At 58.3% G+C, this 115343-nt stretch carries 106 protein-coding genes, 2 tRNA genes and 1 riboswitch (2 of these 109 cut by a window edge); of the genes, 52 read left to right on the forward strand and 56 right to left on the reverse strand.

Annotated elements, in window-relative coordinates:
- The 5 genes from IE102_RS10170 to IE102_RS10190 form a co-directional block, all read left to right on the forward strand.
- A protein-coding gene (locus IE102_RS10170; protein WP_189486380.1) for a glycoside hydrolase family 127 protein crosses the window boundary here: on the forward strand, positions 1-1188 show its end. Its footprint begins 1650 nt before the window's first position; 1188 of the gene's 2838 nt are visible here — the last part of the coding sequence; the start codon falls outside the window, past its left edge; its stop codon occupies positions 1186-1188.
- Positions 1189-1377: 189 nt separating this feature from the next.
- Positions 1378-2460, forward strand: coding sequence for a recombinase RecA (recA, locus tag IE102_RS10175; RefSeq protein ID WP_189486381.1), 1083 nt, complete (start codon positions 1378-1380; stop codon positions 2458-2460).
- Positions 2461-2676: 216 nt separating this feature from the next.
- Positions 2677-5313, forward strand: a complete 2637-nt coding sequence (gene alaS / locus IE102_RS10180) for an alanine--tRNA ligase (RefSeq protein ID WP_189486382.1) — start codon at positions 2677-2679, stop codon at positions 5311-5313.
- Positions 5314-5474: 161 nt separating this feature from the next.
- On the forward strand, positions 5475-6176 hold the full coding sequence (locus tag IE102_RS10185; RefSeq protein ID WP_189486383.1) for a DUF1013 domain-containing protein: 702 nt from the start codon (positions 5475-5477) through the stop codon (positions 6174-6176).
- 152 nt (positions 6177-6328) lie between these two features.
- On the forward strand, positions 6329-8281 hold the full coding sequence (locus IE102_RS10190; protein ID WP_189486384.1) for a sialate O-acetylesterase: 1953 nt from the start codon (positions 6329-6331) through the stop codon (positions 8279-8281).
- Positions 8282-8356: 75 nt separating this feature from the next.
- Here IE102_RS10190 and IE102_RS10195 read toward each other — a convergent pair whose 3' ends face one another.
- On the reverse strand, positions 8357-8557 hold the full coding sequence (locus IE102_RS10195) for a DUF465 domain-containing protein (protein ID WP_189486385.1): 201 nt from the start codon (positions 8555-8557) through the stop codon (positions 8357-8359).
- 156 nt (positions 8558-8713) lie between these two features.
- On the opposite strand from IE102_RS10195, the gene IE102_RS10200 reads away from it, so the two are divergent.
- From IE102_RS10200 to IE102_RS10215, 4 genes are all read left to right on the forward strand, one after another.
- Positions 8714-9298, forward strand: a complete 585-nt coding sequence (locus tag IE102_RS10200) for a UbiX family flavin prenyltransferase (RefSeq protein WP_189486386.1) — start codon at positions 8714-8716, stop codon at positions 9296-9298.
- Positions 9291-9803, forward strand: a complete 513-nt coding sequence (locus tag IE102_RS10205) for a TIGR02444 family protein (protein WP_189486387.1) — start codon at positions 9291-9293, stop codon at positions 9801-9803. The genes IE102_RS10200 and IE102_RS10205 overlap by 8 nt, the downstream gene beginning before the upstream one ends.
- A gap of 65 nt (positions 9804-9868) precedes the next feature.
- On the forward strand, positions 9869-10279 hold the full coding sequence (locus IE102_RS18030; protein WP_189486388.1) for a YdcH family protein: 411 nt from the start codon (positions 9869-9871) through the stop codon (positions 10277-10279).
- A gap of 67 nt (positions 10280-10346) precedes the next feature.
- Positions 10347-11171, forward strand: a complete 825-nt coding sequence (locus tag IE102_RS10215; RefSeq protein WP_189486389.1) for a PhzF family phenazine biosynthesis protein — start codon at positions 10347-10349, stop codon at positions 11169-11171.
- Here the strand turns inward: IE102_RS10215 and IE102_RS10220 are convergent.
- The 3 genes from IE102_RS10220 to metX all read right to left on the reverse strand — a co-directional run bounded on the left by IE102_RS10220 (position 11168) and on the right by metX (position 14385).
- Positions 11168-12049: a DUF4349 domain-containing protein gene (locus IE102_RS10220; protein WP_189486390.1), complete on the reverse strand. Its 882-nt coding sequence runs from the start codon at positions 12047-12049 to the stop codon at positions 11168-11170. The genes IE102_RS10215 and IE102_RS10220 overlap by 4 nt on opposite strands.
- Positions 12050-12109: 60 nt before the next feature.
- Entirely contained in the window at positions 12110-13282 is a 1173-nt protein-coding gene (gene metB, locus IE102_RS10225) for a cystathionine gamma-synthase (protein WP_189486391.1), read from the reverse strand.
- 5 nt (positions 13283-13287) lie between these two features.
- A complete protein-coding gene (gene metX / locus IE102_RS10230; RefSeq protein WP_229807691.1) occupies positions 13288-14385 on the reverse strand; it encodes a homoserine O-succinyltransferase MetX in 1098 nt (365 codons plus the stop codon).
- A riboswitch (SAM riboswitch) is annotated at positions 14379-14492 on the reverse strand. Its footprint overlaps the gene before it by 7 nt.
- Positions 14493-14609: 117 nt before the next feature.
- Between metX and IE102_RS10235 the strand changes: the two genes are divergently transcribed.
- From IE102_RS10235 to IE102_RS10260, 6 genes are all read left to right on the forward strand, one after another.
- On the forward strand, positions 14610-16139 hold the full coding sequence (locus IE102_RS10235; protein ID WP_229807692.1) for an aldehyde dehydrogenase (NADP(+)): 1530 nt from the start codon (positions 14610-14612) through the stop codon (positions 16137-16139).
- A gap of 53 nt (positions 16140-16192) precedes the next feature.
- Positions 16193-16588 carry a hypothetical protein gene (locus IE102_RS10240; protein WP_189486393.1) on the forward strand — a complete coding sequence of 132 codons (396 nt, stop codon included), beginning with the start codon at positions 16193-16195 and terminating at the stop codon, positions 16586-16588.
- Between the two features lie 66 nt (positions 16589-16654).
- Entirely contained in the window at positions 16655-17950 is a 1296-nt protein-coding gene (locus tag IE102_RS10245) for a TolC family protein (protein ID WP_189486394.1), read from the forward strand.
- On the forward strand, positions 17947-19209 hold the full coding sequence (locus IE102_RS10250; protein ID WP_189486395.1) for an efflux RND transporter periplasmic adaptor subunit: 1263 nt from the start codon (positions 17947-17949) through the stop codon (positions 19207-19209). Before IE102_RS10245 ends, IE102_RS10250 begins: the two co-directional genes overlap by 4 nt.
- A gap of 9 nt (positions 19210-19218) precedes the next feature.
- Entirely contained in the window at positions 19219-22359 is a 3141-nt protein-coding gene (locus IE102_RS10255) for an efflux RND transporter permease subunit (RefSeq protein ID WP_189486396.1), read from the forward strand.
- Between the two features lie 118 nt (positions 22360-22477).
- Entirely contained in the window at positions 22478-22993 is a 516-nt protein-coding gene (locus IE102_RS10260; RefSeq protein ID WP_229807693.1) for a chalcone isomerase family protein, read from the forward strand.
- Here the strand turns inward: IE102_RS10260 and IE102_RS10265 are convergent.
- On the reverse strand, positions 22982-23902 hold the full coding sequence (locus IE102_RS10265) for a DMT family transporter (protein ID WP_229807694.1): 921 nt from the start codon (positions 23900-23902) through the stop codon (positions 22982-22984). The genes IE102_RS10260 and IE102_RS10265 overlap by 12 nt on opposite strands.
- A 176-nt stretch (positions 23903-24078) precedes the next feature.
- Between IE102_RS10265 and IE102_RS10270 the strand changes: the two genes are divergently transcribed.
- The 4 genes from IE102_RS10270 (at position 24079) to IE102_RS10285 (ending at position 27724) form a co-directional block, all read left to right on the forward strand.
- Positions 24079-25746 carry an amino acid kinase family protein gene (locus tag IE102_RS10270; RefSeq protein ID WP_189486398.1) on the forward strand — a complete coding sequence of 556 codons (1668 nt, stop codon included), beginning with the start codon at positions 24079-24081 and terminating at the stop codon, positions 25744-25746.
- On the forward strand, positions 25747-26106 hold the full coding sequence (locus IE102_RS10275) for an MmcQ/YjbR family DNA-binding protein (RefSeq protein ID WP_189486399.1): 360 nt from the start codon (positions 25747-25749) through the stop codon (positions 26104-26106).
- Entirely contained in the window at positions 26103-26975 is an 873-nt protein-coding gene (gene rlmJ, locus IE102_RS10280) for a 23S rRNA (adenine(2030)-N(6))-methyltransferase RlmJ (RefSeq protein WP_189486400.1), read from the forward strand. The genes IE102_RS10275 and rlmJ overlap by 4 nt, the downstream gene beginning before the upstream one ends.
- A 200-nt stretch (positions 26976-27175) precedes the next feature.
- A complete protein-coding gene (locus IE102_RS10285) occupies positions 27176-27724 on the forward strand; it encodes a hypothetical protein (protein ID WP_189486401.1) in 549 nt (182 codons plus the stop codon).
- On the opposite strand, the gene IE102_RS10290 is transcribed toward IE102_RS10285, so the two are convergent.
- Entirely contained in the window at positions 27721-28650 is a 930-nt protein-coding gene (locus IE102_RS10290) for an endonuclease/exonuclease/phosphatase family protein (protein WP_189486402.1), read from the reverse strand. The genes IE102_RS10285 and IE102_RS10290 overlap by 4 nt on opposite strands.
- Positions 28651-28653: 3 nt before the next feature.
- Positions 28654-28983 (reverse strand): heavy metal-binding domain-containing protein, encoded by a 330-nt coding sequence (locus IE102_RS10295; protein ID WP_367891419.1) that lies wholly within the window; start codon positions 28981-28983, stop codon positions 28654-28656.
- Positions 28984-29067: 84 nt separating this feature from the next.
- On the opposite strand from IE102_RS10295, the gene IE102_RS10300 reads away from it, so the two are divergent.
- The 3 genes from IE102_RS10300 to IE102_RS10310 all read left to right on the forward strand — a co-directional run bounded on the left by IE102_RS10300 (position 29068) and on the right by IE102_RS10310 (position 31780).
- On the forward strand, positions 29068-29529 hold the full coding sequence (locus IE102_RS10300) for a DUF4112 domain-containing protein (RefSeq protein ID WP_189486403.1): 462 nt from the start codon (positions 29068-29070) through the stop codon (positions 29527-29529).
- Positions 29530-29604: 75 nt separating this feature from the next.
- Positions 29605-31263 carry a DUF2793 domain-containing protein gene (locus tag IE102_RS10305; protein WP_189486404.1) on the forward strand — a complete coding sequence of 553 codons (1659 nt, stop codon included), beginning with the start codon at positions 29605-29607 and terminating at the stop codon, positions 31261-31263.
- Between the two features lie 4 nt (positions 31264-31267).
- A complete protein-coding gene (locus tag IE102_RS10310; RefSeq protein ID WP_189486405.1) occupies positions 31268-31780 on the forward strand; it encodes a hypothetical protein in 513 nt (170 codons plus the stop codon).
- A 61-nt stretch (positions 31781-31841) separates the two neighbouring features.
- On the opposite strand, the gene IE102_RS10315 is transcribed toward IE102_RS10310, so the two are convergent.
- From IE102_RS10315 to IE102_RS10340, 6 genes are all read right to left on the reverse strand, one after another.
- On the reverse strand, positions 31842-33518 hold the full coding sequence (locus IE102_RS10315; protein ID WP_189486406.1) for a putative bifunctional diguanylate cyclase/phosphodiesterase: 1677 nt from the start codon (positions 33516-33518) through the stop codon (positions 31842-31844).
- Between the two features lie 473 nt (positions 33519-33991).
- Positions 33992-34213: a hypothetical protein gene (locus IE102_RS10320; RefSeq protein WP_189486407.1), complete on the reverse strand. Its 222-nt coding sequence runs from the start codon at positions 34211-34213 to the stop codon at positions 33992-33994.
- 115 nt (positions 34214-34328) lie between these two features.
- Positions 34329-35063 carry a lysophospholipid acyltransferase family protein gene (locus IE102_RS10325; RefSeq protein ID WP_189486408.1) on the reverse strand — a complete coding sequence of 245 codons (735 nt, stop codon included), beginning with the start codon at positions 35061-35063 and terminating at the stop codon, positions 34329-34331.
- Complete coding sequence (locus IE102_RS10330) at positions 35060-35716, reverse strand: YdcF family protein (protein ID WP_189486409.1); 657 nt, start codon at positions 35714-35716, stop codon at positions 35060-35062. Before IE102_RS10330 ends, IE102_RS10325 begins: the two co-directional genes overlap by 4 nt.
- Positions 35703-36632: a cell division protein FtsX gene (locus IE102_RS10335; protein ID WP_229807695.1), complete on the reverse strand. Its 930-nt coding sequence runs from the start codon at positions 36630-36632 to the stop codon at positions 35703-35705. The genes IE102_RS10330 and IE102_RS10335 overlap by 14 nt, the downstream gene beginning before the upstream one ends.
- Positions 36629-37420: a cell division ATP-binding protein FtsE gene (locus tag IE102_RS10340; protein ID WP_373295599.1), complete on the reverse strand. Its 792-nt coding sequence runs from the start codon at positions 37418-37420 to the stop codon at positions 36629-36631. Before IE102_RS10340 ends, IE102_RS10335 begins: the two co-directional genes overlap by 4 nt.
- Positions 37421-37516: 96 nt before the next feature.
- On the opposite strand from IE102_RS10340, the gene IE102_RS10345 reads away from it, so the two are divergent.
- Together IE102_RS10345 and IE102_RS10350 are read left to right on the forward strand one after the other, a co-directional pair.
- On the forward strand, positions 37517-38482 hold the full coding sequence (locus IE102_RS10345) for an MJ0042-type zinc finger domain-containing protein (RefSeq protein WP_189486410.1): 966 nt from the start codon (positions 37517-37519) through the stop codon (positions 38480-38482).
- 8 nt (positions 38483-38490) lie between these two features.
- The gene (locus IE102_RS10350) at positions 38491-39006 is read left to right on the forward strand and encodes a phosphoribosyltransferase (protein WP_189486411.1); all 516 of its coding nucleotides are present in this window, start codon (positions 38491-38493) and stop codon (positions 39004-39006) included.
- On the opposite strand, the gene IE102_RS10355 is transcribed toward IE102_RS10350, so the two are convergent.
- From IE102_RS10355 to argH, 5 genes are all read right to left on the reverse strand, one after another.
- Entirely contained in the window at positions 39003-39557 is a 555-nt protein-coding gene (locus IE102_RS10355; RefSeq protein WP_189486412.1) for a thermonuclease family protein, read from the reverse strand. The genes IE102_RS10350 and IE102_RS10355 overlap by 4 nt on opposite strands.
- 73 nt (positions 39558-39630) lie before the next feature.
- The gene (locus tag IE102_RS10360; protein WP_229807696.1) at positions 39631-40200 is read right to left on the reverse strand and encodes a DUF4175 family protein; all 570 of its coding nucleotides are present in this window, start codon (positions 40198-40200) and stop codon (positions 39631-39633) included.
- Between the two features lie 35 nt (positions 40201-40235).
- On the reverse strand, positions 40236-41534 hold the full coding sequence (lysA, locus tag IE102_RS10365; RefSeq protein ID WP_189486413.1) for a diaminopimelate decarboxylase: 1299 nt from the start codon (positions 41532-41534) through the stop codon (positions 40236-40238).
- 17 nt (positions 41535-41551) lie between these two features.
- Complete coding sequence (locus IE102_RS10370; protein WP_373295600.1) at positions 41552-41839, reverse strand: hypothetical protein; 288 nt, start codon at positions 41837-41839, stop codon at positions 41552-41554.
- Between the two features lie 12 nt (positions 41840-41851).
- On the reverse strand, positions 41852-43219 hold the full coding sequence (argH, locus tag IE102_RS10375; RefSeq protein WP_189486569.1) for an argininosuccinate lyase: 1368 nt from the start codon (positions 43217-43219) through the stop codon (positions 41852-41854).
- Between the two features lie 49 nt (positions 43220-43268).
- Between argH and IE102_RS10380 the strand changes: the two genes are divergently transcribed.
- Positions 43269-43988 carry a TlpA family protein disulfide reductase gene (locus tag IE102_RS10380; protein WP_189486414.1) on the forward strand — a complete coding sequence of 240 codons (720 nt, stop codon included), beginning with the start codon at positions 43269-43271 and terminating at the stop codon, positions 43986-43988.
- 333 nt (positions 43989-44321) lie between these two features.
- On the opposite strand, the gene IE102_RS10385 is transcribed toward IE102_RS10380, so the two are convergent.
- Positions 44322-45092: a hypothetical protein gene (locus tag IE102_RS10385; protein ID WP_189486415.1), complete on the reverse strand. Its 771-nt coding sequence runs from the start codon at positions 45090-45092 to the stop codon at positions 44322-44324.
- A gap of 125 nt (positions 45093-45217) precedes the next feature.
- Between IE102_RS10385 and IE102_RS10390 the strand changes: the two genes are divergently transcribed.
- On the forward strand, positions 45218-45880 hold the full coding sequence (locus IE102_RS10390; RefSeq protein ID WP_189486416.1) for a Fe2+-dependent dioxygenase: 663 nt from the start codon (positions 45218-45220) through the stop codon (positions 45878-45880).
- Between the two features lie 4 nt (positions 45881-45884).
- On the opposite strand, the gene IE102_RS10395 is transcribed toward IE102_RS10390, so the two are convergent.
- From IE102_RS10395 to IE102_RS10420, 6 genes are all read right to left on the reverse strand, one after another.
- Complete coding sequence (locus IE102_RS10395) at positions 45885-46382, reverse strand: DUF3617 domain-containing protein (RefSeq protein ID WP_189486417.1); 498 nt, start codon at positions 46380-46382, stop codon at positions 45885-45887.
- Positions 46383-46459: 77 nt separating this feature from the next.
- On the reverse strand, positions 46460-47662 hold the full coding sequence (locus IE102_RS10400) for a DUF418 domain-containing protein (protein WP_189486418.1): 1203 nt from the start codon (positions 47660-47662) through the stop codon (positions 46460-46462).
- Entirely contained in the window at positions 47655-48110 is a 456-nt protein-coding gene (locus IE102_RS10405) for a hypothetical protein (RefSeq protein WP_189486419.1), read from the reverse strand. The genes IE102_RS10400 and IE102_RS10405 overlap by 8 nt, the downstream gene beginning before the upstream one ends.
- 14 nt (positions 48111-48124) lie before the next feature.
- On the reverse strand, positions 48125-49003 hold the full coding sequence (locus IE102_RS10410; RefSeq protein WP_189486420.1) for a 3-hydroxybutyryl-CoA dehydrogenase: 879 nt from the start codon (positions 49001-49003) through the stop codon (positions 48125-48127).
- A 154-nt stretch (positions 49004-49157) separates the two neighbouring features.
- Positions 49158-50093, reverse strand: coding sequence for an electron transfer flavoprotein subunit alpha/FixB family protein (locus tag IE102_RS10415; protein ID WP_189486421.1), 936 nt, complete (start codon positions 50091-50093; stop codon positions 49158-49160).
- A gap of 1 nt (position 50094) precedes the next feature.
- A complete protein-coding gene (locus IE102_RS10420) occupies positions 50095-50841 on the reverse strand; it encodes an electron transfer flavoprotein subunit beta/FixA family protein (RefSeq protein WP_189486422.1) in 747 nt (248 codons plus the stop codon).
- Positions 50842-51111: 270 nt separating this feature from the next.
- Here IE102_RS10420 and IE102_RS10425 point away from each other — a divergent pair, with 270 nt between their 5' ends.
- The gene (locus tag IE102_RS10425; RefSeq protein WP_189486423.1) at positions 51112-51426 is read left to right on the forward strand and encodes a hypothetical protein; all 315 of its coding nucleotides are present in this window, start codon (positions 51112-51114) and stop codon (positions 51424-51426) included.
- Here the strand turns inward: IE102_RS10425 and IE102_RS10430 are convergent, their stop codons facing one another.
- On the reverse strand, positions 51427-51999 hold the full coding sequence (locus IE102_RS10430; protein WP_189486424.1) for a cob(I)yrinic acid a,c-diamide adenosyltransferase: 573 nt from the start codon (positions 51997-51999) through the stop codon (positions 51427-51429). It abuts the gene before it with no gap.
- Positions 51992-52198 carry a twin transmembrane helix small protein gene (locus IE102_RS10435; RefSeq protein WP_189486425.1) on the reverse strand — a complete coding sequence of 69 codons (207 nt, stop codon included), beginning with the start codon at positions 52196-52198 and terminating at the stop codon, positions 51992-51994. Before IE102_RS10435 ends, IE102_RS10430 begins: the two co-directional genes overlap by 8 nt.
- A 388-nt stretch (positions 52199-52586) precedes the next feature.
- Between IE102_RS10435 and IE102_RS10440 the strand changes: the two genes are divergently transcribed.
- Positions 52587-53198 (forward strand): TetR/AcrR family transcriptional regulator, encoded by a 612-nt coding sequence (locus IE102_RS10440; protein ID WP_189486426.1) that lies wholly within the window; start codon positions 52587-52589, stop codon positions 53196-53198.
- A gap of 36 nt (positions 53199-53234) precedes the next feature.
- Here IE102_RS10440 and IE102_RS10445 read toward each other — a convergent pair whose 3' ends face one another.
- Together IE102_RS10445 and IE102_RS10450 are read right to left on the reverse strand one after the other, a co-directional pair.
- Positions 53235-53924, reverse strand: coding sequence for a TorF family putative porin (locus IE102_RS10445; protein ID WP_189486427.1), 690 nt, complete (start codon positions 53922-53924; stop codon positions 53235-53237).
- A 10-nt stretch (positions 53925-53934) separates the two neighbouring features.
- Complete coding sequence (locus tag IE102_RS10450; protein ID WP_189486428.1) at positions 53935-54879, reverse strand: NAD(P)H-dependent flavin oxidoreductase; 945 nt, start codon at positions 54877-54879, stop codon at positions 53935-53937.
- Between the two features lie 245 nt (positions 54880-55124).
- Between IE102_RS10450 and queF the strand changes: the two genes are divergently transcribed.
- Positions 55125-55586, forward strand: coding sequence for a preQ(1) synthase (gene queF / locus IE102_RS10455; RefSeq protein ID WP_189486429.1), 462 nt, complete (start codon positions 55125-55127; stop codon positions 55584-55586).
- Positions 55587-55640: 54 nt separating this feature from the next.
- Here the strand turns inward: queF and IE102_RS18090 are convergent, their stop codons facing one another.
- Together IE102_RS18090 and IE102_RS10460 are read right to left on the reverse strand one after the other, a co-directional pair.
- Positions 55641-55865: a DUF6980 family protein gene (locus IE102_RS18090; protein ID WP_373295601.1), complete on the reverse strand. Its 225-nt coding sequence runs from the start codon at positions 55863-55865 to the stop codon at positions 55641-55643.
- Between the two features lie 36 nt (positions 55866-55901).
- Positions 55902-56525, reverse strand: a complete 624-nt coding sequence (locus IE102_RS10460) for a nitroreductase family protein (protein WP_189486430.1) — start codon at positions 56523-56525, stop codon at positions 55902-55904.
- 78 nt (positions 56526-56603) lie between these two features.
- Here IE102_RS10460 and IE102_RS10465 point away from each other — a divergent pair, with 78 nt between their 5' ends.
- The 3 genes from IE102_RS10465 to IE102_RS10475 all read left to right on the forward strand — a co-directional run bounded on the left by IE102_RS10465 (position 56604) and on the right by IE102_RS10475 (position 58429).
- On the forward strand, positions 56604-57230 hold the full coding sequence (locus IE102_RS10465; protein WP_189486431.1) for an NUDIX domain-containing protein: 627 nt from the start codon (positions 56604-56606) through the stop codon (positions 57228-57230).
- Between the two features lie 33 nt (positions 57231-57263).
- Positions 57264-58091, forward strand: a complete 828-nt coding sequence (cysE, locus tag IE102_RS10470; RefSeq protein ID WP_189486432.1) for a serine O-acetyltransferase — start codon at positions 57264-57266, stop codon at positions 58089-58091.
- Between the two features lie 137 nt (positions 58092-58228).
- Entirely contained in the window at positions 58229-58429 is a 201-nt protein-coding gene (locus IE102_RS10475; RefSeq protein ID WP_189486433.1) for a DUF3126 family protein, read from the forward strand.
- Between the two features lie 144 nt (positions 58430-58573).
- On the opposite strand, the gene IE102_RS10480 is transcribed toward IE102_RS10475, so the two are convergent.
- The 4 genes from IE102_RS10480 to secA form a co-directional block, all read right to left on the reverse strand.
- Positions 58574-59695, reverse strand: coding sequence for a Rieske 2Fe-2S domain-containing protein (locus IE102_RS10480; RefSeq protein ID WP_189486434.1), 1122 nt, complete (start codon positions 59693-59695; stop codon positions 58574-58576).
- 517 nt (positions 59696-60212) lie between these two features.
- On the reverse strand, positions 60213-60863 hold the full coding sequence (locus tag IE102_RS10485) for a hypothetical protein (RefSeq protein WP_189486435.1): 651 nt from the start codon (positions 60861-60863) through the stop codon (positions 60213-60215).
- A gap of 116 nt (positions 60864-60979) precedes the next feature.
- The gene (locus IE102_RS10490) at positions 60980-61519 is read right to left on the reverse strand and encodes a DUF2059 domain-containing protein (RefSeq protein WP_189486436.1); all 540 of its coding nucleotides are present in this window, start codon (positions 61517-61519) and stop codon (positions 60980-60982) included.
- A 221-nt stretch (positions 61520-61740) separates the two neighbouring features.
- Positions 61741-64608 (reverse strand): preprotein translocase subunit SecA, encoded by a 2868-nt coding sequence (gene secA, locus IE102_RS10495; protein ID WP_189486437.1) that lies wholly within the window; start codon positions 64606-64608, stop codon positions 61741-61743.
- Positions 64609-64788: 180 nt separating this feature from the next.
- Between secA and IE102_RS10500 the strand changes: the two genes are divergently transcribed.
- The 5 genes from IE102_RS10500 (at position 64789) to mutT (ending at position 68315) form a co-directional block, all read left to right on the forward strand.
- A complete protein-coding gene (locus tag IE102_RS10500) occupies positions 64789-65748 on the forward strand; it encodes a peptidylprolyl isomerase (RefSeq protein ID WP_189486438.1) in 960 nt (319 codons plus the stop codon).
- Positions 65749-65825: 77 nt separating this feature from the next.
- On the forward strand, positions 65826-67235 hold the full coding sequence (gene argJ, locus IE102_RS10505; RefSeq protein ID WP_229807697.1) for a bifunctional glutamate N-acetyltransferase/amino-acid acetyltransferase ArgJ: 1410 nt from the start codon (positions 65826-65828) through the stop codon (positions 67233-67235).
- Between the two features lie 47 nt (positions 67236-67282).
- Complete coding sequence (locus IE102_RS10510; RefSeq protein ID WP_189486439.1) at positions 67283-67540, forward strand: type II toxin-antitoxin system Phd/YefM family antitoxin; 258 nt, start codon at positions 67283-67285, stop codon at positions 67538-67540.
- On the forward strand, positions 67537-67920 hold the full coding sequence (locus tag IE102_RS10515; RefSeq protein ID WP_189486440.1) for a type II toxin-antitoxin system VapC family toxin: 384 nt from the start codon (positions 67537-67539) through the stop codon (positions 67918-67920). Before IE102_RS10510 ends, IE102_RS10515 begins: the two co-directional genes overlap by 4 nt.
- Entirely contained in the window at positions 67917-68315 is a 399-nt protein-coding gene (mutT, locus tag IE102_RS10520) for an 8-oxo-dGTP diphosphatase MutT (RefSeq protein WP_189486441.1), read from the forward strand. Before IE102_RS10515 ends, mutT begins: the two co-directional genes overlap by 4 nt.
- Positions 68316-68815: 500 nt before the next feature.
- On the opposite strand, the gene IE102_RS10525 is transcribed toward mutT, so the two are convergent.
- Positions 68816-68890: transfer RNA gene (locus IE102_RS10525), tRNA-Thr, on the reverse strand.
- A gap of 172 nt (positions 68891-69062) precedes the next feature.
- On the opposite strand from IE102_RS10525, the gene IE102_RS10530 reads away from it, so the two are divergent.
- From IE102_RS10530 to IE102_RS10575, 10 genes are all read left to right on the forward strand, one after another.
- Positions 69063-69230: a hypothetical protein gene (locus IE102_RS10530; protein WP_189486442.1), complete on the forward strand. Its 168-nt coding sequence runs from the start codon at positions 69063-69065 to the stop codon at positions 69228-69230.
- 109 nt (positions 69231-69339) lie between these two features.
- Positions 69340-70638, forward strand: coding sequence for a UDP-N-acetylglucosamine 1-carboxyvinyltransferase (gene murA, locus IE102_RS10535; RefSeq protein WP_189486443.1), 1299 nt, complete (start codon positions 69340-69342; stop codon positions 70636-70638).
- Between the two features lie 11 nt (positions 70639-70649).
- Complete coding sequence (locus IE102_RS10540; RefSeq protein WP_189486444.1) at positions 70650-71114, forward strand: DUF2948 family protein; 465 nt, start codon at positions 70650-70652, stop codon at positions 71112-71114.
- A 5-nt stretch (positions 71115-71119) separates the two neighbouring features.
- Positions 71120-71575, forward strand: coding sequence for a UPF0262 family protein (locus IE102_RS10545; protein ID WP_189486445.1), 456 nt, complete (start codon positions 71120-71122; stop codon positions 71573-71575).
- A 305-nt stretch (positions 71576-71880) separates the two neighbouring features.
- A complete protein-coding gene (locus tag IE102_RS10550) occupies positions 71881-72387 on the forward strand; it encodes a porin family protein (protein ID WP_189486446.1) in 507 nt (168 codons plus the stop codon).
- A gap of 187 nt (positions 72388-72574) precedes the next feature.
- A complete protein-coding gene (gene infA, locus IE102_RS10555; RefSeq protein ID WP_189486447.1) occupies positions 72575-72793 on the forward strand; it encodes a translation initiation factor IF-1 in 219 nt (72 codons plus the stop codon).
- A gap of 15 nt (positions 72794-72808) precedes the next feature.
- Positions 72809-73396, forward strand: a complete 588-nt coding sequence (locus IE102_RS10560; RefSeq protein ID WP_189486448.1) for a Maf family nucleotide pyrophosphatase — start codon at positions 72809-72811, stop codon at positions 73394-73396.
- On the forward strand, positions 73393-74424 hold the full coding sequence (locus tag IE102_RS10565) for a ribonuclease E/G (RefSeq protein WP_189486449.1): 1032 nt from the start codon (positions 73393-73395) through the stop codon (positions 74422-74424). The genes IE102_RS10560 and IE102_RS10565 overlap by 4 nt, the downstream gene beginning before the upstream one ends.
- A 9-nt stretch (positions 74425-74433) precedes the next feature.
- Positions 74434-74679, forward strand: a complete 246-nt coding sequence (locus tag IE102_RS10570; RefSeq protein ID WP_189486450.1) for a DNA gyrase inhibitor YacG — start codon at positions 74434-74436, stop codon at positions 74677-74679.
- Positions 74680-74802: 123 nt separating this feature from the next.
- Positions 74803-74878: transfer RNA gene (locus IE102_RS10575), tRNA-Phe, on the forward strand.
- A 194-nt stretch (positions 74879-75072) separates the two neighbouring features.
- Here IE102_RS10575 and IE102_RS10580 read toward each other — a convergent pair.
- The 6 genes from IE102_RS10580 to ku form a co-directional block, all read right to left on the reverse strand.
- The gene (locus IE102_RS10580; protein WP_229807699.1) at positions 75073-76476 is read right to left on the reverse strand and encodes an alkaline phosphatase; all 1404 of its coding nucleotides are present in this window, start codon (positions 76474-76476) and stop codon (positions 75073-75075) included.
- 77 nt (positions 76477-76553) lie between these two features.
- On the reverse strand, positions 76554-79484 hold the full coding sequence (locus tag IE102_RS10585; RefSeq protein ID WP_229807700.1) for a TonB-dependent receptor: 2931 nt from the start codon (positions 79482-79484) through the stop codon (positions 76554-76556).
- Positions 79485-79616: 132 nt separating this feature from the next.
- Positions 79617-80573 carry a FecR family protein gene (locus IE102_RS10590; protein ID WP_189486451.1) on the reverse strand — a complete coding sequence of 319 codons (957 nt, stop codon included), beginning with the start codon at positions 80571-80573 and terminating at the stop codon, positions 79617-79619.
- The gene (locus tag IE102_RS10595) at positions 80563-81081 is read right to left on the reverse strand and encodes an RNA polymerase sigma factor (RefSeq protein WP_189486452.1); all 519 of its coding nucleotides are present in this window, start codon (positions 81079-81081) and stop codon (positions 80563-80565) included. The genes IE102_RS10590 and IE102_RS10595 overlap by 11 nt, the downstream gene beginning before the upstream one ends.
- 73 nt (positions 81082-81154) lie before the next feature.
- Positions 81155-83713: a DNA ligase D gene (gene ligD, locus IE102_RS10600; protein WP_189486453.1), complete on the reverse strand. Its 2559-nt coding sequence runs from the start codon at positions 83711-83713 to the stop codon at positions 81155-81157.
- Positions 83714-84589: a non-homologous end joining protein Ku gene (gene ku / locus IE102_RS10605; protein ID WP_189486454.1), complete on the reverse strand. Its 876-nt coding sequence runs from the start codon at positions 84587-84589 to the stop codon at positions 83714-83716.
- Positions 84590-84689: 100 nt separating this feature from the next.
- Here ku and IE102_RS10610 point away from each other — a divergent pair, with 100 nt between their 5' ends.
- The 3 genes from IE102_RS10610 (at position 84690) to IE102_RS10620 (ending at position 87106) form a co-directional block, all read left to right on the forward strand.
- Positions 84690-85898, forward strand: a complete 1209-nt coding sequence (locus IE102_RS10610; protein WP_189486455.1) for an NAD(P)/FAD-dependent oxidoreductase — start codon at positions 84690-84692, stop codon at positions 85896-85898.
- 90 nt (positions 85899-85988) lie between these two features.
- Entirely contained in the window at positions 85989-86594 is a 606-nt protein-coding gene (locus IE102_RS10615; protein WP_189486456.1) for a biliverdin-producing heme oxygenase, read from the forward strand.
- Positions 86595-86680: 86 nt separating this feature from the next.
- Entirely contained in the window at positions 86681-87106 is a 426-nt protein-coding gene (locus IE102_RS10620; protein ID WP_229807701.1) for a cupin domain-containing protein, read from the forward strand.
- A 10-nt stretch (positions 87107-87116) separates the two neighbouring features.
- Here IE102_RS10620 and IE102_RS10625 read toward each other — a convergent pair whose 3' ends face one another.
- Both IE102_RS10625 and kdgD read right to left on the reverse strand, forming a co-directional pair.
- On the reverse strand, positions 87117-88718 hold the full coding sequence (locus IE102_RS10625; RefSeq protein ID WP_189486457.1) for a carboxylesterase/lipase family protein: 1602 nt from the start codon (positions 88716-88718) through the stop codon (positions 87117-87119).
- Positions 88718-89656, reverse strand: coding sequence for a 5-dehydro-4-deoxyglucarate dehydratase (gene kdgD, locus IE102_RS10630; RefSeq protein ID WP_189486458.1), 939 nt, complete (start codon positions 89654-89656; stop codon positions 88718-88720). Before kdgD ends, IE102_RS10625 begins: the two co-directional genes overlap by 1 nt.
- Before the next feature lie 262 nt (positions 89657-89918).
- Between kdgD and IE102_RS10635 the strand changes: the two genes are divergently transcribed.
- Both IE102_RS10635 and IE102_RS10640 read left to right on the forward strand, forming a co-directional pair.
- Positions 89919-91265 carry an MFS transporter gene (locus IE102_RS10635; protein ID WP_189486459.1) on the forward strand — a complete coding sequence of 449 codons (1347 nt, stop codon included), beginning with the start codon at positions 89919-89921 and terminating at the stop codon, positions 91263-91265.
- Positions 91266-91279: 14 nt separating this feature from the next.
- Positions 91280-93118, forward strand: coding sequence for a DUF8034 domain-containing protein (locus IE102_RS10640; RefSeq protein ID WP_189486460.1), 1839 nt, complete (start codon positions 91280-91282; stop codon positions 93116-93118).
- 42 nt (positions 93119-93160) lie between these two features.
- Here IE102_RS10640 and IE102_RS10645 read toward each other — a convergent pair whose 3' ends face one another.
- From IE102_RS10645 to IE102_RS10700, 12 genes are all read right to left on the reverse strand, one after another.
- The gene (locus IE102_RS10645; RefSeq protein WP_189486461.1) at positions 93161-94057 is read right to left on the reverse strand and encodes a LysR family transcriptional regulator; all 897 of its coding nucleotides are present in this window, start codon (positions 94055-94057) and stop codon (positions 93161-93163) included.
- Between the two features lie 177 nt (positions 94058-94234).
- The gene (locus IE102_RS10650; protein ID WP_189486462.1) at positions 94235-97033 is read right to left on the reverse strand and encodes a TonB-dependent receptor; all 2799 of its coding nucleotides are present in this window, start codon (positions 97031-97033) and stop codon (positions 94235-94237) included.
- A gap of 216 nt (positions 97034-97249) precedes the next feature.
- The gene (gene kduI / locus IE102_RS10655; protein ID WP_189486463.1) at positions 97250-98098 is read right to left on the reverse strand and encodes a 5-dehydro-4-deoxy-D-glucuronate isomerase; all 849 of its coding nucleotides are present in this window, start codon (positions 98096-98098) and stop codon (positions 97250-97252) included.
- A 7-nt stretch (positions 98099-98105) separates the two neighbouring features.
- Positions 98106-99479 (reverse strand): oligogalacturonate lyase family protein, encoded by a 1374-nt coding sequence (locus tag IE102_RS10660; RefSeq protein WP_189486464.1) that lies wholly within the window; start codon positions 99477-99479, stop codon positions 98106-98108.
- An 11-nt stretch (positions 99480-99490) separates the two neighbouring features.
- Positions 99491-101734, reverse strand: coding sequence for a glycoside hydrolase family 88 protein (locus IE102_RS10665; RefSeq protein ID WP_189486465.1), 2244 nt, complete (start codon positions 101732-101734; stop codon positions 99491-99493).
- 118 nt (positions 101735-101852) lie between these two features.
- The gene (locus IE102_RS10670; protein WP_189486466.1) at positions 101853-105206 is read right to left on the reverse strand and encodes a TonB-dependent receptor; all 3354 of its coding nucleotides are present in this window, start codon (positions 105204-105206) and stop codon (positions 101853-101855) included.
- 102 nt (positions 105207-105308) lie between these two features.
- Positions 105309-106727, reverse strand: coding sequence for a glycoside hydrolase family 28 protein (locus IE102_RS10675; protein WP_229807702.1), 1419 nt, complete (start codon positions 106725-106727; stop codon positions 105309-105311).
- Between the two features lie 11 nt (positions 106728-106738).
- Positions 106739-108034, reverse strand: a complete 1296-nt coding sequence (gene pelA, locus IE102_RS10680) for a pectate lyase (RefSeq protein ID WP_189486467.1) — start codon at positions 108032-108034, stop codon at positions 106739-106741.
- Between the two features lie 347 nt (positions 108035-108381).
- Entirely contained in the window at positions 108382-111762 is a 3381-nt protein-coding gene (locus tag IE102_RS10685; RefSeq protein WP_189486468.1) for a DUF4450 domain-containing protein, read from the reverse strand.
- Between the two features lie 40 nt (positions 111763-111802).
- Entirely contained in the window at positions 111803-114073 is a 2271-nt protein-coding gene (locus IE102_RS10690; RefSeq protein ID WP_189486469.1) for a hypothetical protein, read from the reverse strand.
- A 334-nt stretch (positions 114074-114407) separates the two neighbouring features.
- Positions 114408-115031 carry a histidine phosphatase family protein gene (locus IE102_RS10695; RefSeq protein WP_229807703.1) on the reverse strand — a complete coding sequence of 208 codons (624 nt, stop codon included), beginning with the start codon at positions 115029-115031 and terminating at the stop codon, positions 114408-114410.
- Positions 115032-115041: 10 nt separating this feature from the next.
- Positions 115042-115343: the 3' portion of an HIT family protein gene (locus IE102_RS10700; RefSeq protein WP_189486471.1), read on the reverse strand. Its footprint extends 130 nt past the window's final position; the window shows 302 of its 432 coding nt (coding positions 131-432); the start codon falls outside the window, past its right edge; its stop codon occupies positions 115042-115044.

Raw genomic sequence — 115343 nt, forward strand, 5'->3', positions numbered from 1 at the left:
GCCGTCGGCCATGCCGTCCGCGCCGTTTATTCCTATTCCGCTATGGCCGATATTGCCGCCGAAACCGGTGATGTCGATTATCAGAGCGCGGTCATGTCGCTGTGGGACAATATCGTTAATCGCAAATACTATGTCACCGGCGGCATAGGCTCAGGCGAAACCGCCGAAGGCTTTGGCGCGGACTATTCTTTGCGCAATAATGCCTACTGCGAATCCTGTTCGTCGGCGGGGGAAATCTTCTTCCAGTATAAGCTCAATCTTGCCTATCACGACGCCAAGTACGCCGACCTCTATGAGCAGACCATGTATAACGCCCTGCTGGGGGGCACCGATCTCAACGGCACCAGCTTTGGCTACACCAATCCGCTCGTGAATACGGAGCGCACCCTGTGGCACGTCTGTCCGTGCTGTGTTGGCAATATTCCGCGCACACTTTTGATGGTGCCGACCTGGACCTACGTCAAGGATAAGGCGGGTATCTACGTCAACATGTTCGTCGGCTCAAAGATCGTGGTTGATCGTGTCGCCGGCACAGATGTTGAGATGGTGCAAAAGACCGATTATCCGTGGAACGGGGCGGTCTCGATCACCGTCAATCCGAAAGAGACCAAAACCTTCACGGTCTATGTCCGCATCCCGAACCGCAAGACTAGCGATCTCTATACCCTGACTCCGGCGGTCAGTGGCGTGAAATCGTTCAAGGTCAACGGTAAGGCCGTCACGCCGACCATCGAAAAAGGCTATGCCGTCGTCACCCGCGAATGGAAAGCCGGTGACCGTATTGAGCTTGACCTGCCAATGGCGCCGCAACGCATCCATGCCGATGAGCGCATTGAGGCCGATCGAGGCCGGGTGGCGCTGGGCTACGGCCCGCTGGTTTACAATGTCGAAAAAGCCGATCAACCCAATATCGAGCAGGCTTTGAGCGGTGCGGCCATTAAGGCGGAGTGGCGCGGCGATCTGCTGGGTGGGGTCATGGCCCTGACCGGCAAGTGGCAGGACGGCTCGCCCATGCTGGCGATCCCGAACTATGCGCGCATGAACCGGGTGGGTGAAGCGGCGGCTATCGGCAGCGGCGATGTCGACTTTGCGCCCGGTGCGACCACACCGGCGGCTCAGGCGCAGGTCGGCCCACGGGTGCGGGTGACAGGGTTACAGTCTCAGGTCTGGATACGCGACAAGGTATAAGGCATTAAGGGGGGGCGGCAACAATCGTCCCCCTAATTTTTTGAATCCATTCAGATAATAAAATGTTCCAAATTTTTTGCGAGAACATATTGCGAACTTGGAACAAATGGGGTACGAATTGGGTGTCGCAAAGATTTCGAGATTTAGGGCAGCCCTGAATGGGAATCGTGACATAGGGAAGGGATTGGTATGTCGCAAGCGGTATTGAAACTCGTGGGAAAAGACGAAGCAGAAAAACAACGCGCCCTGGAATCGGCGCTGGCGCAAATTGATCGCGCCTTTGGTAAGGGCTCAGTGATGAAACTGGGCGCGTCGGGCAAATTTGCCGAAGTGGAGTCTATATCCACCGGCTCACTGGGCCTCGACATCGCGCTCGGTATCGGCGGCTTGCCGAAGGGCCGCGTGATTGAAATTTATGGGCCAGAATCGTCGGGTAAGACGACGCTGGCTCTGCATACGGTTGCTGAAATTCAAAAAGCTGGCGGTACGGCGGCGTTTGTGGATGCCGAACACGCCCTTGATCCCGCCTATGCCCAAAAGCTGGGTGTGAATCTGGATGAGCTTTTGGTGTCGCAGCCCGATAATGGTGAGCAGGCGCTGGAAATCACCGATACGCTGGTGCGCTCAGGTGCCGTTGATATCGTTGTGATCGATTCGGTGGCGGCTTTGACACCGCGCGCCGAAATCGAAGGCGATATGGGTGACAGCCTGCCCGGCCTTCAGGCGCGTCTGATGTCGCAGGCTCTGCGTAAGCTGACCGGCTCGATCTCTAAATCAAAATGCATCGTGCTCTTTATCAACCAGATCCGCATGAAAATCGGCGTCATGTATGGTTCGCCCGAAACGACGACCGGCGGTAATGCGCTGAAATTCTATGCTTCGGTGCGTCTGGATATCCGCAGCATCGGTAAGATCAAGGTCCGCGACGAAATCATCGGCAACAATGTCAAGGTCAAGGTCGTCAAGAACAAGGTCGCCCCTCCGTTCCGCGAAGTCGAATTTGATATCCTTTACGGCGAAGGTATCTCCAAGCTGGGCGAAATCATCGATATGGGCGTCAAGGCCGGCATCGTTGAGAAATCCGGGTCGTGGTTCTCCTATAATTCGACCCGTATTGGTCAGGGGCGCGAAAATGCCCGTGAATTCCTGAAAGCCAATCCGGCCATGGCGAATGAAATCGAGATGGGTGTCCGCAAAAAGACGGAAAAACTGTCCGAAGATCTGCTGGGCACTCCTGAACCGGACGCTAATGAGGGCGATGAGTCGCTGTAAGGCATTCGGTTAGGGCGCGGGGACGAATCCCTAAACCAACCCGATCCCACCCTCTAACCGTCTTAAAAGCCGCTCTGACCAAGGGCGGCTTTTTTGTAAATTTCTCACGTAAACTTCAAATATCGCGCAAACCCCTTTGCGCTCAGGCATAAGCCCTTTATATACGCCTGAATTTTGTAATCCTCATGAACGCGGAGCGGTTATTCCGTCTTATCCATGCCCTCATTAAACGACATTCGTAAGACCTTTCTGGACTACTTTGCCCGCAACGACCATGAGGTGGTGTCATCTTCCTCACTTGTGCCGCAAAATGACCCGACTCTGATGTTCACCAATGCGGGCATGGTGCAGTTCAAAAACGTCTTCACCGGTGCCGAAACCCGCCCCTACAAACGTGCCACGACCTCGCAAAAGGTTGTCCGGGCGGGCGGCAAGCATAACGACCTCGATAATGTAGGCTATACCGCGCGTCACCACACCTTTTTTGAAATGCTGGGCAATTTCTCCTTTGGCGATTACTTTAAGGAACAGGCGATTGAACATGCCTGGAACCTGATCACCAAGGATTACGGCCTGAACAAAGACCGTCTGCTGGCCACCGTCTATATTGACGATGATGAGGCGTTTGGTCTGTGGCAGAAAATCGCTGGCCTGCCGGAATCGCGCATTATCCGCATCGCCGGTTCGGACAATTTTTGGAGCATGGGCGATACTGGCCCGTGCGGTCCGTGCACGGAAATATTCTACGACCACGGTGAGCACATCTGGGGCGGCCCTCCGGGCTCACCCGAAGAAGACGGGGACCGCTTTGTCGAAATCTGGAACCTTGTGTTCATGCAGTTCGACCAGCAGGCCGACGGCACGCGCCTGAACCTGCCGAAGCCCTCAATCGACACCGGCATGGGCTTAGAGCGGGTCGCGGCGGTTTTGCAAGGCGTGCATAACAACTATGACATCGACCTTTTCCAGGCCCTGATTGGGGCCAGCGTTGACCTGACCGGCGTCAAGGCCGAAGGCGACGCTTTGCCGTCGCACCGGGTTATCGCTGACCATTTGCGTTCAACCGCATTCCTGATTGCCGATGGGGTGACCCCGTCTAACGAAGGTCGCGGCTATGTTTTGCGCCGGATCATGCGCCGCGCCATGCGCCACGCTTATCTGCTGGGCGCTAATGAGCCGTTGATGCCGCGTTTGGCGCCGGTGCTGGTGCAGGAAATGGGCGGCCATTATGGTGAGCTGAAACGCGCCGAAGCCACCATTGTCGAAACCCTGCGTCAGGAGGAAGAACGCTTCCGCCGCACCCTGGGCCGCGGCATGACCCTGCTCGACGAAGCCACTGAAAACCTGAATGACGGCGATGTTTTGTCGGGTGATACGGCGTTCAAGCTTTACGACACCTATGGTTTCCCGCTCGATCTGACCCAGGACGCCGTGCGTGCCAAGGGACTGACGGTCGATACGGCCGCGTTCGAGATCGCCATGGAAGCGCAGCGCACCCGTGCGCGCGAACACTGGACCGGCTCCGGTGAAAAAGCAGTGGCGGCCGAATGGTTCTCGATCAAGGACCAGATCGGGGCCTCTGAATTTGTTGGCTACGACCACCTTAATGCCCAGGCCCATGCCCAATTTATCGTCCATGACGGTGAGGGCATCGAATCCGCCCATGCTGGCGATACGGTTGAGGTTGTGTTTGAGAAAACCTCCTTTTACCCCGAAGGCGGCGGGCAGGCCGGGGACACCGGCGTGGTCGATTTCATCCACGGTCATGGCCGCGTGCTCGATACCCAAAAACAAGCCGGTGATCTGATCGTTCATCGCATTGAAATCATTGAGGGTGTTCTGAAAGTTGGCGATAAGGCTGAACTTCAGGTCGATCCGGCAAAGCGCAAAACCACGCGCGCCAACCACTCGGCGGCGCACTTGCTGCATGCTGCGCTGAGAAACGTGCTGGGGCCGCATGTGGCGCAAAAAGGCCAGTTGGTCGACGCTGAGCGCCTGCGTTTTGACTTCAGCCACGGTGGTCCGGTCACGGCCGAAGAGATCGAGCGCATCGAATCCGAAGTCAATGCGGTCATCCTGCAAAATCAGGCGGCGGCGACCAAGATGATGTCACCCGAAGCCGCCATCGAAGAAGGGGCGGTCGCCCTGTTCGGTGAAAAATACGGCGATGAAGTGCGCGTCCTGTCGCTCGGCACCAAGTTGGCAGGCGAGGGCGGTTATTCGGTCGAACTGTGCGGTGGCACCCATGTGGCGCGCACCGGCGATATTGCCCTGTTCAAGATCGTGTCTGAAACCGGCATTGCCGCCGGTATTCGCCGGATCGAAGCGGTGACCGGTGAGGCGGCGCGGCAGTACCTGCTGGAACAAGCGGGTATCGCCAAGGGATTAGCCGATCAATTCAAGGTGCCGGTGGCGCAGGTCTCCGCCCGCGTTGAGGCCCTGATCGCTGATCGTAAACGCCTTGAGAAAGAGCTGTCTGACGCCAAGCGCGCTTTAGCGGTCGGTGGCGGTGGGGCCGCGTCTGGCCCCGAAGAGATCAATGGCATCAAGGTTATTGCTCGGGTGCTTGACGGGGTCGGGGGCAAGGATTTGCGGCCACTGGCTGAGGATTTTAAAAAGTCGATTGGGAGCGGTATCGTCATATTGGTTGGAACTATTGATGGTAAAGCTGCTAACACTGTTGCTATTACTACTGATCTAATAGGCACCTACAACGCTGTGGACTTGGCTAAAGCGTCTGTTATCGCTATGGGCGGTCAGGGGGCAGGCGGAAAACCTGACTTCGCGCAAGGCGGCGCACCAGATGCCTCAAAGGCACAGGCCGGTTTAGATGCAGCTAAAAAGCTGATTTAGCCAGTTTAAGAAATTGCGTTTGGGGTGTTCCCATTGACGCAAAACCGCTTTATAGATGGTGGCAACAACCCGCGCCCGGCCGAAAAGGCCGGGCGTAGCCGTTTCTGAATGGCGGTTTTCATGATGAGAGCCGACATTCCCCGCTCAGGAAAGATGCATCTATGTCTGATATTTTGATGCCAAAAGCGACCGCTGTGTGGCTGGTCGACAATACCTCGCTCTCGTTCGAGCAGATCGCCGATTTCTGTGGCCTGCACTTCCTTGAAGTCAAGGGCATTGCCGATGGCGAAGTCGCTCGCGATATCCGCGGCGCCGACCCGATTGCCAATGGTCAGTTGACCCGCGAAGAGCTGGATAAGGCCGTAAGCACGCCGTCCTACCGCATGAAGGCGCTGGTCAGCCGTCACGCGGAATTGTTGAAGCCCGCCAAAAAAGCCCCGCGCTATACACCGGTGTCGCGTCGTCAGGATCGCCCGGACGCCATCAAGTGGTTCGTGCGCCACCACCCCGAAGTGACCGACGCCCAGATTTCTAAGCTGCTCGGCACCACCAAATCGACCATCGAGCAGGTGCGCAACAATACGCACTGGAATTCGACCAATATCAAGCCGGTCGATCCGGTGACGCTCGGCCTCGTGTCGCAGATTGAACTTGACGCCGCCGTGCGCAAGGCTGCCGCCGTCAAGATCAAGCAGGCCGAAAAGCTGGGTATCCCGCTCGACGATCCGTCGCTGAAACCGGCAGCCGCTATCATTCCGGATGAGGAAGAAGATACCTACAACAGCCGCCCTGACCTCAGCGTCGAAGACGTGTTCGGTTCGGCACCGTCGCGTCCCGTTCACGATGAGGACGACGAGGATTAATCCTTAAACATAAACGTCATCAAAGGCCTCCCGCGTGGAGGCCTTTTTTGTGTGATAAATCCTGAAAATATAATGGCCGGGGCGGGTTGTCCGTTGCAGGGGCACGCGTTAACTTTAGCGCTAACATAAATAATAATTCAGGGAAGATTCACATGAAGTTCGCTGCGATCGCAGGCACGCTTTGTGCCGTGCTGATGAGTTTGCCCGCGGGTGCGCAAACCCCGTCAAACCCGCCGCTTTTGGCCGAGATGTTTCAGGATCATGCGGTGCTGCAACGTGATCGCGCCGTGCCGATCTGGGGGCAGGCGGCCCCGAATGAGGCGGTGACCGTCAAGCTGGGGGCGCAGACCCTGACGGCCAGGGCGGATGCGAAAGGTCAGTGGCGCGGCAGCTTTCCGGCGACACCGGCGGGTGGGCCGTACACGCTGGAGGTCGTGACCGCTTCCGGTGCAAAGCAAACCGCCCGTGACATGGTGTTTGGTGACGTGTTCCTGTGTTCGGGCCAGTCTAACATGGAATGGAATGTTCAAGGCACGATAGGATCTCAGGGGGCGATTGCTACGTCCAAGGATGACGCCATTCGTATGATGACGGTGGCCAAGACCCAAAGCCTGACGCCGTCCGATAAGTTCCTTTCGCCCGTCCACTGGCAGGTGGCGTCGCCGGAGACCGTGCCGAACTGGTCGGCGGTGTGCTATTACTATGCCCGCGAACTCAAGCGCACCATTAATGTGCCGGTCGGCCTGATTAATGCGTCGTGGGGCGGATCGAATATCCGTCCATGGATGAGTGAAAAGGCTCTGCGGGACAATGGCGGCTATAATGACCAACTGGATCTGATAACGTTCTATGCCAGGGATGCGTCCGCAGGCACAACCCGCTGGGGCGCGGGGTTTGAGACCTGGTGGGCGGCCAATGTTGGTGAGGGTAAGCCGTGGGCAGTCACGGCCAAATCCCTTGCGTCGTGGGATAAGGTGCCCGACATTTCAAAGAACTGGGAGCAGTGGGGGCTTGGCGAATTTACCGCCTATAATGGTGGTCTATGGTATGCCGCGACGGTGAAACTGACGGCGGCACAGGCCAAAGGGGCGACTACCTTAAATCTCGGCACGATCGATGAAATCGATCAAACCTGGGTCAATGGCAAACCGGCAGGCTACACATCGGGGGCGGGGACGCCGCGCGTTTATAAACTGCCGACGGGTGCGCTTAAGGCCGGTGACAACACCATCGTCATCAATGCGGTCGATACCTGGGGGGCGGGCGGTGTCTATGGCGACGGGCCGCGTAATCTGAGCTTCGCCGATGGCACGACCGTCGCGCTGACCGACTGGCGGTTCCAGCGTGTGGCGAAAACTGTACCTCAGCCGCCACGCGCACCCTGGGATGCCACGGGTGGGTTGATGACGCTCTATAACGCCATGATCGCGCCAATCGGGCCGTATGGCCTGAAAGGGGCGCTGTGGTATCAGGGTGAATCCAATGCCGGCGAGGCGGATAGCTATGCCAGGCTTCTGGGCGGTATGATGAAAGACTGGCGCGGCCAGTTCGGGCCGGATTTGTCGTTCCTGATCGTGCAACTGGCCAATTACGGGGCGCGTCCGACGCAGCCGGTCGAGTCTGGCTGGGCGCGTTTGCAGGATCAGCAGCGGCTGGCCGTGGCGCGTGACGGTAATGCTGCTCTGGCCGTTACGATTGATATCGGTGACCCGAACGATATCCACCCGCTTGATAAAAACACGGTCGGCAAACGGCTGGCGCGGGGGGCGCGGGCCTTGATCTATAAGGAAAACATCGCGCCGTCGGGGCCGCAGCCACAGTCGGCCACACGCGCAGGCGACATGGTGACGGTGACCTTTACCGATATCGACGGCGGGCTGATTTCCTATTCGACCGATAAGCCGATCAGTTTTGAACTGTGTGATAGCAACCGCGGGCCGTGCACCTATGCCGCTGCCCAACTGAGCGGCAATAGTGTCACCCTGAAAGCGCTCAATGCGGCCACCGCCCAATATGTGCGCTATTGCTGGGCCGATAGCCCGACCTGTACGCTCTATGACCGCGCAGGCCTTCCGGCCGGGCCATTTGAAATCGTTATCAAGTAAGACGTGGGGTAAATAAACAAAAACGCCGGAGATCACTCTCCGGCGTTTTTTCCACATCAATGATATTTTACGGGGTTATTGCAGCACCTTCATGCCATCGCCCTGTCGCATAACATCTCTGATGCGTTCGATTTCTTCTTTGAGCTTAAGTTTTTTGCGCTTCAGCTCCTTAAGGTATAGAGAGTCCACGGACGGATTTTTCGCTTCGCGTTCAATCGTATGCTTGAGGGATTGGTGACGCTGATCCAACTCGCGTACTCTGGCTGCTATGGTCATATTGCAGGGTCCTCTTTGTCTATACCGGTCCGAACCCCATGTCCGAACCTGCTTAGGGAACACCCGAAATGGCTGCATGTAGAATCACAATGGATTACAATTGATCACGGAACTGAGAGATTATTAGTTTATAAAATATGAATCATGAGTATCCACATGCCTGACACACCGCGTTTGATCATCGCCATTTCCGGCGCATCCGGGGCTATATATGGCCTTAAGGCGCTGGAGGCCGTGCGCGCGCTTAAGATTGAGAGCCACCTTATCGTCTCGAAAGCGGCGGCGCTGAGTTTGTCGGCGGAACTGGACATTACCTTGTCTGATCTGCATGCCAGGGCCGATGTGGTCTATAAACCCGCCGATATCGGGGCTTCGATTGCATCGGGATCGTTCCGCACATTGGGCATGCTGGTGGCGCCCTGTTCCGTTAAGACCCTCAGCGAAATCACGACCGGGGTGACCTCATCCCTGATCAGCCGGGCCGCCGATGTGACACTGAAAGAACGGCGCCGGCTGGTTTTGATGGTGCGCGAAACCCCGCTGCATCTGGGCCATCTGCGCTCGATGGCGGCGGTGACGGAGATGGGCGCGATCATCGCCCCACCCATGCCGGCCTTTTATACCCGCCCGCAGTCCCTGGATGAGATGGTGGAACAGAATATCGGGCGGGTGCTGGATCTATTCGGGCTGGAGGCACCGTTTAAAAAGTGGGGCGAGGACGTATCGCTAAACCATGACTAGCTTCTGGGATTGGGCGGTTAAGGCGTACGGGACAGACGGGGTGGCGGCGCAGTGCCTTGGCCTACAGGACGATCATGATCAGTGCGTGCCGCTTTTGCTATGGGCGATCTGGGCGGGCACAAATGGCGGCAAACTTAGCGCCGATACTGCCGAAGAGGGGGTCGATATGGCACGGTCATGGAGCGAGGCTGTGATTAAGCCGCTGCGAATACTTCGCAACAAACTCAAAAAACCTTTGTCAGACATAGATGATGTGGCCCGTGAGCGTATTCGCGCGCAGGTAAAATCGGTGGAACTGAGCAGTGAACGCGAGCTGATGGCGGCACTGGAAGCGTTGTCCATTGTTGATTTTTCTGAGACGAAACAAAATCTTACCGCTCTGTGCACGGATAATGTGGCGATGGTGTCAAAAGCATGGGGGCCAAAAGTGCCGCGACCTCAGTTGATTAGTCTGATTGGCACTCTTTCGGACGGCGGATTTTTAGAGTATACTCCTGCGTCTTAATGTCCTGAATACTTTGGGGCCGAAAGACTTCAGATCGGGACGTGATCTAAGGAGCGGATGTTTACATGCATGACGATCAGAGCAATATAAGATCGCTGTTTCCGACCCAGGGCCTCACCCTCGTGAAAACCGGTGCGGGCGAAGGCGGAGCCGATATTGAGCGCCGTGTCTTTGGCCGTCGCGATGTCGATGCTGAAAATTTCGATGATATTGCCGAGGACGTTCTGGATTACCAGAAGGACGACCTCGATCCGACCGTACGCGAATTGCCGATCAGCGTCGAAACCGTCAAGATGCGCGGACAGGTGGCGCATCTGCGGATGGAGCATAAGGATTTGGACGAATCGATCAGCGCGCTCGAATCCATGCCCTTGCCGGATCAGATTCTGATTGCCCGCTTAAAGCGCAAAAAACTGGCCCTGCGCGATCAGATTACCGAGATCGAAGACAAAATCCGCCCGGACATTATCGCCTGATGTGATCAACATCATTGACGTGACAGGCCGGGGTAATCCCGGCCTTTTTATTTGCTGAAAGTCTTACATGCGACAATTTCTGATCGACGCCTTTGCGCGCGCGCCGTTTATGGGCAATCCGGCGGCGGTGGTCGAGCCGTTCGATGCGTGGCCGTCCGACGATTTCATGAGCCGTCTGGCCATGGAAAATAATCAGGCCGAAACCGCCTATATGGTCAGAACGGCTGAGGTCAATGTGTTTGGCCTGCGCTGGTTCACCCCGGCGGTCGAGGTCAATCTGTGCGGCCATGCCACTCTGGCGGCGGCCCATGCCCTTTTTACTGAGCTGGGGCTGGAGGCCGAGGTTGTGTATTTCGATACGCTTCATGCGGGCCGGTTGAGCGTGCGTCGTATGGGCGGCCAGCTTGAAATGGACTTTCCGGCCTATCCGGTGCAGGCCATCGCGTCCGTGCCTGAGATTGAAGCGGTGATCGGTCAGACGGCGGTGGCGACCTTTGGCGGGCCGATGCTGATCCTGCAACTGGCCTCAGAGGCCGCCGTGCGCGATCTGAAATTCAATGCCGGTGAGATAGGCTATCCGCAAGCCTGCACTCTGTTTGATGCCGCCCATGTGGTGGTGACGGCGTTTGCGGATGAAGGCAGCCCCTATGATGTCATCAGCCGGTTCTTTGCCCCCGGCTTTGGCATTGCCGAAGACCCGACGACGGGGTCGATGCACTGCGCCCTCATGCCGCTCTATGCGGGCCTGACGGGTAAGACTGTGATTGAGTTCCATCAGGCCTATCCGCGTCGCGGTGGCGATCTTAGGTGCGAACTGGCCGGTGACCGCGTGAAACTGCGCGGGCGTGCGATCACCACCCAGAGAACGGAAGTGTTAATCCAGCCGGTTTAACCGGCTGTGGGCTTGGACTTTGCTTTACGCTTGCGCCATAGCCTCCAACCAAACCAGCCGAGCGGTACAACGATCAAACCAAACGGTAGCAGAGCGGCGATCACCAGAATTATTGCGCCCAGACTGCTCATGGCCACACGGGTGAAGTCTGTCAAAGAGTCCACGACCGGAGAAAAGGCTGAACCGGGAGTGGCCAATGTCTCTGAGCGGTATTCCAGTGTCAGCCGTACCGTGGCCACACGTTTGCGCATAACCGCTAATGAGGATTGCAGGCTGTCAATCTCGGCCTGCACATTAGCCAGTGTGGTCTCTGCTTCGATAAGATCGGCAATCTTTCCAGGTTTTGATTTGATGATGTCGATCAGCCGGTCACGCAATGCGGTCTTGTTCTTAAGGCGCGCTTCGGAATCGACAATTTGCAGGCTCAGGTCTTCGCTGTTGATGTTTTGTGAGGTCAACTGGCCACGGGACTTCTTGAGGTCGCCCTCAAGTCCGGCCTGAAAGGTTTTCAGCCATTGGGTAGATACGCGCAAAGCCATAGTTTGGCTCTTTTGTCCCGAAGCCTTGTTGCCGTATGAATTGGATGTGATCATCAGGCAGTTTTGCGGGCCCGCCTGATCACACAAGCTCTGATGGCTGGCGATCAGGGTATCAAGACCGCGCAAAGGGGCTTCCATCGTATAAGTATATTCATAGGCCAGTTGCGGGAGGGCAAGTTCCTGACCCGGAACGGCGGTACTCTTCTTTACCGGCTCTTCGGACAGGTCAACCATATGAGTGGATATGGCTGCATCTTCATAGGCGCCTTCGGCGGGTTTTGAGCATGCGCCGATCAAAGCCAGCCCGGCTAAAAGACCAAACAACCGAATATACCGCATTGAAAGTCCCCCCATTTTTCTGAAATGCTAACACGGGCAATAAAAACGGGCAATGCTTACCTAGACCACCGACAACGCCCGCGCCAGTGCCTTGATCAGGTCGTCGGCATCTTCGAGGCCGATCGACAGGCGCAGTAGGCCGCCGGTGATACCAGCCGTAGCTTGCGCTTCTGGTGACATGGCGGCGTGGGTCATGGAGGCCGGATGGACGATCAGGCTTTCGACCCCGCCCAGAGATTCGGCCAGTGAAAACAGATCAACCACATCCAGAACGGCTTTGACGGCGTCCAGCCCGCCCTTAAGCTCAAAGCTCATCATCGCGCCAAATCCGGCCTGCTGACGGGCGGCCAGATCGTGCTGCGGGTGGGATTTCAGGCCGGGATAAAAGACCTTTGATACCACCGGATGGCTTTCCAGATATTCGGCCACGGCCTGCGCCGACTGCTGCTGCTGTTTGATGCGCACAAACAGGGTGCGCACGCCGCGTAAGGTCAGATACGAATCGAACGCGGGCGCGGTCGAGCCGACGCAATTGGCCCACCAGCGGTAAAGCGTCAGGTCTTCTGCGGTCGTGCAAACCAGCGCCCCGCCGATCACGTCCGAATGGCCATTGATATATTTGGTGGTCGAATGAACCACAAAGTCTGCGCCGAACTTGATCGGGTTTTGCAGGGCGGGCGAAAGAAAGGTGTTGTCAACCGCGACCTTGGCCCCCGCTTTATGGCCGAGATCAATCAGCTTTTGCAGGTCAACGACGCGCATCAGCGGATTGGACGGGGTTTCAATCAGCAACATGGCCGTCGGCTGCGACAGGGCCTTAAGCACCGCCGCGTCATCGCCCTGATCGACATAGACGAGGTCAATCAAACCTTGTTTAGCGCGGGCATTCAACTGACGCTGGGTGCCGCCGTAGCAATCATGGGGGGCGACCACGCGGTTGTTGCCTTTCTCAAGCGGCTGCCACAGCAGGTCAATCGCCGCCATACCGGACGCCGTCATGACCGCGCCAATGCCGCCTTCGAGTTCGGCAATGACCTCAGACACGACTTCGCGTGTCGGGTTGCCGGAGCGGGCATAGTCAAAGGTGCGCTTCTTCCCAAAGCCTTCAAACGTGTAGTTCGACGACAGGTAGATCGGCGGCATGACCGCGCCGTGAGCCGTATCCGTATCGATGCCGATATTGATGACGCGGGTCGAAAGCTTGGCGTCTTTGAGATAATCTTTTTTCGACATGATAATCAGTCTTCAAGTGAGTGTTTGACGATATCGGACACGCGCGCGATCTCTTTAAGGAACGCATCGTGGCCATAGAGGGATGGCAATTCAATGAACACGCTGTCCGACAGGCTTTCATACAAAGCCACCATGTCGGCATAGGGCACCAGGCGGTCGGTCGGCACGGCGGCAAGGAATACCTTTGCCTTGATGTTCTTTGGGTCAACGCGGTGGCGATCGAGCGAATCCGACAAAGACACCCAGCGGTTCACATCCGACGCCGTATAGGCATCGCCGCGCGCCCGCAGGTAGTTGCAGACGGTATAGTTTTCACCAGCGACATCGGGGGCTACGCCATCAAAGCGTTCCAGAAATTCCTGCTCAGAGCGGTAGGTGGTCATGGCCAGTTGCCGCGCCAGGGATATGGCGTCGCGTTCATGGCCGGTTTGTTTCCCGAACATCAGTATGCGTCGTTGCAGCCCGCGCATGGCGGTGGCCATCGGGTGGGCGCGATGAGCCGCAGAGATCACGCACAAACGCTTGACGACATCCGGATACAGCTCGGCAAAGGCAAGCCCAATCATGGCGCCGTAAGATGCGCCGATAAAGTCATGCACTTCATTCACGCCCAACTGATCGAGCAGCAGTTTCACCAGCCGCGCCTGATCGTGGGTGGAAATGGTATAGACCTGATCGGCGGGCAGGGACGGGGCAAAGTCGATGCTTAAGACCCGCCAGTGATTAAGATCCAGCGCCTGATTAGGCCCCGCAACCCCTTCCCACCAGCCGGGGGCGGTGTCGGTCGAGTCTTCTTTTTGGAACAGGACACGGCTGGCTGAAATGCCGCCGATCGCCACGACCATAGGTGCGCTGGCCGGGCCATAGACACGGCCGATGGCATGGCTTTGCATCAGCTTTTGTCCGCTGGCGAGCCGAAAATCGGCAGGGATCGGTGCTGTCACATCAACGCCGGTCAGGTCGGGCAAGTGGTCCAAAGTCGCGGTCATGTCATCCATATGGGCATCAAGCAAAACGGGCTCAATCGCGACCAGAAAATTATCATGACGGGTGAGAAGATAAGACAGCTCTGCCGCAGACGGCGCGTGGCGTCTTCCTCTCATCTGTCGAAGATAAATCTTCGCAGGAGTTGGCACCATGCGATCCCACGAATGGAAAAGCGGTTGCCCCAGCGTCAATGGGCCTGTCCCTCGGCTGGTCTCGATGAGTAGGTTTCCTATGCCGTATTTTCTATAAAACCGTCAAGGGGGATATGTGGCCATCTTGATTGCTTTAAGGCGCAGGGCCATGTTAGGCGCTTAATAATACCGCAGTGCCGGAGATGATCATGACCACCCCACTGACTGGCGATCTTCTGATCGGCGCCCGCACCATAGCTCGGCCTGAGCGCCAGCCGTGGGCGGTCAATTCCGCCACGGGTGAGGTGCTGGAACCAAGGTTTGTTGAGACCAGTTCGGCGGATGTCGATCAGGCCGCCGAACTGGCCTGGCAGGCGTTTGGAGTTTTTAGGCGGACTTCGCCGGATGTACGTTCACAGTTTTTGCTGTTGATCGCGCAAAAATTGGTCGCTCTGGGTGATGAGCTTATCGATCGGGTTCATCTGGAAACCGCCATTCCCAAAGTACGGGTGGTGCTGGAGCGCGACCGGACGGTGTTTCAGCTTCGGTTCTTCGCCCATGTCGTGCGCGAAGAACAGTTCCTCGACTACACGATTGATCCGGCGCGGCCTGAGCGGCTGCCGTTCCCAAAGCCCGATCTGCGCCTGCGTCAGGTGGCGCTGGGGCCGGTGGCGGTGTTTGGCTCCAGCAATTTCCCGCTGGCCTTTTCGGTGGCCGGTGGGGATACGGCCTCGGCGCTGGCGGCTGGGTGTCCGGTGATCGTCAAGGGCCATCCCGCTCACCCCGGCACCAGTGAGATGGTTGGTCGCGCCATTCAGGCGGCTGTGGCCGAGCTTAACCTGCCCGAAGGGGTGTTTTCGCTACTGACCGGCGGGATTGATGCCGGTGTGGCGCTGGTGAAGCATCCGCGCATCAAGGCGGTCGGCTTTACGGGCTCACGCGGAGGCGGCATGGCTCTGGTGGGGCTGGCGGCGGCGCGGCCTGAGCCGATCCCGGTCTACGCCGAAATGAGCAGCGTCAATCCGGTCTATCTGCTACCCGCAGCGCTTGAGGCGCGGGCAGAACAGATGGGTGAGGACTATGTCGCGTCGCTGACTGTATCCGGCGGACAGCTTTGTACCAATCCGGGTATCGTCATTGCCCTGCAAAGTCCGGCGCTGGATCGCTTTGTAGCTTCGGCCTCGGCGACGCTTGGCCAGGTCAAGGCCATGCCCATGCTGACGGCAGGTATCCACGCCAACTATGCCAACGGGCTCGCGGCCTTTGCCGAACACGCCGATGTCGTGCTAGAGGCCCGCGGCATCGAAACCGGCAAGATCAACTGCACGCCGGGGGCAATATTCTCGACCACTGCCAAAGCGTTTCTGAATGACCCGGCGCTGAGCCACGAAGTGTTTGGCGCCTCATCGATCATTGTCCGCTGCGATAACGTGGATGAGATGATGCAGGTGACCGAAAGCCTTGAAGGGCATCTGGTCGGCACCCTGCATCTGGAGCCTGGCGACACGGAAATGGCGCGCACAGTTATGGAGGTGCTGGAGCTTAAGGTCGGGCGGCTGGTGGTCAATGGCTGGCCGACCGGGGTTGAGGTCAGTCCAGCTATGGTGCACGGCGGCCCGTTTCCGGCCACGTCCGACAGCCGCTCAACCTCGGTCGGCACCAGCGCCATCCGACGGTTCCTGCGGCCGGTCAGCTATCAGAATGTGCCGCAGACGCTACTGCCGGACGGGTTGAAATAGCGGATAAGATAACAGCTTCATTCGTAGGCCGAAACAGGCTAAGGCTAACACCAATGATCCAGAGCTTACGCACCTTCTCAAAACGTGTCGTGGCGCTGTGTACTTTACTGTGCATGGCTGCGGTTCTGAATGCGGGCTTTGTGTCGATGCAGAATGCCACCCTGGATATCCGCCATGCGGCCAGTGGTGATGTGAAGCTGGCCGATGGCGGCTGGGTTGAAACCTGCGCTGCGGATGACTGCCACAGCCATGTGGAGCCGCCGGAACATATCCATGACGGCTTTGATCTGCATCACCACCACAGCAGCGATGTGCCAACGCCCCCGCTTGAGCGACGTAGTGAAATACCACAAACCATATTGGCCACGGTCGCCGATCTGATCCCTGCGGCTATGGCTGTCCCCGCCGGACATATCCCCCATATGCCGGACCAGCCGCCGCGAGTCTGAACCGTTCCTGTAACGTCATGCGCCGATTAAGCGCATCATTTCAGACCTTCGCGAAAGCTTTTCATCATGATATTTTCCAAGTGGCACCGGTTCGGTGTCCTGAGGGCGTCTGGCCGCGTGGCCGGACTGACCCTGCCTGCGGTCCTGTGCGCGGGCCTTTGCCTGAGTGCGGTGGCACAGGCCGAAATTCTTCCCTTATCTGTGGCTATGTCGCGGGCGGCTCAGGCTGATCCGGCGGCGATGGCCACACAAAAACGACTGGCGGCGACCGAGGCGGGTATTCGTCAGGCCGGTGTACGGCCAAACCCCAGTGTCGGGCTTGAGGCCGAAAATGTGCTGGGCTCCGGGCCCTATAGTGGCCTCAGTCAGGCCGAAACCACGCTCAGCTATCAGCAACCCTTAGAGCGTAAATCCAAGCGTGAGGCCCGCATCGGGGCCGCCTCGGCGCAAAACGATCTGGCGCGCGCCGAAGGCCGTGTCCGAACCTGGGAAGCGATGACCGCCGCGCAAAGACTGTGGGTTGAGGCGGTGGTGGCTGAGGCTGAAACGGAGCTTGCCGGTCAGCGGTTGAAGCTGGCTGAACAGTCGCAGGCCGAAATTCGCAGACGGGTTACGGCGGCGCGCGATCCGTTGTTTGCCGGCTCTCTGGCTGAGACTGAGGTGGCGACCGCCCGGATTGCCCATGATCAGGCGGCGGCTAAGGTGCGCCAGCTTAAAACCCAACTGGCGGCCCTGTGGGGCGGGGCGGCGGAGTTTGAACTTGAGGCCAAATGGCTTGAAGGCACCCCGGTGATCTCTGAGCCCGCCCTGATGGAAACGCCGGACATCGAGGTCTTGCGGGCGCGTCAGCGGCTGTCTGCGGCTCAGCTTAAGGTGGAGACGACGCGCCGGGTTCAGGACCCGACCGTCTCGGCCGGTATCCGCCATTTTCAGGGTGATGGCGCCGTCGCATTTATCATAGGCGGGTCTATTCCGTTAAATCGCAATGACGCCTATCGGGGCCATATCGATCGGGCCCGCGCGGACTCTGAGGCGGCATCGGCTGACATCGAAGTGGCCGAGCGCTATCGTCAGCGCGACATTACCGCCGCCACCCTGCGCATGACCGATCTGGCGCACGAAGCCCAACGCATCGAGACTGAGGTCATCCCGCAGGCTGAAACCGCACTGAGGCAGGTACGGGAAGGCTTTGTGCGTGGCGGCTTTACCTATCGCGACGTGATCGGGACTCAACAAACCCTGATGGCCGCCAAGGCCCGCCGCCTTGAGGTTCTGAAACAATTTCATATCGAACAAATTAATCGCGATCGTCTGAGCGGCAAGTGGCTGGCCCTGCTGCCTGACGTGGAGGCTGCCCAATGACATATAATCTCAATCAATCCCGCCGCTTCTGGCTGCTGGGTGCGGCCAGTCTGTCCGCCATAGGGCTTGTCGCCTGCGGTAAGTCAAAACCCGAAGATGATCATGGTCACGCTGACGGGGGCGAAGACGACTTTGAGCGCGGGCCGCACAATGGTCGCCTGCTGCGCACTGGCGATTTTTCGCTGGAAGTGACCATCTACGAAAGTGGTGTTGAGCCGGAATTCCGCTTTTATCCCTATTGGCAGGATAAGCCCGTGGCGCCAAACGCCGTTACCGTCATGACCCGTCTCACCCGACTGGGCGGTAAGGTCGATAGTTTTACCTTCCAGCCGCAAGAGGATTATCTGCGCGGGCAGGGCGTGGTTGAGGAGCCTCATTCCTTTGATGTGCGCATTGACGCCCGTTATCGCGACAAGGCTTACGCTTGGGCTTACGCGTCCTATGAGGGGCGCACGACCATTAGCCCCGAAGCGGCCACGACCGCCGGGGTTACGCTGGAACAGGCCGGACCCGCCACGCTGATTGACCGGATCGATCTGTCCGGACGCGTGGAGACCAAGCCCGAAGGCCGAAGCGAAGTGCGCGCCTGGTATCCCGGTCGGATCATGGCCATGACTGTGGAACTGGGCCAAAGCGTGCGTAAAGGCCAGGTCATTGCCCGCGTTGAATCGAGCGAAAGCCTGCAAATCTACGCCATTCCGGCCCCCATTTCAGGTGTCGTCATTGAGAAGAACGCCAATGTCGGCGGCGTGGCCTATGACGCCCCGCTCTATGTCATTGCCGACCCCAACGCGCTTCATGCCGAGTTCTTCCTGTTTCCGCGCGATGCCGAAAAGGTGCGGGTGGGGCAGAAGGTTGAGGTGCGCGCACTGGACCGGTCTCATATACTCATGGCTGAGGTCGAGGCCATCTTGCCCAGCGTCAACGAAGCCACCCAGACCGTCATGGCCCATGTCCATTTGCCGGGTGGCGACGGGGTGTTCCGCTCAGGTCTTGGCATCGAAGGCAGCTTCTTTACGGGCGAGCAGGGCGTGCCTCTGGCGGTGCGTACCGAAGCCATCCAGACCTTCCGCGACATGCCGGTGGTCTACGCTAAGGTCGGCAATGTTTATGAAGTCCGCATGATTAAGGTGGGCCGAAAGACACCGGAATGGACCGAGGTTTTGGGCGGGCTTGACCCCGGTGAGACCTATGTCGTCAAGGGCGCCTTCCTCATCCGCGCGGACATCGAAAAGTCCGGCGCGAGCCATGATCACTAGGGGGCAACCATGCTTGAAAAAATCATAGCCCAGTCGATCCGCCACCGCTGGATCGTCATGGTGATCGTGCTGGGGCTGTCGGCTCTGGGCGTTTACAACTTCACCCGCCTGCCGGTCGATGCCGTGCCCGACATCACCAATGTGCAGGTTCAGATCAATACCGAAGCCCCCGGCTATTCGCCACTGGAGGCTGAGCAGCGCATTACCTATCCGGTGGAGACCGCGCTGGCGGGGTTACCGGGGCTGGAACACACCCGCTCCATCTCCCGTTACGGCCTGTCGCAGGTGACGGTGGTATTTAAGGAAGGCACCGATATCTATTTCGCGCGGCAACTGGTCAACGAGCGCGTCTCATCGATCAGAAGCCAGCTTCCGGCGGGGCTTGAGCCGCAACTGGGGCCGATCTCGACCGGCCTTGGCGAAATCTTCATGTATACGGTCGAGGCCAGACCTGGTGCGATGAAAGCCGATGGTTCGGCCTATACGGCTGAGGATCTGCGCACGCTTCAGGACTGGGTGATCCGGCCGCAGCTTCGCAACACGCCGGGGGTGACAGAGGTCAATACCATCGGCGGTTATGAGCGCCAGTACCATGTGACGCCGTACCCTGAGCGTCTGTCGGCCTATGGCCTGACCCTGAACGATGTGATTGCGGCCCTTGATGGTAATAATGCCAACCGCGGCGCCGGCTATATTGAAAACAGCGGTGAGCAGTTTCTGGTGCGCGTGCCGGGGCAGGCCAGCACGATCGGTGACCTGTCTCAGATCGTGATCCAGACCCGCTCAGGCGTGCCGATCCGCATTGCTGATGTTGCCGATGTCGTGCTGGGGGAGGAACTGCGCACGGGGGCAGCGACCCAAAACGGCGAAGAAGTCGTTCTGGGCACGGTCTTCATGCTGGTCGGGGAAAATTCCCGCACGGTAGCTAAGGCGGTCGCGGAAAAGCTGGCCGTGGCCAATAAAGCCCTGCCCGAAGGGGTAGAGGCCGTGACGGTCTATGACCGGACGACTTTGGTGGAACGCACGCTCAAGACGGTTGAGAAAAATCTGGCCGAAGGGGCGCTGCTGGTTATCGTTATCCTGTTTCTGCTGCTGGGGAACATCCGGGCGGCGATCATCACGGCGCTGGTTATTCCGGTCGCCATGCTGATGACGATTACGGGCATGGTCGAAAACAAGGTGTCCGGCAACCTGATGTCGCTGGGGGCACTCGATTTTGGCCTGATCGTCGATGGGGCGGTCATTATCATGGAGAACTGCCTACGAAGGTTTGCGCAGGCGCAACACCTTCATGGGCGGTTGCTGACCCGTGAGGAGCGCTTTGATCTGGCCGCCATTGCCTCGGCTGAGGTCATTAAGCCGTCGCTGTTTGGCGTGTTGATCATCACCATCGTTTATGTGCCGATCTTTGCCTTATCAGGCGTGGAGGGCAAGATGTTCCACCCGATGGCGGCAACCGTGGTCATGGCATTGGGGGCGGCGCTGATCCTGTCGCTGACCTTTGTACCGGCGGCGGTGGCCATGTTCGTGACGGGCAAGGTCAAGGAAACTGAAAGCCCGGTCATGCGCGGTGCGCGCCGGATCTATGAGCCGGTCCTGCGGGCGGCGATCAAAGGACGTGTGGCGGTGGTGGCGGGCGCGATTGTGCTCACGATCGGGGCGGGCTTTCTGGCCACGCGGCTGGGGGCGGAGTTCATTCCGCAACTGGACGAAGGCGATATCGCCCTGCACGCCCTGCGCATTCCTGGCACCAGCCTGACCCAGGCGGTACAGATGCAGGGGGCGGTCGAGGCGCGGCTGAAAAAATTCCCGGAAGTGGAGCGGGTCTTTGCCAAGATCGGGACGGCAGAGGTTGCCACGGACCCCATGCCGCCCAATGTCGCCGACACCTTTGTCATACTGAAGGATCGCAAGGACTGGCCCAACCCGAAAGAGCCTAAATCCAGTCTGGTTGAACGGATGCAAACGGCGGTGGAGCAAATCCCCGGTAATAACTATGAGTTCACCCAACCGATCCAGATGCGGTTCAACGAACTGATTTCCGGCGTGCGCTCAGACGTGGCGGTCAAGATCTTCGGTGATGATCTGGATCAGTTGCTTGAGGCCGGTCAGTCGGTCGAGCGGGTCATGGCGGCCATTCCGGGCGCTGAGGACGTTAAGGTTGAGCAGGTCTCCGGCCTGCCCATGCTGCAAATCACGCCCGATCGTGCGGCCATGGCGCGGCTGGGACTGAACCTTAGTGATGTTCAGGACGTGGTGGCGACCGCTCTGGGCGGCACGCAAGCGGGCCAGATATTCGAAGGTGATCGTCGGTTTGATGTGATTGTCCGCCTGCCCGAAGATCGCCGGGCCAATATCGCCGAAATCGGCCGTTTGCGTATTCCGGTGCGCGGGGCAGGAACGGAAAGCGAGTTGGGCTTCATCCCGCTGGCTGAGGTGGCAAGGATCGACATGATCAATGGCCCTAACCAGATCAGCCGCGAAGAGGGTAAGCGGCGCGTCGTGGTCACGGCCAATGTGCGCGGCGCCGACCTTGGCAGCTTTGTCACCACCTTGCAGGACCGGGTAGAGACGCAAGTTAAACTGCCCGAAGGCTACTGGCTGTCTTATGGTGGCACGTTCGAGCAACTGACGTCGGCGACCCAGCGGCTGCAGATCGTGGTTCCGATCGTGCTGCTGCTGATCATCGGCCTTCTGTTTATGCTGTTTGGCACGATCGAGGATGCGTTGATTGTGTTTTCGGGCGTGCCGCTGGCGCTCACCGGCGGGGTGGTCGCTCTGGCGCTGAGGGATATTCCGCTGTCGATTTCGGCCGGGGTGGGCTTTATCGCCCTGTCCGGGGTCGCGGTGCTGAATGGTGTGGTTATGCTGACCTTCATCAAATCCTTGAGGCAGGAAGGTGCTATGCTTGATCAGGCGATTATCGACGGGGCGCTTACACGGCTGCGGCCCGTGCTGATGACGGCGCTGGTGGCGTCACTGGGGTTTGTGCCGATGGCGTTCAATGTCGGGGCGGGCTCCGAGGTGCAAAGACCTCTGGCCACCGTGGTCATCGGCGGCATCGTGTCATCAACTCTGTTGACGCTGGTGGTGCTGCCGGCGCTTTACCGCATCGTCCATGGCCGCAAGGCTGAGCGCGATACGATCTGACAGTAAGGGGGCGCGGTTTTAACGACCGCGCCCTTTGACTATGCGCGAACAGTGATCCGCAGGCAGACAGGCGGCGTAGACAAACCTGACGGGACAATCAGTTCAACAGGGTATGGTTATGCTTCGCCGAAATTTCATGCTGTCCGTCATGGCCGTGACCTTAAGCGCACCGAACGCTCAGGCCGAAACGCCGGATATACTCAAACATGTGCCGGAGGCCCGCAAAGTCGGGGCGGGCCGCTACAGCCATCTGGGGTTTGATATATTCGATGCCACCCTGTATGCGCCCCAGAGCCGATATAATGCCGCTGGGCCTTTTGCGCTTAAGCTTGAATACCTGCGCAATATCAAGGGCAAGACCATCACCGATAATTCGGTCAAGGAAATCCAGAAGCAGGGCGTGAGTGCCGATAAGCTGAACCGCTGGCGCGATCAGATGGCGGCGATTTTCCCCGATGTCGCCAAAGGGGCCAGTATTACGGGAATACGTGATGCCAGCGGGCATGCGCTGTTTTACAGCGGGGATAAGCTGATCGGCACGATTAAGGATGCTGAGTTCAGCCGGGCGTTCTTTAATATCTGGCTGGGGCCGAAAGCGCCGCAAACCTTTCGGGATAAGCTGTTAGGTGCCTGATTTAGGCCGTCCAAGTTCGGCCAGCGTAATTCCCGCACAGACCAGCGCCAGAGCCACAAAGTGAAAGCCGTGCAAGGGTTCGCGCAGGATCAACACGGATAGCCCTACCCCGAAAATAGGGATCAGGTTGATAAACAGGCCTGCCCGGTTGGCCCCGATCAGTTCAACACCCCAAACGTATGCCACCTGCGCGACCAGAGCGGGCAGCAGGGCGGTGTAGGCGACAATCGCCCAGCCGGTCGCGTCGGGCCAGATTATCTTGCCCGCCACCCCTTGCAGGGCCAGGGCCGGAAAACAGGCCAGCACGGCGCCCAGGGCTGAAACCGCCATCAGGCTTTGCCAGTGGATGTCAGGCTTGAAGCGCAACGCAATCGTGTATCCGGCATATAAAAGCACGCACAGCCCCATCAGGGCATCGCCGCGATTGAGGTTCAGATGGATCAGCGACATCAGGTCGCCGTGGCTGGCCGTGACCAGAACGCCAAACAGGGTCAGGCTGAACCCGGCGATCTGGGCCACACTGGCCCGCGCCCGGAAGATGGCATAGTTGAGCGCGAAAATAACGGCGGGCATGGCGGCGTGTTCAATCACCACATTGGTGGCCGAGGTCAGGCTGAGCGCCGAATAGAGCACAATATTGAACAGACCAAACCCTGCCGCCCCATAACCCAGCAACAGTGGCCAGTGGCTGCGGATTTTCGGCCAGTCGCGGCGCAAAGGCTTAATTGAAAAGGCGGCTACCAGGCCAAAAGCGCTCAGCCAGCGTAATGTGCTCAACGTAACCGGGTCGATGTGGCCGACCGCCATCTTGCCCGCCACCGTATTACCGGCCCACAACAGACCCGCGGTCGCCAAAAAGCCATAGGCTTTGAGCGAAGCGGAGATTGCGGGTGTAGCAGGCGGTGACAAGATGGAAATTTCTTTTGAAACCAATTGGGTGCGTTATATGATCGCCATAACACAATTTGCCGGATGGCTTATCTTTTTCCTTTGAATTTCGGGTCAGGTCTTATAACCACGCAAGCCTTAACTCTTAAAATTTGTCGCCTGCCGTATGGGCGCAAACTCATGATCGGAACTTTGATATGTCTAACCTTGTTGTGAAATTCGGCGGTTCAGTCCTGACGTCTGAGGGTGCGCTGCACCGGGCTGTGGCTGAGATTTATCGGTATGTGCGCGACGCCCATAAGATTATTGCCGTGGTTTCTGCCTTCAAGGGTGATACCGATCAGCTTATGCGGTTGGCGGTTTCCTATACGCAGGCTTCGACCTCTTCGGCCACGCCGCACCTTTTGGCGACCGGTGAGATGAAGGCGGCGACCCTGCTGGCTATGGCCTGTGAGCGGTCGGGCATCGTAGCCAAGTTTCGCTCGGCCTATGAAATCGGCCTGACGGCGGAAGGCGATCATTTCAACGCCAACCCGACCGGCGTGAATGCCGATGTGCTTAAGGGTGATCTTGAGAAATTCGATCTGGTCGTGGTGCCGGGCTATGTGGCCGAAAATGCTTCGGGTGAGCCGGTCCTGCTGGGGCGCGGCGGGTCTGATCTGACCGCGGTTTATATCGCTAAGGCGCTGGATGTGCCGGTTAAGCTCTATAAGGACATCGACGCCGTCTATGACGCTGATCCGGCGCAGGTCGGCGACAGTGCCAAGCCCTATGAGGCGTTGGCCTGGGATGAGGCGCTGAAAATCGCCCATCCGGTCGTCCAAAACAAAGCCATGCGCTACGCCAAGGACAACGGCATGACCGTTGAGGTCGCCGCCTTGACCAAAGGCTATGAGACGGTGCTCGGTGGCAAAACCAGCGTGCGCAAGGCCGCGCCGTTGAAACGCAAGCTGCGCATCGCCGTTATGGGCGCTGGCGGGGTCGGTGCCAAATTCCTTGAGCGCGCGCAGGAATGGGATGACCTGATCGAGATCGACCGCGTGCTGGTGCGCGATGTCTCAAAGCGCCGCGATCATCCGCTGGCTGCCAAATTCACCTCGGATGCGCGATCGTTTGCCAAGGGTGATGTCGATGTGTTCGTCGATATCGGCACCGGCGTGTCGCCATCGGCCGAACTGTTGGAAGCCTTCCTGAAAGCCGGTGTGTCGGTGACTTCGGCCAACAAGCAGGCGGTGGCGGCCTCGGGCGATAAGCTGCGGGCGGCATCGAAAGCGTCAGGCGCCATGCTGACCTATTCGGCCTCGGTCGGCGGCGGCGCACCGATCATCGAAGCGCTGAAACGGGCGGTCAAAACCCATAAGATCAAAAGCTTCTGCGGTGTGCTTAACGGCACGTCGAACTTCGTGATTGATCAGGTCGAGGCCGGTAAGACCTTTGACGCCGCCATGGACGAAGCCCGCCGTCTGGGCTTTGCCGAGCCGGATTCGACGGCAGACCTTGATGGCACCGATGTCGGGGCGAAGCTGAAACTGTTACGCGAAATCGCCTATCCGGGCCTGACGCCCAAGCACCTTGAGGTCGGCGCGATCACTGAGGACTCGCTGATCATCCCCGACGGCAAGGGCCTGCGCTATGTGGCGCGTTGCTGGCGGACTGAGGACGGCATCGACGCCTCGATGAAGCTTGAGGTGCTGGACGCCGATCACTATCTGGTCGGGGCCAAGGGCGAGCAGAACCGCCTGATCCTCGAACTCGACAACGATGAAACCTGGTACGTCACGGGTAAGGGCGCGGGTGCGTGGCCAACATCTGAGGCCCTTCTGGCCGATGTGCTGCAAATCGCGCGTGAAGCTAATTTGAAATAGATGACCCTTGATGACCTGAACGCCTTCTGTGCTGCCTTACCCGCCACGACCCATGTGGTGCAGTGGGGCGGCTCAGATGTGTGGAAGATCGGCGGTAAGGTGTTTGCGATCGCCACCGCCCCGGACGGTCAGTTCCGGGTCAGTTTCAAGGTCACGCCGGTCGGGTTTGAAATCCTGCGCGATCATCCCGACTGCATCCCGGCCCCTTATCTGGCCTCACGCGGCATGACCTGGATACAGGCGCGTGGCCCTGTTGAGATGAGCGATGACGAATTGCGGGGTCACCTGCGTGGATCGTATGACCTGATTGCGGCGGCCCTGCCTAAAAAACTGCAGCGTGAACTGGGACTGATGGAATGAACTACCGCCACGGCTTTCATGCCGGAAACTTTGCCGATCTGGCCAAACACGCGGCGGTATTGAGCTTCCTCAAGCATTTGCGCGGCTCTGTGGCCCCGCTGACCGTCATCGATACCCATGCGGGGGCGGGCTATTATGACCTGTCCGATCCGCATTTTGCGCGCTCAAAAGAAGCCGAGGCGGGCATCAAATATCTGCTCAGTTCCGATGTGCCTGACAGCCTGAAACCGTTGGCCGGTTATGTGCGCGCCAAGAATGAGCGGGCCGGATTTCGCGACTCGATCGGTCTTTATCCGGGCTCGCCGGTGTTGACGCTCGATCACCTGCGGGTCGGTGATGCTTATGTCGGCTGTGAGTTACGCCCTGACGATTTCCGCTATTTGCAGGAGGCGATTGTGCCGCGGGGCAAGGCGCAAAATGTCGATGGCTACAAATTTGCCGTCAATGCCGCTCAGATTGATGATCCGGCTGATATGTTCTGGCTGATCGATCCGCCGTTTGAGCGGTCTGATGACTATACGCAGATTGTTGATGCGTTGAAGGCGGGCCTTACGGCGCGACCAAACCTTAAGGCCTTGATCTGGCTGCCGCTGAAAGACCTTGAGACGTTCGATCGCTATCTGCGCGATATGGAGCATGAGTTATTTGCCCATGAAGATTCTGATGGCGAAACCCACGAGCCGGACCTGCTGATTGCGGAACTGCGTCTGCGGCCGCTATGGAACCCGATGAAGATGAACGGCTGCGCGTTGGTGGCGGTCAATGCGCCGGTGGGCTTTGAGGCCGATCTGCGCTCGATTGCCGCCGATGTGGTCACCGTGTTTGGCGACAAGGGCGGGTTGGCCAAGGTCTGGACGCTTAATCCGTAAATCCAAAGTGCCTTATAAGGCGCTTTGGCAAGACCGACCGGTCGCCCGAACTTATGTGAGGAGCCATGCGGCGTTTGAGCTAAATAAATGCGTATTTATGCCGCAGTGCAATAACGCGCCTGTGATGCCGACTTCATGGTCAGCGCGCGTTTTCCATGTTACGCTGGGTTAACCCCAACTTCATTTACGGAAACATGCCTATGGCTGACGATACTGTCGAGTTTGCTCCGCTGGCTCAGGCTGAAGAGGCCGGAAAAGCCGTGCAGCAGGCGTCTGAGCGCATGGCTAATTTCTGGATGGGGGCGCTGTCGCCCATGTGGGTGCCGTTTTGGGCGGCTACCTCGTTCGGGATCAGCGCCTGGAGTGTTACGCAGGCGCTTAGTGCGACTAAGGTTGCGGGCTCTGGCGGGAGCAAGCCGTTAGGGTTCATCAATCCGTGGATGCCTGACAGCTCTGTGATGACCACGATGCTGGCCGAAACTGAAAGCGCTATCCGCGACACTCAGCGCGCGGCCATGAAGATGATGATGGAGGCCGAAGAGGTCGCCACCGAAGCCGTCGAGCGGATGCCGCATGTCGACATGCACCCGGCCTTTGTAGCTGAAAATCCGCTTGAAGCGGTCGCCGAAGCCGTCAAACCCGTGCCCGCGCAAGCGGTTGCGGCGGCGATGGATACGGCCGCCGACAGTCTGGAGCCGCTGGTCAAGCCTGCGCCTAAAAAGAAACGCACACCAAAAGCTGACAGTTAAGGCTTTGGCCTGATCGGCGTCACTTCGACCATGATCGGCAGGTGATCGGAGCCGTAATAGGGCCCGATCGTCTTTGGTGACAGGTGCAGGCCGTCACGCGCCAAGGCGTTATCGATATTGACACGCAGGGGTACAGGCAGCCGCGCGGGCCACGTTCCGCCGAGGCTTGCGGCGACATGCAGCCTCTGCTCCTTCATCAGAACATCCAGAAGACGGGCGTGGGGGGCAGAGTTGAAATCCCCGACAATGAGCGTGCCCTCATCGGTTGATTTGTGCAGATAATCGGCCAGGAAATCGCGTTGTCTTACTTGCGCGGCGGGCGGCTGAAACGGCCAGGGGCGGGTAAAGTGCGTCACCAGAAGCGTAAATCTGCCCTGTGGCGCCATCACATCGACCCGGTGCAGATTGCGATGGTCAATATAGCCTTTGGCATGGGTCAGTGGATACCGTGAGAAGACATGGCTGTCCCACGTCTCAAAATGATAAGGATACTGAGCCTTCATCAACGGCATGAGGCGTTCTTCGGCTCTGGGCCCGTCTTCGATATAGACGACGATATCGGGGCTGGTCTGCGTCACCCAGTCGGCCAGCCGCTCAGGGGTTTTGTTATTGACCCACAGATTGGCAAACATGACCCGCACGGGCTTGGCATCCGTTGCGGCGGGGTTGCCGGCGGGCAGCGCTGTGGGCCAGAAGCCTATGCCCATCGCAAGACAGGCCACAAATGTCATCAGGCACGCTACATGCCGCCTGAGCAGCAACATCAGCACCGCAAAACACGCGGTCCCACTCAGCAAAGGTAAGGTGAATATATCAATCAGATAAAGCTCACGCCCAGCCGGATTGAGCGCGACCATAACCCCCACACCCAAAAAGGTGGCGGCTGCCAGAAAGCATAGGATTTGAAACAGGCGGGTGATCAGCACGGATTAGCGCAGACGGACCGCGGTGCCGGAGCAGCTAACCATCAGCATAGTGCCCTGACCGACGGTTTGGTAGTCGATGTCGACGCTCAAAATCGCCGTACCGCCCAGCTTTTCGGCTTCGATCTGCATTTCCTTGAGGGCCGCATCACGGGCCTGACGCAGGACTTTTTCATACGATCCGGACCGCCCGCCAATGATATCGCGGATGCCAGCGAACAGGTCGCGGAATATGTTGGCGCCCAGAATGGCTTCGCCGGTGACAATGCCGAGATAGGCCTCGACGGGGCGGCCTTCGACCGTGTTGGTCGTGGTCAGGATTATTCCCTCGGACATAGTATTTCCTTTTGATTTAAGCTGTGCCTAAATGGCAGGTGATTGCACGGATTAATATCCACATCCTTGCGGGGGGCAAGGCCTATGTTTGTGAAATCTCATGAAGATGTGAACCGAGTCTATGAACAGATCGGCACGATTAAGCGCCTGTCTGACCGCGTGGTAGGCCTTGGGCCGTTCGGTATCGGGCTTGACGGGATTCTGACCTGGATACCGGGGGCGGGGCTGATTTACAGCATTGGTGCCAGTATTATTATCCTGCTTCACGGTATTCGGGCGCGTATGGATTTGCCGACTTTTCTGATGGCAGTCGGCGTTCTGTTTATCGATAACGGCGTAAGCTCGGTACCGGTGGTCGGCCAAGCCGCCGACCTGTTCTTTCAGGGCCATCTCTATGCTGCTAAACTGGTGCAGAACTATATCGACAAAACCCACTATGTCGCCGCCAGTAAGCGCGAAGCCCATGCGTCCGGGGCGCATGCCGATCATGTCGCGGCCATGAAATCGGTTAAGGGCAAAAAGCGGGTCATTTATCTTCATCCATAATTATCCCCGCATCTGTGCCCGCACCCGGTTACGCCGCCATCCTGACCTCAGACCCATTTTATCTGAGGATCAATTGTGCCCGACACCCAGACACCGCGTTTGAACCTTGCCCTGCTGGCGGCGGGGCAGAGCCAGAAACACATCACCCTGAACGAAGCCCTGATGCGCTGCGACGCCCTTATCCACGCCCGCGTCTTAAGTGTGAGCGTGACCGCGCAGCCCGCCACGCCGGCAAATGGTGACGCCTATATCCTGCCGTCCGGGGCGGTAGGCGCGGATTGGGCTGGACAGCCCAATGGGGCGATGATGCGCTATGATACCCACCTATGGGAGGGGATCAATGTACCCGCCGGTGCGCTGGTTTATGTCGCCGATACCCAAAGCTTTGTGGTGCGTACGGACACCGGCTGGGTGGCGCTGGAAAGTCACCTGAAAGCGATAGATAACCTGCTTCGGCTGGGGATTGGCACCGGTGCCGATAGTTATAACCGGCTGGCGCTCAAAAGCCCGGCGGCGCTTATGTCGGCCGAAGATGGTGGCAGCGGTGATTTCAGTCTGGCGCTCAACCGCAGTGCCGATGACGCCGAGGTTCAGATGCTGTGGCAGTCAGAGTACGAGACCCGCGCCCTGCTGGGGCTGCTGGGGGGGGATGATCTGACGCTCAAGGTCTCGGACGGCATAAGCTGGCGTGAGGCGTTGCGGGTCAATCACGTCTCCGGGCGCGTGCGGTTTGCCTCGGCGCCCTTTAAATCACCTAATGTCGTTCAGCGCCGCCATGTGGCGGGGCAGGGGTGGCTGAACAGCACCACACCTGCTGACCATGACTGGATGGGCCTGTGCTGGTCGCCGGAGTTGGGCCGGTTCTGCGCCGTGGCCGCGACGGGCACTGGCAACCGCATCATGACCTCTGAAGATGGCGTGACGTGGACGCAGCGCACCTCCGCCGCCGACCAAAGCTGGATGAGCGTATGCTGGTCAGCGGAAACCGCGCAGTTTTGTGCCGTTGCGGCCACGGGCACCGGCAACCGCGTCATGACCTCCCCTGACGGTGTGACGTGGACGGCGCGAGCCTCGGCGGCGGATCATAACTGGTCGAGTGTGTGCTGGTCGCCGGAGCGGCATCTGTTTTGCGCGGTCGCCGCATCCGGCACCGGCAACCGCTTCATGACCTCACCCGATGGGGCGGTGTGGACGGCGCGAACGACCCCGGCTGACCTTGATTGGCGCAACGTGGTGTGGGCCGCCGAGATCGGTCTGTTTGTCGCGGTAGCGTCATCCGGCACCGGCAGTCGGATTATGACCTCGCCCGACGGACTATCTTGGACGTTACGTGCCTCCGCCGCCGACTACGACTGGCAATGCTTAAGCTGGTCTGCGGAACTAAACCGGCTGGTGGCGGTGGCGTCATCGGGTTCGGGCAGTCGCGTCATGACATCCGACGATGGCATCACATGGACTTTGCGCACCACCTCCGCTGATCTGGACTGGCGCAGCGTGTCTTGGGCGGCGGAAATTGGCCTGTTTTGCGCGGTGGCGTCATCCGGCACGGGCAATCGGTTGATGATCTCGGCCGACGGTATCAACTGGTCATTGGGTGTCAGTGCGGCCGATAAGGGCTGGCGCAGCGCGGCGTGGTCGCCGGAATTGGGGCTATTTGCCGCCGTAGCCAATACGGGCACGGGCCAGAGGGCCATGACCTCAGTGTCAGCGCATAGCTTTAATTACCGGAGCTAAGACCATGACTGTGCTGGATATGATCGGAGGTGCTGGCGCTTTGGGCGGGGTATTTGGGGCGGTGGGCTCTGGCCTGAGTCGCCTGATCGGCATCTATGAACTGCGCGAAAAACGCAAAGACCGCGCCATGGACATCGCCCATGATCGCGACCGCTGGGATCATGATCTGAGGCTGATCGGGGTGCAGTCGGACGCGCAGGCCCGTCAGGCGGATCAGGCTTTAGACCGCGCCGATACCGAAGGTCGTTGGACGGGGCTTGAGGCCTCGATTGCGGCTGAGGCGAAACTGACTGGCGGCTATGTTTGGGTTGAGGCCGTGCGGGCCTTGGTGCGACCGGTGCTGACGGTGCTGATCTGGCTGGTGTTCAGCCTGTTGTTCTTCACGGCCTTGGGGGCGCGATTGCCCGCGGCGATCCGAGACGACATTGTCATCACCTTTGTCAACGCGGTGACGTTCAGCGCCTCAACCGCGCTGGCGTGGTGGTTTGGCGATCGCGGGCCTGTCCGGCCGAGATAGTCTCTCTTTAGTCCCTCGCCGGGCGGTGGCTCCGCCACCTTGGCCGCGCCGTTCGCTGTAATTACTTCGCCGCCAGCAAAGCCGGAAAGCGCCCATCCGTCATCAAAGCGGATTTTTCCGGGTCTGCGGCGATCAGCGCCGACAGGGCAATGCGCAGGGCCTCGATCTGTTCGTCGCAGAAACCGTTGACGGTGATTTCCTCGCCGCTGATGGCCTTGCCGAACAAAAAGCCCTGACCGGTCTTGCAGCCCTGTTCGGACAGCCAGTGGGCGGTCTCAAAATTCTCGATTCCTTCGGCGGTGGTGGCCAGATCAAGGCTTTTGCACAGGCTCAAAATGGCCTCAACGATCTTGCGGCTGGCCGGGGTGCGCTGAGCCGCCAGCACAAATGAGGAATCGATCTTGAGCTTATCGATTGGCAGTTCACGCAGATGGTTCAGGTTGGAATAGCCGGTGCCGAAATCATCGAGCGCGATACGCACCCCCTTAGCTTTGAGGGCAAACAAAATGCGCTTGGCGGCTTCATAATCATGAACCAGCGCGGTCTCGGTCACCTCGACCTCAAGGCGTGAGGGCGGAAACTCATGACTATCCAGCAAGCTCAGAATGTCTTTCGGTAGCTGATCGTCCTTAAGCTGGCTGGGCGAAATATTGAGCGAAATATAGACATTATCCGGCCAGGCCTGCGCATCGACGCAGGCCTGATCCAGCAGTTGCAGCGTTAACTGATCGATCAGCCCCATGTCTTCGGCTACCGAAATAAAAGCATAGGGCGCGATCGTACCGGTCTGCGGGTGGTGCCAGCGCGCCAAAACCTCATAGCCTTCGATCTGCCCGGTCGAGAGCGTGACCAGAGGCTGGTAATAGGCCCGGATTTCGCCCTTAAGAATGGCCTGACGCATGTCGGCTTCGATCCGAGCGCGGGCCTGAATACGGGCATCCATTTCCTGATCATAGTAACGAAACTGACCGCGGCCATCGTCCTTGGCGCGGTGCAAAGCCATATCGGCACGTTTCAAAAGCTCGCTGCCGGTCAGGCTATGGGCCTCACACGCCAGGGCAATGCCAATGCTGGCGGCCAGATGGCAGGGGACGGTTTTATCAGTTGTGACCTCAAACGGCGCCTCAAACGCCTGCAACAGGCGAAGCGCCGTATCGGCATGGGCCTCGCCCTCCGCCGGGGCGATCAGCAGGGCGGCAAATTCATCGCCGGACGTCCGGTAAAGCTGGCCCTGATGGCGCAAGGCATCGGCCATGCGTTCAGCCACCATCTGTAACAAAAGGTCGCCCGTGCGGTGGCCGTGGGCATCATTGAGCGGTTTGAAGTTATCGAGGTCGATCATCATCAGGCCGACACGGGCGTGGGGCGACGACAGGGCCTCAGCCAGATCATGGCTCAACTTGCGCCGGTTGGGCAGGCCGGTCAGGGTATCGAAAAAGGCGATTTCGTTTAACCTGATTTCGGCTTCATCGCGGGTTTTGAGCGCGGCCTTCAGCGCAATGGCGCGCCGGTGCGACAGGGCGTATCCGCATACCAGTAATGCCAGAAAGACGAAGGCCGCGGCATTGATCCACGATGTCTGATGGCCATGAGCGAAAATAACCAGCCCGCGAAACAGATCGAAATAGGCGCCGATGCCAATGGTTGTCAGAAAGGCCAGCCCTAAAATCAACTCACGAACGTTTTCGACCCGGAGATGGCGGGGTAAACGAAATCCTGAGCCGTTAGCCTGGGCCATGGGGTACGCCTTATGGGGCTGTTTTTAGGTTGTCCCGGTCTTACTGCCGTTTGGGTCTGAGGAAGGCTCGACCTTAGCGGGTAAAACATTATACTTCGTTAAGGGGGTTTCAGGTTTCGGGCCTGTAATATTTCCCCAATTGAGAGAATTTCGTGTCATTTTTACCCTACCGCAGCGCCACAACGATTCGTGATACGATAGAGCTTGCTATCATTTTAAGAATTTATTAACTTTTTATATAAGGCCCCTATGAAACCTGTGGGGCGAAGGAATCCGAAGCGGCAATATCTTACGCGTAGGATTCTTATTCCAGATTAGGGCAGGATGAAAATGGAAGCGTTCGTAGGCTTAACCGCCACCGCGATCATGCTTGCGTGTTTCGTAGCGTTCGTGGTGCTTCCTTGGATGCGGGACCACGAGCATCGCTAAAGGCACGCCGCAGATCAATGCGGATCAGTACATGTCTTTAAAACTCAGGCGGCGTGAGGCCGGGACAGTATCCCGGCAATTTCGCGTTCCATCATAGTGATCAACTCGCTGGCGTCATCGCTGTCGCCGGCACGTTCGCCGATCAGTGCCTCAACATAGACGCAGGCGCGGTTATATTCGACCGGGCGGGTTCCGAGTTCGTCCATAACGCGGTCAAGCTTTTCAAACAGGGCGCGTTTGTCGTCTTCCGACAATGGCTGGCTCACAGCGATCCTCCTTATAACAAACACATAAAGGCAGAATAATACCGTATCACATGTGTTATAAAGGATCGATAAGTGTCATGTTGCGCTGCGGTAATGAGGCGGTAGAAAAAGACAGTTAATCCTTGGCGGCCTGCTTGCCGCTATTTTCCTCGATCAGGGCGTTTGAGGCGGTCTCGATCCGCTCACGCACCGCACTCATAAACTCGGCGCGCTTCATACCGGCCGGCAGGGGCGGCAGGAACTCATAGATCACCGTGCCGGGATAGCGCTTGATGCCGTGGGCGGGCCAGCACTGACCGGAATTGGTAGCCATCAGATAACAGGGCGCCTCCAGATCGCGGTAAATTGCGGCGACACCGGGCTTATAGGTCGGGTCTTCGCCCACTTCGGTGCGTGTGCCTTCGGGGAAGATCACGATCTGACGCTGCTCGGCTAAGCGTTCTTTGGCCATGACCAGCATGGATTTGAGCGCCTTGGCGGCCTCTTCGCGCTTGATCGGGATCATATGAGCACGCCACATGTACCAGCCAAAAAACGGCATACGCGTCAGTTCTTTTTTGAGCACAAAGCAGGTATCGGGCAAGACCAGAAACGGCGCTATGGTATCCAGCATGCTCATGTGCTTGCCGGCAATCAGGGCCGAACCTTGCGGGGCATGTTCAAGGCCGCGAAACTCGACCTTCACGCCGGAAATGACCTTAAGCCCCCAGATCACACCGCGCGCCCAGCCGCGAATAATTGTCATGACCATCTTACGCGGCAGCAGCAGCAGGGGGGAGAGGCCGAAACCGACCAGAAAGATCATGCCGTACAGCCAGATCTGAAACGCTAAATTACGTAAGGCGCTCACTTTTTAGAGGTCTCCGGGGCTGAGGCAGGGCTTTCGGCATCCTTATCCTTACCGAAAAGCGAAGCGACACTCCCTACCAGATTACGCCCCAGTATGGCGAGATATTTGCAATATTCGATCACCAGAACCCGTGACCCCGACGTCGATTTCCACCAGGCCCGCGCATCCAGCGACGGTGTGGCCACCGGGTAGGCGTGCAGGGTGGCTTCGGGCAGGGCCTGCTTAATCTCAAGCAAGCTGCGCGGCATATGGTAGTCTGAAGTGACCACGATCAGGTCATCATAGTCCTTGGCCCGTGCCCAGGCGGCGATTTCCGCCGCATTGCCGACCGTATCAACCGCATCAAAGCCCAGATCAACGCAGCAATCATATAGCCGCTTTGAGCCATCGGTGACCGGCAGCAGTTCGGGACGGCGCACCTCTTTGTTGACCCCTGAAATCAGCAGGCGCTCACCTTTGCGCCGTTCCAGCAGGCGCATACCTTCGCGAATACGCATGTCGGAGGCGCCGGTCAGGGCCACTATGGCATCAGCCTTGTCTTCGGGTTCAGTAGCGGGTGTCGAATCGATCACGCGGTCAGCAAAGAAAAACAGACCCGCCACCCACAACAGGATCAGGCTGAGGACAGCCAGCATAATCTTACGCTTTTTCATGTGCTCCCCCCAATAGTCGCAACGTCACCATGCGTGCGGTTGTGGCGGAAATCAACGCCACCAGCAACGGGCACGGTATTAATATTAACAGGTCTAACCACGAAAAGGGAAGGGCTAAGGCAAAGCTTTGTGACGGGGAGATCAGTTTGATGATCACTGTGACCAAACCCGCTGCGGCGGCACCCATGACACCCGAGGTCACGGCAAGGCTCATGAAGCGGTACTGAAACCGCTGGGCGATAAAGCCATCGGACGCGCCGCACAGGCTCAAAATCTCAATAATGTCCGATCGTGTGGTCAAACCGGCACGGGTGGCAAAGCTGACGACGGCCCCTGTGGCGACCGCGACAATCGTGAAAATCGCAAATGATATCAGACGGATAATCAGGGCCGCTTGTTCGATATCCTTAAGCCAGGTCGAATGGTCATCCAGGCTGGCGTCAATGTCGCGGGCGGTCAGCGCGCTCATGATATCGATGGCGGTGGCGGGGCTGTCCTTATCCAGCCGCACCTCGACCAGATTGGGTACGGGCAGGTCATCCAGTACCACATCGCCCAGCCACGGCTTGATCAGCTCGCGGGCGCGTTCAGGCTCAAGGGCCGCCGCTTCCTCGACGCCCTTGACGCCGCCCAGGATCTCAGCGGCCTTGGCGGCGGCCATGGCCCCGGTCTCCAGCCCTGACGGGCGCACCTGCACCGTGACTTCGGCGCGCAGGTCGCGGGCCCAGCCTTGCGCCGCCCGGTCAGAGGCCATAGCCACAATCGCCGACAGGCAGGCGATGAAACACAGGACGGCGATGACGAAATGCAGCGACACTTCGCGGGTGTCTTCGGCAGGCAACAGGTCGGCCCGGACAATGCCAGGAATGGACTCTTTTGGGGGCTTTATTTTCTTACGGCGCAACACGCGGATCATGCCCCATGCTCCGGTGTATGGCCCGGTTGCAGGCGTGCCGACAGGTCACGGCTTAAGTCGCGCTTATGGATATTGCCGTGGCGCAGTTCCAGCACCGGCATGCCTGACGCCTGAATGAGGCTCTCATCGTGGGTCGCAAAGATTACCGTCGCCCCCAGCCGGTTAAGCTCGATCAGCAACCGCATAATGCGCAGGCCCATGGCGTAGTCGATATTGCCGGTTGGCTCATCGGCCAGGATCAGCGTCGGGCGATGCACCACCGCGCGCGCAATCGCCAGCCGTTGTTTCTCCCCGCCCGACAGTACCGGCGGCATCAGATGGAGATGGTTTTTCAAACCGACCCAGGTCAGAAGTTCGGTAACATCGCCTGAGTATTCCCGCGGCTTGGTGCCGGTGACCACCAGCGGCAGGGCGGCATTATCAAACACATTGAGATGATCCAGAAGCCGGAACTCCTGAAACACGACCCCTAACCGCCTGCGCAGGCGCGTGCGCTGATCGCGGTCATCAGGGTTAATTTTTTCACCCATGAGCAAAATCTGTCCGGCACTGGGGTTTTGGGCCAGATAGATCATCTTGAGCAGGGAGGTTTTACCCGCGCCCGATGGGCCGGTCAGAAAATGAAATGAGCCCGCAGCGATTTGAAAATTAAGGGATTTCAGGATGAACTGATTGGGATCGCGGCTGATTTTGGCGTCGCGCCCGTAGCCCAGACTGACGTCGATGAACGACAGAATCGCCTGTTCATCAGCGCTATCGGGCGGGGCAGACGGAGCATATTGGCGCAACGGGCTTGATCACTTGTTAAGGGTTTCCGAAGCATAAAACGGACAGGTATTAATATGGGCTTTATCTGGCGATTCGCCAGAATTGATTCTGCTTAAATGATTCTCACCTGTCCCAATTGCGCGACCAGCTATGAGATCGCCGAGGCCAGCTTAGGTGCGGCCGGGCGCAATGTGCGCTGCGCGGCCTGTAAGACCATGTGGCACGCCCAAAAACCCGAAGACCCCATCGAACTGCCTTTGAGTGCCGCAGCCGATCCCAAACCGGCGGATAAAAAGCAGGCGGAGGTCAAGGCCAAGGAGTTGCCTAAGCTTTACCGCACCATGCTGGTCGATAAAAAACGCGCACAGGCGCTGGCGACGCAGGGCATGATCTGGGGCGGGCTGGCCGCCGTGTTCGTCGCCATTCTGGGCTTAAGCTATTTTCTGCGGGTTGATATTGTGCGCGCCTTTCCCGGTGTCGCCAACGCCTATGCCATGGCCGGTCTGAAGGTCAATGCGGCGGGGCTGGAGTTCGTCAACTATAAGGTCGAGCCGTCCTTTAAGGGCGGTCGCTTTGTGGTCAGCGTCCATGCCGAGGTGAAAAACCTGCGCGATGAGGATACGCCTGTGCCGCCGGTCAAGGCCACGATTCTGGATGCTGAGAACCGCACGGTCTCGACCATTCTGGTGCCGTCGAACGGACTGGTGGTTGCGCCGAATGAAACACGGACCCTTGTATTCGATGTGCCGGATGCCAAAAATATGGCCGCATCGGTAGAGCTGATGTTTGATCTGGTCGCGATGAAGGCCCAAGGAAAGAGCAAGTCCACGCAGCACGCCTCGGCCGATCATAAAACGGATGGCCATGCGGTTCCGGCGGATGGTCACGGCGAAGAGCCCGCCGATCATGCGCCCGCCGCGGCTGATCACGCCCAGCAAGCCGCTGATCCTCATGCCGTGCCTGCGGAGGCGGGTCACGATATGGCGGCAGAGGCGCACGATGAGCCTGCCCTGAAACCGGCCTTGTCTTCAGGCGGTGACGGCCATGCGCCCCCGCCGCTTAAAACGACCCCGCATCACTGAGTAGCTCCATGACCGCAGCAACAACCGTTCTGTTAAGCGAAGCTGAGATCGCCGCCTGCGTGGCACGGGTGGCTGAGACGCTGGCCCCCCGGCTGCAACCCGACTGTGTGGGGATTTGCCTGCTGACCGGCGGGTTATGGTTCACCGCCGATCTGACGCGGGCGCTGGCCCGGCTGGGGGTTGACCTGAGTTTTGATGCCCTGTGGCTATCGTCCTATGGCGACGGCCGTGAAAGCGGGGAACTGCTGCTGCGGGCCGATTTACAGCGCCCGGTGCAGGGCAAGCAGGTACTGCTGATGGACGATGTGCTGGATACCGGTGCGTCGCTCAAATTCGCGCGCGACCATGTGCTGCGCGCCGGGGCCAGCGAGGTCATTATCGCCGTCATGGCCCAAAAGCCGGTCGCTCGCTCTATCGAAGCCGATGTGGTCGGCTGGGAAGCGCCGCTGCGCTATCTGGTCGGTTACGGCCTTGATGACGGCGCGAAAATGCGGGGTTTACCCTACATAGGCGCTTTAGACTAATTATGCCGGTGGCTTTCCGGCGGGCTGAAACCGTAGGCCCACGCGCCACGGCGCTGATCGCGGGCGGCTTTTTCGAGCGGGACATAGATATCGGAATAGCGGGTGTAGGCCAGCGCCAGCCCTGATCTGACCTGCTCAGCACCAATATCCTCACTTCCCGCCTTGCAGATGGCGACGATCCGGCCATAGCGGTCGGTATCGCGGGCCCAACAGGTGATGGCCTGCCCCGCGACCAGTTGCGCCAGATGCGCTTTTGACGCCTGACCGCAGGCGTAAAGTCCGCAGGTCTGATCATATTCAAACGCATCGATGCCATGCAGGCGGATTTCGTGGTCGCCGATTTTCAGGCCGTCGCCGTCTATGGCGGTGGCGCGGCCCTGTAGCGTGGATTGAGCGGCGGCGGCTTCGGCAGGGGCGGGGGCCGGAAAGGTCTTATCGTAAATGATGACGCCGACCACGATCAGGGTCACCCACAACAGAGCGGTGCTGAGTACGGTGCGGCTGGCTTTAGGCTGCGCATTACGGCGGACAGCCATAGCAAACTTGGTCATGAATTAATCCCGCGCAGAACGGTGAAATATCTAATTATCCACAGGGGCGTTGCGTAAAGCTTAAGCTACAGGGTTAACCGTTAGGGGGCATATGGCCCATCAGGTTCTGGGATACCGCTATAATCGCGGCCGGGGCGGGCGGGCGATCCTTAAGGAAAGGGTTAAAGGCCGCGCTGACCTGGTTAATCGATACCGGCCCGATAATCAGGAACCCCAGTACAGCGGCCAATGCGGCCACAAAACGCAGGGCCATCGGGTCACCCTGTGCCAGTCCGGCCTTGGGCTTGGCCACCTTTAGCTTAGGATGGACCTTAAGATGACGCATGCCTAAGACCTTATGGTACTCATAGCCGTTATCGAGCGCCAGACGGGCAATGATTTCCTGAAAAGTCGGACGCTTAAACCCCATAAGGCCGCGCCCGACAAACACCACGGTCACGATCACAATTCCGGCCAAAACCCCAGCGTGGGCCAGCGGCACCAGAAGCGCAAACAAACCCCACTGACCGGCAACGGCAATCAGGGACGCACTTACGACAATGGGGGCGAGGGCGGGTAATATTCGCTCCCAGATCATGACCCATTCCGTCCCGGTCATGGCCCGACCGTGATCGGAAAATGGCGATGGTCGCTGCAGTTTCATCCGGTCCCCCCAGTCCAGTTCTCTGGCCTAATTGCCTAGTCCGCAAGCCATTCCGGCAAGGTTTCGCGTTTCAGCATGTCTTCATAGCTTGGCCTAGGGCGCACTATTGCCCATTTTTCGTCACGCACCAACACCTCCGGGGCGAGTGGGCGCGAATTATATTCGCCTCCCATCACCGCGCCATACGCGCCCGCCGACATGAAGGCGATTAGATCGCCCGCTTTAAGTTCCGGCAAGGTACGGTCGCGCGTAAAGGTGTCACCAGTCTCACATACGGGGCCAACCACATCATAGACAGCCGTTTTGTCGCCGGTGACCTGCGCCACCGGGCGGATATCATGAAAGGCATCATAAAGCGCCGGGCGCATCAGGTCGTTCATGGCGGCATCGACCACCAAAAACTGCTGGCCGGAATCCTTGCGCTCATGGACGTGGATGACGCGCGACAGCATGACCCCGGCATTGGCCGCAATCAGGCGGCCGGGCTCAAAAGTATAGCGAACCCCCAGATTTCCGACCGTCAGCGCCACCATCTCAGCAAAGACATCGGGCGAGGGCGGGGCAGGTTGATTGAAATAGGGCACACCCAAACCACCGCCGAGGTCAAGCCGCTCAACGCTTAAGCCCTGGGCGCGTAGTTCCAGAACCCACGATTTCATGCGCGCAAAAGCCGCCTGCATGGGAGTGAGGTCGGAAATCTGGCTGCCGATGTGGCAGGCGATACCAAGCGGGGCTAAGTTCGGATCGCTGGCCGCTTCGGCATAAAGGGCAATCGCCTCCTGCGCTGAGACACCGAATTTGTCTTTCGCGCCGCCGGTGGTGATCTTGGCGTGCCCACCCGCACCGACACCTGGATTGATGCGGATGACGAGCGGGGCAACCATGTTGAGCGAGGCTGCAACTTTTGACAGGCGCAACAGTTCGGGCCGCGATTCGACATTGAGCTGGTAGATGCCGGCCTTAAGCGCAAACGCCATTTCCGCATCAGTCTTACCCACGCCGGAAAAGACGATTTTTTCCGGCGCAATCCCGGCATCCAACGCGCGGCGGATTTCGCCCTCAGACACCGTATCGGCCCCGCAGCCCAATCGGGCCAGAGTACGCAGGACGGCGCGGTTAGAGTTCGACTTCATCGCAAAGGCGATCAGCGGGTCTTCACCCTTGGGGCTTTGCAGTTCCGGCTGATCGATCAGTTCCCCCGCAAACACCTTATAGTGGCGCTCCAGCGTGGCGGATGAATAGACATAAAGCGGCGTGCCGATATGGTCGGCCAGGTCTTTGAGCGAAACCTGCTCACAGAACATGTCGCCGTCTTTGTAGTCGAAGTGATTCATCGAACTCTTATCTTGTGTTACTGGCGCTGAGAGTTGCCGGTGCCCTCAAGCGGGGCGTCCTGCACCTTAACGTTGTTGCTGTAGTAAGGATCGGCGGCGGCCGGTTTATCGCTGGCGCGCGGCAGTGATTTTTCGGTCTTCTTGCCCTGCGCCTCTGCCGTCTTGATGGCCTCGCGTTCAGCCTTGGCTTCCTTGCCCCACAATGGCGGCGCTTTTTCAAGCTCGCCCTGCTTACCGCAGGCGCTTAACCCCAGACCCATTGCCACGCCGAGAATGAGAGCGGCTTTCCCCAGTTTCACCATCACCTTAAATCCCTTTTAGCTTAAGCGCTGTTTGTGGCGCTCGATTTGCAAACGCACCTGATCCGGCGCCGTGCCGCCATAGCTTTGGCGTGAGGCACAAGACGCTTCGGGGGTCAAAACCTTATACACATCATCGGTAATGCCCGCTTCAAGTTTTTGCAGGTCATTGAGGCTTAATTGCGCCAGATCAATGTCGCGGCTTTCGGCAAGCTTTACCGCGGCCCCCGTCACATGGTGAGCATCGCGGAACGGCATGTTGAGATTGCGCACCAGCCAGTCGGCAAGGTCGGTGGCGGTCGAAAACCCGCCGGAGGCTGCCGCCTTCATGCGGGCCGTGTTGGCGGTCAGGTCGCGCACCATGCCGGTCATGGCCGCCAGTGCTAGATCAAGCGAATCAAACGCTTCGAATACCGGCGGTTTATCTTCCTGCATGTCCTTGGAATAGGCCAGCGGCAGGCCTTTCATGACCGTGGTCAGTGCCACCAAGGCCCCGGTGATCCGCCCGGTCTTGGCGCGCACCAGTTCGGCGGCGTCGGGGTTGCGCTTTTGCGGCATGATCGATGAGCCGGTCGAAAAGGCATCGGACAGTTTCACAAACCCGAACTGCGGGGTCGTCCAGATGACAATTTCTTCGGCCAAACGTGACAGGTGACCGGCGCAAATGCTGGCGTGGCTTAGAGATTCGAGCGCGAAATCACGGGCGGAGACGCCGTCAAGACTATTGCCCATCGGCCGATCAAAACCAAGTGCTGCGGACGTGGCAAACCTGTCGATATTGAACGGTGATCCGGCCAAAGCCGCCGAGCCCAGCGGATTTTCGTTCATACGCACGCGGGCATCGGCAAAGCGTGACGTATCGCGGCTGAACATTTCGACATAGGCCATCAGGTGGTGGCCAAAGGTCACCGGCTGGGCGGGTTGAAGGTGGGTGAACCCAGGCATCAGGGCGTCGGCATATTCCTCAGCGCGCTCCAGCAAGGCCTGTTGCAGATCGGTCAATTGCACGATCGTCTGATCGACCTGAGCGCGCACCCACAGACGAAAATCGGTCGCGACCTGATCGTTGCGCGAGCGGGCGGTATGCAGACGCCCGGCGGTAGCACCTATCAGTTCACGCAGGCGCGCCTCGACATTCATGTGAATGTCCTCATATTCCGCGCGGAAGGGGAATACACCTGATTGAATCTCTTCGGCAATTGTCGCCAAACCGGTATCAATCTGTTGGGCATCCTCAGAACTTATGATACCTTGCTGGCTTAACATGGCGGCGTGGGCGCGTGAGCCCGCAATGTCCTGAGCCCACAGGCGCTTGTCGACCTCAATGGAGACATTGATGGCCTGCATGATCTGATCGGGCTTGGCATTGAAGCGACCGCCCCACATTTTCTGGCCTTCCGGGGCCGCAGGCTTTTGGGTGTCGGATTGATCGGTCATGGGTGAAGTTCCGGACGAAAACAACGGTGAGACAAAAACTGAGGAAGCCATAGCGCCCGTTTCCGCTCAGGCCAAGTCCGAACTGGCCGCAAAGTCTAAAATCGTCGAGGGCAAAAAGAATAAGCGCCGTCTGGGCATGGCGCTGGGGCTGGGTGTAGTGGCCGTGCTTGGGGTTGGGTTGTTTAAGGTTATTTCCCTTATTCCCCCTGCCCGTGTAACTGTGGAGCAGACCGCTCAGGGGCCGCTGAAAGCCTATGCGACGGGCACACTGGCTAAATTGATCACCCATGAAACGCCCAAGCCTCTGACCGATATTGAATTTTATGATGGCGACAAAAAGCCGGTTCACGTTAGCGATTTTGCGGGCAAGGTCGTGGTGCTGAACGTCTGGGCGACCTGGTGCGCGCCGTGCCGGGTCGAGATGCCTACTTTGGCCCGTTTGCAGGGGATGTATCCGGTCGAGCAGATGAAAGTGCTGCCGCTGAGTGTCGATACCGAAGACAAACTGCCCGATGTCAAAAGCTTTATCGGGGTGCATGAGCCGCTGGGGATCTATAACGATCCGCATTTTGCGGCCCCGTCGAACTATGTCATCAACGCCATGCCCACGACCCTGATTATCGACAAGCAGGGCCGCGAAGTCGCCCGCCTTGAAGGCGAAGCGCACTGGGATAAGCCGGAAGTGAAGGCACTGCTCGACAAACTCCTAACCCAGTAAAATCGCGGATATTTTAGTTGCGCTACCGCCGCTCGGGCGGCCCCGTTCACTGCTTGAGCGCCGGGGCCAACTAATACGCAGTCTGCGCTTGCAGGGACTCAATGTACCTGCGGCGCTTGGCGGCTATTATTTGTCTCAAATCTCACGATTTTACAGACGGTGGGGTCTAAGTTTTGTGCGCTCATAAGTTGCCCTTTTAGATATTAAAAAGGGCGGCGATCGGGGATAGATCGCCGCCCTTATATGTCTGCGCGCTACCGGGTTCAGGTTATCCGGGCCGCACCGTGACTGAGGACCACGGCGGAGCTTATGCGCAGATCAATGCCGACCTGATTACAGCGAGTTGATAGCCAGCTCGATACGGCTGACCGAGGAAACGACCTTGGATTTGTCGACGATCTTGGCGGCCTCTTCCGGGGCCAGCGTCGTTGGCCAGTAGGCGGCCAGGGCATCGACATCGGCCTTGATGGGGGCCAGTGACTTTTCACGGGCGACCAGATCCTTCAGCGACAAGGCGGCACCTTGTGAGTGCAGATATTCGGTCGGATCGATGATGCCTTCTTTCAGGACTTCGGCGTACAAACCTTGCGTCAGTTCGGCCATGCCAATGGCGGTGTCCTTGGCCACGCCGGGGTTCTTGGCGTAGGCGGCGTCGATGGCGGCAATCGCGGCCTTGATGTCGGCCTCAGAGCCGGTTTCCGCAGCCTTGCGCACCGTGGCGATATCGAGACCGGCGGCGGCCAGTTTCGGCTCCTGCGGATCGAGCGCTTCCGACAGGCCCTGACCGATAACAATGGCCGCCCCTTCGGTGCCGTCAGCCGATTTGGCAACCTTTTGACCGACCAGCAAAAAGCCCTTGATGTGCTGCAAACGCAGGGTCAAACGGCTCGATTCCGGGATCGACGAATAGGCCAGAACCGCGCCGCCTTCACCGGCTTCGCCACCGGCGACAACAGCGGTATTGGCCGCATCCGCACTGGCGGCGGCGTCTTCGGTTGTGGTGGCCGTGCCGTCCTTTGGCTTTTCACCGCAGGCGCTAAGCGCCCCAAGCATCATCAGGCCGCCGGCCGCGCCGGTCCACAGTTTAGGTTTGAACTCGATCATCTAAAATCACCCGAAATAAGTTGACGCCGTATATCAATGTGGTGTGGTCTGTACCGCACTCCCCTTGAGTTTGCAAGTGGTTCGCAATATTAGTTTTTGGCTTACGACGTAATTTAAGGTCTGACATGCTGCTGATCAATCGCGTTCTGGATGATGAAGACCTTAAGCGCGTGACGGCCCTGTTTGATGAGATGCGGCTGACCGACGGCAAGCAGACCGCCGGGGCGGCCGCGCGCAAGGTCAAGTCCAACCAGCAGGCCGACTGGCGTGACCCCAAGGCGATTGCCTTGCGCGGGTTCTTGAGAAAAGCGATGGAGCGGCACCCGCTGTTTATGTCCTATGTTCGTCCGGCCAAGTGGTCGCGGCTGCTGCTGAGCCGTTATGGTATTGGCAATGCTTACGGCCTGCACACTGACGATGCCATGATGAAGGATGAAACCGGCGGGCACTTGCGGACCGATTTGTCGTTTACGCTGTTTCTGTCGCCGCGTGACGCTTACGAAGGTGGCGCGCTGTCGCTGGAAAGCGTCGAAGGGGTGCGCGATGTCCGCCTTGAAGCGGGAGATATGATTGTCTATCGCACGGGTCTGTTGCATCAGGTCACGCCGGTGACCGAGGGAGAGCGGCGCGCCTGCGTCGGCTGGGTGCAGAGCCAGATCCGGCGTGATGATCAGCGCGAAGTGTTATTTGATCTCGATCAGGTGCGCGCCAGCCTGCCCGAAAGCGCGCAAAAGCTGATGGTTGATAAGTCGGTCGGCAATCTGCTGCGCATGTGGGCCGAGGTGTAGCGGTTTATCTAGTGCAGGCGCCCAGCCGCGTGAACTCATGACGGATAGCGGTTTGGGACCCGCCGCCGGTAATGCCGGGCAGGGTGGCAGTCACTGTGAAGATGTCGGCATTGGGCTGTTTTTCGATCACATAGGGAATGTCGGCGGCAGGGCTTGTAATACCCAGTTGTGCAATTTCCATCGGCGGGCATTTGGCCACCAGACGTGCGGTAGAGGGTGTGTCCATCTTGATTTCCATCGGACAGGCCAGATCGCTCTGGGGGCCGGTCGTGCCTTCGGTCAGCATCTGCGCAATGTCCTGAGCGCTGACGCAGCCGGTGTCATTGGTCGGCTTCATGAACGGCAACTGCGGTGTCGAGCTTGAGGTATGCTGCCATAGGCCGGGCTTGATCTGATCAAATATTTTAAGCTGGCTGAAATCGAACTGATAGGCGGCAAAGGCGGCGACCGGTAAGGCCAGGGCGACTGTGGCGGTTGCGGCGATGAGGCGTAATTTTGTCATCAGAAATTCCCATATGTCGGCGCGACCCTAACCGGCTGGGTATAAAAATACTGTAAGATTGTGACGTTCAGGTGGGGCTATTTCAGGATCGGCATCAGGCTTTGATGGCTTAGAGAGCGCCAGCCCCACTCAAACGGGCCATAGCAGAAGATGCGCATCCACACACTGCTGAATATAAGTTGCCCAATCCAGATGGCCACCACAATCGGCACAAGGCCCGCATTGCCCACTGTGCCGTATAGCCCAAGGCCCCAACTTTCCGGGGCGCGACCACCATAAAATATCACCGTCATGATCAGCGATTGCAGCAGATAATTGGTGAAGGCCATGCGACCGGCATCGCGCAAGGGCGACAGCAGCTTTAAACCGATATCGGTTTTGGCGATCAGGATCAGTGCCGATACATAGCCCAGACTGACGATGATCGACAGATATTCATTGGCGACGGCATAAAGCCCCATAATCCGAACGGCGGGAAAGCCTTCGTCGATTATCACGGCGGCCTGCCAGCCGATCAGGGCAAGGCTGACCCCGGCTAGGGCGATGACCGTAACATAGGTTGCCGTCCGGCTCTCACCCCTGAAAAAGCCGGATTTAAACAGGCCAAGACCCATCATCATCAGCCCGACTGTCACCGGCAGGTAGAACAGGATTTCATTGACGATGCTTTGCGACCACATGGCGAAATTACCGCTCAGGGAGCCTGTAAAGCCTGAACGCATCTGATCAATAATCGGATTCAACAGATTGGGCAGGGGCGCGGACGGTTCAGGTATAACCCCGATACCGTCATTAATTGCGGGCCACAGGATGATGCCATTGCCGACCAGATAAAGCACGCTGCCCGCCACCAGTAGCGGCTTGGCTCCAAGGTTACGCCAGCTAAAAAACACGAAACCGCATATGGCATAGAGCAGCAAAATATCCCCGTACCAGATCAGCGCGCCGTGGATCAGGCCAAAGATGACCATCCATCCCAGCCGTCTGCCGATCACCCGCCCGGTCAATGGCAGGCCGTCCGGTTCTGACGCGCTGATCAGATAGAGGCTGACCCCTAACAGCATCGAGAAGATCGTGATGAACTTGCCGGTAAAAAAGACCTCATCGACCCACCACACGGCGATGTCGGCGGACGTCATACCCAGCGGCGACACCGCCGGATTGATGTAGACATGCATCGGCATGGCAAAGGCGACCGCATTAACAAACAATATGCCCAGAATGCTCAGGCCCCGCACGATATCGAGATAGACAATACGGCGGGCGTCAGCGTCAGGCATGGGGAACCGCGGTATCGGGCGGGCTGCGTTTGAGGGCAATCTGTTGCAGGATGATGGATGCCGGAATGGCCAGCACCAGTTGCGCCACCACCATCAGCAGGCTGAACCCGGCAAACGGAATAAGGTTATGCGATGTGGCGGGCACCTTATGATGCAGCAGAAATTGTCCGAACGCCAAGGCACTGCCCAGCAGGCCGATCAGCCCTGCGCAGGTCAGCCCCATCATTACGGCCTTGAGGCGCGATTTTGGTACCTTGAGCGACCACAGGGCCAGGGCCCCGACCATCCAGAAGAACCCAAGACCGATCTGCCTTTGGGTTTCAACCACAGCATCGGCCCCCTGCGGGGCCAGCAGCCGCGCGAAAAACCACACACAGCCGTGCAACACCATCGCCCCGATCAGGCTGGTGACCATCCATGGAAAGACTGGCTGTCTAAGCTGAAGCACGCAGGGCTCTTGTCTTAACGGGTCGGGATCGGCTTTTCGCCGCGATAGTCGTAAAAGCCGCGTCCGGTTTTGCGCCCCAGCCAGCCGGCTTCGACATATTTCACCAGCAGCGGGCAGGGCCGGTATTTCGAGTCAGCCAGACCGTCATGCAGCATTTCCATGATCGCCAACACGGTATCAAGCCCGATGAAATCGCCAAGCTCCAGCGGCCCCATCGGGTGATTGGCCCCCAGTTTCAAGGCCGTGTCGATAGCTTCGACCGTACCAACGCCTTCGTACAGGGTATAGATCGCCTCATTGATCATCGGGATCAGGACGCGGTTGACGATAAAGGCCGGATAATCCTCACTATTGGCGGTGATCTTGCCTAAGCTTTGCGCGAATTCGACGGCGGCCTGATAGGTTTCGGGGTCAGTGGCGATGCCGCGGATAATCTCGACCAGCTTCATCACCGGCACGGGATTCATAAAGTGCAGGCCGATGAACTTGCCCGGACGATCGGACGCGGCCGCAAGGCGGGTGATCGAAATGGACGAGGTGTTTGAGGCCAGAATGGCGTCAGGTTTTAAGTGCTCACTGACCGATTTGAAGATGGCTTTTTTGATCTCTTCATTTTCGGTGGCGGCTTCGATGACCAGATCGCAGTCTTTCAGATCGTGGGCGGACGCGGCCGGTTGCAGGCGGCCCATGCTGGCCTTGGCGTCGTCCGGCGTGATGACCTCTTTTTCGATCAGGCGGTTGAAGCCCTTATTGATCTTTTCAAGGGCAGCGTGGACGGCGTCGATCTTTTGATCATGCAGGAGCACAGTGTAACCCGCCTGAGCGCAAACCTGAGCGATACCTGCCCCCATCTGACCCGCGCCGATAATGCCCACTGACTTGATATTCATCATCACCATTACACCTGCTACAAAACTGTATCTGTAAGACTATAGGGCCTGACTGCACAATCAAGCCCTGACATCAAAAGAGACATAAAAGAAAATCCCCCAGAGCCAGCTTAAGGGCGGACTCTGAGGGATTTGCAATTTTATAGATGCCTGTCCCTTAACCGAGGGCAGCCATCAGGGCCGGAACGGCGGTTTTATAGTCCTCAACCAGACCGTAATCCGCGATCTGGAAGATCGGCGCTTCGGGGTCTTTGTTGATGGCGACGATGACCTTGGAATCCTTCATACCCGCCAGATGCTGAATGGCACCCGATATCCCGACCGCGATATAAAGGGCCGGGGCCACGACCTTACCCGTTTGGCCGACCTGATAGTCGTTGGGTGCATAACCGGCATCGACGGCGGCGCGGGACGCACCGACGGCGGCGCCCAACTTATCGGCCAAGGGCTCGATCACCGCATGGAATTCTTCGGCAGAACCGAGTGCTCGCCCGCCGGAGACAACGACCTTAGCGGCGCCCAGTTCGGGGCGGTCGGAGGTGACTTTTTCTTCGCCGACAAAGCGCGTACCCGCAAAATCTGCCGGGATTGAGGCCGCTTCAACCGCCGCCGAACCGCCATCAGCGGCCGTAGCCGCAAAGGTGGTCGGGCGCACGGTCAGAACGACCTTGGCGTCGGAGGTCTGTACCGTCTCCAGCGCATTGCCCGCATAGATCGGGCGCACGAAGGTCTTGGCATCGATCACTTCGATAACGTCGGAAATGATGGACACGTCCAGAAGGGCGGCAATACGCGGGGCGAAGTTCTTACCTGACGCGGAGGCCGGTATGGCGACGGCGTCATAACCGGCGGCCAGGCCTGCAATCAGTGCGGCAACATCTTCGGCGATATCGGCATTGAGACCGGCGCTCTCGGCCGTCAGCACTTTGCGCACACCAGCAGCTTTGGCGGCCTGACCGGCGACGGTAGCGGAACCCGCACCATAAACCAGCACGTCGATATCGGGCGACAGGGCCTTGGCCGCCGTCAAAACCTTAAGCGTGGAGTCGCGCAAATGTGTGCCGTCATGATCGGCAATAACTAAAACAGCCATATTACAGCACTCCCGCAGTTTTCAGATTGGCGACCAGAGCATTGGCATCAGCGACCTTGATACCCGCCGACCGCTTGGGCGGCTCGGTCACTTTCAGCACATTAAGACGCGGGGCGACATCGACGCCGTAATCAGCGACCTGTTTCGTATCGAGCGGCTTTTTCTTGGCCTTCATGATGTTAGGCAAAGAGGCATAACGCGGCTCATTGAGGCGCAAATCGGTGGTGATCACGGCGGGCAGCTTCACGCCAAGCGTTTGCAGGCCGCCGTCGACTTCGCGGGTGACTTTAGCTTCATCGCCGTCGATAACCACCTTTGAGGCAAAGGTCGCCTGCGGCCAGCCGAGCAGCGTCGACAACATCTGGCCGGTGGCGTTGTTGTCGCCGTCGATAGCCTGCTTGCCCATCAGGACGATGCCCGGGTTTTCTTCGGCAATCACGGCCTTAAGTAACTTAGCAATGCCGAGCGGTTCGATATCCTGATCAGTCTGGATCAGTAGACCGCGATCAGCGCCCATGGCCAGAGCCGTGCGCAGGATGGCCTCGCACTGGGCGACACCAATGGAGACGGCGACGATTTCGGTGGCAATGCCGGCTTCCTTGAGGCGCACAGCCTCTTCGACGGCGATTTCGTCAAACGGGTTCATCGACATCTTGACATTGGCCAGATCGACACCAGTCTGATCGGCCTTGACGCGTACCTTGACGTTGTAATCTATGACCCGCTTCACGGGGACCAGAATTTTCATCAGTCTCTCACCTTAAGACATGAAGCCTTTGCGGTGGCCGTAAAATTGACATACCGCAGCGGCAATAGGCTTATTGTTTCAAACGTATCTTAAGAGTCTAAACCCTCAAGATTTGGCCGAGATAAGTGACGAGCCTGCTTGCCAAAGTCAATCAAAGAGATGCATAACAACCGGAAATTCAGGGCATTTCACAAGAATTTGCAGTGCCCTAAAGTCAATTTGCACCGGCTTTGACGCTATTAGCACCGCCGTTTTATTGGGGAACCCCTCATGAGCCTCATCATGCGCGTCAAGATTGCCGCCCTGATCGTTTTCGTATTCGCCACCGGCGGTGTATGGGTCTACACGGCCCTGTATGAGATGCCGCGCAAAAAATGCGAAGCGGCGGGGGCCTGGTGGTCGAACCAGTACCGTATCTGCCGTGCGCCAGTCTATCTGCCGACGATTACCGGCAGAGCGGCGGGTGAGGGCCGGGAAATTCACTGGCCGACCGAACAGGCCCCGACGACTGCCAATACCGCACCGGGTGCCAAGGCCCCGGAAGTGAAGGCCCCTGACGTTAAGGCAGACGCACCGGCTTCCTGATTAAGTCGACGGCACCCAAAGGACATCATCCGCGCCCTTATTGTTGGCGTAGCGGGCCAGCACGAACAGCAGGTCCGACAGCCGGTTGAGATATTTCAGCGCTTCGGGATTTACGACTTCATCCGGCGTATGCATCAGCGCCACCAGATCGCTTTCGGCACGGCGGGCGATGGTGCGCGCCAAATGCAGGTGCGCACTCAAAGGATTTCCGGCGGGCAGGATAAATGAATTCAGCGGCGACAGTTCGGCGTTATAGCAGTCAATCTCGGCCTCAAGGGCAGTGACCTGCGCGGCCTTGATACGGATCGGCGTCCATGATTTCGGCTGGCCGTCTTCGGGCACCGCCAGATCGGCGCCTAGATCAAACAGGTCGTTCTGAACCCTGGCTAGTACTGGATCAAAATCGGGAGACGCTGCGACATAAAGCCGCGCCACGCCTATCATGGAATTGGCTTCGTCAATGCTGCCAAAGGCGCGGATGCGGGCATCGCTTTTCAGGCGGCGTGCCCCGTCTGCCAGACCCGTGTCGCCACTATCGCCGGTGCGGGTATAAATCTTGTTGAGTTTAACCACTGTGCGTCGTCCGCCACCACAGTAATACACACAGCAACACGATCGCCACCGCTTGCAGCAGCACGCGCAGACGCATCAGCTTATTGGACCAGCTCTCACGGAACGTGCCGCCCTTGGCCAGGCTGAAAATGCCCAGCCCCAGAACCACGAGTACGCCCAGCATGGCGATCAGTGCCAGATTGGTAAGAAATGCGTTCATAACGGATATCCACGGAAAGCTTGTTAAATCGCGGTCGTTTTCGACCATATAATGGCGGGTGTCGAGGTTTTTTGTGTGCATAAGTGCACACGTCTCAGGTGAAGGCCATGTTGCCGTCACAAAGGCTGGATTAAGTTATTCGCAATTGCAATATGCCGGCGACAGATATGGGCCAGATGCGCGTATATCATATTGTGTCGGGGGATGCGGTCTGATTTTGCCTATTGGATTATAAGCTTCGAGTTCTTATATAGGGCTTGGGAGCAGTGTTCAGGGCAGGTTTACCTAGGGTAAGCCCTGCCTTATTTTTTTAGTAATTCGAGTAAAGAGTAGGCGTATGTACAAGGCGTACGAGTTAAAAGAGAAATTAGCGCGTGAGGAGAGAGTTTTGCCTTTAGGTGCAAGAGCCAGATCCAAGGAGCTGAACCGGCAAAAGATTCTGGCCTCGGCCAAGGCGCTTTTCCGTGATCGTGGCTTTGAGGCGGCGACCCTTCGCGATATAGCCAAAGAAGCCGGTTTGTCGACCGGGGCTTTGTTTGCCAATTTTAGCGACAAAAACGAAATTTTTATCAAGGTCGTCGAAGCTGAATCCGCCGTGGTACTGGAGCGGATGATTGATGCTCATGATCCGGCCCTGCCTCTGGCAGAGCGTCTTCTGAAACAATTGCGCTGCACCTATGAGGCCGCCCACACCGATATGCAGTTAGTCATGTCGGCCTTTGTGATGAATTGGGCGCGCAAAGATCCCGCCTTTAATCAAATTGCCCGCTTAAGCGACCTTGTGCGCCAGACTATGCTGGAAAGCCTGCAATTCGCGCGCGAAAAAGGTGAGTTGCCGACCGCTAGTCCGATTGAGAGTGCGGCTGAAATTCTGGAAGACCTGTGCTTTTCTAACCTGCGGCGCGGGTTTCACGGCGATATCTCCGTCGAGGATTTGATCAGCCGATTGAAACAGCAGATTACCCTGATTATCGCCGGTCTTAAAACGGTGCAGGCATAAAAAAGCGGCCTCTCTGATGAGAGGCCGCTTTTTAGTTTAGAACTTTTGCGTCAGGGTCAGCACCAGACGATCGCCAAAGCGCTTACCGTACTCGTGCTTGTCGGTGTCATAGTAGCGCAGATCAAGGCCGGTTGCCTTGGTCACCGCATAGCTGGCACCCAGATTATAGCCGGTATAGTCGCGCTCAGGGCTGAGGCGGCGAATGCCCACGCCGCCGGACACGGCCCATTTGGCGTTCAGCTTTTGCGATACACTCAGGTCATGCCACCAGGCTTCTTCGGTCGCCCCTGATGAATCCGGCGAATAGATCGCGGTATATTTGACCGTCGTCGACTTATTGAAAGTGCGGCTGATGTCGCTTTGCCATTCATAAAAGTCATCGTCCGTAACCGGACGGGCATTGTTGTTGGTTTTGTACAACAATTGGAGGCTGGCCTTGAAACCGGCGATGTCGCCCTTGGCCCCGGCAAACCACTGAGTCTGGTCGTCCGTGCCATCCGAGCCCTTGACGTTCTTTAGGCGTATGCCCGCAAAGAATGGCTTGTAAGTGGCGGTTACCGCACCGACGACCTGAGCATTGCCTTCAGTTTCGGATATGCCTTTGGTGATGCCTTCGCTGCCGACCTTGATTTCGCCGCCAATGTCGAACGGTCCGACTTCGGTGGCGTTGGCTGCGGTGGCCGCGAGGCCAAACGCGGCGGTGAGGAGAAGTAAAGCTTTACGCATGGGTTGTCCCTTAAATGGTACGCGTACTAAAATCCGCTATGGCGGTGGTGAATTCCCCCTTCAACCGCGCGACCAGTTCGGCCACGGGCAGAATATCAAAAATAGAACCGACCCCCTGACCGGCGGACCAGACGGTCTTCCAGGCCTTGGCCTCTGAGTTGAGCTCGTGGGCCATGTCGATGGTATGGTGCGGGTCTTTGGCGGCGGCCGGATCAAGCCCGTTGGCGATCAGGGACGGCGTGAGAAAATTGGCATTGATGCCAGAAATGGCATCGGTATAGGTGATGTCTTTGGCTGACGTATCGACCAGCATGTCTTTGTAGGCGGCGTCAGCGCGGGCCTCAGTGGTGGCGATAAAGCGCGTGCCCATATAGGCCAGATCCGCCCCGGCCATCAGGGAGGCTGCGACATCGCGGCCCGTTGAGATTGCGCCCGACAGAATGATGGTGCCGCTGAAAAAGCTTTTGATTTCATTGATCAATGCGAACGGATGCTGATTGCCGGCATGACCACCAGCGCCGGCTGCCACCAGAATAAGACCATCGACCCCGGCTTCTGCGGCCTTTTTGGCGTGGCGGGCATTGATGACATCGTGAAACACAACGCCGCCATATGAATGGACGGCGTCGACCACGTCCTTGACCGCCCCTAGTGAGGTGATGACCAGCGGCACCTTGTGATCGACCGTGATCTGAAGATCAGCCATCAGACGGGTGTTAGTATTGTGAACGATCAGGTTCACGCCAAACGCCGCATCATCAGGCGTCAGTGCGGATTTGATCTCGGTCAACCACTGCGCATAACCTTCGGAGGTACGCTGATTAAGCGCCGGAAACGTGCCGATCATGCCGGATTTGCAGGTGGAAATGACCAGTTCAGGGCCCGACACCAGAAACATCGGTGCGGCTATGGCTGGGAAACTCAGGCCTTTTTTCAGACTGGCAGACAGCGGCATCAGGTTACAGCTTTCGCTTTATTCAGTGTAGGGACAATAATCCAAAGGGGTTTCAATAGGTTTAAATTAGGGTTTCGCAAGGGTTAATTTCGCGTGCCAAGCGCATCCCGAAAAGTGTGACGCGGTTTTCGGGAACAGATGCGCGATAAAAACAGCGCAAAGGGCGACAGGGTCTTAAGGTCGCTGCGGCACCCTGTGGTGATTTCGCTTCATTTTTGACCGCTGTGGTATTACAGACGCACACCATGAGCCATTACACAGACAACCTCACCCAACTGGGGGGCGATGCCCGTCCGGTTGATGATCCGAAAGATGCCGTGCTTGAGCGCGTGCCCAATCCGCATCCCGATGTCGATTATGTCGCCCGCTTTACCGCTCCGGAATTCACATCCCTGTGTCCGGTGACGGGCCAGCCGGACTTTGCGCATATTGTCATCGACTATGTGCCGGGCGAGTGGCTGGTGGAATCAAAGTCGCTCAAGCTGTTTCTGACCTCGTTCCGTAATCACGGTGCCTTCCACGAAGACTGCACCATCTATATCGCCAAGCGCCTGAAAGAGCTGCTTGATCCGCGTTGGCTGCGCATCGCCGGGTATTGGTATCCGCGCGGCGGCATCCCGATCGATGTCTTCTGGCAAACGTCCGAAGCCCCCAAGGGCGTCTGGGTGCCGGAGACGGGGGTCCAGAGCTACAGAGGCAGAGGTTAACAAGGGCCGCAGGCCCTTGACCCGTTAGTTTTTAGCCGTGCCTACAAACTCTATTTAGTCGATGTCGTCAGGGTTGAAGTCGCCAATCGGAGGCAACTTGGTTCCACACCAAGGGCAAAAAGATATTTCGATTACGCTGCCACCTCCGTCATGCACGATTAACCCATACCCTCCACGTACCTCGGCCATAAGCGCGTCGGGACATTCATAGCGATTTGGATGAAGGTCGCAAACCTGCTCAAAATCGTCAGCTATGCGCTCGCAGCAATATTTGGTCATGTGCTCGTTTGTACCTTTGATTTCCGGGTGCAGGGTCTAAGACCCTGCCCACCAACTGATGCGCTCGGCGTAGTTGGGGCGGTCGCGCTCCAGCGGGGCCTCGGATGGGGTGCCGAGGAAGATAAAGCCCGCCACCTCTTCGCCGTCCTTCAGGCCCAGGATGTCTTTGGCCTCGGCATCATAAGAATACCAGTCGGTGATCCAGTTGGCCCCATACCCCAAGGCGCCCGCCGCGATCAGGAGGTTCTGGCAGATGGCGGCGGCCGACAGTTGCTGCTCCCACAACGGAATTTTGTGCGGCTGAATGGGGGAGGAAATCACCAGCAGGGCTTCCGGCGGGGTGGACAGTTTCAACAAGGCACCCGCCGCCTGCCGGTCGCCGCGGCTATCTGCGAGGGCTTTTAATTTATCGACCAGATGGCCTTTGGATTCGGGCGTAAAGCGTACAATCCGCCACGGCCCGATCTTGCCGTGGTCGGGCACACGCAGGCCGATGCTGATCAGAAGCTCGATCTCATCTTCTGATGGGGCGGGTAAGCCCAGGGTCGGGGCCGGGGCTGACCTGCGACGCAGCAGGAGTTCCAGAGTTTCCCTTGATTTCATGAGCGGCAACGGCGTGCCAAATTCTATGGGACTTAAATCGAAATCAGGTAAACTCATGCAAATGTCTCTTTAAAATCAAATTGTAACCGACCATAACTATATTATAGCGCGTCACGAAAATTGCGAGTCTTTCTCATGAAAAATAGTAACCTGCCGCCGTGGGATAGTCTTGAAGCTGCTGCGGCGCGTCCCGACTGGCAAATCCTGACGCAAAAGATCGAATTTGAAAATCCGTGGATGCGGGTTGAAAGCTATGATGTCATCGCCCCCACAGGCAATCCGGCCCATTACGGTATAACCCGATTTAAAAACCGGGCGGTGGCAGTGGTGCCTTTGTTTGACGATGCTACGGTCGTGATCGTGGGCCAGCAACGGTTTGCGCTCAATACCTATAGCTGGGAACTGCCCGAAGGCGGGGTGCCGGACGGCGAAGACCCGCTGGAAGGGGCCAAACGCGAGCTGGCCGAAGAGGCCGGATTAAAGGCCGAACACTGGCGCGAAATCATCCAGATGGATGTGTCCAACTCCATTACCGACGAAGTGGCGACTGGCTATCTGGCGACCGGCCTTTCGCCCACAAAAGGCGCGTTGGATGAGACCGAAAGCCTTGAAATCAGGCGCGTCCCCTTCAAAGACCTGTTAAAGGCTGTTATAAGCGGGCAGGTCAGGGACTCCCAGACGGTTGTGTGCGCGTTGCGGATACACCATATGGCAACTACGGGTGACTTACCGCCGCACCTGATTAACGCGATCTTGGGATAAGGGATGTATCCCTGTCCCACCGGAGGCAAAGATATGGCCAATAAGTTTGATGTCATTTCGCGTCACGATACGCCGATTTGGCATACGCTGCGGAACGAAGCTCTGGAGGCGGCCAAGGCTGAGCCCGCTTTGGCGTCCATGCTGCATTCGACCATATTGTCCCATGATGGCTTAAACTGCGCCCTGTCGTTCCATATCGCGCGCAAACTCAATGACGCGGGCTTTGGCGAAATGACCCTGCGGGAGATCATCGACGATTACTACGCCAAGGACACTGCCTTGATCGAGGCGGCCGAACGCGACCTGCAGGCCGTCTATGAGCGCGACCCCGCCGCCAAGGGCTATTTGCAGGCATTTATGTTCTTCAAGGGCTTCATCTCGATCCAGATTTACCGCATCGCCAACCGGCTGTGGCGGGACGGGCGCTTTACCATGGCCCACCACTTCCAAAGCCGTGTGTCGGAACTGTTCCAGATCGATATTCACCCGGCGGCCACCATGGGTAAGGGCATCTTCATGGACCACGGCACCGGCATTGTGATCGGTGAAACGGCGGTGGTCGGGGATGATGTCTCCATGTTGCACGGCGTGACCCTGGGTGGCACCGGTGCTCACACCGGCGACCGTCACCCCAAGATTGGCAATGGTGTCCTTCTGGGGGCCGGGGCCAAGGTGCTGGGCAATATCAAGATTGGCGACCATGCCAAGATTGCCGCGGGCTCAGTGGTGCTTAAGCCGGTGCCGGAACACTGCACGGCGGCGGGCGTGCCGGCTAAGCTGATCAACTGCAAGACCTGCTCCGATCCGGCCCGCAGCATGGATCAGACCCTGTCGGATGTGGTTTACGACTACGTGATTTAATCCCAGAAATCTGCGGGCGGCGCAGCTTTCGGTTTGCGCTGAAGTGGTCGTCGCTATAGACGTCTAACGCAAAGTTTATCCCCGCTTGCCGGGATTCATGCTTTGATGCCTCACCAATCACGTAGAGACTTAAAACGATGAACGCTTCGGATATCACCAAGGTCCAGGACTACCTCACCAAAACCTTCGGCACCAAGGGCCTTGAAGTCAAAGCCCGCAAGCAAAAGGATTCGTCGGAAGTCTATATCGGTGAAGAGTTCATCGGCGTGGTCTATGTCGACGAAGACGAAGAGGGCAGCTTTATCTTCGAAATGGCCATTCTCAAAGAAGACCTGTAAAAACCTGCCTTTTGGCGCGCAACGTCGTTGTTCGGATTTTTGCGGTGCCCGTGTACATTAAGTACACTATCACTCCGCAAAATCCGAACGCCTAGTATCGCATCCAAAATTCAGATTTTACGCGGCGGTGTTAAAGAAGGGCTATCAACTCGTCCACTTGAGCGTGGAGGGCTTGACGGGGTTCACAAACGCCCGCTTATCCGCCCGCGATTGCACCCATTCCCGCTTTAATTGCTGATACCATTTGGCCTGAGTGTCAGCATCGTCGATCCACAGCAGGCTGGGGTCGTATTTCAGGCCCTCATTCTGCAAATTGACCATATCGCCGTCCTGCTTGAGGAAGGCCTTTGCGCCCAGCCGGAAAAACGGCGTGATGGCGCGGAAAATGCTGTGATCCGACCAGAAAATCTGGGTGATGCGCGTGGTCCCGGCGTCTATAGGCGTCAGACACGTCAGCCCCAGAATCTGGCGCTCTCCGATCACAATATGCTCATAACGTACACCGGGGAGACGAAAGGTGATCTCTGTCGCCGGCGCGCCACCTAAAATCCGATAGGCGCGGGAGTTCTTTGACGGGGCATGACGCACCATCGCAAAACCATATTCGGTCGGTGCAAACGCCTTTGATTTTTCAAGCTGTTTCTTGGACGACCGCCACCACCATTGCTGGTGCACATAGGGGCCGTGGGCGGGGTCCATCAGGCCCACAACCGCATGGTCGATATGGCTGTCGAAATCCATACGCTCGACAATTAGGGGCTTACCGCCGACGACCCCGGGCAGGGTGGGGGGCGCGTGATCTGGCTCGGGGGTGCGGCGCGGGTCAGAGGTCACATAGACCCAGACCAGCCCCTGTTGTTCCGTAACCGCATAGTTGCGTACGCGGATTTTTGACGCGTCCATTGCCTGATCTGAGGTCAGGGACGGTATCTTGGTGCAGGTGCCCGCGGTATTGAACGTCCAGCCGTGATAGGGGCATTGCACAATGCAGGCGCCGTGCTCATCCTTTATCATCTGACCGGCGGACAAAGGGGCGGCGCGGTGCGGGCAGATGTCACGCATGGCGTAAACGCCATCATTCAGGTCACGCCCCAGAAGGACAGGTTCGTCCAGCAGCACATAGCGTTGCAGTTTGCCGGAAACCAGTTCCGACGACAGGGCCGCGAAGTACCAGCAGTCTTTCAGAAAACCCTGACCAAATACCATTCGCTCACGCGGCGTAATCGCAGGTGACGATATTTCAGAAGGTGCGGCTTGATCGGGCATGAAGGCTACAGATTTAAGTCAAGGGGCAATATGCTGCCCACTATAGCAGCCCTCAATCGTGCGCCCAAAGTCTTTTATGGATTTCCGCCCCTGCGGCGTGTTGCCACGCTATTAAGTATCAGGGGCGGGGCTTCACTACTTCGGGCAGGTTTTCTTGCACTGCAGCCAGGATTTCAGGCACTTATCCGAATTCTTATCGGTTTTCTGACATGTATTGTAGGTATTGTCGCAACTACGCTTGCACTGAATGGCATTCTGAGCCTGAACCGCCCCTGCCGATAGTAGAGAAACGACCGCAACGGCCGCCAAGACCTTACGCACGCACTTCATCGGTTTTGCCTCCCTTAAGGCTGTCCGTCCTTGGTTTTTAGTGGACGTTAACGTAAAGGAGTGTAGCGCAAATTTGGATTTCGACTACTAAAATTTAACCGCTGTTAAGAATTTAACCCGCTACAGGCGAATGGCTGTAGCGGGTTACTGTAATCGCTGGCTTTTTTGTTGCGGCTTGCGTCTCGGATCAGGGAACCGCGGGGGGCGCCTCATAGGCCTGAATGATTTTTAATACGGCAATCTGCATATCAATTTCGGCGCGCTTGTCGATGCCGCCGTCATCAGTCATGCGAACCTTGGTCAGCTTTTTTTGCGCTTCATTGCTGAGGTCTGCGGTGAGTTGCTGGATTTCCTCGCGCTTGAGGTACAGCGCGTGCTGACGCGCCCCCAGATTAAGCACCTTATCCCCTAGTTCTGTGGCAGCAAGGGCGGCAATCGTGGCGATGCGGTACTTATCATTCTCAGATAATGAATTGATATCTATGTAGTTATTCACCTCAAGAATGATGAGGCGCATGTGGACGTTATTAATGAAATGACGCGTGATTTCATCGGTGCCATCGACCTCGAACAGTTTACGCATCAAATCGACGCGCTCCAGAAAGGCCGGGTCTTCGGCGGGGGTAGCGGCCTGCTGGCCCTCGTCGCTTGCGCTGCCCGTAAGCGGCACCAACGGCTGGGCTTTGAGCTCGGCGTCACGAGTCGCCTTATCGATAATAGCCTTTAGGGTCTGCGCGTCGATCTGAGGCTGGGTTTGCGCCATGGCCTGCTGGCGGATAGGGTCGAGAATCAGCCGGGGCAAGGCGTTGGGCGCATCAACGGGCCCCGCGACGGCCATCGATGCCGCACCCAAAACCATAGCAGAAACAATAACCTGAATACTAAATCGATACAAAACAACCCCCACACTTGCCCGTTTTGGGCGTCCCCAAATCTTTAGTTTAGCCAGACGATTTAACTCTGGACCTGCTCATTGAAGGTCTTGATGATCTTGACGACCGCATCGACCATATAGGTCTGAATTTGCTGGGCACTGGCTTCGGGGGCCATGAACTTGCCCGCATTATAGCGCATGCCCGCATCTGAGCCGTTGGCCTTGATCAGCAGGCCGATTTCCTCTTCGGAGAATGCCTTGGCCTGAGCGGTCGCCACGGCGTCAATCAGTTCAGCCTCGGTCTGACGCAGAATGGTGTTGGATATCTGATCCAGTCGTTGTTCCTGGGCCGGGGTCAGGTTCTTTGACTGATTGCGGTCGATGATGACGACGCGCACCGCCGCCTTGGTATTGAGCATGATGGTGCGGATATTGCGCGACGTCCCGTTTAGCTCCATCAGTTGGCGATACAGGCCGGTTTTACGGTCTTCGGCGCGGGCCACCGCCGTGTCATTGACCTGAGCCAGAGCGTCCTGAGCGAGATCGGTGATGACCGCAGGGGCATGGACGGGGCGGTCGTCAACCACGACCTGAGCCTGCGTGGCATCGGCCAATAACATCGCTACCGCTGATACCGCGGCTAATCTGTGCAGTCCCACACCCATCATCATCAACCCCCAATTCAGGGTTAATGATAGTTAATAGGTTCAGTTGTGGCAATGGCTGAATTTCTGGCTCTGATTTCAGTGGCTAAGTGTGGCCAAGATGCCCCCACGAACTCCAAATACGTAATCCCGTGAAAAGTACACCGAGGCAAAGCCGAGGGACTTTTCACGGAGTGCTACACTAATGCCCCGTGGCAGTGCTTGAACTTCTTGCCCGACCCGCATGGGCAATTGCCATTGCGTGAGGTGTTTTCCCAGCCCGCCGGAAGTGATGAATTCGGCAAGGCCGCACGCTGTTCCGGCGTCAGGCTCGACGGATCAGCACCCGCTTCGTTATGGCCGGTCAGTGGATCAAGGTGAATTTCCTCAAACTGGATCGGATCGAACGCTGCCGGTTGCGGGGCGGGCTCCTCAAAGCGGATTTCCAGCGTCATCAGCCAGCGCGTCGTGTTGTGGCGCAGGTTGATCAGCAGGGTTTCAAACAGGGTGAAGGCTTCGGTCTTATATTCATTGAGCGGATCACGCTGGCCATAGCCGCGCAGGCCGATCACGGCGCGCAGGTGATCAAGATGCATCAGGTGCTCGCGCCACTGCATGTCGATCATTTGCAGCAGGAAGTTTTTCTCCAGCGCCTTCATCTGATCGTTGCCCAGCATCTCAAGCCGCTTGGCCATCTTCTCAGCCGCCAGATTTTGGATGCGCTCCTCGATCTCTTCGTTGGCAATGCCTTCTTCGCGCGCCCAGTCCTCAATCGGCAGGTCAAGCCCCAGCAGGGCGACGCAGCGTTCTTTCAGGCCCTCAACATCCCATTGCTCAGCATAGGCCTTGGGCGGCAGGTGGCGCTCAACCAGATCAGAAATCGTGTCGACGCGCATTTCGGCGATCAGTTCGGATAGGTCCTCAGAGTCCATAAACTCCTGACGCTGTTCAAACACGGCTTTGCGCTGGTCGTTGACCACATCGTCATATTTCAGCAGGTTTTTACGGATTTCGTAGTTGCGCTGCTCAACGCGCTTTTGGGCGGTGGCGATGGCCGAATTGAGCAGTTTGTGGGTGATGGCTTCGCCGTCTTCGACGCCGAGGGTCTTCATCATGGCGTTGAGGCGGTCACCGGCAAAGATGCGCATCAGATCGTCTTCGCACGACAAAAAGAACTTGGAACGGCCTGGGTCTCCCTGACGGCCGGTACGGCCACGGAGCTGGTTGTCGATACGGCGGCTTTCGTGGCGCTCAGTCCCGAGCACGAACAGGCCACCGGCCTCCAGCGCCTTTTGCTTAAGGCCCGCGACGCTGGTTTCGATCTCACCGCGCTTGGCCAGAATTTGCTCGGCTGAGGGGTCGCGTCCGGCTTCGGCTTCGTCTTCCAGCCATTTCTGGACGCGCAGATCGACGTTACCGCCCAACTGAATGTCGGTACCGCGACCGGCCATGTTGGTGGCGATGGTCACTGTGCCGGGCACACCCGCGTCGGCGATAATGTAGGCTTCGTTTTCGTGGTGGCGGGCGTTCAGAACGCTGTGGGGGATGCCCTTGCCGGTCTTATAGGTGATGTCATAGGCGTCATCGCCAAGCTTATTCAGTTCCTTGGCGTCTTTGCCCGCATATTCCGGCTTAACCGTGCGTGAGACTTCGGACTTGAAGCTATATTTCTTAAGGAACTCCGACAGCAGTTCGGATTTCTCAATCGACGCCGTACCAACCAGAATCGGCTGGCCGCGATTATAGCAATAGGCGACTTGCGCGGCGATGGCGGTCAGCTTTTCGGCTTCGGTGCGGTAGACTTCATCGTCGTCATCAATGCGCTTGATCGGGCGGTTGGTGGGGACTTCGAGCACGTCCATCTTATAGATGTCACCAAATTCGGCAGCTTCGGTCGCCGCCGTGCCGGTCATGCCGCTGAGCTTGGTATACATGCGGAAATAGTTCTGGATGGTCACCGAGGCCAGGGTCTGGTTTTCCGGCTGGATTTCGACCTTTTCCTTGGCTTCAATCGCCTGATGCAGGCCTTCGGACAAACGGCGGCCAGTCATCATACGGCCGGTAAATTCGTCGATCAGGACGACTTCGTGTTCGCCGCGGTCATTGGCCTTGACGATATAGTCCTTATTGGCCGTGTAGAGCGTGTTGGCGCGCAAGGCCTGATTGGCATGGTGAACCAGCGAGATATTGACCGGATCATAAAGACCCGCCGAATCCTCAGCCAGCAGGCCACGGGCCTCAAGCACTTCTTCGAGGCGTTCCGAACCCAGCTCCGACAGCAGCACCTGACGCTGCTTTTCGTCCAGTTCAAAGGTTTCCGGATCGGTGATCATTTCGCGCATGATGCCGTCGAGGATCTTATATAGCTCGGAGCGATCTTCGGTCGGGCCGGAGATAATCAGCGGCGTGCGCGCTTCGTCGATCAGGATGGAGTCGACTTCATCGACGATCGCAAAGTTATGGCCGCGCTGAACCTTTTCACGGGTGTTGTAGACCAGATTATCGCGCAGATAATCAAAGCCGAATTCGTTATTGGTGCCGTAGGTGATGTCGGCATTATAGGCCGCCTTGCGCTCCGGCTGGCTGATGCCCTGCACGACCACGCCCGTGGTCATACCTAAGAACTTATAGACCCGGCTCATAAACTCGCAGTCGCGACGGGCCAGATAATCGTTGACGGTAATGACGTGGACGCCCTTACCCGCCAGAGCGTTGAGATAAACGGGCAGGGTGCCGACAAGGGTTTTACCTTCACCGGTGCGCATTTCGGCAATGCCGCCGTCGTGCAGGATCATGGCCCCGGTCAACTGCACATCATAAGGGCGCTGACCAATGGTGCGCCAGGCGGCTTCGCGCACAACCGCAAAGGCTTCTTCCAGCAGCGAATCAAGCGAGGCGCCGCTTGCGATTCGTTCCTTGAACAGGACTGTCTGGCCCGAAAGCTCGTCGTCGCTCATGGCCTTATATTTCGGCTCAAGCGCCGAAATGCGCGTCGCGCGCTGCATCATGGACTTAACTTTACGCTCATTGGATGAGCCGAATAGCTTTTGGGCAAATGCCAGCATTCGAAGAACTCTATGCTTGAATTATATGATGTCCGCGTGAACAGTGCGGAGGGTATCACTGCAAATAGTATGGTTCGCGCCTTATTCAAGCGCGGGGACTGACTTAAGCGGCCAACTGGTGTATGTCAACGTACACCGCAGCTAAGGGCATATTTGGGGAGCGGATATATGGGGTTTGGCATGGGTAAGGGTAAAATAGTTCTGGCGGTGACCGGTTTGATGATGGCTCTGGTCATTTCGGCCTGTGATAAACCCTCAATTAATGAGCCTGCGCCGGAGCCCGGTGACACCGCGGTGGCGAAAATCGAAGATCAGACCGTATGGGCCTCGGATGTGCGTAACGAAGCGGTCGCGCAAGGTCTGATCGGGGAGGGGGAGCCGCTTGATATCACTTCTGACCTGTTCCGGCGGATGCTGGAAGAAGTCATTGACCAGAAACTTCTGGCGCGGGAGGCGGTCAAAAATGGCCTTGATAAATCGATTGTGGCTCAGCGCCGTCTGGCGGCGGCACGTGAGCGTATCTTAGGCGACATGCTGGTTGAAAATACGGTCGATGCCGCCATTGATGATAATGCCGTCAAAAACCTGTACGAAGAACAGCTCAAACTCGCCAAGCAGTCCGAAGAAATTCGCGCCCGCCTGATCATGACTCGTACCCGCGAAGAGGGGGAGGCGATCATCAAGCAGCTTCAGGCGGGATCGATGTTCGAGGCCCTGGCTATGGAGAAATCGACCGATCAGGCCACGCGGTTTAATGGCGGCGATATGGGTTATTTCACCACTGATGTCATGCCGGCCGCCTATAAGGGTGTGCTGGCCAACGCTAAGCCCGGTCAGATCGCCGGTCCGATTGAGATTGACGGCGGCTTTGCGATTTTGAAGGTCGAAGATCGCCGTCAGGAACAGCCTCTGTCGCTGGATGAGGCACGGCCGCAGATCCTGCGCTTTCTGACCTATGATCAGGTACGCATCCTGCTGACCAAGCTGCGCGATAAGGCAGAGGTAAAAATGCTGGTCAAGGATTCCGACTTTGGCGTCGGGGCCGATGAGGAACCGGCATCGGCGGCTCAGGCGGCCGAAATGGCATCAGAATCGGCCTCCGAGGCGGCCTCAGCCGCGCCTGTGCCCGCAGCGCGATAGGTTTGTAAAATCTTTATTTGGCGAACGGTTTGGCCTCTGATAAGGGGCTTAGCCTGTCTGTTTTGTGGAGTTTGCCTGTGACCAAAACCCCGACTTCCGGTGCCTCATCGTCTTCGCCATCAAGCGGTCTGGAGCGTGCGCTCGACCCGTTGGCGAATGCGCTGAAACGTGCCGTGCAGACAGGGGCGGAAATGGCCGGTCTGGGCACGCCTGCGTCGGTTGAGCCCGCGAAACCAACCACAGGCAAGCCCGGTCTTGAGGTGTCGCCGCTGATGCAACCTCTGCCGGTGATGCCGGTGGTCGCGGGTGTCGAAATTGCCATTGCCAGCGCCGGATTTTATAAGCACGTCCGGCCCGACCTGCTGGTCATGAAATTTATTGAGGGCACCACGGCGGCGGGCGTCTTTACCCGCCACACCATCGGTTCCGCACCCGTTGACTGGTGCAAGAAGCAACTCGCCGCCAACGAAGGCAGCGAAATCCGTGCGCTGGTGGTTAATGCCGGTTGCGCCAATGCCTTTACGGGCAAGCTGGGGGCTGATGCCGCCCGCCGGACGGCGGCGGCCGTATCGCGCAGGCTGGATTGCCGTCAGCGCGATATCATGCTGGCCTCAACCGGCGTGATCGGGCAGGTGCTGGACGACGCCAAGGTCGCTGCCAAGCTGCCGGAAATTGACGCCGGTTTCAAAGCCGATGCCTGGCATCAGGCCGCGCAAGCGATCATGACCACCGACACCTTCCCCAAGGGCGCCTACGAATTTGCCGAAATCGACGGCGTCGAAGTGCGTATCGCCGGGATCGCCAAGGGCTCCGGCATGATCGCGCCCGATATGGCGACTATGCTGGCCTTTATCGTGACCGACGCCAATCTGTCGGCGGGCGTGCTGCAATCACTGCTCGGGCTCTATACCCGCACGACGTTCAATTGCGTGACGGTTGACGGCGATACCTCAACCAATGACACCGCCCTGCTGTTTGCGACGGGGGCGTCACGGTCGCCTAAGATCAGTCGAGCCGGTGACCGGCGGCTGTCCGACTTCCGCGTCAAGTTGGAAAAGGTCATGCACAACCTCGCCATCCAGTTGGTGCGCGACGGCGAAGGCGCACGCAAACTGGTCAAGATCAATGTGACCGGCGCGTCATCACCGGCATCAGCCCGTAAGATCGCCAAGTCGATCGCCGAAAGCCCGCTGGTCAAGACCGCCTTTGCGGGCGAAGACGCTAACTGGGGCCGGATCGTCATGGCCGTGGGTAAGACCGAAGAAGAAGTCGACCGTGACCGTATCTCCATCAAATTCGGTGACCTTGTGGCCGCCGAAAACGGTGCTGTGTCGCTAACCTATAACGAAGCCGCCATGAGCGCCTATATGAAAAACGCAGAGCTTGAAGTCAGTGTCGATGTCGGCGTTGGCCGTGGCGCCGCGCATGTCTACACCTGCGACCTGACGCATGGCTATATCAGCATTAATGGTGATTACCGCAGCTAGGATTGATCTGGACCAATAAATGGTCTAAGTTATGAGGGGAGGTCACCATGTTTATTTCTGTTACCGATGCCAAGGCTCAACTCACGGATCTGGTTAGGCGTGCCGAGGCGGGGGATGAGGTTATCCTGACCCGTCACGGGCACGCAGCCGTGCGTCTTGTGCCGGTCAAGGCCCGGCTTAGGCCTGAAGAACGGCGCAAGCTTTTAGAAGAGTTTCAGAAAAACGCGGGTGCGAAAGTGGCACCAGGCCCCGATGCGGCGCATGCGGCTGATTTCCTTTACGGCGACGATGGTTTGCCCGGATGATTGTCGTCGATAGTTCGGCGCTTATTTCAATTGTATTGAAAGAGCCTGCGGGGGACGCCTGCATCGAGGTGCTGGAAGCAGCCGAGAGGTTACTGGTTTCAGCGGCTATTCTGGCGGAGGTTTCTGTCGTTGCCGGCCATCGTGGCTTTTTGGGGGATTTGCAGACCTTGATAGACCGTCTTGATATCGAGATCGTTCCCGCAGATGAGCATGTCGCTGAAATGGTCACAGCGGCCTATATGGCGTGGGGGAAGGGGCGGCACAAAGCGTCCTTAAATCTTATGGACTGTTTTTCCTATGTTACCGCCAAAGCCTATGAATGTCCGTTGCTGTTCGTCGGCAATGATTTTTCCCAAACCGATGTTGTGAGCGCTCTATGAAAACCATCCTGGTAGTCGCCGCCGCCCTTGTGGATGATGACGGTCGAGTGCTGATCGCCCAGCGGCCAGAGGGTAAACAACTGGCGGGGCTGTGGGAGTTTCCTGGCGGCAAGGTTGAAGCCGGGGAAACCCCCGAAGCGGCCCTGATCCGTGAACTTAACGAAGAACTGGGCATTACCGTCAAGCAGGCGTGCCTGGCGCCATTTGTGTTCGCGTCCCACACCTATGAGACGTTTCACCTGCTGATGCCGCTGTACCTGATCCGCCGCTGGGACGGGCAACCCACGGCTATTGAGCATCAGGCTATCAAATGGGTAAAGCCCAATGACATGCGCAGCTATCCCATGCCGCCCGCCGATGATCCTCTGGTCGCCTATCTGGTCGATTTTATATAACTCCCCCTTCCATCTTTTTGCTTGAGCAAAAAGATGGAAGGGGCCGCCCCGTTACCCCGAAACGGGGAAAGGGGTACAACATTTGGCATAATGGCTATTTCTAGATATCCGCTCCTGTAAGAACGGAGCGCCTCCGATGCTTAAAATGGATCAATGGCCCGTAATTCTGAAGAGCTTATCTCGCCTCGTAAAAACTTTAGCTGTGCGATGAAGCGGTAGTTTCGGTCTTGGCAAATGTCGTGTAGCGGGTAGTTGGGATTCGTCTCCGTAACCACGGACTCTGTTCCGTCAATAAGATAGTGGAGGCGTTCGATTTCAGCCTGAATGAATTGCGTGCACATACACGTCTCCTGCGATGTAAATGAGGAAGTTTTCGTGTTTCAATGCGGACTTCAGCCGTGGCCACGGGCCTTTTCAGACATCAAAGATGTGGTTAACGTCTTGATTTGTCAAGATGTGCATATGAAGAAGGCCCGAACCCTTTAGGGGTCGGGCCTTCGTGGTGCCGCCGAGAAGGATTGAACTTCCGACCTCAGCCTTACCAAGGATGCGCTCTACCACTGAGCTACGGCGGCATAGGACGAATAAACATCGTCCGAGGGGTGCGGCTATAGCGAAACTTATTCGGCAACGCAAAGCAAAAAATGAGATAATCTGTGAATTGTTGCCGAAAGGGGGCTGATTTATAACTCGCCACGGCGGTTATATAAGCTTAAATCGTCCTCTCGTTCACCCATCCGCAGCGTAATGTCCGAAAAAACCGCTTCCCCCACACCCGAAGAGGTGCGCACCAAGGCTCAGGCCGATAAGGCTAAGCGTCTGGCTGACGCCCTGCGCCATAATCTTAAGCGCCGTAAGGCGGCCACAAGCCCCACCTCGGCCACGGATAGCCCCACATCCCAAGACGACGCATAAAGACGACGCATAAAACGGTGTTGCCATAGTCTATATTCGATGTAGAACCGCTAATCCGCGCTGTGAGTCATAGCTCTGGCCCTCTGCATATAGTTTACAAGGCGTATTTATGGATCGTATAGCCATCGAAGGCGGCACACCCCTGTTCGGCGATATCCCCATCAGCGGGGCTAAAAACTCGGCCATCAAACTGATGGCGGCGTCATTATTGACCTCTGAGCCGCTGCGCCTCACCAATATGCCGCGTCTGGCCGATACGCGCCTTCTGGGGCGATTGCTGACCCGTTTGGGGACGCAGATCACCGAATCCGATGGGCCAGACGGTCAGGAAACCATCCTGCACACGCCGGAAATCACTTCGGCCTTTGCGCCCTATGATCTGGTGCGTCAGATGCGGGCGTCGTTCAATGTGCTGGGGCCGCTGCTGGCGCGTACCGGCCATGCCAAGGTGTCTTTGCCCGGCGGATGCACCATTGGTGCGCGTCCGGTTGATCTGCATCTCAAAGCCCTTGAGGCTTTGGGCGCGCATATCGACATGCACGAAGGCTATGTCTTTGCGCAGGCCCCGCGCGGCCTCAAAGGGGCCGAGATCGAGTTTCCGTTCGTCAGCGTCGGCGCTACTGAGCATGCCCTGATGGCGGCAACCTTGGCGCAGGGCACGACCGTTTTCAAAAACGCCGCCTGTGAGCCCGAAATCGAAGACCTGGCGCTATGCCTGAACGCGATGGGAGCCAAGGTCTCCGGGGCTGGCACGCCGACGATCGTGGTTGAGGGCGTCGCGTCGCTGCATGGGGCTGACTGGAGCGTCATCTGTGACCGGATCGAAGCTGGCACCTATGCGGTTGCGGGCGCTATGGCCGGCGGCGAAGTGCGCCTGACCAAGGTGCGGCCGGAACTGATCCAGATCCTGCTTGATAAGATGGTTGAGGCGGGCTGCGAGATTTCGACGACCGCCGATACGGTCACCATTAAGCGTGGCGCGGGCCGCCTTAAGCCGGTTGATGTGACGACCGGCGTCTATCCGGGCTTTGCCACCGACCTTCAGGCTCAGTTCATGGCCCTGATGACCATGGCCGATGGCGAAAGCGTCATCCGCGAGACGATCTTTGAGAACCGTTTCATGCATGTGCCGGAACTGGGCCGTCTGGGGACCGACATCACGGTTCACGGCCCGGAAGCGCGGGTGCGCGGGGTTGAGGAACTTCGCGGGGCGCAGGTTATGGCCACTGATCTCAGAGCCTCGGCCTGTCTGGTCATTGCCGGTTTGGCCGCGCGAGGCGAAACTGTGGTCAACCGCGTCTATCATCTGGATCGTGGTTTTGAAAATCTTGAAGGCAAGTTGTCGGCGTGCGGGGCAAAGATCAAGCGCCTCAAAAGCGATGATCCGATGCCCGAAGAACTGGAATAGGCACGGGACGGATGTTCGGGCTCTTTAAAAAACGATCACAGCCCAAACCGCTGCGCCTGATGGCGCAATCGGCTGAGGATGTCACGCCGATTGCCGCCCTTATTCAGGACGCCGCCCTGCGTGGGGTTGGCCTGAACTATGACCCGAAGGCGCGTCATTTCATGCTGCGCATGAACCGCTTTTGCCATGAACAGGTGACGTCCGTGCCGCTGCGCGCGCCGTGCGTGCTGCAAATCCATAGTGTGCTTAAGGTCAGGTCGCGTGGGATCGACCTTAAGCGCCGGGTTCAGGCCCTGAGCGTGCTGACTATGGAGGCCACGCCGCGTGAGGACGGGGCCTATGAGTTGCTGCTGACCTTTGCGGGGGCGCAGGGCAATCAGCTCTGCCTTGAGGTCGAATGTCTTGATATACTGCTGATGGATCTGGCCGCGCCCCACCGCGCCCAGTCCGTGCCTGATCATAATATAGAGGACTAAAGCCCATGCGTTTGGCCCGTATCGAGATTGATGACACAAGCCTGTCTGCGGCCACCCCCGAAGTGGAGCATGAGCGTAAGGTCGCCATTTTCGATCTGATCGAAAAGAACAGCTTCACGCCCGATGGTGGCGGCGAGGGGCCTTATGATCTGCGGCTGGCCTATGAAGACAGCCGGTTGGTGTTCGATGTGACAGGCCCTGACTATGCGCGCAAGTTCATGCTGTCGCTGGCGCCATTCAAGCAAATCTCGCGCGACTATGCCATGATCTGCGAAAGCTACCATGATGCCTTGAAGAATGCGACGCCGACCCAGATCGAGTCGATCGACATGGGCCGCCGCGGGGTTCACAACGAAGGGGCTGAACTGCTGACCGAGCGCCTGGCGGGTAAGATCGCCATTGATCATGAAACGGCGCGCCGCCTGTTTACGCTGGTCCATGCCCTGCATTTGCGGGCCTAAACTTGTTGCATAAAGGTCGCATTTTCTGTGGCTGACGGTTTTGACAGCGTTTTCCGCATCGCATTTTTATTCTGACTATCCCGTTGAAATAACTAAAATTTAATGTAGATTAACGATCGTTCATCAAGGTGGCCGGATCTGGGCAAATCCGCCATATTTGTCACTGAATGCCCCTAAATGACCTTCTCACGGTCACACATGCCCTGATCTCAGCGCCTATATTCATTCAGGTCGGAACGCGAAATTGTTTGTGCGTTCCGCCGGGATCACATCCCACCCCTGAAAGTAAAAATAGGAGCATACCCATGAACAAGATCATCGCCTCTGCCGCCGCCCTGGCTCTGGTTGCCACCGCCGGTATCGCCAGCGCTGAAACCTATGGGTCGATCGGCGTCCAGAACTCAAAGACCTCCAAGTCCGATTCCAGCCTGAACTCTATCAACGCCCGCGTCGGTAAAAAGATTACCCCGCACTTCGGCGTTGAAGGTGAAGCGGCCGTCGGCACGAATTCCGATTCCAACGCCACCGGCACCTATAAGCAGACCCACCGTCTGGGGGCCTATGCCGTAGGCTACCTGCCGGTGACGGAAAACATTGAACTGATCGGCCGCGCCGGTGTGTCTAACACCCGCCTTAAGCGCCCCGAAGGCGTTAACATGGTCGAAAACGGCAATGCCTTCGACTATGGCGTCGGCGCTCAGTATAAGGTCAATGACACCTATGCCGTCCGCGGTGACTACACCCGCTCTGAGTATCGTGAAAAGCACGGCGATTCTGACACGGTGTCTTTGAATCTTGTCCGCAAGTTCTGATAAGCCCCTCATCAGAACTGTATCCCTAAAGCCCCGGTGTGCGCCCCTGCACCGGGGCTTTTCTTAAGCTTGCGTCTTTTTACTTTTCTCCAAACCCTAATAGGTATAAAGGAGGCGCTCCTGAACGGAGCGCCCGCGCTCATGCGTGTGAGATTCGCACTGTTCCCCAATTTTTTGAGAAGGCCGAATGGCAAAAGAAGAGCTTTTAGAGTTTCCGGGTACCGTCATTGAACTGCTGCCGAACGCGACCTTTCGCGTGAAGCTTGAGAACGATCACGAAATCATCGCCCATACGGCGGGTAAGATGCGTAAAAACCGCATCCGCGTATTGGCCGGCGACAAGATCATGGTCGAAATGACGCCTTATGACCTGACCAAGGGTCGTATCACCTACCGCTTTAAGTAAGCTCGCGCTCCGGTGATGGGCGTGACCGCAAACCTTATTTTGGCCAGCGCCAGCCCCCGAAGGCTGGCGCTTTTGCAACAGATCGGCATCGTGCCTGACCGGGTTATGGCGGCTGATCTGGATGAAACTCCGTTAAAACTTGAAACCCCACGCGAACTGGCCGGACGGTTGAGCCGCGCCAAGGCGAACGCCGTGTTTGCAACGCTTGAGACGCCGGGCTTTGTGCTGGCCGCCGATACGGTGGTGTGCGTGGGCCGCCGTATCCTGCCCAAGGCCGAGACCGATCAGGAGGTCGCGGATTGTCTTAAACTGCTGTCGGGTCGTAATCATCGGGTGTTGACGGGCATTGCGGTTGTGGCCCCAGGTGGACGGGTATCGGCGCGGGTGGTGGCGACGCGGCTGGGGTTCAAGCGCCTAAGCGCTGTCGAACTCAAAGCCTATGTCGCCAGCGGTGAAGGTCTGGGCAAGGCCGGGGGTTACGGTATTCAGGGCATTGCCGGTGGCTATGTCATCCAACTGGTCGGCAGCTATACCTCCGTGGTCGGCTTGCCGCTTTATGAAACCCGCTGCCTGCTGGAGGGTGCTGGGTACACCGTCCCATGAGTGTGGTTCTTTATTACCATAGCCGGTTCGGGATTGCGCGGGGTGCGCTCTATCTCAATGGCCAGCCCCACTATTATGACGAAGGACTTGAGATTGATCCGTCCTGCGCGCGGGTTGGTGTGCGTTCAGTGGCCCGTTTGTCAGGCCGGGCGGGCGGGGTGAATTTCCTGACCCTGGCGGATGGGGTTGAGGCCGTGCTGGATCTGCCCCAGAACATTAAGGCTCCGGCATTGGGGGCAGCGGTCGAGGTCGAGATCATCGCGGAGGCCCGTCGTGATAAACGCGCCCGCGCCAATTTCATTAAGCTGTCCGAAGGCGAACCGCGCCGGATAACGCCGCCGATGTCGGTTAAAGCGGCGCTGCTGCGGCACGCACCGGACGCCCGTCTGGTTGAGGGTGATGACGCCGCAGACTATCTCGATGCCGCCGAAACCGAGGCCCTGTCGCCGTCAGGGCCGATGTCGAACGGTGGCTATTTGAGCATCGAGCCGACCCGCGCCCTGATCGCCTGCGATGTGGATGCAGGCGCCGCTGATACTATCGCCGCCTCGCCCAAGCAATGGGCACGGCAGTGCAATGAGCGGGCGATATTCGAGGTGGCGCGGCGGTTGCGGTTATCCAATCTGGCGGGCCTTGTGGTGGTCGATCTGATCGGGCGCAGGCATGATGCGGATATCATCCGGGGGCTGGCGCAGACGGCCTTTGGCGATGAGGCCGCACGCCTGATCATAGCGCCGGTTACCAAATTCGGTACACTGGAATTCATCCGACCGTGGGGGGCGGCTCCTCTGCGTGACCTGGCCTATGATGAGGCCGGGCGTCTGCGCCCCGACCGCGCGGCGCGTCTGCTGCTGCGGCAGGCGGCTGAGGCAGGCCGTCATGATGGTGGGCGACTGCTGACGATCCGTGCGCCGTCGGTGGTGATTGACGCCGTGCGCGACTATATCAAAGGCTCGCTCGATCCGCTGACCGCGCGCCTGAAGCTTGAACGTGATGATGCGGCTCCAATGGCCGGAAAGATTGTATAGGACAACACCATGGCGACCCGATTTTGTACCCGCTGCCAGCAAGCCTATGATGCCCCCGACGCCGCGCTTCCCAATGTCGCGCGTGATTACACACCGTTTTGCTCTAAGCGCTGCGCCGATGTCGATCTGGTTCACTGGCTGCAAGGCGATTATGTCATCGATGGCGCGGGCGGTCTGAGCGTTGACGACAGTGATCAGGACGGCGCGGACAACGGCAACTTATCCTCATCTTTTGAAGAGGATGACGGGATTTAGGCGGATTTTTTGTAAAATGGGCGCAGCAGCGGCTTGCCATGACTTAAATCCTCGCCTATAGACCTGCCTCCCGCCGGAAGGAACCAAGCTCCGGCGATGCCAAGCTTTTGTTGGCGTGAGCGTGCCTGGATAGCTCAGTTGGTAGAGCAGCGGATTGAAAATCCGCGTGTCGCTGGTTCGATTCCGGCTCCAGGCACCATTTTACCTTCCGCACAAGTCCGGTAAGTTGAAAAAAACCTTTAAATATGGTGGGTTAGGCCTTGTTCGATCCGGTGAAGTCCGACGACGTCCGACCAAATCCTGAGTGTTTGGGGGCACGATTGGGGGCATCACCGCCATCTTAAAAAAGGCGATGCCCCCAAGTCGATTTGACACGCAGCGTGCATTTATCAGCTATTTCAGGGATATGGCGTAGTTCATGACCTCATACAGGAAGGTCGATTCCACTGTGCCGGAAATCAGGTACGCCTGTGGGCCGGAAGCGTAGACTGGTACATCTTCGCCGGTATGCTGGGCGCTCGATAACGGCACTAGGGTCGGTTGTTTGAAGTCTGGTCTTAAAACCTCATCCTGCGTCAGATCATGATCGTGCGGCTCCAGCGCAGATGGGCCCGACGCATAGCTCAGCACCGTGCGGCCTTTGCCGTTTTTATCCGGTTCATTGACACCGCGATTGCGGGCAAGGCCCATGATCGGTTCTTCGCGCGTAGACCCCGCCGACTGGGTCAGGCCATGGCTGTGATCCGCTGTGACGATGATCAGGGTGTCTTTGGCATTGGTCTTGGCAAGGGCGACCTGCACGGCCTTATCCAGTTCATCGACATCGGTAAGCGCCCGGTAAGCGTTGTTCTGGTGGTGCCATTTGTCGATCGCGGCCGATTCCACCAGCAGGAAAAAGCCGTCAGGGTCTTGGGACAACACCTCAATGGCTTTGGAGGTCATGTCGGCCAGACTGGGGACTTCGGTCTGGTTTTTATGATCCACCACCGACGGCAGGTCGCCCTCGGCAAACAGGCCAAGCAGCTTTGACGTGGTTTTTGGATCGACCGCGGTCAAAGCGGTTTTGCTGGTGACCACCTGCGCTTTTGATTGCGCGGCCCAGATGCGGGTCAGGTCTTTGTCAATGCGTCTGCCGCCTGTGGCTGTCGTCTGAAAGCGCGCGAGATCGCCGCCCAGCACCACATTCATGCGTATGGCGTCAGGGGCTTCGACCAGTTGACGGGCCAGATCGATGCAACCGGCCTTGGCGGCGTCGGCGGGCAGTTCAGAGTCTGAGCGCCAGCCGCGGGTCGACGTATGGCCATAGGCACCGGCCGGTGTGGCATCGGTCACGCCTGATGTGGTCACGACGCCTGCGGCTTTGCCCATGCGCTTGGCCTGTTCGGCTATGGTCGGGATGCGGGAGGCTATGGGCGCGCAGGCCTTTGAGGCGACGGTGGCGTCAACGCCGATCGCGCCATTGATGGTCTTGACGCCGGTCGTGATGGCGGAGATACCATTGGCCGAGTCTGTGACAAACTTATCCGCCGAATAGGTTTTGGAGAAGGCCGAATAGGGCAGGGTCTCAAAGGTCAGCCGATAGGACGCGCCGTCTTGCCCGCGCGCCTGTCCGGCCATGATGCGTCCGGCGGTGACCGAATTTATGCCCATGCCGTCACCGATAAACAGGATGATGTTTTTGGCTCCCCCCGTATTGGGCGTGCGCGCCAAAGCGGCGTCCAGAGCCGGGGAGGCCGGTTGCGCCCATACCGGTGTGGTTATGAGGGCAGTGGCGAGACACAGGGCGGCTTTCATCATTGATCCTTTTAAATAAGCGAAATCCCGCCCGGCGTTTGAGAACCGGGCGGGTAGGTCATCGCGATAAGCGGCGAAATTTAAAACTTCGCCCGTACCCCGATGGAAACGGTGCGGCCATTATAGGTATAGCCGCCGAACTGGCCGTTCTGGGCGAACTGCCACTGGGCTTCGTTGGTCAGGTTCTGGGCTTCGGCCACGATGCTGTAGCGGTCATCGATCTTGTAGCTGATATTGCCGTCGAGTGAGCCATAGGCCTTGTCGTTCAGGTTGGTCAAACCGCCGGTGCCGACCGAAGCCAGCACATCATCGACCCACGAATAGCTAAGGCGCGCGCCCAGCTTATCCTTTTCATAAAAGACGGTGATGTTGTAGCTGTTCTCAGCGACATTCTGCATCTTGTCCTTGAGGGTGGCCGAATAGGTCGCCTCCGAATCTGTCCAGGTATAGTTGGCCAGCGCGCCCAGACCATCGAACGGGGCGGGCAGGAACTTAAAGTTCTGCTGCCAGGCCAGCTCAAAGCCCTTGACCCAGGCTTCGCCGCCATTGACCGGCGCGGTCAGCAGGTAGTTCTGACCGTCGATAGCAATGGTGGTGTTCTGGTTATACACAAAGGTGGTGATGTCCTTATAGAACACGCCACCGATCAGGGCTGAGCCCGGCGCAAAGTACCATTCGGCGGTCAGGTCGAACTGATTGGCCTCAAACGGATCGAGCAGCGGGTTGCCGCCGACGGCAGTGAAGACCGTGCCAGACGAATTGAGCGTCAGACGCGGCGACAGGTCAGCCAGAGACGGACGCGTGATGACCTTGGCGGCGGCGACGTGAACCTGAACGTCGTCACGCAGTTCATAGACAAAGTTGGCGCTCGGTAGGGTGTCCTTATAGGTCTTGTCAAAGCTGACCGGCACGGCAGCGGAGCCGGTATCGGCATGGCCTTGCGAGGTCTGGTCGGTTTCGGCGTAGCGCACACCGACTTCCCCGCGCAGACTGCGGGCAAACACGGTGGTGTCGATATTGGCGGCGACATAGGCCGCCTTAATCTTTTCGGCCACATAGTATGAGTTTCTCAGATCACCGCGGGCGGGCGCTGAATTTGCGATCGCTGAGGTATCCAGGATGGCTAAAAAGGCATCGCGGTTCGGCAACAGCCAGGTCTGGGGCAGGGTGCCGGACACTTCGCTCAGGAAGTCGCCTTCGGGGAAGCCATCATAGAACTCACGCCCGAACAGGGTATTGTTGCCGCCGATGGTCTGACCCGACCTATTGCGGGTGAAGTTGATATCGCGGCGGTTATATTCACGCGAACGGTCACGGAATTTGACGCCACCGGAAATCTGGCTGACTACGCCCCAGCTCAGGTCGCGTTTGGCGTCGAACTGGACAGCATCTTCTTCGTCGGTCGAGTCGTTGATGCGCCACTCTGTGCGGCGGAACGGCAGGATCGGATCGTTGAGGTCGCGGGTCAGGAAATCAAGGCTGGGGACGCCGTCACCGACCTGCGGGATGTAGAACTCTAACGCGCCGGAATTGCCCAGGACGCGGGTGCGGGTGATTGGCTTATCGGTATTGGAATAGGCGCGCGCCACATAGACGCTACCCGACAGATCCCATTCGCCCAGACGATGCTTGATGGTCAGGTCGGTCAGCATGTTGTCGTGGGTCAGGTAATCGATCTCACGGCCGATCTGGGTGCTGGTCGAGGTGGTGCGCCCGCCCACGAGTGCGCCATTTTCAACCTTGGCGCTGCCTGGTACCAGCGACGACAAAACGAAATCGGCCGAATAGGTCAGCTCGTCATAGAAGTTATCGAGATAGGTGTAAAAGCTGGTCAGGGCGATTTCGGTGTTTTCGGTCGGGCGCCATTGCAGGGCGGCGGTCAGACCCCAGCGTTCACGACGCTCGCGCTCCAGCGTGGGGCGCACGGCGGACGGGGTGAAGTTGGTGTCGGTGACGCCATCGCCGGTCACATCGATCTTATTGGCGGTCCAGCTTACGCCGGTGATGCGGTCCGAGCGCAGGGAGCGGATGCCGTAATTGGCCGAAACCAACGCCCCGAACGTGCGGTCTTCGTTGTTCCAGCTAATGAGGGCTGACGCCTTGGGATCAACCTTATCGGCCAGTTCAACATAGGTGGTGGTCAGGCTGACCGAGGTCGTCGGTTTTTTGAAATCAAGCGGCTTGAAGGTGCGGATATTGATCGTGCCACCGATAGCGCCTTCGTCAAGCGAGGCCAGCGGCGACTTGATGACTTCGACGCCGGAAACCAGTTCGGACGCCATGGTGTCAAAGCGGAACTGACGGCCCGACTGGCCGGAATCGCGCACATTTTCGTTCACGGCGGCGCTGCGGCCATCGATGGTCACGTTCTGGAAGTTGGGGCCGAGGCCGCGCACCCGCACGAACAGACCTTCGCCGCGGTCGCGGGTGATGGAGATGCCCGGCACGCGCTGAAGCGCTTCGGCAATGTTGTTGGACGGGAACTTACCGATATCTTCGGCATTGATGACGTCGATGACGTTGACGGCCTTGCGTTTCTCATTGAGCGACTTGGCCAGAGAGCTTCTGAAGCCGGTGACGACGACTTCTTCGATAGCTTCGGGGGGCGTGGTATCGGCTTGCGGGGCAGAGGCTGCGGCCATAACCGGGGTGACGGTTTGGGTGGTAGCTTTCGTGACGCCCGCCTTAACGATAACCGTATCGCCCTTGAGGCTATAGCTCAGGTTCTGCCCGGACAGCAGGCTGCCCAGAGCCTGATCAACACTGATATTGCCCTTGACGCCGCGAGTGGTCTTACCTGCCAGAAGCGCCGGATCAGCGACGACCTGCACGCCCGATGTGCGCGACAACTGCACCAGAGCGGTGTTCAGATCACCGGCCTTAATATCAACCGTGACGACGCGGTTGGCAACGGTCTGAGCCTGCGCGGTGGCGGCGACCATGCCCGCCCCCAGATTGAGCGCGGCCAGCGATGCTGACAGGCACAGAATGCGATGAAAATTAAAGGTCAAAACCAGATCCCCATGAATAGATATGCTCAGCCCCAGTGACGAGCGTCTTACGGTTAAAGGGACGGATGAGAGACCGATTTACCCGACAGGTCATTTCGTGAATTATTCATGACATGCCTAAGCTAATGTATTTCAACGTATAATTATTTGTCCGTTTTCGCGGGCGACCTCAAAGCCGTGCACGACCGCAAGCGTCTCCAACTGGCTTTGCGGATCATCCAGACGCAAACGGCCGATAATGCGCTTATCTTTCAGGGCGTCGTTTTCAAAGCGGATGGGGGTGCCGGAGCGGCGGGTAAATTCCTGCGCGACCCGCTCTAAGCTCCAGTTATCGGGCTCGATCCAGCCGGCGCGCCAGTCACCGCCGTCCGGGTCAAACGCGGGCAGCGGCGTGATCGCCCCGTCGGTCAGGCGCGCCCGCATGCCACGGGTGAACAGGCCAAACTTGCGGTCGCTACCTTTGAGCCTGACCTTGCCTTCATAGACGTTCAGTTCAACGCCGCCCGGCATATAGCTTAGGTTAAACTGGGTGCCTAAGACCCGGACATCGCCGCCATCGAGCGCCACCGTAAAGGGCCGGTCGGCGTCTTTGGCCACGGCAAAATAGGCCTCACCCTGGCTTAGGCGCACATGGCGGCGAAAGGGCGTTATGCGCGCTTCCACGCGGCTGGCGCCATTGATGTGCAAGGCGGTGCCATCGCTTAAGCGGACCTCGCGCGGCTGTCCGGCCTCGGTTTCATAGACGCTGAGCGGCGTGATCTGATCATACACGACCGGCGGCAGCACGAAGGCGGCGACCGCGACCGCAGCCGCGGCCATAATGCCATAGGTCATGACCTTGCGCCGCGTCGCCTTCACGGTAGCTATATTGACGGCAGGCGGGCTATCAAAGGCCGCCAGCGCATCGTTCAGCGCCGCATCACGCGCCACACCCATGAGGGTGTCATAGGCGATCCGGTGGCGGGGATCGCGCGTGATCCACTCATCGAAAGCGGCGGTCGTGAAATCTGTGTCGTGCAGGTGGCGATCAACAAATCCGGCGGCGGCGTCCCAAATGGTGTCTGTGATATCCGCCGTCTCAGGAGTCATATTTTACGCGCTTCTTTTCGGCTTTTTCGAGATGGTCGTGCAGTTGGCGCAGGGCCCGTGAGATATGTTTTTCGACTGCATCAGGACTAAGGTTCAGGGCCTTACCGATCTCTTCACAGGTCTCACCCCGGACACGCCGTCGGATCAGCACTTCGCGCCTGAGCGGCGGCATGCCTTTTAAGGCGTCGGTGAAAACATCCAGTCTCTGGCGATGCATCAGGATCTGCTCCGGCAAGGGTTGATCACAGGCAAGGTCAGTGTCGATTTCTTCGGTAGGGCGCGATTTGGCGGCCCGAAAATGGTCATTGATCAGATTGGTGGCAATGGTGCGGGCCAGGGCGGTCAGGTTTTCAACGGCATGACGGCGGCTGTAGCTGATCAGGCGGGTCAGGGTTTCCTGCACCACATCTTCGCGCACAGCCTCATCGCGCACCTTGCCCGCGACAAACTGCATGAGACGGCCGCGCTCCTGCGGCACCCAGAAATGTTCGGGTAATCCTGTGGCCATGCCTGCTGAATAGACGGCTTGGGTGACAGTTATATTACAAGTCCATATTGGCCAGCCTATTCGATCATTACGCCTAAATGCCGAGTGCGGTTAGTATTTGGCCGGACAGGGATTGTTTGACCTTGAACACATCCGCCCACGGATCGGTTTTGAGGGTTTTGAGCCGCTTAGGCACGGTGCTTATCGTGAAGTCTGCGGGCAAGAGTTTGGGGGTCAGCTCATCCCAGGCAATCGGTGTGGCCACGGTCGCCCCGTCGCGGGCCCGCACCGCAAAGGGGGCAATGGCGGTGGCGGTATGGTCGTTGCGCAGATAGTCGATGAAGACCTTACCCTTACGTGCCGCCTTGGACGCGGTGGCGATATAGCGCTTGGGGTTATCGTGTTCCATCGACTGAGCCACGGCGCGGGTAAAGGCCTTGATGGCGTCCCAGTCATGGTCGGGCGTGATCGGCACGGTGACATGCACGCCCTTACCACCGGTGGTTTTTAAGAAGCTTTCAAGACCAAATTCGGCCATGCGGTCGCGCACGTCTACGGCGCCTTCGATGACATCCTGCCATTTAGCGTCTGGATCGGGGTCAAGGTCGAAAATCATCCGGTCAGGCCGGTCTGGATCGGCGGCCATGCAGCCCCACGGGTGGATTTCGATCACGCCCCACTGGATGAGGCTGATCAGACCCTTGGCGTCTTCGATCATGATGTAGGATTCGCGCCGGCCCTTGACCTTGATGCCGCTGTCCTTGACGTTGGCCATCTTGGCCAGACCCATGTGGCGCTGGAAAAAGCAGTCGCCGCCTATGCCTTCGGGGCAGCGAATCATTGATATCGGCCGCCCGGCAATATGGGGCAGGATATGGTTGGCGACGCTGAGGTAATATTCTGCGATATCGGCCTTGGTGATGTCGGTGCCGGGATAGACGATGCGGTCGGGGTGAGAGATGCGCACGCCGCCGACCTCGGCATCTTTTGAGGACTTGCGCGGAGCAGTTGGTTTGGTTTTGGGGGCCACCTTGACCTCCTGTTCGGCTTCGGTTTCGGCCTTGGCGGTTTTGATGGCATAGTCGCGGCTGACATCCTTCGCCGGTTTATCATCACGCAGGCCCTGAAACGACGGGTGGCGCAAGCGGCCATCGCTGGTCCATTCGCCAAATTGCACTTCGGCCACCAGTTTCGGTGTGACCCACGTCGCCCCGCGCCGGGCGAGAGCGGGCACGTCTTCAAACGGGTTGTCATCCGCCGCCAACGTCTCCAGCCGCTTACGCAAAGCCATCGAACTGTCGACCGTAAAGCCGGTGCCCACCTTGCCCGCATAGATCAGGCGGCCATCGTCATAATAGCCAACCAGCAGCGCGCCGATACCGCGTCGGCCCTTGGCGGGCAGGGTGAAGCCGCCGATGACAAATTCCTGACGCTTATGGCACTTGATCTTCAGCCAGGACTTACCGCGGCCGGAGCGATAGGGGGCATCGGCACGTTTGGAGATCAGCCCTTCCATGTCCATATCGCAGACATGGCGATGAAAGCTGTCGCCCTTTTTGGTGAAATGCTCCGAATAAATAACACGGTCGGTTCCGGCTTTTGTCAGCAGGGCCTCCAGCCGCTCTTTCCGCTCCAGCAGAGGCAGGGGGCGCAGGTCTTCGCCGTCCAGATGCAGGCAGTCAAAGACGTAGTATTGCAGGGGCGCGTCCGCTTCGCCGCTTAAGGTCGCCTGTAAGCTTTTGAAATTGATGCGGTCATTGACGTCAACCGCGACGATTTCACCATCGAGAATGGCCGATTTGACCGGCAGGCCGCCCAAAATCTCTGGCAGAGGCGCAAATTTCGCCGTCCAGTCAAGGCCGGTGCGGGTGAGCAAACGCGCGGTGCCATTCTCGATCAATGCTTGCGTGCGGTAGCCATCGAACTTGAGTTCATGCACCCAATTGGCCCCTTGCGGGATGCTGACGGCCAAAGTCGCCAGTTCGGGCGGGATAAATGTCAACTTACCGGCTTTGGCAGCTTTAGCAGAGGCGTCTTTCGCCACAGAAACTTTGGGATGCGAGTTCCAGACGTTGTTGCCGGCGGCGGCGATGTCGTCCATCGACCGGCCACTGACGATGGAGGTGGCGAGGGTCTCCAGCCAGCTTTCCGCATCGTCGGTGGTCGATACCTCATCCCTATGCTTGATCAGCAGCCAGTTTGACCTTCCTTTATCTTGGGGGCGGGGCTTCATGCGCACCAACGCCCAGTCGCCGGTCAGGCGCTGCCCATGCAGGCGGAACTTAAGATTACCGTCTTTTAAGCCCTTATGCGGGTCTTCCAGCGGCGCCCACGTGCCTTCGTCCCACATCATCACCGTGCCGCCACCGTACTGGCCCTTGGGGATGATGCCCTCAAAACTGCCGTAAGAGACGGGGTGATCCTCGGTTTCGACCGCCAGGCGTTTGTCATCAGGGTTGAGGCTGGGGCCGCGCGTCACCGCCCACGATTTTAAAACCCCGTCCAGTTCCAGCCGGAAATCATAGTGCAGCCGCGTGGCCGCGTGTTTCTGGATCAGATAGCGAAAGCCGCTGCCGTCACCCAGCTTACCTTCCGGTTCGGCGGTTTTGGTGAAATCGCGCTTCTGGTTATACCGTTCGAGAGCATCGGCCATTTAGCTGGCCTTTTTACGGGGCGCTTTGGTGGAAGTTTTGGCGGTGGCGGATTTGGTTTTTGCCGTCGTCTTGGCTTTAGGTTTCGCTGCCGGTTTCTCACCCTCCTTATCCTGCAAACTTTTGCGCAGAGCATCCATCAGGTTGATGACCTTGGCGGCGGGACGGTCTTCCTCGACCGCCGTGGGTTCGCGGTTTTCGTTTTTGGAGTCGATTAGCTCCTGTAAGGCCTGCCGGTAATGGTCCTTGAACTTACCCGCATCGAAATCGGCGGTCTTGCGGCGGATCAGTTCCTTGGCCAGATCCAGTTCTTCGGTCGAGGCGGTGGCGTCGATATCCTCAAAATACGGGTCCGATTCGCGCAGTTCATCTTCATAGCGTAGGGTGTGCAACAACAACCCGCTGCCGCACGGCTTGACCGAACACAGACGTTCGCGCCCGCCGATTGCCAACTGGCCCAGACCGACCTTCTTGGTCTGGCGCAGGGCGTCGCGGATCACGGCAAAGGTATCTTCGTCGGCGGATTTTTGCGGGGCGACGAAATAGGGGCTGTCGAAATAGATGTCGTCAATGTCAGCCGCGTCGGCAAACTGTACGATATCGAGCGTGCGCGACGACGGGATTTTCAGGTCTTTGATTTCATCCGGTTCGATCAGGACATATTCACCCTTTTCGACCTCATAGCCCTTGATGATGTCGTCGCGTTCCACCTCGGTGCCATCATCAGTGACGTTCTGGTGGCGGATGCGCTGACCGGTCTTACGGTAGATTTCGTGCATGGCAATGGTACGTGAGCGATTGAGCGCCGAATAGATACTGACCGGCAAGGTCACCAGCGACATACGCAGATTGCCGCTCCAATAGGGTCGCAAAGCCATTTTGGCCTCCGGATGTGGGTTGCGTCAGGAGGGTGCGCCTAGTTCACGTAAAAAGTCAGTCGGAATGTCATTTTTATACGGCGGGCCCTAGTCTTAGCCCATGCTTACAAAATCCAAAGACCTGCGCACCGGCAATCCGTTATGGCTGTCCCAGCCCGTGCCGCGTATTCTCACGTCAAAGCTGACCAAAGATCAGCGCACCGATATCGTCATCATAGGGGCCGGGATTACCGGCGCTATGGCGGCGGAATCCTTAAGTGCCGCCGGTTTCAAGGTCATTCTGATTGATCGGCGCGGGCCGTTGAAAGGGGCAACCTCAGCCTCTACCGCCCTGTTGCAGTATGAGATCGACACGCCGCTGACCGTGCTGTCGGGCCAAATCGGGCGCGATAAGGCCATGCGGGCGTGGCGGCGATCCAAACTGGCGTTGGAGAGCCTTCATGCGCGCATAACCTCACTGGGCCTGAAATGCGACGTAAAGCCGGTTTGTTCGCTGTTTCTGGCGGGTAATGTGCTCGATGCCGATGGTCTTAAGCTGGAGGCCAAAAACCGAAATGAAATCGGGCTTTATACCGATTATCTCACGCGCGATATGTTGAAAAACGATCACGATATCCGCCGGATAGCCGCTCTTAAGGCCTATGACAATCTGTCGGTCAACCCGGTCAAACTGGCCGGTGGGTTCCTGCTCAAGGCCATTGAGCATGGCGCGCAGGTCTTTGCGCCTGTGACCGCTGAGCGGGTGGAGACCCACCGCGACGGCGCCGATGTCATAACCGCTGAAGGGCCAGTGATCCGTGCCCGCTATGTTATCTATGCCAGCGGCTATGAGATGCCGAAAGATATACGCACCCGCCGCCATAGCCTCAATTCGACCTATGCCATAGCGACCCGTCCGCAGCCGGATAAGTTGTGGCCGCAGAAATGCCTGATCTGGGAGGCGTCCGATCCTTATCTCTATATGCGCTGCACGGCGGATGGCCGGGTCATCTGCGGCGGTGAGGATGAGGAATTTGAGGACGAAGACAAGCGCGATTCTATGCTGACGGATAAGGTCGCGCGGCTGGAGGCCAAGCTCAAGGATATGTTCCCGCAGCTTGACACCAAGGCTGATTTTGCCTGGTGCGGCTCATTCGGGGCCTCGACCACGGGCTTGCCGACCATCGGCGCGGTGCCGGCTAAGGCCAATGTCTTTGCCATCATGGCCTACGGTGGAAATGGTATAACTTTCAGCCGTTTAGGCGCGGAACTTTTGACGACAACCCTGACTGGCGGGCAGGACCCGGAAGCCGATCTTTTTGGGTTTTGAATTGGCATGTTGTTAATTTGAGAATTATTCGCAAATGTGTTGCCGCGCGGCGCTCATCCGTTTAAACTCGCTGTAGAACGGAGCGCAGACATGAACCAAATCCCGACGCACGATAGCCGCGCGAAACGCCTGAAAGCGATGACGACCGGCACGCACGATCGGCTGGATAAGTCAGTCATGGCCGGTGATCCGTTTGCCAGCCGGGGTAACTATGCGAAATTCCTGAAGGTTCAGTATCTGTTTCACCGTGATATTGCGGCCCTTTATCAGGCGGCGGAACTGGACAGCCTGTTGCCGGATCTGGCCGGACGGCGGCGGTTTGAGGTCGTGACCCAGGATCTGACGGATCTTGGGGTGGTAGATATCCAAGGCCTTGAGGTCAGCCCCGCACGATTTGTGGCCGGAGATGCCGTTGATGTGCCGACAGCCTTGGGGTGGTTATATGTCGCCGAAGGCTCCAGTCTGGGGGCGGCTTTTCTGCTTAAATTCGCGGCGAAGCTTGACCTTAACGCGGAATTTGGTGCACGCCATCTGGCCCCGGCGGATGAAGGCCGGGGGCTGCATTGGCGCACCTTTACCGCCGCACTCGATAGCGTCGACCTGACGCCTGATGAGGAGCTGCGCGTCGTGGCGGGGGCGGAAGACGCTTTTGTAAGTGTGCACGACCGGGTGCGGCGATTTCTGACGGTTTCATAACAAATCCGAATGAATCCATGCTGGAACCGTATCGGTTTTTGGGCGATAAATCTCCTATAGTGGGGGTCACAACAGGGAGAAATTTCATGCGCAATCGTATCATTTTGGCATGTCTGGGCCTGCTGGCCGCAAGTGTGGCTCAGGCGGGCGAATTGCCGCCCATGGTGATCGTCGATGAGGCGAAAATCGAAAAGGTCGAGCCCAATCCGCACGGTAAGATCGGCCTTAGCACCTCATATCGCATCAGCGATCAGGCCCCTAAGCGCAGCATGGAGTTCCGTAAGCGCATCCTGCATGTCGGCTCAGCCATCGGCCTGCATCCGATCAATCACGATGAAGTCTATTATGTGCTGTCCGGCACCGGTGAGGTCACCTCGGACGGGGAGACGAAAACCCTGACCGCAGGTATGGCGGCTTATCTCTACACGGGTGCCAATGTCGGCATCAAACAGGTTGGCACAGAGCCGCTGACGCTGATTATTTCCTATCCGCTGGCTGAACGGACGAAGTAATTTTATACTGTTATGTGCCCGGTTTTATATAGGGGACGGTGGCAAACAGCCGCCGTTCCTGGGCGCGCGGGTCGTTGTCGATGCGCGGTGTTTGATCGACGATCAGGGTGGCGCGTTGGGTCAGTTCATAATGCGGCCAGTCGGGGATCAGGACGTTTTGCGGATCGCCGGTGCGAGCGAACTGAATGAGCAGGGTGCTCAAGATATCGGCCACATTCTGGGCCGCCGCGATCTGCTCAGGCGTGGTGCCGACATTGGCTTCCGGGACATAGATATTGTCGAAGATCAGCCCGATATCATAGCCATGATAGGCCCCCAGTCTGCCGCCATGCAGGGGCGAGGCGAAATCAAGCTGATACATCCAGGTCGGGGTTAGTTTGGCACCGCGGGCTTCGGCCTGAATGAGGTGCGGTCGCCAGCTTCGGCCGGCGGTGGCGGCGGCGCGCAATACCTCGGTCGGGGTCATGTGCGGATACCATTGCCGGTAATGGGCGATGACATATTCCGGCGACATATCGACCAGCATTTCCTTCCCTAGACGCTCCGGCAGGGTCTCCCAGGTCGTGTCGTTGGCGATCATGGCATCGCGCATGAAGGCGGCCGTTTCATGCCGGGTATTGCCGATGATCAGCGGCACCTGCGCGGTTTCCTCTGGCGCGTCGGGGTAAAACGGATGGCGATACAGGGTCTTGAAATCGAGCGTGGCGGCAAACAGCACCTTATCGCGCGCCACAATCGGATCGGGCGTATCGAGGGCTTTGACCAGCGCATCAACGGGCAGGGTTTTTAGCTGCGACACCTGATCCGGCGTCAGATTAAGCGTTTTCAGATAGGCCTCGGCACGGCGGGTGGCATTGAGCGGGGCCGACGCAGTGACATGCTGCCCGCTCATGGTCAGGCACTGACGGTACAGGCCATCGGCGGCGCGCATGGCCATGAGGCCTACGATCTTACCGCCGCCGCCCGATTGCCCGAACAGGGTCACGTTCGACGGATCGCCGCCAAATTCAGCGATATTATCACGCACCCATGTGAGCGCCTGAATGATATCAAGGTGGCCAACATTGCCGGAATAGTCGAAATTATCATCCCCGACCGCGGCCCCTAAGCGCGCGAAATAGCCGTAGCCAAACACATTGAGGCGATGGTTAAGCGTAATGACCACCACATCGCCGCGTGTAGCCAGATTAACACCGTCATAAAGCGGGGACGACCCATCGCCGGAGGCATGAGCCCCGCCGTGCAGATAGACCAGAACCGGACGCTTTGCGCCATCGTTCAGGGCCGGTGTCCAGATATTGAGGAACAGGCAATCTTCGCTGACCGCACCTTTGGCGCTGCGTTGGGGGCAGGCCGGGCCATAGTCAAAGGCATCGCGAACGCCTGTCCACGGCTGCGGCGGGCGGGGCGGCTGAAAGCGATAGGAGGCTGTGTCGGCCCCATATCGTATGCCTTTGAAGACATGAATGTTGCGCTCGGTGCGGCCACGCACCTTTCCGAACCGGGTAGGGACAATCGGCAGGGTAGGGGACGCCGATTGCACCTGTCCGGAAGATATGGCCGCACCGAGAGCGACCGCGCCCCCGATAAGGTGGCGGCGCAGCAGTTGCATCAGGCGGCGCTTTTTAAGGCTGAGGGCTGAACCTTGGCAATCAGGGCGGTTAGTTCGGCCATTTCGGCCTCATTCAGGTCGCTTAAGGGGGTGCGTACCGGCCCGGCGGGGCGGCCAATGGCGGTCATGCCCGCCTTGACGATGGAGACGGCATAGCCCTTGCCCTTATTGCGCAGGGCAATGTAGGGCATGACGAAATCACGCAGACCCGCCAGAACCGCCGCCTGATCTTCGGCGCGCACGGCGTTATAAAAGCCCAGTGCCCAGTCGGGTAGGAAGTTGAAAATGGCTGACGAATAGGTGGTGACGCCCAGCTTGAGATAAGGTGCTGCAAAGGTTTCCGCCGTCGGCAGGCCGCCGATATAGGTCAGGCGGTCGCCCATGCGGGTATAGATGCGCGTCATCAGCTCAATGTCGCCAACACCGTCTTTGTAGCCAACCAGGTTCGGGTTGCGGTCACAAAGCCGCGCCAGGGCCTCGTCTTCGATGATGCCGTTGTCGCGGTTATAAACGATGACGCCGAGTTTGGTGGATTTACAGACCGCATCAATGTGGGCTTCAAAGCCATCCTGCTTGCCGCTGATCAGATAGGGCGGCAGCAGCAAAATACCGTCCGCGCCGCTTTGTTCAGCCGATTGCGCCAGTTCAACGGCGATCTGCGTACCATAGCCGCAACCGGCCACGACCGGCACCTTGCCCTTGGCTTCATCAACGGCAGCGGCCACGACATTGCGCACTTCGGTCAGGCTGAGGGAAAAGAACTCACCGGTGCCGCCGGCGGCAAACAATCCGGCCAGCGGCTTTTCCAGCATCCAGGCGCAATGATCGCGGTAGGGCGCTTCGTCGAATTTGTTATCGCTATCGAAATGCGTGACAGGAAAGGACAAAAGTCCGGTTCCGATTGTCTGTGCCATTTCCTTGGGGCTGATGCCTGCCATTACGGGTCTCCGTGTTTACTAAATTTATTGGGGTGATGCGGGCACAGGACATTTCCGTCTGGCGCATTACCCGGCCACCTCAACGCTACTGGTGCGGCGTGTGATCGTCCAAGCCAAAGGCGGTATTGATCAATGCGCCGAACGCAATGAATGACGCCATCAAAATCTCCCCAAGTCGTGAAAACTGTGTCTTACTGTCATCAATAAAGTGCCCGGATCGCCCTCAGCGATACACGGGCGGTATGAATACAGCGAGCGAAACATGTCACAGGATATCACCCGCGATCCGTCCGTAGCGGCGAATGCGGCGACCACAAAACCCACCCATGTCCGTTACTGGCTGATTGCGTTTTTGTTTATTATCACCACCATCAACTATGCCGACCGATCGACCTTTTCGATTGCGGGGGCATCGGCGTCTGAGGCGCTGGGGCTGTCGCCGGTCGATATGGGCTTTATTTTGTCGGCGTTCGGCTGGGCCTATGTGGCCGCCCAAATCCCCGGCGGCGCTTTGCTGGATCGGTTCGGCGTCAAGCGGGTCTATGTCGGAGCCATCGCGCTGTGGTCAATATTCACGGCCTTTCAGGGCTTTGTGGGCTTAATCGGCGGATTGTCGATCATCGGCTCTTTGTTTGTGTTGCGGTTTCTGGTGGGGCTTGCCGAAGCGCCGTCCTTTCCCGGCAATGCCCGCATCGTGGCGGCGTGGTTTCCGGCGTCTGAGCGCGGCACAGCGTCGGCCATCTTTAACTCGGCGCAGTATTTCGCTCTGGTGGCTTTTGCGCCCTTGATGTCATGGCTGGTGCATGATTTTGGGTGGCGGTCCGTGTTTTATGTCATGGGCGCGCTCGGTCTGGTGGCCGCTTTCGCCTTTGCCAAATTCGTGCAGAGCCCGGAAAAGCACCCGATGGTCAATGCCGGTGAACTGGCGATCATGAAGGACGGCGGCGCCGTGACTATGGAGGCCAAGGCGAAAGGGGACAAGGCGGGGTTCAGCTTCGCGCGCCTTAAGGTGCTTTTGACCAACCGGATGCTGCTGGGGATCTATCTGGCGCAATATTGCATTAATGTGCTGACCTATTTCTTCGTGACGTGGTTTCCGATCTACCTCGTCAAAGAGCGCGGCCTGAACATCATGCAGGCGGGTTTTGCGGCGGCAGCACCGGCCCTGTGCGGCTTTATCGGCGGGCTGGTCGGCGGGTTCCTGTCGGACTATCTGCTCAAAAAATCCGGCAATGTCAGTGCATCGCGTAAGACCCCGATCTTTATTGGCATGACGCTGGCCTTATCCATCATCGCCTGCGCCTATGTCGATCAGGAATGGCTGATCATCACCCTGATGGCGGTGGCGTTCTTTGGTAAGGGCGTGGCGTCGCTCGGCTGGGCGGTGGTGTCGGATGTCGCCCCGCGCGAATATATCGGTCTGGCAGGCGGCGTGTTTAACATGTTCGGCAATACGGCAGGCATCGTCACCCCGATCGTCATCGGCTATATCGTCGCCGCGACCGGATCGTTTGATGGCGCCTTGATCTATGTCGGTCTGCACTGCCTCGTCACCATGGTGGCATTCGGACTGATTACGGGTAAGATCGAACGTTTGAAGATGTCGTGAGGGCTGGAGTGCGTATGAATCGTCGTCATTTCCTGCTGGGGGCCACAGCCGCCGCTGCCTTCACAACCTTGCCTGTTACCCGTGCCACGGCCCACAGCATCACTACGCCCATGACCCCGCCGGAGTGGGCGCTGCTGCAACGTGAGGCGCTAAGGGTTCAGAGCGAGGCGGTCGAAGTCTTCTACAACCGTTATTTCGATGAACGCGGCTATTTCCAGTGTTTTGAACGCTGGGGCGCCAATGATGGGCCGGACGATGCCATCGAAAACTGCAATGACTGGCCGCACCTTCATGCGCTGGGTGGGTCTGACCGGGTGCTAGAGCTATATTCCAAGGCCTGGGAAGGTCATCTCAAGCAGTATTCCGGGCTGAAAACCGTTGAGACCGAGATAGCGCGCGACGGCATGTACCACCGCGAATTTCCGGTCATGAACGACTGGCAGCACCTGTCGGAAGGGCTGTCGGTGTTTAACCTGATGGGGTTGTCAGCGCCGCACGATCCGGCCTTTCAGGATCGCGCCCGCCGGTTTTCCGGCTTTTATACCGGTGAGTACAAGACCGCCCCCAACTATGATCCGCGCCGTAAGCTGATGCGGTCGATGATCAATGGCTCGAAGGGCCCGCTGCTGCGCAAAGCCACGGCGCTGGACTGGGCCGGTGATCCGTTTGACCCGACCGGCTTTTTCATGGAGCACGGCGAGACGACCTATCAGGAAACGCTGGATCACTATGTTGAGTATACCGACGTGGTGGGCGACAGCCCCCTGAACCTTCAGGCGACCAGTCTGGTCATGAATGCCTATATGATTTCGGGTGAGCGCAAATATCGCGACTGGATCACGACCTATCTGGATGCGTGGATCGAGCGCGCTAAGCGTAACAACAACATCTTCCCCAGCTATGTTGACCTGAAAGGGCGCATCGGCGGGCCGGAAAAAGCATGGTACGGCAACGTCTATGGCTGGGGGTTTTCGCCGGTCGATCCGGTGTCGGGTCAGCGCGAAGACCGCAACCGGGTGCCGCGGGCCATCGTGGCCTTTTTGAACGCCTACTTGCTGACCGGTGATGACAAGTATCTTCAGGTTTGGCGTGATCAAACCGATGCCATCAATGCGCAGGGCAAAACCGAAGGCGGCGTGGCGGTGATCCCGACCATGTTCGGCAGGTGCGGCCCCTATAGCTATAAGCCCGGCCCGTACCGCACCAATGGGCTGGACATCTGGTACATGTCGATGCGCCAAAGCGATTACGCGCGCGCCGACACCAATCACCCGTGGGTGCAATATCTTAGCGGCCAAAATGCCGGTTATCCGGTTACCGCTTTGCGCGACACGCTGGAGACCGTGCGCAAAAAAATGGACACTCTGGCCAAAGACACGACCACCAAAGAGACCCGTCTGGCCGATGCGCTTTTGAAGTTCAATCCGGCGACGGTGACGCCCCTGCTGCACCTGATGTGCGGGGCGATCCATATTGCGCGGCCAACCTGGTCAAAGACCTCCCCGCCGCAGGGTGGGGCGCTGCTCTATGCCCGTTTGCGCTATTTCGATCCGGTCAAACGCAGGGCCGGTATCCCCGAAGATGTGGCGGCACTGGTCAGCGAACTGACTGATACCTCAACGACGGTGACGCTGGTCAACACCCATCCGTTTCGGGCAAGGACGGTCACCATACAGGCCGGTGGTTATGGCGAGCATCAGTTTGTCTCTATGGATTTAGGGGGCACGAAAACCGCTATAGAGGCCAATCAGGTCACGTTGGAGCTGGCCCCCGGCAGCGGTGCCGTCATCAGGTTCGATATGCGCCGCCATGTCAATGCGCCGACGCTATCCCATCCGTGGGATCGGGTGTGATATCCTATTATACCTCCCCGGCATAGCCAGGGAGGTATAGACTTAAACCGTTTTGGGCGCGACTTCGGCGCACAGGTTCCGCACCGGCGTCAGGGCCGGATTGCTGTTGCCGCGCCGCCAGACCATATAAAGCTCAACCGGCGTGGCGGGGGTGGTCGCAATATCGCGGTAATGGACGTCGGAAAATTGCAGGCTCATGGCCGTGCGCGGGACGATGGCAATCCCCAGTCCTGCCCGCACCAGGCCCAGCATGGAATGGATCTGGGTAACCTGCTGCACGTAGTCGGGCGTGACGTTCGCTTCGGCAAACAGCGACAGCAGCATGTTGTGGAAATAGCTGGCGCCCTCGCGCGAATACATAATCAGCGGCGAGCCATCAAAGGCTTTGAGCGTCAGTTCCGGCTCGGTCAGGCGCGGATCGCCGGTCGGTAGCGCCGCCACCAGACCTTCGGACACGACGCGCTCAGACTCAAACTCATTGCGCTCCAGCGGCTGACGCAGGAAACCGATATCGATCAGGCCGGTTTGCAAAGCCTCGACCTGCTGGCTTGAGACCATTTCACGCAGATCAAGCTCAATGTTCGGCAAGCGCGCGCGTGCCTGCGCCACGATCTGCGGCAGGAAGCTGTAGCCGGAGACGGCGGTAAAACCGATACCAATCCGGCCGGCGTCGCCCTGCGCCACCTTACGGGCGGCAAGGGTGGCACTTTCGGCCAGCCAGACGATGCGGCGCGCTTCGGGGAGGAACACCCTCCCGGCGGGGGTAAGCTTGACGCTGCGGCTGGTGCGCTCAAACAGCGGCACGCCCAAGATACGCTCCAGAACCTGAATCTGGCGGCTTAAGGGGGGCTGGGTCATGTTGAGGCGGGCTGCAGCCCGCCCGAAATGCAGTTCCTCAGCGGCGGTGACGAAACATCGTATCTGGCTAAGCTCGAACATGTTTCCCTGCACTGTTTTATTTGGGACAACGCTAACAAGGCGGGAGGGCGCTGACAAGGCTATGGACACGGCGGACATGACCTTAAAAAAAGAAAAGGGCGCGATGACCTTTGATCTGTCACCGCGCCTAAGTTTCGCCGGGCCTACGGGGAGACGCCCGGAGATGGGGGAAGAGAACTAGAAGCTGTAACGCGCACTGAGGAAGACCTGACGGCCCGTATGGCTACGGACATTCAGACGGTTTGAGGCATCAACATACTGATCGTTGAATTCATCGGTCAGGTTGATGCCCTCTAGGCTGAGCTTCAACTTCGGCGTCACGCTATATGACGCCTGCATGTCGAAGTTCAGGGTTTCATTGGTGCCGGCGACGCTGTTGCCGTCGGGGGCCGGGACGGCGGTCAGGTAGCCTTCACGATAGGCGGCCGATCCGCGCACCGAGAATTTTTCGGTCTCATAGTAAAGGGTGAAGTTGGCGGCATTCTTGGACAGGCCAATCAGGGTCTGGTTCACAACGGCAGCATTGGCTGAGGTCGAGGTCAGGTAATCGATGCTGGAATCGACATAGGTGTAGTTGGCCAGAACCCCGAAATTGGCCCAGAAACCGGGCAGGAAGTCGAGTTGCTGCTGGGCATTGATCTCGAACCCTTTCAGTTCGCCGCCGGGGCTGTTGAACGGCTGGCTGACATTGAAGATTTCCGTCGGTGACGTATTGGTCGGCGTCAGCAGCGACAGCGGCAGGCCCAGTTGATCAAACGGGATGCGCTCAACCACGGTCTGCACGAAGGTGTCGATCTTTTTGTAGAACAGACCGGCGGCATAGAGCGAATTGGGGGCCGGATACCATTCCAGCGACAAGTCGAGGTTTTTCGACTTGGTCGGTTTGATCTCAGGATTGCCGCGCGAATAGGAGAAGTTAGAACCCTGAATGGAGACGTCGCCGCCCGGTGTCAGACCGGCAATCGACGGCCGCGCAATGGTTTCGGCGGCACTGACGCGGAACACAACATCATCGGTCAGGTCGGTCGCCAGATTGCCCGACGGCAGGGTCATGTCATAGCTGCGCTCCGCTTCGACCCGCTCGATCTTCAGGTTGGCACCCGATCCTGTCGAGGCAAAGCCCGATGACCACTGATCGGTCTTGACGTGACGCACACCCGCATCACCGCGCCAGGGCAGGCCAAGGGCTTCGAATTTGAAATCCGCCTGCAGATAGGCCCCGCTATTGGTTTCGCGGACATTGATCCACTGACCACGGGCCGAGGAATTGGCCGTGCCGGTCAGGGCGTAGATGCCGCAATTGCAATAGATATCGTACGTATCGGCAAACTTATTCAGATCGGGGGCCAGCCATGCCGTGGCATTGCCCGACGGCTGATCCAGATTGCGCCCAAAGCCTGAGAACACTTCCGATACCGCCGCCAGATCGGGGGCCGACAGCGTATCGGTGCGGGTCTCAGAGGTGCGGTAATAGCCGCGCGAGTCAAAGGTGAACTTGCGGTAGTCGAGGCCGCCCTTAAGCGTCAGATTGTCGCTGAAATCATATTCCAGATAGGCCTTGGCATTGGCAAAGGCGTTGGTGACGAAGTTCGGGCGGATACGCACTTCGGACGTACCATTGGTCATCGCCCAGTTGGCCGGGTCGGTGGCGTCGAAATTGAGGTTGATCGCGGGCATACGTGAGCGGAAGTCGTAGCTATAGCCCTGCGTATTGGCGCGATCAAAAGTGATGATGGTCGAGATGGGGTTGGAAAACTCCGACTGCGAATGACCGGCGATGAACCCGCCGCGCAGACGATCGCTGAAAGTGTGGGTCAGGGTGAGAGTGTACTGGGTGAACTCGGTCTCCATCTCATCCCAAGCCGTCTGCGTGCGCAGATCGACATTGTCCATCGTGGCCTGAACCAGATTGCGGCCTTCGACGGTGCCGCTGCGGATAATGGTTTGCGGCTTACCCACGCCGCTGCGGCTCAGGCCGATGGCCTGAAGCTGATGCTCGCCGCGCGTGGTTTTCACATCGGAATAGAGCACATCAAACGTGACCAGTGTGTCATCGGACGGGCGCATCTGGAACGATCCGGTCAGGCCCAGACGCTCGGTATTGATATCGTAGCTGACATAGGACGGCAGGCGCGGGTGGAAGATGCCGGTGGTGGCGCTGGTGTTATTAATTTCGGCGATGGTATAGCCTGCAACGGTCGACTGGGTGTTGAAGCCGCCGTTCGCTCCGCCCGCGCTCCAGCGGGTGATATTGGCGCCTTCTTCAAGGATATGGCGTTTTTCGTAGGCCACTGAGAATAGCGCGCCCAGCCGGCCATCGGCCCAGCGGCGGCTGCCCATCATGGTCACGCGCGGTTGCACGTCACGGGCCAGATCATTGTAGCTAGCCTGAGCCGACACGACGAACTGATCGTCCTTATAGTCGAACGGGCGGGCGGTTTGCAGATCGACTGTGGCCCCCAGTGAGCCTTCTTCGACATCGGCAGAGGCGGTTTTGCGCACGGTCAGGGAGTTGAACAGTTCCGACGCAAACATGTTAAAGTCAAAGCCGCGGGTGCGGTTCGTGCCGCCGGAATTGACCGTGCCGCCGGTGGTGGCGATGGCTTCCATACCGTTGACGCGCACACGGGTGTATTCAGACCCTAAGCCCCGCACCGAAATCTGGCGACCCTCGCCATTGGCGCGGGTGATGGCAACCCCCGGAATGCGTTGCAGCGATTCCGCCAGGTTCAGGTCGGGGAAGTCAGCGATGTCTTCGGCCTTGATGGAATCGACCACGCCACTTTCGAAACGCTTGGCGCGGATGGCGCTTTGCAGCGAACCACGAAAGCCGGTGACGACGACTTCGGTAACGTCGTCTGCGGCGGGCGCGGCGTCTTGCGCCATGACCGGCGCGGCACTGGCCAGCAGCAGCCCGATAAGCGATACACTCCGCAGGAGGCCGTGACGGGCCACCCCATTCCCTGATTTCAACATATGGCTTTCCTTACCTGTAGAGCAGGGTGTTCGATGCGTATTTGGCATCCCTGCTATCTTGTTATGCGAGGATCATATGCCGTTTTTCAAAGGGGGCGAATTCCAATCGGGCATGAATCAATGCGCGAAGTGGAATGAAGCTTCGCGCCGTAAACGTGAAAACAGGTCGGTTAAGGGGACTAAAACAGGCGGGTCGTCAGGCCAACTGGCCCCCTCTTAAGCCAACTGACAAAGATCCAGTTCGTTGAAATCGCCGTAGTCGAGGTTTTCCCCGCCCATCGCCCAGATGAAGGCGTAGTTGGATGTGCCCGCCCCGCAATGGATCGACCACGGCGGGCAGATGACCGCCTGCTCGTTGGCGGCGATCAGGTGGCGGGTATTGTCGGGCTGTCCCATAAAGTGAAACACCCGGTCATTGACGCCCATATCAAAGTAAAAATAGGCTTCTGAGCGGCGGTCATGCAGGTGCGGCGGCATGGTGTTCCAGACGCTGCCGGGCTTAAGCAGGGTCAGGCCGAGCAGAAGTTGCGCCGATCGACAGACGCGCGGTACGATCAACTGATGGATGGTGCGTTCATTGGAGGTGTCAAGGCTACCGCGCTCCAGGGGCTGACTGTCCTTTAAGGCAATGCGCACGGTCGGGTAGGGCTGATGCGACGGGGTGGACGCCAGATAAAAGCGCGCCGGTTTGTCCGGGCTGTCGCTTTCAAATGACACGTCACCGCTGCCACTGCCGATATAGAGCGCATCGAGCGGCGCAAGCGCAAAGGCCACGCCGTCGACCCGCACAATACCCGCGCCTGAACCGACATTGACCACACCCATTTCCCGCCGATCCAGCAGCGAGGTGCCCGCCGCCGAGGGCGGTTCGGTCAGTCTTGGCAATGCCACCGCCGTGCTGACGGGGGCTGCCCCGCCGATGACGAGCCGTTCCTGATGGACATAGTTGAGCCGGATGTCATCGGTCGCAAACAGATCGGTGATCAGATATCGATCACGCAGGGCCTTGGTATCGGCGGTCGCCAGTTGGTCAGGGTGGGTCGCGTAATAGGTCTTATGAAACACGTTACACTTAACCCTTCACAGGCGCGCGGGTCGGTTTGACCTCGACCGCATAGACGTGGTTGTCACCGTGCATATTGGAGCAGAACACGATCCATTTATCGTCGGGCGTGAAGCGCAGATTTGGCTCCAGCCGGTAGTCATGGGCTGACATATCGACCAGACGGGTGGAGGTGAACTTTTCAATGGTGATCAGGTCGTCGTCATAGGACGGTAGATCAGCATCGACGATGGAGTCGGCCTTCAGCAGCGATAACCATTTGCCGTCCGGCGCGTGGGCGACCATATCCAAATCGCCGCCGTCGCTGGCAAAGGTCACCCCGTCATGAGCGACGTTGAAGTGCACGCCCCAGTCGTTTTGTTCGACCCGCTTCCAGACGCGCTTGCCGGTCGCCAATTCCAGCCCTGCCACCCAAAAGACCTGACCGCGCGGCGTTTGCAGGTCAAACCACAGCCACTTGCCGTCGTGGCTAAAGAACTCATGGCCCCAGATTTCCATATTCATGGTGCGGGTGTGGACTGAGCGCAGGTTCGTGCCATCGGCATTGATCAGCTTGATGCGATCAACCCGGTGCCATGGCCCTTCCATGCAAAACCGGATCAGGTTCAGATCGGTCGGTGAAAACTGGACGTGGCCGATCCATTCTTCGGTGCTGTAGATGACCGTGCGTTTGCCGGTTTTAATGTCGATGGTGAACAGTTCGGCGGGCACGCGCGACGCCCAGCGCTCCAGCATCCGCACGCCTTTGGCCTTGGCGAAGTTGAGCGGCTTGCCGTCAGGGCCTAATGCCGCATATTCCGCCTGACCGAACTTTTCAAGGCTGTCCTTGTCCTTGGGCTGCAAGGGTTTGGCACCGTAAGCGACCGTGCCGAGCAAAACGGTGTCGTCGGCGTTCATGGCGCTGATCTGACCGGCCGGGATGCGGGCGACCTGACGCTTCTTTTTCGTGTCGACATTGATGGCAAAGATGGTCTTGGGCCGGTCGGCGGGCAGGGCCTCACCCGGATCGGTAACTGCGTAATAGATATCTCGCGATTTACGGGCGGCGAACAGCAGGTCATTCCCTGCGCCGGTCACCAGCGGCGTCACTTTCCAGGTCTTGAGGTCAACCGTCTGAATCCCGGTCGGGGATTTAATGACCATGATGTCGCCCTGCGGCGTGTAGACATGGCGGTAAAAGTACATGCCCAGAGCGCCGGGTTCGTCCGAGATCCGGATAATGCGATGGCCGGTCCTGGGGTCGATCCAGTCTTTTGGGATTGGGCCTGTAGGCTTGGCGGGAGCAGTGGCGGTTTGCGCACCAGCCTGCGTCATCGACATGCCTATGGCCGAGGCTCCGGCCAGAAAGCCTTTGAGGGCCGTGCGGCGTGTTCCGGTGGTCATGGCGGTACTCCTTACTTAACGTGCGCGAATGAGAATTTTTGGGCACTTACGAAAGCGTCCCATGCCTCACGCGATTTGAAATCCAGCCCGCCGTCCCAGGCCGAGCCCATGTAGTAGGTAAAGGGCTGGCCCGGAGTGACCCGCAGCAGGATCAGGTAGTTTTCGGCGTCCTCAGCAAAGCCTGCGACCATGGCCGGATCGGCGGCGATAGTGATTCCGATAGTGCCGTTAACGCTGGCTGGTTCCCAGAAGCTTAAAGTTCCTGACTTGGCGTCTTTGGTGACAACGCCGTTGCCCGCATCGCCCTTGCGTTTGGTGATGCCGATGGCGACGATCAGAGGGGCTTTGGAGTCGGACGAAAGGGTCGAGGTCATGCGCGTGAAGTTCGACCCCAGCGGTAGCGAAAACGTCCGTGTCTCCCAAACCTTACGGGCCATATCGACCGGCCACGGGCGATAATCGACCTTGAATTTGGCTTCATCGGCGCCGGTTTTCAGGATCTCATATGTGCTGAAATTACGCGAAGTCCACAGCTTATTGTCATACCAGATGCCAAGGCCCCCGGCGCCGCGGCCACGCCCGACATCGTAGTAATCCAGGCCTTCGCCGCGATCGACGTGGTAGTTCGGGAACTTAAGCTGACGATCCATATAGGGGTAGCGCACGCGCTTGGCCCAGACATCAATGCCGGAGCCTGACGGGGCTTCGCGGGCCTGCAGAGCGGGGCCATAGATGCGGTGGGCGACCTTATCGTTTTCCCACAGCAGATCATCAAACCGATCCGGCGCAAAGCGGGCGACGGCGCGCGGCGTCTGATCGGCGGGCGGGGTCAGTTTTTCGACGGCGGCGGGCCGTTTCAAGGTCGCCGGATCGTAGGCGAGGGCGCGGGTCGCGCGCATTTCGGCATCGCGGCGCTTTTTCTCTTCGTCTCCAATGACCGTCACCGGCGCAATCGGTTGCGGCGTGGTGGCAAGGATCGTGGCTTCATCATCACGGGCCGGTTCGGCTTCGGGCAGGGATTGCGCGGGGCCGCCCAAATTCATGATCTCGATCCCGGCCAAAAGGTAAGCGCCGGTGGCGTATGGGCCGACATCCTCGGCCTTGGTCGGCACAGGACGGTCGCCGGTCTTTTGCGCCGCGCCGATCAGACCGTTCGGCAGGACATGGCGGTTAAGCGCCGTCCACCCCTTAAGCACCGCCGGTTGATAGGTTGCGCGGTCGAGCAGACCGTGATTGATCCCCCAGGCCAGGGCATAGACAAAGAAGGCAGAGCCTGACGTTTCGGCTTCGGGGAAGGACTTCGGATCGTTGAGATCGGTCGCCCACAGGCCGTCGCTACGTTGCAGTTCTTTGATACGACCTGCCATCTTGGTGAAGGTGGTGACGTAGAACTCACGACCCTCAAAATCCGCCGGCATGGATTCCAGCGTGCGCGCCAGCCCGCCCATCACCCAGCCATTGCCGCGCGACCAGTAGATCGGCTGGCCGCCCCCGCCTTTGTGGTGTTCGTCATTAAAGCGCTCATCCCGCAGGAACAGGCGGTCACTTTCGACCCACAGGCGCTGGGCCGTGCGCCGCCATTCCTTATCCATAGCGCGCAAATATTTCGGATCACCGGTCAGCGCCGTCTGGCGCGCCAGAACGGGCGGGGCCATGTAAAGCGCATCGCACCACCACCAGATCAGGCTCTCCGTCTCCTGAACGCGGTTAAGGTGCGGGACCATGTAATCCAGACGCTGCTGCAGGGGCATGATCACGCCCTGCTGGCCACGGCGGGCATAGATTTCCTGATAGAGATCACCGATTGCCACATCGTCGGCATTGAGCAGCAGTCGCTCGGCCCGCGCGCCGCGAAAGGCGTAGTTGTAGTGTTCGGCGGTGGCGGTCAGAAACCGCAGAATGTCTTTGTTTTCGGACTCGCGCGCCAGACGGGCGGCACCAACGTAAAAGGTGGCGGCCACCCAGTTGGACGAAATTTCCGACAGGTTCGAGCCGGTCGATAACTGGATCGGGCGGCGGCTCATATCGGCGATCTGGGAGGCGGCGACATAATCAAGGGCGCTCAGAACCGATTGGCGCGACGGTATGCTGTCTGATGAAAAATTGAGATTGGGCCGGGCGGGGGCTTTAAGCCAACTGGCCTCAATACCAGCCACCTGAGCCGGGGCAGACGTTTGCGCATAGGCGGGGATACCACCGATCATGGCCACAGACAGTCCGCAGACGGTTGACAACATAATCGTGCGCACATTCATGAGACGTAATCCTTTAAGCAAACAAACAGGTCGATCTTAACGCAAGTCTCTCTGAGGAAAAAAGGTCCGACCCTGAAGTTATCAGGGCCGGACAGGGCCAGGAGATGAACGCTTAAAATCAGAAGGTCGTGGTTACACCCACATAGTAACGGCGACCGGAGTACAGAGTATCGAAGACGTATGGGGTACCTCCGCCAATTTCACGCAGTTCGTCCGGCGCATAGCGGGTGACGGTATCATCCAGCAGGTTCTTGCCTTCGATGAAGAACTCAAGGTTCTTGTTGACCTTATAAGAGGCGCGGCCATCCAGAGACTTTGAGCCATTCTTATAGACGGGGGTAACCGTCTTGAAGTAGCTGGTCGCCCCGCCATAAGGCGGCAGGTCTATGCCGTTAGCGGTTTGGACCGCTTCGGTAGGTACGCGGTTAGTGCCTTCGGAGGCATCTATACGGTCGTAATAGAAGTCACGTTCCTGATAGGCGATACGGGCATTGATACGGCCATCATCATACCAGAAGTTGATGTTGTAGTAGTAGCTCGACTGCTTTTCTGGCGGCAGAGGTTTGCTGGTCAGCGGATCTACACGTGTGAAGCTGGCGTTGTTTTCCGTCGTCGAGTAGTTAAAGCCTGCGCCGGTGTATCTCAGGACGCTGGGCAGGAACGTAAAGGCGGTACGGGCTGCCACTTCGATGCCGGTTTGTTTCAGGCCGCCATCGCCATCCCGATAGGTGGGGGCGATATAGGTGTTGCCTTCCAGTTCATACTCAGGAAGCACAACATCATCATCTGGCCGCCCGGTTTTGACGTCGATTGAGTAGGTGCCAAGGCTTACCTGTGTATCGCGGTTCGGATACCATTCCAGCGACAGGTTCTGGGTGGTGGCCTCATAGCCTTTAAGCTCCGGGTTGCCGATACGACCTGAGCATCTTTTTTCATTGACAGGTTCGCTCTCAACGTCAGCATCAGCGTCATTCCAGTAGCCGGGGAAGGCTACGCCCAGTTCTTCCAGGGTCGCTTGGTCTGCCGCGCTGATGAAGTTACAGGTGGCGGCGGCCGTACCGGTAAGTTGAGTCATGCTTGGACGGGCGCGTTGTTTCGCCGTGGCATAGCGCACCACCAATTGATCTTCGATCGGCCAGATCGCCAGGTTGAAGCTCGGTAGGAAGTCTTCGGATTCGCGGGAAATTTCCGTTGTCCGGCGAGACACCAGTGTGGTGACCGTCGGGTCGACACCCACAGCACCGGCACGGATCGCGGCAACGTCTGCAGGATCAAGCGTGGTTGTCTGGAAGTTAACCGAAGGGGCCGCCTCAACCTTGATCTTCTGATAGCGGACGCCGAGGTTACCCATTACATCCATACCAAACAGGCGGGTTTCAAAATCACCCATGAGGTAGGCTGACGTGGTCAGTTCAGTGGTCGAGTAGCTGGGGCGCGTATAGGTTTTGCCGTCTGAAGCGATACATTCGTACAGGCAATCAAGATTGTGCGCGCTGAGATCAGCATACTTGCTCAAAGTGCCGTAGAAATCATCGAAATCAAACGCTTTCCATGAATCTATCAGGCTGCCGCGATCGGGCATGCCGTCAAAATAGTTGGCGCCGGGCAAGGTGATCAGACTGTTGTTGATGAGCTCTTCATACTGAGCTCGTGTCAGCATATGTTCTTTTTCCAGTCGATCCTGACTGGTGGCAATCGTATTGATGGTGGTGGAACCGAACTGACAGTTGGCATTTGTGACGGTCGGGTCGCAGAACTTGACATAGTCAAGGCTTCTGGCGCGTGACATGGTCACACCCGGCGCAATCAGGAAGCCACCTTCACGCCATGTCAGGTTTTCACGATTGGTATGCGATCCACCGAACTTAATGGACTTCAGAGGCCCGAAATTATCGAAGCTGCGGGTCACATCAAGCTGATAGTTCCACTCTTTGTTCTTATCTGCTTGAGGTGTGTATTCAAGACGTGCCGTTGTGCCGGGATTTTGGAACACGCCGGGCCGTATGCCACCCAGGGCCGCGGCACGGTTGTCAGGTGCGGTCGGGTAGTACGACGCAGGATTGTCCAGGTCGAAGTTCGGCACTTCGAAGGTCCAAAGGCCATTTTCCGGGATCATATAGAAGCGCGCTTGAGGAATGGAGGCGATGATCTTAAAGGCATCGTCTTCGCGTTCACCCTTGGCAAAACCGTATTGGATACGGGCCTTGGCGACCCATTGATCGTGTTTGAAATCGGCACCGAGTTGCGAATAATGCTGCTCATTCGTACGCTGAATGTCACGAACCTGGCTGTCGTAGCTCAGGGTTGAACTGCCATTGCCTCTGATCAGATCGTATTGCGTGACGTAGTGGTTTTCATTGACCACGACGTTACGCATATTGGTGGACAAAACGCCGGAGGCGTTGGTCGATCCGGTCGGGGCCACGATCTGCAGGTTATAGGCCTGAAAATCCTGCTTGCGGATATTCGGGTTATATGAGGCAAAAATGGTCAGGTCGTCGTTTACGCGGTAGTCAGCGCGCAACTGGAACGAGGTGCGGGTATCGCGGCGGTTTTCGCGACGCATACGCGGCAGGGACGGCGTAAAGTCTTCCCATTGCGCATAGCAGTTCAGGCGGCTGTTGATACCGGTGGTGGGCAGGGCGGCACAACCGGCCTTGGTCGTAATGGCTGCGGCAACCGGGTCATATGGCGTGGTGAAGGATTTTTCCGGCGAATTGTCGTGATCGCCAAAGGGTTGGTAGCCAACCTGCTTGTCCGACACGCTGTTGAAATCGGTCGAGGTGCGCTGATCATCATAGGTGGCGTTAAACAAAACACCCAGACGGCCATCCAGGAACTTACGTGTAAAGATGGTGTTGATGCGCGGCGACCAGCGGCCATCCAGCGTATTTTTTTGGTACTGAACATTAAGCTTATACAGCGGCTTGGCGAAATCCAGACCGTTACGCTGCTCGATCTTGACCGTGCCGCCCACGCCGCCGGAACGCATGTCAGCGGTCTGGCCCTTGATGACGTCCACGCTCTTGATCAGGTCGGACGACATATCGCCCAATCCGGTCACAGAGCGGCCGTTTTGCGAGTCGGTCGGCAGCATGGACATGCCGTCAACTTCGATGCGGATAAGATCGGCGGCCTGACCGCGGATCGTAAAGCCGCCGGTATCGCCAGAATCGGTGACGTCGAGGGCCACACCGGCGATGCGGGCGATGGCTTCACCTACGTTCTTGTCCGGGAAGTTGCCGACGTCATCAGCGACAATGGAGTCCTGAGTGGTCGCGGCGCGTTTTTTGCGGTTGATGGCCGATTGTTCAGCTCTACGGGCGCCGACGACGATAACTTCCTGAACGTCATCAGTCGCGGTGGCTTCCGGGGCTGCGGCAGGTGTTTGCGCCGATGCGCCGCCACCGATAGCAATCGTCAGCGCCAGCGTCGACGCGCCCAGTAAATATTTCAAATCCTTGTGTTTCATGGTTTCCTTAACCCCTTTTTTTGACCCATGCCTTTGAGGCGGGTCGTTTGATTTAAGTTCTGTAGTCTGCGCCACCGGTGTCATTCGGCGGCAAACGGGCCGTCAGTTGATGCCCGTAATGTTGTCGGCATTCTCCGTGATGACTTTTCCCCCATTGGTCGTGATGCGGTTACGTGCGAAATGCACGTTGCGGGCGTGACGGATGGTGCCGAACTGCGCGGCCTCCAGATCAAGCCCCTCAAAGTGAATGTTCCTGAGCGGTGCCCCGGCATAGGCTTCAAGCTCGATGGCGGTTTTCAGCCCACGCGCCCTGACGCGGCTGATGTGGATGTCGTGAACCTCCGGCAGGCCCTTATCCTTGGGCACCTGCGTCGTCAGCGTCGTCCAGTAGGATGGGTAATCGGTCAGCCCGTCCGGAATTTTTGCGTAGGAATAGGCCGGAAACCAGTTCAGATTGATGCGGATGCCAGTTTCGGCTTGTTGCACATCAATGTCGCGGATGTGAATGTCCGAGGCCCCGCCACCGCGCGTAGCCGCCGATTTAAACAGGACCCCGTACCTGACCGGCCCGACGACCTTAAGGCCATAGACCCTGACGTTGCGGATGCCGCCCGACGTTTCAGAACCAAACGTGATGCCTGCATAGGCAGTGCGTACCGTCGAATTGCGGATGACGACATTCTCGGTTGGTCGGTTGACCCTCAAACCATCGGCGTCACGTCCGGCCTTAAGGCACAGGGCGTCGTCGTTGGCGTCGATGTCGGCGTTTTCGACCAAAACCGTGTGGGAGGAATCGATGTCCACGCCATCAGTCGACGGGCCCTTACCGTCAACATTGTTGCGCACGATGATGCCGGAAACCTTGACGTTGTTGGAATAGACAACCTGCACCGTCCAGAAGCCGGAGCGGGTCAGCATCAGGCCGCCGCCCAGTTCGATGCGCTCAGAATCATAGATCTGGATCAGGCGCGGGCGCTTGGCGTCATAATCCGCCGCCCAGCGCAGGCCACGGGCTTCGTAATCATAACGGATCGAATTGAAGCGTTCCCAGAACACCTTGCCATTGCCGTCGATGGTGCCTTCGCCGTAAATTTTGATATCGCTTTGGCCATAAACATTGAGCAGGGCCGACGGCCACGACAACTCAATCCCGGCAATGCGGGTCGGCATATCAGGATAGGCCGCAATGTCCTGCGCGCCGATCAGGGTCACGCCCTTATCAAGCCGCAGCGCCATGCCGGATTTCAGAAACAACGATCCGGTCAGATAGATACCGGGTTTCAGCACCAGAGTGCCATGAGCTGTTGCGGTGGCGTCAATAGCCCGTTGCAAAGCGGCGGCATCATTGGTGATGCCATCGCCTTTGGCACCGTAGGCTGAGGCGTGGATAACCGCGTCGGTCAGGCCCTTCGGGGCGTCAATGGCAATGTCATCACCATCGGCGGCGAGTGCTGGCACGCTCAGGCCACAGCCCGTCGCGGCCACCGTAGCGCCGGTCATCTTCAGGAAAAGGCGTCGCACGAAGGGGGCCATTACGGGTGCGCGGCCTTCCATGCCGGATAGGCGTCAATGGCTTTTTGCGGGCTGTTGTCGTACCAGGAATAGCCATTGCGGCGGCCCTTAGAGATTTCGTTGACATCGTTGTGGATGAACTTGCTCCAGTCGCCAAAGATCGGCTTACCGGTTTTGATATCGTAATTGCGCGACCAGATCGGTCCGGCGCCGGATTTGGCGATCAACTTGCGGCCCTCTTCGGGGCTGACCGAGGTAAAAGCGACATCATAAATCGCGTGATCTTTCAGCCACTGAACGCCGGTATGCACCGCCGCTTTGAGTTCGGGCGAGGGGTTGGATTGGCGCATCAGAAACAGCAGGACATCGCTGCTTTCCGCGCTGGCCAGGGAGCGTGGCTCATAGTTACGCGCAGATATGGGCTTTAAGGTCAGGGCATCGACCTGCTGCGGCCAGACGGTCTTTTTGCCGTTCACCACCACCTGCGAGTCCAGAATGATCTTGACGGCGCGCGCGCTGGCGACCCCTGCTTTCTGACGCAGATCAGCGGGCACAAAGGCGAAATCGGCATGGCCTTCGGCCACATCTTCTAAAATATCAGCGGCCTTGGCCACCGCGTTATCATTAAAGGTGATGCCGTCATGGAACCCGCCTTCCAGCGGGTAATTCTGCGGCCAGCCGCCATTGGGATACTGAGCCATCAAAAGATAATTCACGCCTTTGATAATGCTGGCACGATAGACATCACCCTCGGCACCCGGCAATTGCGCCTGAACCTTACCCAAAAAGCGCATTTCGGTTGTGGTGGCGTCGTTATCGAGAGAACCCACGAAGGTCCAGAAGCGATCACGTGGCTCATCAAAGCTACCGGTGCCGACCGTCATGGTCTCGGCATTATTACTATAGCGCTGGCCTTTGAGACGCGGCGGTTTGGTGCGGTCCTGATTTTTGCTCCAGCCGCCGGACGGGGTTTGAAAACTGACAATCGTATCGGCCATGGCGCGGGCCTCAGAGGTGGCATACCAGGCGGCATCTTTATTGAGTGCCATCTTGCCACTACCGGCGGTGGGTGGGGGCGGAGCCACTTCGCCTGCTTGAAGTTCGGCGGCCAGAGTGGCGCGATCAAAGGCCATCTTTTGCTCGGACTTCAGAATATAGGCGCTCCACGCCGCACGGTCCGCCTCAGTCACTTCACCTAGGCGCGTCACACTGACCTCGGGCGCCGGGGTATTGATCCCGATGACCGCCGCCGTGGCGTGCGCTGCAAACGCCATTCCGATTACCGGGATTGCGCCCGACCATCTACCCAGTTTCATTTCCGTCCCTATTATCGGATTATTATTTCAAAAACGATACGTTAGGTCTGAGCGGCTGTAAACGAAAATGCTCGATTTCGACGGATTTTCTGCAAATGTTTTTATTAGTGATTTGGCTGCCTTTTTATAAATGTCTATTTGAAATAAATCGGCACGAATCCTATGATTTGTATGATTAAATATGCTTCGTTGTGATGATGTTATTTCTTATCTCAAGAGGTGGGTGAGGCAGGTTTTGGGATGGCGTGTGGTTTAATTGTGGCGCCGAATCTGCTTTGAATCTGCCCCGCAATGAGCTTTTCGTTCCTATAATTGAAACTATATGCGAATATTGAAACGATGATGCGCTATCTTTCCAGACTGACTCCCATCAGGCCGATGACCACCTCATTGGCGACGGCGCGCACGCTCAGGTTTTTGAGGGTTTTCGACGGATCGAGATCGAGCGCCAACACATTAGCCGCCCCGCCGTCTATCTTTTCGCGATCCTTGCGGCCTTTTGAATCCGCGCCCGGCACCCAGACCTTACCCGTTTTCAGATCGACCCGGACGGGGGCTTCGCCGCACAGGCGGAACTGGTAGTCGTCGATGAAGTAGTCGCGCTCAATCGGCCACCAGTTATCGGGGTTGCGCAGCGTCAGTGTCGCCGTCGTGCCGTCCGTATAGGTGACGGTGACCATGCCGTTGGTGATCCGGCTTTGCATATGGTTGGTCGATCCGGCCATCAGCAGATAGGCGCGTTTGGCTTTGCCGTTCAGCTTGACGCTGACTTCATCAGGGTAGTTGTCCCATAGGGACGCAAAGGCAATGTTGTTGCCCTCACCCGCCGGCGTTTTGAAGTTTAACCCTTTGACCGGCGTGATCTGCCCGCCCGCTGCGCGCAAAGCCCCATCATCAATGTTGGCGGTGGCGTTGACGTGACCGGCCCATGCCCCAATGCCCTGGGCAGGCATGGCCAGCGACACGAACGGTGAGCGCGGGCTGCGGTACTTACCCGGCGTAAAGATCGCCGTGACCTTATCATTGAAGGCCGCGCTGATATCGACCGGCTCAACCGCCGCCGTGCCGTCCGCCCAGACCGGGGCCTTGACCGGACAGGTGGCGGGTGGCGTAGGTTTGGCATCGAGTGCGTACCATTCAAACGTCCCCTGACGCTTCCCGCTGAAAGGTGCCGTGGCCGCAAACGTGGTGGCTTTGGTGCTGTCTATGGCTTGACCCGACCAAACTATGCGTATTTCGGCATGCCCGCCCAGCGGGTTTTCGATGCGCAGTTTCGGCGTGCCGACGCTTTTGAGAGGTGTCCACTGAACCGGCTGGCCGTTGACGGTGACCGCCTCCAAGGCATCCCGGCGGGCAGGGATATCGAGAACCATGCTTTCAAAAGTTTTTCCGGTCTGGCTGACCTGCCACGTCTCAATCTGTCCTTCGCGCTTAAACCCGAACGTCAGGTTCGGGTGGGTCAGGCGGGCATGATCCCATTCGGCCGGAAAACCGGGGGTGAGCGTCAATGTGCGGCTTAAGGCATCGGGCTTGACGCCAAACAGGCCTTCGACCACGGTGCGCGACATGACACCGGCCCCATCGGCAAAGTCGCGCTGGCTCTCGCGGCGATAGACATCGAGGTAGTTCAGGCTGCCGACATTGCCGGGCGCGATGCCCATGAAGAAACTGGCTAATATGCCGCCGCGGGTGATCTCATAGGCCGTATCGGCCCGCCCGGCCTGCCATAGCCCCAGCGCGGTGTGGAGGTTTTCGCCCATGACGACATTGTTGATCGACCAGCTATAGGGCATCCAGTCGGTGCTGGGCAGCATCCGGTAAGGCCGGTCGTTCGGGACATTCGCACCGGTGACGGGCAGGGGCTTGAAACTGCGCTCAATATCGGCGGCCATGCGCGCCGCCTCAAAGGCATCGGGCACGCCGGAATCCATAGTGTGATAGAAGCTCCACACGCCGTAACTGGGGTGCAGCATCTGCTGGCCCAGATAGTCTTTATATTCACCAAACGCGCCGCGATCCTCCATCCACAGGTGGGTTTTCATGGCTTTGGCGATCAGGGTGGCCTCGGCCTCATAGGGGGCGGGGTCTTTGCCGATCAGGCGGGCGAGACGGGCGGCCATGCGGTTGTGATAGAGGTTGTAGGCGGTCGTGTAGGCGACCCCGCCGCCGCTATATTGCACATCATCTGAGGCCCAGATGGCGGCATAGGCTTCATAGAGCGGCAATTTTTCAGTTCCGTTCTTTGGGCCAAACTCACGGCGGAACAGGCGCTGCTCCCACGCCAGATGGCGCTCTAACGCGGGCCAGACTTCGCGGGCGTACTCAAGGTCGCCCGTCCACAGAATATGGCGGAACATGGCGTCGAAAAAGCCGATGTTCATATCATAATGGGTGTTGGACAGGTCGCCATTGGTGTGCAGCCCGACCGGATTGCGGGCCAGATTGGTGGCCTCTTCGGCGGGGGCGACATGATCCGGGATGGCCTGAATATTCTGCTTGCGCGTCCACAGATTCAGGTTCTGGCGCGCCCGGTCGTGCCAGCCCAGGGCATCGAGCGCATAGGGCCCACGCCAGCCCAACAGCCGTGCGCGCCAGGCGATTGCGCCGTGGGTGATGCCGCCGCCGGTGTCATTAACGTCCCACAGGGCATCGGCGGCGACATTTAGCGCGCCCATAGCGGCATCAAGGTGCGGATCAGGCGTTTGCGTGCGGACGCGATTACGCAAAGCCTCAAAATGGCGGCGAGTCAGATTGAACTGGGCGGCGAGGTCTTTGGCCGTAAAGGGCGTGATGGCGGTGACGGTATTGGCAGCCGTGCCGGTATTGCCCGCCGTCACATTGCGGTAGTCGCCCAGTTCAGGCGCGGCCCCTTTGCGGGTGACCTGCACCGTCAGGAACACCGGCTTTTCGGTCAGTTTCAGGTGGCCGACCACGACCTTGGTGGGGGCGTCGGCGGAGGAGGCCAAAAGGGCGGACGGATCGCCCCACTGCGCGGCATCAGCCAGTCGGATTGTAACGGGGGCAGAGACTGTGCCGGTTAGCCCCGCATTTTTGCCATCGGCGGTAAAGCCCTGCTTCGTCAGTCCGTAGCGGGTGTCGGCGGCATATTCCGGCTTGAACTGGAAATATTCGCTGATCGGGACGTTTTCAGTGCCGATGTCGCCGTCGCGTTTACCGCGCACGCCGTTGCCGCCCCCAAACACAAACACCAGTTCCGCACCCTTGGGCAGGCCATGACCGGTCGCGCGTACCGACAGGCCCTCAACCTCATGATAGGCGACGACCTCAAGCTCAATCCGGCCCTTCGCCCCAAGCAGAGGATCACGGATGGTATAAAGCATCTCACCGGGGCGGTAGCGGGTTTCGATCTCCGCGGCATCATTGAACCATTTCACCCCCGCCGATGTGCGCACACCTAAGCGGACATTGCCGCCGCGTCCGGGCAGATAGAGCGAGAACTCCGGCTTATCGCCGGCATCGACGCGAAAGGCGCTATGGCCGCCATAAAGCGCGCGGTTGAAATATTCAGCGCCGTTGCGGATGACGAAATCACTGCCCTCTGGCCGGTAGCGCATCGGGGTCGCCAGTTGCCCCTCAAGGTTCGGCGTCAGGCCGCGCGTCGCCGACGGCACCGCCGACTGCGCCAAAACCGGCGGGCTGTAGCTTAAGGCCGGGGCGGCCAGCAGCAGGCACCACAGGGCGGCGGTCGATCGCAGGTTACGGGGCATTTTGGCATTTCCTCTGGAGTTTTTTTATAATTGACGCGAATTACAGAGACGGGCAGATACCTTCGACCTTGACTTTCCAGTCTTTGGGGAAGCCGGGGGCATGGCCGGTCTGCCCATCCCAACCGCCGGCCATCAGGGCAATCGCCAGCAGCAGCCCGCCATTTGACGGGAAATAGGTTTCCGCCGCCCGCTGATAGCCATGGCCGTCAAGGCCAGCGTTGGTTTGAACGCCGGCACCCGTCGCGGTCGGCACGAACGCGGCGGCATGGGCATCCAGATGCACACGCGGGGTCATGCCACTTGTGCCAAATTTGTTATTTTTGACGTCAAAAAACAGCCAGTCTATGGCCTCATCCGGTGCCCCCAACCGCGTGGCAGTCATGGCCATCATCGGATAGTCCCAGCCCCAGGTCTGACGCAGATCCCAGTCGCGGGTCATCCGGTCGAGGGTTCGGCGCATGGTCGGCTTATCGACATCGCGTCCGGGCAGCCAGCCGAGCGGCATCAGAAACGACATGTGGTCTCGGTTCTGACACGTCTCATCGACGGCGTTCGATTTACACGTCCCCGCCGCCTTATCCCAAAAGCCGGGTTCTGAGCCGACCGGCAGATAAAGCCCATCCTTTTGCGGCAGGTCGGGCCATTTGGACAGCACGGCGTCCCAATCGGCGCGGCGCGGCTTACCCGTTCGTTCCCGCCAGCTTTGGGCCGTCTCGATCCCCCAACGGAAATAGGCCAGTTCAAACATCGGATTGAAGGTGGTCAGCGGCGGGAAGTTTTCCTGTACCGGAATGATCGGCGGACCGAGGCGATAGTGGCCGGATGTTTTATCCAGTACCATGATCGAGGCCAGCAGATCAGCACTGTCTTCGACCAGTTGGCCATAGGTTTTCAGCACCCGCGCGTTGTCGCCCGCACGGTACAGAAGTTCTGACATATAGATCGGGTGCGGCTGCTGCCACAGGATGAAGGGCGAAACCTTGGACGGGCTGTCGGCACCGTCCGGCCCGATCATCTTCGGCCACCACGCGCCTTTGACACCCTGTTCCTTGGCGCGGGTGCGGGCCTTGGGCAGGAAGCTGACATACCAGCCGAGACTTTTCTCCAGCAACTGCGGCCGGCCCCACAGGGCAAAGTGCGCCGAATGCCAGGGATGCATCTCAAGGTGCGACTTACCGTTCCAGCTATTGGAAAACAGCCCTTCTTCCTGCGGCGGGAAGGCCCCTGCAGCATTCACGGCCATCAGATATTGCGACAGGATAATCCGGCGTTCCAGTTCGGTCGCGCGCGGATCGGTGCTGCCCGCCAGCTCGACCATGCCGCCGTTTGACCAGTAGTCGCGCCAGTGACGCTCAACGGCCGCCTTAGCCTCAGTCGGACGGGGCAGATCGAGGACTTCGCTATTGGCAAACAGCGCCGTGACCGTCAGGGTGTTGGCTTTTGACGTGGCGCGGTAGGTATGGGCTTCGGCTTTTTCGACGGACGCACCGGGAGCATGGATGCGGCTGTAATAGACCGTATCATCGATCTGGCGCTTCAGGCGGACATTGCCGGGCGCACGCGAAACTTCAGTCGTAGTGTGGCCATCCGCGTTCGTCCAGTCCGACGGGTCGGGATTGAGCGATTTCGATACACCGGGAAAGCGTACCGTCACGCCCAATCGGCCCTGTGCCACCAAAACCGAGGTGACCTCAGCCATGACCGCATCCTGATCGGCCAGGACGCGGGTCACAACCGTGACGGCCTCGCCATCGTATATAAACCGGCTGGTCAGGGTGCCGGTCCATAGATCCAGCGTCTGATGTGTGTCTTTTATATCCGCGAATTTTGCAGGCGTGCCGTCCCTGGCGCGCAGATCGAGCGACACCCGCCCCAGCGAAAAGCGGTGCGGGTTTTCGCGGATGTAGGCCATGGCCGGATTGGTTGCCGCTTCGGCCCAGTTCTTAATGTAGCCATAGCGGCGGGTGTGGCCATTCACCTCGATCGGGACTTGAGTGTCCGCGACGGTGTAGCCGTTAGGATTAGGAAGGCTGTGCCAGGCCCATTGGGCTTCGGTCAGCAGGGGCGCGATTTTACTGTAGGGCTCGGTGAAGGTCTGAAGGCCGGTGATGTCGGCGGTAAAGCCGGTATTGCCGTTGCCCAGCATCAGGGGGGCATGAGGATCGACTGCCGTCAGAATCGGATTGTGACGCTGAACCAGACGCTGGCGGTCGATTCGTGTGTCGACGGCATGGGCAGGCGCGCTGAGCAGGGGGGCGCTGACCGCCGCGGCGGCCGTCATCATCAGGTGTCGGCGCGAAAGATTCGGCACGGTTGGGTCCTTTTTGTTGCCTCGCGGAGACCAATTACCTTACGGGCCGGTCTCACATTTTTATATTTTGTATCATTATGTGGGTGTCCGTTCCGGTATGCCGGACGGAAGTGCCTAAAATTAGTAAGGTAAGGCAAAAGCCGCATCAAGGCTAAAAACGATCAGATGTGGCTCGAAACTGATCGGAATGGATCAAATCTAGCGTTATCAGGCTCTGATTTTTGCCTGAAAATGATCGCATGGTGAGTTTTTAAATATAAAATGCCTATCATATACGGCAATGGCTTGTCCAAATGCCGCATAAAGATGAAACGCCTGTTTCGGAAATTGACGTCTAAAACCGGCCCATGCTGGTCTGGAGGTTCTGGTGTTGGGATAGCGGTGTGTTGCCGGGGTCAAGCGGCGACATATGCCAGCCATCACCCACCGGCTCAAACCGCACCGGCGAGGCATTGGGGCTGGTGTGCATTTCACCCAGATAGAGCTTGCTGACCACGCGGAACGGGATGCCGTGAAACACAAACAGACTGATTTCGTTATTTTTTCTGTGATCGATCAAAGACGATGACACGCGCGTGAACACGTCGCTCAACGGTTCGGCATCGAGCGGGTAATGGCGACCATCTAGGTCGGCTTGCGGATTCATGATCTCGCCCATATCACGGCGTAAGATCTCGACTTCGGGCAGGGTCAGGCCTTCGAACGCGCCAAAATTGCGCTCGATCAGGCGCGGATCGGTTTCGACCTCCAGCCCCACAGCATGGCCGACTATCTCTGCTGTCTCCCGCGCCCGCGACAGGGGCGAGGTCACGATCTTGGTCAGGCCTTGTCCGGTCAGCAACTGCGCGGCGACTCTGGCCTGTTCTCGGCCAATCTCATTGAGCGCGATGTCGGTTGAGCCTTGCAGTCTTAACGCAGCATTCCAGTCGGTCTGGCCGTGGCGGAGAACGTAAAACACTGAGAATACCTTACAGTTTAGCTTTGATGCGGGAGGCGAGGTCTTTGAGTTCGGCCATATCAGCCATCTGACCCGACGCGTGGGCGCGCGGGGCGGCGTCATCCCAGGCCGGGATGATGTGAAAGTGAATATGAAACACGGTTTGCCCTGCCGCTTCACCATTAAACTGGGCGATGCGGATACCGTCGGGTTCCAGTGCTGATCTGACCGCGCGGCCGATCTTTTGGGTGTGGGCGATCAGGTTTTGCAGGTCTTCGCACCGGATATCAAACAGGTTGCGCGCCGACACCTTGGGGATCACCAGCGTATGGC

This window comes from Asticcacaulis endophyticus (assembly GCF_014652575.1).
Taxonomy (GTDB): domain Bacteria; phylum Pseudomonadota; class Alphaproteobacteria; order Caulobacterales; family Caulobacteraceae; genus Asticcacaulis; species Asticcacaulis endophyticus.

Coding starts and splice junctions, on each gene's coding strand:
- recA (WP_189486381.1), top strand. CDS start 1,378: ATGTCGCAAGCGGTATTGAAACTCGTGGGAAAAGACGAAGCAGAAAAA.
- alaS (WP_189486382.1), top strand. CDS start 2,677: ATGCCCTCATTAAACGACATTCGTAAGACCTTTCTGGACTACTTTGCC.
- IE102_RS10185 (WP_189486383.1), top strand. CDS start 5,475: ATGTCTGATATTTTGATGCCAAAAGCGACCGCTGTGTGGCTGGTCGAC.
- IE102_RS10190 (WP_189486384.1), top strand. CDS start 6,329: ATGAAGTTCGCTGCGATCGCAGGCACGCTTTGTGCCGTGCTGATGAGT.
- IE102_RS10195 (WP_189486385.1), bottom strand. CDS start 8,557: ATGACCATAGCAGCCAGAGTACGCGAGTTGGATCAGCGTCACCAATCC.
- IE102_RS10200 (WP_189486386.1), top strand. CDS start 8,714: ATGCCTGACACACCGCGTTTGATCATCGCCATTTCCGGCGCATCCGGG.
- IE102_RS10205 (WP_189486387.1), top strand. CDS start 9,291: ATGACTAGCTTCTGGGATTGGGCGGTTAAGGCGTACGGGACAGACGGG.
- IE102_RS18030 (WP_189486388.1), top strand. CDS start 9,869: ATGCATGACGATCAGAGCAATATAAGATCGCTGTTTCCGACCCAGGGC.
- IE102_RS10215 (WP_189486389.1), top strand. CDS start 10,347: ATGCGACAATTTCTGATCGACGCCTTTGCGCGCGCGCCGTTTATGGGC.
- IE102_RS10220 (WP_189486390.1), bottom strand. CDS start 12,049: ATGCGGTATATTCGGTTGTTTGGTCTTTTAGCCGGGCTGGCTTTGATC.
- metB (WP_189486391.1), bottom strand. CDS start 13,282: ATGTCGAAAAAAGATTATCTCAAAGACGCCAAGCTTTCGACCCGCGTC.
- metX (WP_229807691.1), bottom strand. CDS start 14,385: ATGAGAGGAAGACGCCACGCGCCGTCTGCGGCAGAGCTGTCTTATCTT.
- IE102_RS10235 (WP_229807692.1), top strand. CDS start 14,610: ATGACCACCCCACTGACTGGCGATCTTCTGATCGGCGCCCGCACCATA.
- IE102_RS10240 (WP_189486393.1), top strand. CDS start 16,193: ATGATCCAGAGCTTACGCACCTTCTCAAAACGTGTCGTGGCGCTGTGT.
- IE102_RS10245 (WP_189486394.1), top strand. CDS start 16,655: ATGATATTTTCCAAGTGGCACCGGTTCGGTGTCCTGAGGGCGTCTGGC.
- IE102_RS10250 (WP_189486395.1), top strand. CDS start 17,947: ATGACATATAATCTCAATCAATCCCGCCGCTTCTGGCTGCTGGGTGCG.
- IE102_RS10255 (WP_189486396.1), top strand. CDS start 19,219: ATGCTTGAAAAAATCATAGCCCAGTCGATCCGCCACCGCTGGATCGTC.
- IE102_RS10260 (WP_229807693.1), top strand. CDS start 22,478: ATGCTTCGCCGAAATTTCATGCTGTCCGTCATGGCCGTGACCTTAAGC.
- IE102_RS10270 (WP_189486398.1), top strand. CDS start 24,079: ATGTCTAACCTTGTTGTGAAATTCGGCGGTTCAGTCCTGACGTCTGAG.
- IE102_RS10275 (WP_189486399.1), top strand. CDS start 25,747: ATGACCCTTGATGACCTGAACGCCTTCTGTGCTGCCTTACCCGCCACG.
- rlmJ (WP_189486400.1), top strand. CDS start 26,103: ATGAACTACCGCCACGGCTTTCATGCCGGAAACTTTGCCGATCTGGCC.
- IE102_RS10285 (WP_189486401.1), top strand. CDS start 27,176: ATGGCTGACGATACTGTCGAGTTTGCTCCGCTGGCTCAGGCTGAAGAG.
- IE102_RS10295 (WP_367891419.1), bottom strand. CDS start 28,983: ATGTCCGAGGGAATAATCCTGACCACGACCAACACGGTCGAAGGCCGC.
- IE102_RS10300 (WP_189486403.1), top strand. CDS start 29,068: ATGTTTGTGAAATCTCATGAAGATGTGAACCGAGTCTATGAACAGATC.
- IE102_RS10310 (WP_189486405.1), top strand. CDS start 31,268: ATGACTGTGCTGGATATGATCGGAGGTGCTGGCGCTTTGGGCGGGGTA.
- IE102_RS10315 (WP_189486406.1), bottom strand. CDS start 33,518: ATGGCCCAGGCTAACGGCTCAGGATTTCGTTTACCCCGCCATCTCCGG.
- IE102_RS10330 (WP_189486409.1), bottom strand. CDS start 35,716: ATGAAAAAGCGTAAGATTATGCTGGCTGTCCTCAGCCTGATCCTGTTG.
- IE102_RS10335 (WP_229807695.1), bottom strand. CDS start 36,632: ATGATCCGCGTGTTGCGCCGTAAGAAAATAAAGCCCCCAAAAGAGTCC.
- IE102_RS10345 (WP_189486410.1), top strand. CDS start 37,517: ATGATTCTCACCTGTCCCAATTGCGCGACCAGCTATGAGATCGCCGAG.
- IE102_RS10350 (WP_189486411.1), top strand. CDS start 38,491: ATGACCGCAGCAACAACCGTTCTGTTAAGCGAAGCTGAGATCGCCGCC.
- IE102_RS10355 (WP_189486412.1), bottom strand. CDS start 39,557: ATGACCAAGTTTGCTATGGCTGTCCGCCGTAATGCGCAGCCTAAAGCC.
- IE102_RS10360 (WP_229807696.1), bottom strand. CDS start 40,200: ATGAAACTGCAGCGACCATCGCCATTTTCCGATCACGGTCGGGCCATG.
- lysA (WP_189486413.1), bottom strand. CDS start 41,534: ATGAATCACTTCGACTACAAAGACGGCGACATGTTCTGTGAGCAGGTT.
- argH (WP_189486569.1), bottom strand. CDS start 43,219: ATGTGGGGCGGTCGCTTCAATGCCAAGCCCGATCAGATCATGCAGGCC.
- IE102_RS10380 (WP_189486414.1), top strand. CDS start 43,269: ATGGGTGAAGTTCCGGACGAAAACAACGGTGAGACAAAAACTGAGGAA.
- IE102_RS10385 (WP_189486415.1), bottom strand. CDS start 45,092: ATGATCGAGTTCAAACCTAAACTGTGGACCGGCGCGGCCGGCGGCCTG.
- IE102_RS10390 (WP_189486416.1), top strand. CDS start 45,218: ATGCTGCTGATCAATCGCGTTCTGGATGATGAAGACCTTAAGCGCGTG.
- IE102_RS10395 (WP_189486417.1), bottom strand. CDS start 46,382: ATGACAAAATTACGCCTCATCGCCGCAACCGCCACAGTCGCCCTGGCC.
- IE102_RS10400 (WP_189486418.1), bottom strand. CDS start 47,662: ATGCCTGACGCTGACGCCCGCCGTATTGTCTATCTCGATATCGTGCGG.
- IE102_RS10410 (WP_189486420.1), bottom strand. CDS start 49,003: ATGATGAATATCAAGTCAGTGGGCATTATCGGCGCGGGTCAGATGGGG.
- IE102_RS10415 (WP_189486421.1), bottom strand. CDS start 50,093: ATGGCTGTTTTAGTTATTGCCGATCATGACGGCACACATTTGCGCGAC.
- IE102_RS10420 (WP_189486422.1), bottom strand. CDS start 50,841: ATGAAAATTCTGGTCCCCGTGAAGCGGGTCATAGATTACAACGTCAAG.
- IE102_RS10425 (WP_189486423.1), top strand. CDS start 51,112: ATGAGCCTCATCATGCGCGTCAAGATTGCCGCCCTGATCGTTTTCGTA.
- IE102_RS10435 (WP_189486425.1), bottom strand. CDS start 52,198: ATGAACGCATTTCTTACCAATCTGGCACTGATCGCCATGCTGGGCGTA.
- IE102_RS10445 (WP_189486427.1), bottom strand. CDS start 53,924: ATGCGTAAAGCTTTACTTCTCCTCACCGCCGCGTTTGGCCTCGCGGCC.
- IE102_RS10450 (WP_189486428.1), bottom strand. CDS start 54,879: ATGCCGCTGTCTGCCAGTCTGAAAAAAGGCCTGAGTTTCCCAGCCATA.
- queF (WP_189486429.1), top strand. CDS start 55,125: ATGAGCCATTACACAGACAACCTCACCCAACTGGGGGGCGATGCCCGT.
- IE102_RS18090 (WP_373295601.1), bottom strand. CDS start 55,865: ATGACCAAATATTGCTGCGAGCGCATAGCTGACGATTTTGAGCAGGTT.
- IE102_RS10460 (WP_189486430.1), bottom strand. CDS start 56,525: ATGAGTTTACCTGATTTCGATTTAAGTCCCATAGAATTTGGCACGCCG.
- IE102_RS10465 (WP_189486431.1), top strand. CDS start 56,604: ATGAAAAATAGTAACCTGCCGCCGTGGGATAGTCTTGAAGCTGCTGCG.
- cysE (WP_189486432.1), top strand. CDS start 57,264: ATGGCCAATAAGTTTGATGTCATTTCGCGTCACGATACGCCGATTTGG.
- IE102_RS10475 (WP_189486433.1), top strand. CDS start 58,229: ATGAACGCTTCGGATATCACCAAGGTCCAGGACTACCTCACCAAAACC.
- IE102_RS10480 (WP_189486434.1), bottom strand. CDS start 59,695: ATGCCCGATCAAGCCGCACCTTCTGAAATATCGTCACCTGCGATTACG.
- IE102_RS10485 (WP_189486435.1), bottom strand. CDS start 60,863: ATGGCCGTCGCGGGGCCCGTTGATGCGCCCAACGCCTTGCCCCGGCTG.
- IE102_RS10490 (WP_189486436.1), bottom strand. CDS start 61,519: ATGTTATTGGCCGATGCCACGCAGGCTCAGGTCGTGGTTGACGACCGC.
- secA (WP_189486437.1), bottom strand. CDS start 64,608: ATGCTGGCATTTGCCCAAAAGCTATTCGGCTCATCCAATGAGCGTAAA.
- IE102_RS10500 (WP_189486438.1), top strand. CDS start 64,789: ATGGGTAAGGGTAAAATAGTTCTGGCGGTGACCGGTTTGATGATGGCT.
- IE102_RS10510 (WP_189486439.1), top strand. CDS start 67,283: ATGTTTATTTCTGTTACCGATGCCAAGGCTCAACTCACGGATCTGGTT.
- IE102_RS10515 (WP_189486440.1), top strand. CDS start 67,537: ATGATTGTCGTCGATAGTTCGGCGCTTATTTCAATTGTATTGAAAGAG.
- mutT (WP_189486441.1), top strand. CDS start 67,917: ATGAAAACCATCCTGGTAGTCGCCGCCGCCCTTGTGGATGATGACGGT.
- IE102_RS10530 (WP_189486442.1), top strand. CDS start 69,063: ATGTCCGAAAAAACCGCTTCCCCCACACCCGAAGAGGTGCGCACCAAG.
- murA (WP_189486443.1), top strand. CDS start 69,340: ATGGATCGTATAGCCATCGAAGGCGGCACACCCCTGTTCGGCGATATC.
- IE102_RS10540 (WP_189486444.1), top strand. CDS start 70,650: ATGTTCGGGCTCTTTAAAAAACGATCACAGCCCAAACCGCTGCGCCTG.
- IE102_RS10545 (WP_189486445.1), top strand. CDS start 71,120: ATGCGTTTGGCCCGTATCGAGATTGATGACACAAGCCTGTCTGCGGCC.
- IE102_RS10550 (WP_189486446.1), top strand. CDS start 71,881: ATGAACAAGATCATCGCCTCTGCCGCCGCCCTGGCTCTGGTTGCCACC.
- infA (WP_189486447.1), top strand. CDS start 72,575: ATGGCAAAAGAAGAGCTTTTAGAGTTTCCGGGTACCGTCATTGAACTG.
- IE102_RS10560 (WP_189486448.1), top strand. CDS start 72,809: ATGGGCGTGACCGCAAACCTTATTTTGGCCAGCGCCAGCCCCCGAAGG.
- IE102_RS10565 (WP_189486449.1), top strand. CDS start 73,393: ATGAGTGTGGTTCTTTATTACCATAGCCGGTTCGGGATTGCGCGGGGT.
- IE102_RS10570 (WP_189486450.1), top strand. CDS start 74,434: ATGGCGACCCGATTTTGTACCCGCTGCCAGCAAGCCTATGATGCCCCC.
- IE102_RS10580 (WP_229807699.1), bottom strand. CDS start 76,476: ATGATGAAAGCCGCCCTGTGTCTCGCCACTGCCCTCATAACCACACCG.
- IE102_RS10590 (WP_189486451.1), bottom strand. CDS start 80,573: ATGACTCCTGAGACGGCGGATATCACAGACACCATTTGGGACGCCGCC.
- IE102_RS10595 (WP_189486452.1), bottom strand. CDS start 81,081: ATGGCCACAGGATTACCCGAACATTTCTGGGTGCCGCAGGAGCGCGGC.
- ligD (WP_189486453.1), bottom strand. CDS start 83,713: ATGGCCGATGCTCTCGAACGGTATAACCAGAAGCGCGATTTCACCAAA.
- ku (WP_189486454.1), bottom strand. CDS start 84,589: ATGGCTTTGCGACCCTATTGGAGCGGCAATCTGCGTATGTCGCTGGTG.
- IE102_RS10610 (WP_189486455.1), top strand. CDS start 84,690: ATGCTTACAAAATCCAAAGACCTGCGCACCGGCAATCCGTTATGGCTG.
- IE102_RS10615 (WP_189486456.1), top strand. CDS start 85,989: ATGAACCAAATCCCGACGCACGATAGCCGCGCGAAACGCCTGAAAGCG.
- IE102_RS10620 (WP_229807701.1), top strand. CDS start 86,681: ATGCGCAATCGTATCATTTTGGCATGTCTGGGCCTGCTGGCCGCAAGT.
- IE102_RS10625 (WP_189486457.1), bottom strand. CDS start 88,718: ATGCAACTGCTGCGCCGCCACCTTATCGGGGGCGCGGTCGCTCTCGGT.
- kdgD (WP_189486458.1), bottom strand. CDS start 89,656: ATGGCAGGCATCAGCCCCAAGGAAATGGCACAGACAATCGGAACCGGA.
- IE102_RS10635 (WP_189486459.1), top strand. CDS start 89,919: ATGTCACAGGATATCACCCGCGATCCGTCCGTAGCGGCGAATGCGGCG.
- IE102_RS10640 (WP_189486460.1), top strand. CDS start 91,280: ATGAATCGTCGTCATTTCCTGCTGGGGGCCACAGCCGCCGCTGCCTTC.
- IE102_RS10645 (WP_189486461.1), bottom strand. CDS start 94,057: ATGTTCGAGCTTAGCCAGATACGATGTTTCGTCACCGCCGCTGAGGAA.
- IE102_RS10650 (WP_189486462.1), bottom strand. CDS start 97,033: ATGTTGAAATCAGGGAATGGGGTGGCCCGTCACGGCCTCCTGCGGAGT.
- IE102_RS10660 (WP_189486464.1), bottom strand. CDS start 99,479: ATGACCACCGGAACACGCCGCACGGCCCTCAAAGGCTTTCTGGCCGGA.
- IE102_RS10665 (WP_189486465.1), bottom strand. CDS start 101,734: ATGAATGTGCGCACGATTATGTTGTCAACCGTCTGCGGACTGTCTGTG.
- IE102_RS10670 (WP_189486466.1), bottom strand. CDS start 105,206: ATGAAACACAAGGATTTGAAATATTTACTGGGCGCGTCGACGCTGGCG.
- pelA (WP_189486467.1), bottom strand. CDS start 108,034: ATGAAACTGGGTAGATGGTCGGGCGCAATCCCGGTAATCGGAATGGCG.
- IE102_RS10685 (WP_189486468.1), bottom strand. CDS start 111,762: ATGCCCCGTAACCTGCGATCGACCGCCGCCCTGTGGTGCCTGCTGCTG.